Source organism: Caballeronia sp. dw_19 (genome assembly GCF_018449515.1).
In the GTDB taxonomy this organism is placed as follows: domain Bacteria; phylum Pseudomonadota; class Gammaproteobacteria; order Burkholderiales; family Burkholderiaceae; genus Caballeronia.
In genome coordinates, this window is sequence record NZ_JAAVUQ010000033.1 from 1 (window position 1) to 87,680 (window position 87,680).

Here is an 87,680-nt window from a genome sequence, read left to right on the forward strand (position 1 = left end):
CGAAAGCACCACCCCGGCATTGACCCCTGACCACTAACCCCAAAACCGACCACCCCCACCCCCCCCCCCCCACGCCCCCCCCCTCCCCAACGCGAACAACGTCCCCGCCACCAGAATAAACGCCCCAATAATCACCTTCTGCCAGGTACTCGGCACGCCAATCAAGATCAAGACGCTATTGATCAACGTAACCAGCACCACACCGAGCAACGTCCCCACCACCGTCCCCGTCCCACCAGTAATCCTGGCGCCGCCAAGAATCACCGCCGCAATCACGTCCAGCTCAGTCCCCACCAGATCAAACGGATTCGCCAGCCGATTCGTCGATACATGCAATATCCCCGCAATCCCCGCCAGCATCCCGGTGTAACCAAAAACAAACAAGTGAATAGCCCGCAGGTTATAACCAAGCCGCTCAGCAATCGGCAAACTGCCGCCCATGGCATACACACCGCGTCCCATCATCGTGCGATTAAGCAACCACCACGTCACGCCCGCAGCAATAAACAGCGCAATCACCGAGACCGGCAGCACGGCCCGAAGCCCGTCGTTCGTGTGATAGAAAAACAGCGGCAACTGCCCGAAGCTATCCATGCTATGCGGGATATTCATGAAAAACTGCGTACCCACGAACGTCAGCAGCAACCCACGATACAAATACTGCGTGCCAATAGTCACGATCAACGAAGGCGCTTTCAGCCGATGCACCAGCACGCCATTGATCAACCCAAGCAACACGCCGCCCACCGCGCCGCAAACCAGAATCACAAAAAACGGCGCGTCAGGCCACCAGGCAAACACGGCCTTGGTGATCGAATACATCGTAAAAGCAGCAATGGCTGTAAACGACACATCGATACCGCCTGATGCCAGCACGACCAGCGTCCCCAGCGCAAACAACGACACGGTCGTCCCCGAATGCAGCAAATCGAAGAGCGTCGCGAACTGGAAGAAACGCGGATTCAACGTGCCCACCACCAGGCACGTCACAAGAATCAGCGCGACCGTGAACCACTCCGGATTGCGCACCAGCCGCCCAATCAAACTGGGCCGCCGCACCTGCGGCGCAACCTCGGCCAATGCCGGACTCAGCGCGGAAGCGCCTTGCGATGTCTGAGCAACGCGATGAAGTGACTCGCTCATGCTGCCTCTGAAAGTAAAGCGTGATAAAGATCGGCTTCAGTCAATTGCCCCGCACGATATTCGTTCGAGACTCGCCCCTTCTTCATCATCAGGATTCGGTCGCAGTTCTGCAGCAACTCGGGCAGGTCATCGCTGATCAAAATGATGCCAATGCCCTGCTCCGCCAAGCGCTGCATGATGCGGTAAATGATGTCCTTCGATCCCACATCCACACCCACCGTCGGGCCGTGCAGGATCAGGACGCGTGGGTCAATGGCCAGCCATCGGCCGATCAACACGCGTTGCTGGTTTCCTCCGGAAAGCGATTGCACCGGTTTATCGACGTCAGGCGTCGCGATCTGCAACTCCTTCACGGTGCGCTCGGCAAGCTCGCGTGCGCGCTTGCGGTCAACCTGTCCAAAGCGGTCGCGCAAACTCGAAATCATCGCGGTGATGACGTTGTCGCGAATGGATTTATCGAGGAAAAGCCCTTCATTCAAGCGGTCTTCCGGCACATAGCCTATGCGTTGCCACTTTGCATCGGACGGCGTTTTAAGCCGCACGATAGAACCATCCAGCGTCACCGTTCCGCTATCCGCAGGCGCAACACCCGCCAATGCCCGCGCCAATTCGTTGCGCCCCGAGTCGAGCAAACCGGTCACGCCAAGAATCTCTCCGCGATGCAGCGAGAACGTGACATCGGCGAACTGACGCGACCGCGATAACGCCTTCACATCCAGCACAATGTCGTGGCCATCCATGACTTCAGCCTGCCGATATCGCTCGTTCGATAACTGCTTGCCTGTCATCAACTCGCCAATCTGCGCCTTCGTGTAATTCTCGATCGGCCCTTGCGCCATCTTCTGGCCATCGCGCAGCACGATCACTTCACCGCCTATCGCGTAACACTCATCCAGCTTGTGACTCACGAACAGCACGGCTACGCCGTCGGCACGCAGCTTCGCCAGCACCGCGATCAGGTTATCGACTTCCTTTTGCGTAAGCGACGTGGTCGGCTCATCCATGATGACGAACTTCGCCGCGCTCGCTATCGCCCGCGCGATAGCCACGAGTTGCCGCGTCGCCAGCGGCAACTGCTCGACCAGCGTCGCTTGAAAATCGGTATCGCCGGGCAAGCCCACTGCTTCCAACGCACGCGCCGCTGTCTTGGCCAGCGCACGGCGATCGAAGGTCCGCGTAAGCCGCCCCGCGTGCGCGGCGAGTTCGGACGTCAACGCCACGTTCTCTGCAACACTCATGTTGGGCAGCAAAGAAAGGTCCTGATACACGGTCTCGATACCCGCCGACAACGCCTCCAGCGGCGCAAGCCGCGAGTGCCTTACGCCTTCGATCACAAGCTCGCCCTGATCGGGTGGCTGCGCGCCGGAGATGATCTTGATCAGCGTGCTCTTGCCGCAGCCGTTCTCGCCGAGCAGGTGATAAATCTGCCCACGCTGGAACGAAAGGCTCACGCCACGCAACGCATACACGCCGGTAAAGCGCTTGTGGATATCGACGACTTCGAGAAGCGGCGCTGTACTCATCATTGAACCTTCTAGCCTTTCAACTTCCTGGAGACAGCGCGCACGGCAGCCGTGCGCGCTTTACTGCTTCCTCGAAGACAATCAGAACGGATACTGCTTGTAGTTGGTCTTGTCGACGTCCACCCAGCCGGTGCCGCGCACGATGATGCCCTTGCCCGGACCCTTGGTGACCGTGACCTTGTTATAACCAACCAGACCCAGGTCCGTACCGTTCTCCACCGTCTTGCCATCGATCAGCATTTTCGCAATCTTGTTCATCGCGATACCGGCGAGCTTCGGGTCCCAGAAAGCGATGCCATTGATTGCGCCGCTCTCCAGGAACTTGCCGGCTTCCGTCGGCAGACCCGTGCCGTACACGCAGATCTTGCCAATCTTGCCGGCCTCTTCCACTGCACGCCCAATGCCGATCACGTCCAGCGACGACGACCCTTGGAAGCCAGTCAGGTCCGGGTGCTTGCGCAGCACTTCCTTCGCAACCTGGTAAGCACGTTCGCCGTCGTTATTGGTTTCGAGTTTCGGTTCGACCAGATCCATCTTCGGATACTTCTGCTTCGCATTGCCGATACCGCCATCCGCCCACTGAACCTGCGAACGGCTGCCGAGCGAGCCGACCAGCACTGCCCATTTGCCCTGGTCGCCCATGCACTTCGCAAGCCTTTCGTTCAGGCCCGCACCATACGCGGTGTTGTCGAACGCTTCGATGTCGACCATCGTGTTCTTCTCGTTATCCGCTTCATGCGTGACGACCTTGATGCCACGATCCATCGCTTTCTTGAGCGCCGGCTCGAGGGTTGGCGGATCGTAGGGAACGACCGCAATCGCCGTGACTTTCTTCGCGATCAAGTCTTCGATGATCTTCAGTTGTTGCGCAGCATCCGCCTGCCCCGGCCCGGTCTGATACGCGTTCACGCCCGGGTTGTCCTTGGCGAATTCCTTCACGCCCTCGTCCATCCGGTTGAACCAGTTGATACCCGTGACCTTGACCACCGTGACGATGGTTTCGTCGGTCGCGGCCTGCGCGACAGCAATGGCTCCGGCCGCAAGGGTGACTGCGGTAAGCGCGATGGCGATTCGATTGAGTTTCATGCGTTGTCTCCGTTATGGTTTGTATGTGCTGCACATGAGATGAAGTTTTGAAACCGAGGGAAGCTTGTTTTATCCGGTCATGCCGCTGGCGGTTTCGGTACCTTCGAAACGGGCGCGGCACCGCCCAGGCCGAAGATCGCACGCACGCGTTCTCCACCCGCCAGCGCAAGCGACGCAAGCAGCAGAAAGCCCCACGCACAGTCGCCGAAAAACTGCGATATGCCCATCAGGTTGAACAGGCTCGACAAGAACTGGAGCACGGTCGCGGCCAGGAAAACACAGACGATCCGGCCATAACCGCCCGCCGGATTCACGCCGCCCATCACGGCGATCAGGATCGCGATCAGCAAGTACGAGTTGCCGTAATCCCACTTTGCGCTCGACGTATGCGATGCACTGATGAGCCCGGCAAGCGACGCGAGCACGCCGCACATGCCGTAGGTCAGGATCAACATGCGGTCACGCGGAATGCCGGCGTAAAACGCGGCTTTCGGATTCGTGCCCATCAGGTAGAGCCGCAAACCGAAGGGCGTGCGCTTCAACACCCAACCGAGCAGCAACACCGTTACGACGAAAATCCACAGCGAGATAGGCACTTGCAGGAAGGTGCCGTTGCCGATGTCGGAGAGGGCATCGACGTATTCCACCCGCACCGACGCACCGTTGCTCAATACCACGGCGATGCCAGTAAACAGCAGCGACGTACCGAGCGTGCAGAGGATCGGCGTGAGTTTCAATCGCGCGATGATCACGCCGTTCATCAAGCCGCCAATGGCGCCGAGCGCCACCGTAATCACGCAGAACACGGCGGTGTAGAGCGAGGGCGAGTTATCGGCGGAAACGAGCATCGGCAGCAACTGCGCGGCGACCATGCCCGAGAGGTTCGCGAGCGCAACGCCCGACAAGTCGATACCGCCGTTACCCGACACCATCGAGAGCATGATGCCGAGCGCGAGCAGGCCCAGTTCGGGTAACTGGCTGCCCATTGACTGGAGGTTGTCGATATCGACGAACTGGCCATGCGATAACGCGGTCGCGACCAACACGACCAGCAAGTTCACCGCGACCAGGAAGTTCAGTTGCCGGTCGGCGAGCCATTTCGATGTGTTCATCGAGCGCTCCTCCGTTCAGGAATGGTTAGCCGACACGCTGCCGGATTGCACAGGAACGCGCAGCACCGCTTCGATCTCGGCAAGCTTCGGCATCGACGGTGCGGTGCCGGGACGCGTAACCGACAAGCTCGCCAGCGCACAGCCAAAACGCACGGCGTTCAACGGGCTTTCGCCGCGTGCAAGCGCCGCGGCAAAGCCGCCGGTGAAGCCATCGCCCGCGCCGGCCGTCTCGACCACGCGACCGCAATTGAAGGCTGGCACCAGTACCGACTGCTTCGGCGTATGCAGCAACGCACCCGCTTCACCCAGCGTCACGATCACGGCGCGCACGCCCTTTGCGAGCAGGACATCGGCGGCACGGCGGGCATCGTCGACGGAAGCCACCGTGATACCCGTCAGCGCGGTCGCTTCGGTTTCGTTCGGGGTGATGTAGTCGCAGAGCGGGAAGATGTCGTCGTCGAGCGGCAACGCGGGCGCCGGATTGAACACGGTCGTCACGCCGTGGCGACGCGCGAGTTCAAGGCCGCGCCGCGCGGCAGGAATCGGTTGTTCAAGCTGCGTGACGAACACGGCGGCGGTCGCAATATCGGCTTCTATCGCTTCGACGTCTTCGGGGCACAAGCGTCCTGCCGCACCCGCTGCAACGATGATCGCGTTGCCGCCCGTGGCGTCGTCAACAAAGATATGCGCTGCACCTGTTGCCACGCCGTCAGTCGTTATTGCCCGCGCCGTGATGCCTTCAGCGGCCCACGTCGAGCGTGCAATGTCGCCGAATGCATCGGCGCCGAGGCGCGTGCAGAAGATCACGTCGGCACCGGCGCGCGCTGCGGCCACGGCCTGGTTCGACCCCTTGCCGCCGGGTCCCATCGCAAACGCCGATCCGGCGATGGTCTCGCCAAGCAGCGGCATGCGCTCGGCGCGGAACGTGAGATCCGTCACGTAGATGCCGAGGATGACGACGCTGCGGTTCATCGCGTGCTCTCCGAATCCGAAGCGGCAGCCGGTACATCGGGCGCAAGGTTCACGCCCTTCTTGAAGATGAAGCAACCATAGCCACGTGCTTCGCCGGTCGCGATCACGCAATACGCTTGTTTGGCGCGTTCATAAAACGCAAACCGTTCGATGGAAGCAAAGGGCGTCGCGCGCCCTTCGGCGGCATCCACTTCGGTTTGCGCTTCGCGCTGCACGGCAGGGAGCGCGTTCGCGTCGCCAACGACTTCCATGCGTTCGGCCGGATGATCGACGAAACTATCCAGCGGCAACACCGACAACACCGCACGGATCGCGCGCGGCGCATTCACGCCGTCGAGCCGAAGCACATGGCCAAGCACCGTTTGGCGCGCGACGGAATCGGCGGGAAAATTGGCGTCGCAGATCACGACTTCATCGCCGTGTCCCATTGCGCACAGCGCGTGCAGGACGTCGGCGTTCAGCAGCGGATCGAGGCTCTTCAGCATTGCGTCTCCTTCATGTTGAGCGTGCCTCGCTGTGTTGCGAGGTCATCGCTCATGATTCTATTTTGAACCCGTGCTTCTGATGTTCAATCTCCGTACGGGATCCAGATGTTCTTCACTTGCACGGCTTGCCGCAGGAACGGCAGGCCTTCGCTTGCGGCATCGAACCAGTCGAACACGCGGCCATAATCGACGAACGTGCGCTTCAGGTTGCCCACCGATTCGCGCTCAGTCACCGTCGATAAATCCGCACCGCCGAAGCACCACAACGCGTCGACATCGTCGTGTTTCGCCAGGGTCGACGCCAGCGCCCGACGCTCACCGGTGACGATGTTCAACGCACCCGCCGGCACATCCGACGTCTCGACGACCTGATAAAAATCGGTCGCCACCAGCGGGCACGTTTCGCTCGGCACGGCGACCACGCGATTACCCAACGCAAGCGCCGGTGCGATCAGCGAGACGAGGCCCAGCAACGGCGCTTCGTCCGGGCACACCACGCCGATCACGCCGAGCGGTTCGTGCATCGCCAGCGCAACGCCTCTTAGCGGAGGCGAGTGCACCGCGCCATCGAACTTGTCGGCCCACGCGCCGTAAGTGAACAGACGCGTGATCGATGCTTCGACTTCACGCTCGGCATCGACGGCAGAAACGCCGGTCCGCGCCACGAGTTGCCTCGCGAATTCGTCTGCGCGTGCCGACAGGTTTTCCGCAAGGTAATACAGCACCTGGGCACGGTTATGCGTGCTGGCTTGCGACCATTTTTCAGCGTTGCGCGCAGCGGCTACAGCGTTACGAATGTCCTTGCGATTACCCTCGCCCACTTCACCGACAATCGCCCCCGACGGCGCATGCACAAGGCGCGAGTAACCGCTGTCCGGCCGAACCTGCTTGCCGCCGATAAACAGCTTCGCGGTCCGATCGAGCGCGCTGACATTATTCGTGTCGCCTTCAAAAGCGGAAGGCTGCGCAACGTGCCCGGAAGGCTCGGAACGAACAGCCAGCTTAGTCCACGCGCGCGGCTTCAGATACTCGTAAATCCCCTCGCGTCCGCCTTCACGGCCAAAGCCTGATTCGCGATACCCGCCGAAGCCGACACCGGCATCGAACAGGTTGGTCGCGTTGATCCAGACCACGCCGCATTGCAGACGTGGCGCGATATCCAGCGCGCGGCCGATGGTCTCGCTCCACACGCTCGCAGCCAGTCCATAACGGGAATGATTCGCCAGCGCGACCGCTTCGTCAGGCGTGCGAAAGCTCATTGTCACCAGCACCGGCCCGAAGATTTCTTCTTGTGCGAGCGTGGACGCGGGCGCGACGTTCGTCACCAAAGTAGGCGGATAGAACGCGCCTTGCTCGGGCATCCGAAGCCCTTTTGGCTGATGAATCTCGCAGCCTTCCTGCACACCGCGCTCGACCAGCATGCGAATGCGTTCGAGCTGCACCGTATCAACAATCGCGCCCAGATCGATGCCTTTATCGAGCGACGGCCCGACGCGCAGCGTATCCATGCGACGTTTCAATTTATCGATGAAGCGCTTCTCCACGCCTTCCTGCACCAGCAGCCGCGAACCGGCGCAGCAGACCTGGCCCTGGTTGAACCAGATTGCATCGACGACACCTTCCACGGCGCTGTCGAGATCGGCGTCATCGAATACGATGAACGGCGACTTGCCGCCGAGTTCAAGCGTGAGCGACTTGCCCGAGCCTGCGGTCGCCACGCGAATCTGCCGACCCACTTCTGTCGATCCGGTGAACGCAATCTTCGCCACTCGCGGATGTTCGACTAGCGCAGCACCGGTGCGACCGTCGCCGGTGACCACGTTCAGCACGCCTGCGGGCAAGCCTGCACGCGCTGCCAGTTCAGCGAACAACAACGCCGTGAGAGGCGTGTATTCGGCCGGCTTCAGCACCACGCAATTACCCAGCGCGAGTGCCGGTGCGATCTTCCATGAGAGCATCAGCAGCGGAAAATTCCAGGGCACGATCTGGCCGATAACCCCAAGCGGCGCCCAGTCGGCGAACTCGCGGTCCTGCAATTGTGCCCAACCTGCGTGATGCAGAAAGTGCCTTGCCACAAGAGGGATATCGATGTCGCGCGACTCGCGGATCGGCTTGCCGTTATCCATCGATTCGAGCACAGAAAATAAGCGCGCATGCCGCTGCACCATGCGCGACAGCGCATACAGATGCCGTGCGCGGCCCGCGCCGCCCAGCGCTTGCCACGCGGGCAGCGCACGATGCGCGGCATCAACCGCTGCGTCAATATCCGCCTGATCGCCCTGAGCGATGCTCGCGATCACGCGCCCGGTCGCGGGTTCCAGCGAGTCGAATTGCTCACCGGCCAGAGGCGCGCGAAAGGCGCCGTCGATGAAATGACCAAAGCCGGCCGCGTGTTGATCCAGCCAGGCGCGCGCGGCGCTGTCGTCTTCCGGTGCAGGTCCGTAATCCATCGAGGTGAAGTAGTCGGCTACGCTCATGTGGAGCTCGTGTAAGGGATGATGCGGTGCTGGTTAATCAACTCAAGCAACCGGATGTCGATGGAAAGCCGAATAGCGGCCGGTGACGTGATGCTCGAGTTGCCGTTCGATATCGGCGAGCAGGCTCGATGCGCCAATGCGGAACAACGCCGGTTCAAGCCATTCGCGGCCGAGTTCTTCCTTCATCAGGATCTGGTATTCGAGCACCGACTTGGCGGCGGACACGCCGCCCGCTGGTTTGAAGCCGATCATCACGCCGGTCCGTTCAAGGTAGTCGCGAATCATGCGCACCATGACGAGCGAAACGTCGAGCGTGGCGTTGACACCTTCCTTACCGGTGGACGTCTTGATGAAATCGGCGCCGGCCATCATGCAGACCATGGACGCCTTGGCGATATTCGAGAGCGTGCGGATGTCGCCGGTGGCGAGAATCGCTTTGATATGCGCCGCGCCGCACGCTGCGCGAAAGTCGCGCATTTCGTCGTAGAGCGCCTGCCAGTTGCCGGTGAGCACATGTTCACGCGTGACGACAATATCGATTTCCGCCGCGCCGTCTTTCACCGACGCCTCAATCTCTTTCAACTTCAGCGGATGGGGAATCAGTCCTGCCGGAAAGCCCGTGGAGACCGCCGCGACCGGGATGCCGCTACCGGCAAGCGCGGCGACGGCGATGCCGACGAAGCGGTGATACACGCACACGGCGCCGGTCTTGATCGAGCCGGGCGGCATGCCCAGCGCTTCGAGCAGGTCGTCGCGAATCGGGCGGCGTGCTTTGGCGCACAGGCGTTCGACGCGGGCGGCGGTATCGTCGCCGTTGAGCGTGGTCAGGTCGATGCAGGTGATGGCTTTGAGCAGCCAGGCGGCTTGTGCATCTTTTTTAACCGCGCGGCGCGTGCCTAGCGTACTGACTCGCCTGACGACCGCCGATTGATTGACCCGCAGGCTATCTAGCCAGGAGAGGTCCAGCGGCACGCCGGGATTGCGCTGCTGTTGCTCAAGATGGAAGAGCGGTTTGCCGCGCAAGGGGACGACGGGTTGGGAAGCAACATCGAGCATGAGCATGGCCGGTTGTGCAGCGCACAACATTTTCCGGTTAATCGATGCATTATTCTAACACCTTGTTGTTACGATTATAACATTCGGGATTATACGGAGGGAGGTCATTCGCATTGTTGTGGCAGTTTGGGGGTAGCACCGGCACGAACGAACACCCGTCCAAATATGTGGCCTTTTAATCTCCACGGTTAGAATTGCCCCTTCAGCACCAATCGCCGGAAAAAAGCATAGGCGACACCGCGGTCAAGGAGAACCCGATGGATGCATTGCCACCCGAAGAAACCATCCGCAGTGCCGTCGACCGGTCGGTAAACCGTCTGCGCCTTCAGCACGAGATCGCCGTGCAATTCGCGACGTCCGTGCTGCGCGTGCACAGCGCCAACGTGCTCCTCGACGAAGCCTGCAAGGCGGTATCGGCTGGACTGCGCTCGCGCTTCGCCAAGGTGCTGCGCTATCAACCCGAAAGCGAAACCTTCGTGCTGGAAGCCGGCATCGGCTGGGACCCGGCGGACATCGGCACAACCGAACTCGGCGCCGACGACGCCAGCCCCGCCGGCCACGCATTCGTCAGCGGCCGCCCGGTGTTGTCGAATCATCTCGGCACCGAACACCGTTTCCGCACGCCTGAACTGCTCGCCCGGCACGGCATCAAGCGCGCCATCAACGTCCCCATTCGCGGCATTCCTGAAACCTTCGGTGTGCTCGAAGCCGATAGCTCCGACGACGAAGACTTCAGCGAAACGGACATCGTATTCCTGGAAGCGATCGCGAACGTCATCTCCATGAGCCGCGAACGGCTGGCCGCGGAATCGCAAACCGGCGCCGACGAACTGTTCTCCACCAGCGTGCTGAACGCGAGCACCGACTGCATCCAGGTGCTGTCGCTGGATGGCGGTATCGAATTCATGAACGACAACGGCCTGGCAGCGCTGAGCATCGACGACTTCGCGGAGGTCGGCGGCACCACTTGCACCGACCTATGGCCTGACGATCAACGCCAGAAAGTCCTGCAGGCACTGACGAAATCCGTGGGTGGCGAACCGGTCCGGTTCGAAGGTCCCTGCCCGACCCGTGCCGGCGATGCCCGCTGGTGGGATGTGTCCGTCGCGCCTATTCTCGATACCGATGAGCGCGTCAAGCGCATCGTGCTGACCATGCGCGATGTCACCGAGCGGCACGAGAACGAGGAGAAACTCGCCGCGCTTGTGTTGAGCCAGGAGACGCAGCTTGGCAATTCGGCGTTGATGATGAAAGAGGTTCATCACCGGGTTCGCAACAGTCTTCAACTTGTGCAGACGCTGCTCGCGCTCCAGGCGAATCTCGCCGGCGATAAGTCCGTCGCCACGCATTTGCAGGCGGCAGCCACGCGCGTGCGCACGGTCGGGTCGGTGCATCACCGGCTCTATCAGGACGACGGCGCGGAAGCCACGGATGCCACCACTTACCTGCGCGGCTTGACGGCCGATCTGGCTGAATTGGCGGCGGGGCGAGAGGTATCGCTGGAAGGCGAGTCGATCGTGCTGCCCGCCGCGCGGCTCGCGCCGCTCGGGCTAGTGACGGCGGAACTTGTGACCAACGCGCTCAAGTACGGGCGCGGGACGGTGCGCGTGAAGCTGGAACGATCCGAGGCAGTCGTGCTGCTGACCGTGGAGGACGAGGGAGACGGCTTTCCCGTCGACTTCCCGAAACCGCAGGGTACAGGGCTTGGCATGCGGCTCGTGACGACTTATGCGGGCAAGGGCACGGGGGCGGTTACGGTTGACAGGTCGGTGCCGTTCAGCCGGATTGTGGTGAGGTTTCCGGCGGGGTAAAGGCGAGCTGACGGATAGCGTTGGTTCGCTTTTACGACGCAAGCCAATTAGCGACCGGTCGAGACGAGCAATACCGGTGATACCAGCGATTTCGCCAAGCGCACGACAGGGACATCGGCCTCAGGTCCAGTCCGGTCTGCAAGAGCGTTCATCAACCGCCGGTTTTCTCGCGAGTTTGCCGGAATTGCGCAAGCGAAACAACACGATTCCCCGCCTCATGCTCGTCGTCCGCCAAGGGAGCAATTTCTGCGAGCAGGGCGCGGGTCATGTGCACGGACACGGCAATATCGTTCAACGATAAACCCAGTTTTTCTCTGAGAACGGTCATCGCGCTATGAAGAAGCTCCGGCTTTTCATGCGGAATGGACATGTCCTCGTGCTCGATGTGGCGCTCGCCTTTTTCAAACAGATGTCCCAGCAACGCGCGCTTATATTGGTCTTCACCAAGAATGTTCAATTGCCGGGCGCGATACAGCATCGCTGCCTTACTCACGCGCCACCGCATTTTCAGTTGCGACAACGCTATCCAGTTAACCTGCGTGCCACCTCTCAAGGCCGGAAATTCTTTGACGAAGCTGCTTCGAGGAAGCAAGAAAGCACTGGCAAAACGATTAGCTTCGGACTCCGATTCTTTGTCTCCCGTCTTGCGGCCGACATGTCCAACGAAGTGACCGCACTCGTGCGCGTATCCGAAGCGTACGCGGCACGCTGACGCGTCGGCGCGGTTGGTCACTACGATTGGCCGGGACGATGCGATAGACAACGCATCGATATCCTTCGCCGAGTTCTCAAACGCCGTCACAACCGCTCCTGCGTTTTCAAGCACGCGAACCATATTGCCGATCGGTCCCATTCCTAACCCCCAATGCACTCTGCATTTCTCAGCGGCACGCTCGGCCGCTTCAGGGCTGTCAATGGGATATTCGGGAAAGTCCAGCTTGGGAAGCCGCAATCTGGCATCAATCGAAGCGACGAACCGGCGGAAGAGTTCGCCTTTGGCGATGACGGTCTGCTTGTCGCTCAGCTTCGCAGTGGTCAACTTGCGAAAATGGAATGCCTCTTCCGGCAACGCTTGCGGCGCGCCCGGGAAAAAGAACTGCCGCTGCACGCGAAGCACCGAAGCCAACGCATCGACGAGTTCATCTGTAGGTTGAGCCATTCCTGACTCAACCCGCTGGATGAATTGTTTCGACTTGCCGACGGCGTCTCCGACGTCAGCAAGCGAAAGGCTTTGGGCGCAGCGGACCAGTCTCAGATTGGCCGCATCGAATTCAACTGTCATTTGCCAGTATCAGCGTTAGGTCGGGAGACGTCGTCGTCCGTGTGCAGCAGGTCGGCCCGGGGAGCGTCCTGATGAACCGCATCCGGTAATTGGTCATCCATGCTGCTGAGGACGCGAACATCGCCAAATCGCCATTCGCACAGCGCATCTTCCTCAGCGTTATAACCAACGAAATAGATTTCGAGTTCGTCGTTTTCAGTCAAAGGGCGTTGAACAATAAACCGGAAAATCACTGCCTCCGCGTCGCTCGGCGCGAACAATTGATCGGTCTGGTTTCGACGCCAAAAGCCCTTCTTCTTGGGCGACTCATGATCGTCGCGAAAAAAACGAAAGGGAACACCCTCGATTTCCAGCGTAACGTCCATCGCACTATTGGTGAGCTTGAGCCAATCATGTTCACCCGAGGTACCCAGCCGGATAAGGCGTCGTCGAGAACGGCCGAAAAAGAGCGTCCCGCGGCCATAGGAGCAGTCGTCCTCTGAATCGAGCAGCGACTCGACGCCGTAATAGATCTCGCGAAGATCGCGGGCGATGACGTTAAGACGTTCTTCCGTGAGCACGGGCTTCGACTTCCAAGGCAGCGGCAAATCCATATACCCATCTCTTTTTCGGTTTTTGACGAAATCGTCAACCGCATATTGTCGGAGATGCATAGATTCGTCAACCGGGATCGATGTCAACAGTCTGTCGGCGAAAGGCGATGGATAGCCCCCGCCTAAACCCCCTTCGTCTCTCGCAACCTCTCGATCAATTCGCCCGGTACGTTCCAGTCCCGCAGGATCGCGTCGTTATCCTGCCCCGGACTCGCGGGCGGCGAACTCACCTCCGGCACCGTGCGGCTAAAGCGCGGCGCCGGGCCCGGTTGCGTCACCCCATCCACGTCGATGAACGTTCCCCGCGTCCGGTTATGCACATGCTCCGGCGCCTCGTCCATATCGAGCACCGGCGCAAAGCACACATCCGTGCCTTCCATCAATTCACACCATGCCTGTCGAGTTTTCGTCGCGAAGATGGCCGCTATTTTCGTTTTCAGCGACGGCCATTGCTCGCGGTCCATCTGGCTATTGAAGGCCGCATCGTCGATACCGCAAAGCTTCAGCAGCAAAGCATAGAACTGCGGTTCGATCGCGCCGACCGACACGAATTTGCCATCCGCGCACGCGTAGGCATTGTAGAAATGCGCGCCGCCGGCAAGCATGCTCGAGCCTCGTTCGCCCGCCCACGCGCCAAACGCCTTATAACCGTAGATCATCGCGCCCAGTAGCGCGGAGCCTTCGACCATCGCGGCGTCGATCACCTGGCCCTTGCCCGACCCGCGCGTTTCCAGCAGCGCGCACAACACGCCAAACGCGAGCATCATCCCGCCACCGCCAAAGTCACCGACCAGATTCAGCGGCGGTACCGGCGGTGCATCGCTACGGCCAATCTCGTGCAGCATCCCGCTCATCGCGATGTAATTCAGATCGTGCCCGGCAGTCCTCGCTAGCGGACCGTCCTGGCCCCAGCCCGTGACACGGCCGTACACCAGCTTCGGATTGCGTTCCAGGCATACGTCCGGCCCGAGGCCAAGCCGCTCCATCACGCCAGGGCGAAAACCTTCGATCAGCGCATCGGCCTGAGCAACAAGATGCAGCGCCAGCTCACGTCCTTCCGGTTGCTTGAGATCCAGCGCGAGCGAGCGGCGCCCGCGCGCCATCACATCGAATTTCGTGCCTTGCATGGGATACGGCGTGGGGCCGCCGGTCTGCTTACGATCGATGCGGATCACTTCCGCACCCATGTCGGCGAGCATCATGGCGGCGAACGGACACGGCCCGAGCCCGACCATCTCGACTACCCGGATCCCCTTGAGCGGCCCGCTCATCGCAACGTCCCACGCGATAAACAATCCCGGCCCGGCGACGCATGAATTGCGGGAGACTTCATATTGGTTTTCCCTAGCGCAAAGGTTGTTCGAAACCAGCGTTTCTCTTAAGCGCCTGAATTCCCGATGCTCTTCGATTCGAGAAACTCTACACCTTATGTTTAATACGCTCTCGCGCCAATGTCCCCCATTTATCTTTTCTAGCCGGGTACCATTGAATAGAATTGAATGGCAACGAATTGACTCGAATGCTGCTCGTGCAGCACGAAGACCAGGCGGTCCGCGATCATGTCCATGGGAGTCTGCTAATGAGTCTTCAGAACATCAAGGTAGCGAGCGCAATCGCCGCCTGGGTTCTTCTTTGCGTGTGCGCGACTGCCCAGGCTCAAACGGCTAGCAGCGCGGTCGCTACGCCCGCGCACTCCCCTGACGTTACGCCGGTCGGCATTGTGGTGTCGCCCGGTTTTACCGGCGACGAGCCGGCTGCCGTCAGGGACGCGCTGGCCCGCAAAGTCACCGATGGCAAGACGCTCTCGTTCACGCATCGAGTAGAAGATCTGATCGGCGACGCCTTGCCGAAGACGCTGCACGACTCTGCGTTGATGGACGCCAAGCTAAGCCGCGATCTCGCGTTCGTTGTGCCCGCACCGTATGGAATCCGCTATCGGTCGAAGGTCCACGTGATGACGGTAGACGTGGATCTGTCGGACAGCGATCACCCCGACACCATCGTCCTCAAAAGGACCATCACCGGACCGCGCGGCCGAAAGCTGGTGGTAGCGGCCGAAGCGAAATCCAAGGGTTATATACAGAACATCGATATCGTCGAACTGGATCCCGTCAACAAGCACAACAAGACGACAGTGCATGGGCGCTTCGTGCTCTCGCCGCAGGCATTTTCCGCAGAAGACGGTGATCTCGCGCTCGTGTTGATCTGTCGCGTGGTGCCGCCTTATCTGACGCAGACCAAGGACCATACCGACCCAAGCAACGAGGAGCCCACCGACATCACCACACGCACGGCAACGCTGCACGCGAACGTCGGCGATATCTGGCTGATCAATCGAGAAAAGGGCATTGTGCTGGCGAAGGGACTGCGCTTGGTGAAATAAGCGCGGGCCTGGTCACGTCAATCGCTTGCACCGGCCACTGCGCTAATTTTCGCCTAGCTCGACAACAAGGCACCAAGCTGGTTGCGCAGCCGATCCGTCGCTTGCGTCATCGGCGCACGAAGCTCCTGGCGAATCATTCCCAAGACCTCGAGCGCACACTTCACGGGTGCCGGATTGGGCTCGGATACAAGTGCTTGAATCAACGGCACCAACCGATGGAACCGCGCACGCGCTTCATCAATACGCCCCGCCTTGATGTCGTTATAAACCGCAACGAAGTCGGCCGCGCGCACATGCGCACTCGCCGCGATCGCACCGTGACCGCCAAGACATAACGTACTGAACATATTCAGGTCTTCACCCGCCAGCACGGACAAACGTCCGTCGAGGATCAGCGCGAGGGTTGTTTCCAGCGAGCCCGCGCAATCCTTGATTGCGTGAATGTTCGGATGACCGGCGAGCGTCAACAGGGTTGCTATATCCAGGCGTACACCCGTTCTATAGGGAATATCGTAGACAATCAGTGGGGTCTTGCTGGTATCGGCGAGGGTGGTGAAGTGGTTCGTCAAGCCGATCTGCGACGGACGAACATAGTAAGGCGCAGGAACCAGCAAGCCGGCGATCGGAAGCTCGTTCAAGCGAAGCGCGCGCTCGCGGAGCTCCATCGCGTTATTGCCGGCCAGTCCCACCACGACCGGAAGGTTCTTCGCCTCATTCAGGATGGTCGCAAGCACCTGTTCTTGCTCAGCGTGATCGAGCGACGAAGGTTCGCCCGTTGTTCCCAGCGCAACGAACCCCGATACCTTTGCTTCAATGTAAGACTTGACCAGGTTTCGCAGCGCGTCGTGATCGATACGTCCGTTTGAAAACGGCGTGACCAGCGGAATCCAGATACCAGAAAAAATCGACATTCCATACTCTCCTGTTTGACCGATAAAAACGCAGGATGTGCTTGTTGATCGGGAAAAATGCTTGATGATCGGCTACTCGAAAGCCGTTCGTTTGCGCGGCGTGAATTTCCAACCTAACGTAGTTCCAGCCGCCGCCAGCAGAATCAGCGCCGCGCCAACAATCTGTAGCCATCCTAAACGTTGTCCGAACGCAACCCTATCCACAATGATCGCCACGACCGGATAGATGAAGGACAACGCCCCCGTCACTGCGGTCGGCAGTTTCTGGATGGCGCCATAAAGCAGCACGTACATGATGCCGGTGTTGACCACACCGAGCACGACAAGATCCGCCCAATGATTTGGGGTGGTCGGCAAATGGTGAAAATCGACGAATGGCGCAAGCATGATGATGCCGAGCGCCACATGCAACAACGCAATCAAATGGGGCGGCGTTCCCTTGAGCTGCTTGGTCACGATCGAGCAGATCGTATAGAGAAATGCGGCGCCGAGCGCATAGCCGATACCTTCCAGATATTCACCAGGCTTGGCCAGCACCGCAGGCTCCACTCGCACGACCAGCGCGAGGCCTACAAACGCGACACTGAGCCAGAGAATCGTACGCAGGGTAATTCGTTCCCGAAACACTACTGCGCCAAGCAGGACGAGCATGAACGGCTGGGTGTTATAGACCGTGGTCGCCATCGATATGGAAGCTCGCGAATAAGCCGCAAACAGCAGCACCCAGTTGCCGACAATCGTGACGCTACCGAGTGCAACCAGTCCAAGCATGCGCCATGAAAACAAGCTTTTGCGCAGCATCCCTTTTAACGCACAGATCACAAGCAGCGTCGCCGCGCCGAACACGCAACGAATGAACACGACGTTCAGCGGCGTCTGCTGCGACGACACGACGAGCCAGCCGACCGTGCCGGATATCACCATTGCTACAGTCATTTCTACGCAGCCAACGCGCGTTTCTCTCGAGCTCATCGCCTCGCCTTTCAAGTGGTGCCAACTCTATCTGTCTAGTAAGTTTAGTGGGCGGCCAAGCGTGATTCCATGTGTAAAATGAGCGGACATCGACGTTTTGACTTCAAATCGAAGGTTCATTTGAAGAATCGCCTTTCTTCCCCGCCAGGTCTTGTTTTGCTCGACCAGACCGACCGCGAATTGCTCACCGTTCTATCCGAGGACGGCCGGATCGCGATGAGCGAACTCGCGCGCCGGATTGGCTTGTCGGCGCCCAGCACAGCCGAGCGCGTGCGTCAGCTCGAAGCGCGTGGCGTGATCCAGGGGTTCGCGGTCAGGCTCGACCCGCGTGCGCTTGGGTACACGCTTCAGGCCATCGTTCGAGTCAAGCCACTGCCTGGTCAACTGCACCTGGTGGAAGAAGCCATCCGACGCATTCCCGAATTCGTCGAATGCGACAAGGTCACTGGCGACGACTGTTTTGTCTGCCGGCTATTTCTCAAGACGATCGAACAACTCGACGAGATTCTTTCGAAGGTCGCAGAGCGAGCCGAGACGAGCACGGCGATCATCAAGTCAACGCCGGTCGAACGCCGGTTACCGCCCCTGGATTGAACCACGCGTCCGGACGTTCAACCTTGGCGACGTCACCGCGTCCTGCGGACAATCGAGCAGCAACGAAGCGGCCGGCCTCAGCGGGCTATCGCGGCGAGTCACTACGTTGATTGCGATAGGCGGCGGCAGGTAGACTATAGGCAACACGGCGATGCCCTGGGCCCCCCGGTGAGCCAGACCGGTGACACCTTTTTGGCCATCTTGATGAGCCATCGTCATCATCCAGGCTATCAACGGCATTGTTATAGAGGACACCAGTCGATGAACTTGCCCCCCGTCGAAACCGAGCCGGTGATCGAAGGCTTAAGCGCCATCACGTTGTCCACTCGCGACATGCGGAGCGCCGTGCGTTTTTACAAGGCGCTCGGTTTCCCGCTCTTGCATGGCGGCGAAAACGAACCGTTTACTTCATTCGCAGCGGGCGTGTCGTTTCTCAATCTGACAGTGGAGATGCACGGTCCAATCAACTGGTGGGGTCGGGTGATCATCTATGTGTCAGACGTCGATGCAATGTACCGCAAGGCGCTGGCAGCCGGGTTCCCACCGGCGTTCACCCCGCGCGATGCGCCTTGGAACGAACGCTATTTCCATGTCATGGACCCCGACGGGCACGAAATCAGCTTCGCGCGGCCATTGAGCTGAGCGCGCGATGGGGCAACAACATTGACCGTTTGATGTGGTGCGCGCGGGGATCATGGCTCCCAATTCACCATCACCCCGTCAGCGCCCGGCTCATGCTGGACCGATCTGCGAGAGACGGTCGGTTTTCTCGTTAGGGAACCTTGTCGTGTTCTTCGACGGCAATACGTATCTGGGCGATTCGCGCCTGTTGACGATCGGGAGCAAGCGCCCCGGAAGGGACAGTCGGTCTCAGCAAGAACGGACGCTCAAAGGGTCACACAGGCTTAACGTTCCAGACATGCGTTCCTGCGGTCGAGTGTGAGGTAGGGCCGATGGGTGACGGGTGCATTTCAAGAGGTCTCACAACGGTCGAGTAAGCTCCGCCAAAAACGCGGCACCGATCTCAGCAGCCCTTCGTGAGCTTTCGGGGTCTACGTCCAGGCCATGCGCGGCCTCGTTCATGACCCGGAGGGATTCAAGAAACCGTTCTGTACCGGCCGGTGCAAGACCACGTTCGTGAAGAGCACGCAGCATATTGTCGATGCCGATTGGCTTCGCCGGCAGAAGGCCATGCTCGGACATGGTATCCCGCAAAGCTCGCTCGATCTCGATTCGCAACTTGACAACGGATATGAGCGGGAATTCGCGTGCGAGCTCCTCGACGGTCGGTAACGTCGTTTGATACTGCGCCGGCAGCGCTGGTGAGAGACGGTATTGAGCGACGCCCATCGGCTTGCTGGAGTCGCGCAAGGCATATTCGACGATTATCTCGTTACGGCCTTTGCAAAGAATAATACCAATGGTCGGCTGATCGTCCTTGTGCTTAAGCTGGTCATCGATAGCGGATAGATAGAAGTTCATTTTGCCGGCGAATTCAGGTTTGAATTCCTCAATCTTCAGTTCGATCACGACAAAGCAACGCAGTCGTAGATGGTAGAAGAGCAGATCCACGTAATAGTCCTGGCCGCCGACTTCAAGATGGTACTGGCTACCGACGAACGCGAAGCCTTTGCGAGTTCGAGGATAAGCGAGCGCAGATGGTCGATCAAACCGCGTTCGAGATCGCGCTCCAACATATCCGGGCCAAGCGCCAGGAAGTCGAAGGTATAGGGGTCCTTGAGGAGCTGCTGAGCAAGCTCGGACTGTCCAGCCGGCAACGTCCGCGAAAAGTTCGTCAGCGCGCTGCCTTGACGGGCGAACAAGTCGCCCTCGATTTGATGGACAAGAACGGCACGACTCCAGCCATGCTCAATGGCTTGCTCTGCGTACCATGCACGCTTCTCGGTTGCCTTGACGGTATCAAGAAGGCTTACGTTGTGCCCCCAAGGCAATTGTGCAACGACCCGTTGCACAAATTCGGCGTCCGTCCAGGCTGCAGCAAAGGCGCGCATATATTTCAGGTTTCGGGCCGAAAGTCCGGTCATTTCCGGAAAAATCCGGCGTAGATCATCCGCGAGCCGGTCGATGACTTTGGCGCCCCATCCTTCGCGCTGCTGCCGAGCCAAAATATCGCGCCCGATGCCCCAATAAAGCAGGATCAGCTCGTGATTAACCGCCAGGCTGGCACGGTGACGCGCCTCGCTGATTCTCCGCTTCAGCTCCACGACGAAGGCGGAATAGCTATTGGCATCGATCTCCGTGGCGGGATCGCTGACCTTGCCGCGGCGAGGGGTCGGTTTGGAAGAAGGGTCATGCATGCTACCTACTCCAGCTGAACAAGGGCCGCCTGGTTCCAAGCGGAGCAGCGCGCAGCTATTGCTATACGGCTGAAGGAATGATACCTGTGATTGTCGACGATCTTGCGTTCCGCGTCGGTTGTCTGCCGATGGCCGCGTTCTGCCTGTCGGCGATCGACGGCACGCAGCCCATAACAGCCCGCCGACTTTCCGAGTAGAGACGCTCGAAACCTCGCGCTGGACGCACTCACCCGTCCGCCAACATGATGTTCAGTTCAGTTCCTGGCTGAGGATCCTCTAAAGCATGAACGCGTTTAGCGCGGTAACCATGTGAATAAGCTTAGGCGGAAAGCTTCGTTTGACGAGCATTCCGTAGCGGGTAGGCTTTCGCGCCAACTATCAAACCATCTAAGCCGGCATCGACTTAGAGACTAACTGCGCAAAGTCGGTGAGCGCGTCAACCGTGTAGGTACGCAGGGATTCGCACCTGTGCCTGATTGGCACGATTTTGGGTGCGGAAACAGAGCAGGTACGCGGGGCCGCGCACCAGAATGAACTTGGACGAGGTAACAGATGAAGGTGTTCGACGATTTGACAGATAAAGAGTGGGAGCTGATCCAAAAATTGTTCGACGGGGAGCTTGCTTCGAGCAGTCGACGCGGTCGGCCGCGAGTGGAAGCGCGCACCGTCGTCAACGCCGTGCTTTGGGTTGTGGCGTCAGGGGGAACTTGGGCCAAGTTGCCTGGCCGGTATACGTCGCCGAAGACCTGTCGCCGCCGCTTCGAGAAGTGGCAGGCCGATGGCACGTTCGCTGAAATAGTCAGGCGACTCGGGACAAGTGGTCGTGAAATTTCGCTGCCAGGCAAGATTCGCGTCACGTCTGCAAAGCCTCTGACACAGTCGTTAAGCGATCGCTCGCGCGGCGCGTTCTGGACCGATCCAGCATCGCGGCGCACTGGCCTAACGGCGCAGTATCGCCACTCCGATTGTCCCCAACCACCCAGAGAGCTCGACGCCCTGACGCGCGAGCGAATGATACAAATCACGTAAGACGTCGAGCCTGGCGACGTCGGGTGCACTGCTGCTCCCGATTGTCTAAGATCTGGACGCCAGTGTTGACTGACCGGTTTTGACCGGCTACTCGGTACTTGTCAAGGATTGTAGGACGCCCGCCTTCTATTGCCGAACGCCTCTTTTGTGAGTTAAAACAGTCACCGACTGAAGCGATGGCCATGACAGGCGTCGTGGTTTTATCAGCAGAGTGAATGCCTCGTCCCACTTCAATGTCCGACGCAACTCGGATACGGTGGTTGTTCCCCGGGTACGATCGAGCAAAGCTTCAAAGGCATGAGACCTTTCATCCTTCCGGCCCACATGTTCACGTCGATATCCATCGGAGTCGGCATTGCATCGCCTCTCCGAGACCATTGCAAAGTATAGAAATCCTTTTCTCCTTTGACAACGGCAATCATTGCGGTCTCACTGTGTCCGGCACTCGCAATAGCGCGGACGGTCTGGTTCCTCGAACTTGTACAAACAGCTGGCTTAAAGTTGGTTGTACTGAGTTGATATGCATGACCAGACAGCGGAATTCCTAGATCGATGAGAAATGAAGGATACCTGAATTTATAAACCTGCATCGGATATCGATGGAGAGAAGCTCGCCTGACGCGAGCTTCGATCGAACGAAATCGGTCTGACCCGATTCGGTGTTAACGCGGCGCATAGGGATTCGGCGGCGTCACCGACAGGATGATCTCGGTTTGCTTGTCGGACTCGTTCCGATATCGATGGGCCAGACGCCCATCGAAGGAAACGCTCTCGCCACCGACCACGGTATAGTCGAAGCGTAGCGCGAATTCCAAACCAAACCACAACAACCGCCAAGGGCCAACTCACTCGAACCGATAATTCACTGCAGCGAGAAAATTCAATTCAGTTCGTTGCTCGGTGATTGGGCTATGCCCTGCGTTGTGCTCCAACCGCCCCGCCGTAAGCGAGACCGAACCCGTCCATTTCTTCGAAAAATCGTAGCTGACGTAGGTGTTGAGGTGAACGTCCCGGATGCCCGAACTCGTGTCATAGACCGGCAAACCAGAAGCAGTGCTTTGACTGGCGGAAACGCCGAACAGTGTCCGGTTATAGACGGCATTAGCCCACGTCACGCCGGGCCCGACCGACACCAGCAGCTTCGAAGTAAGCGGCATATTCGCCACCAGATCGCCACTGACGAGCAAACCCTGCCCTGTCCCCGCGATGTCCTGATAAGCCGCGACCGAGCCCATCAACAGCGACACCGAATAATCCGCGAACACTTTCAGCTTGGGTCCGTAATGCACATTACCCAGGCCGTGGAGATGCGGATCGTCGGACTCGTTACGCGATTGAAAATCGAAGCTGATTGCCGTGCCGAAGTGATAAGCCGGGCCTTTCAGGAGATTGATGCCGAGCACATCGAGGCCTTGCGAGAAGATCCGGTCGTCGTAGGAAATATCGAGCGACGGCAGCGGCAGCACCTGGAACGCACGGGAACCGGGGTATTTCGGCGACACCATCAACGCGGGGCCGATCGAAACCTTCCATAGACCGGCGGCAGCGACGCTTGCGTCGGGGGAAGCGCCGGCATCCGCCGCAGTGCCTGGCTCGTCCGCAACGGCGGCGTTCGTCAGCCAGACGCAAGTGAATGAGGCTACGGTGCAACGGCAAAAATCGGCAAACTTCACTGCGGGTTCCCTGGCATATCGAGTCCTTCGGACCCGTGTGGACTGAACGTCTTCAGCGGCTTGGGCGTCGCCTGCAATGCTCGCCGCTTCGTTCAGGCGCAAGAATACGCCAATCTCCGCGCACCAATCTCCCGCACGCTGATCTTCCGTTAGCCGCTAATCACAATGCGCGACTTCGCGCCGCTCGGCATTGTGCATGGGAAAGTCCGCGAACGCACAATTCATGAGACTGCGCAGCGCCGCCCCGCCGGCCGGGTCGCGATCCGCATGGGTCGCGCTCACCTGATAACTCAGCGCTCCGCTCGACCGCTGGACAAACTGGACAGTCAGCGCATGAACATAGTGTTTGCGTCCAAACCACTCCTTCTGCGGCACGACGTCATCGCATGCGCTTTCGGGCGCGCCAGTGCACTCGGCGCGCACGCGCACGGCTTGCGGACGCGTTGCATAAGCCAGCTTGACGAGGTAGTCCGCGCTGTTCGGCGGCGCCTGCCGCAAGCCCTTCGCGGCCAGTACGTCATCAAGCCAGCGCGCCGACGCGGCAGAGGCCGCACCGTCGCCCTGAGGCTCGACATTCGATGATTGCAGCGCATAGGTCTTGACGCCCGCCGTCGCGAAATCTCCCCCAGATGCACTGTAGGCACTGATCCTCACCGGCGGCTCGCTGGCGCAACCGCCCAGGAGCGCGAGAAGGAAAATGGCGCTTGCCATCGATCGTATGTTCACTTCGTTCCCCAAAAAACGTTTATTGCTTCTGCGCAGCGGATTGTTCGTCGCCCGCTTCGCGTGGTTCGATTGTCTGTGAGCTCAAGGTGATCGTCACCGTCGTCCCCCGATCCGGCGCGCTTTGAATCGCGATCTCTCCCGCGTGGCGGCTGACCACCGTTTTGACGAACGCCATCCCCAGCCCGGTTCCGTCGCTCGGCGGCTGGCCATCGAGATGAAAGCGCCGGAAGCGCTCGAACAAATGCGCCTGCTGCTCAAGCGCAATGCCGTAACCCGCGTCCCGCACCATACACACGATCGCGCCCGGCAGCTCCGTGACGATGCAGTCGACGCACGTGCCAGGCGGGCTGTATTTCACCGCGTTGCTGAGCAGATTGATGAGTGCGCGCGTCATCAACGACCGGTCCGCCAAAACCCAGAAGGCCTGCCCTTTGCTCTCGCAACGTACCTCGATGTCCTTCGCGTTCGCGAGCGGCCAGATTTCGTCGCTGGCGTCGATCGCGAGTTCATGCAGGTTCAGCAGTTCGAGGCTGTAGTGCTGCGACTCGGCGCGGGCAAGCTGCACGAAATCATCGGCCAGTGCGAGCGTGCGCCGCGCGTAGCGTTCGACGCGCTCCATTAACTCCATCGCCGGCTTCGAGTCGATGTGCGGCCGCTCGGTGTCGAGCAACGCAAGAATGGACGCCTGCGGCGAGCGCATGTCGTGCGACAGCAGATGCAGCATGTCGTCGCGCTGACGCTCGGAAGCGTGCAGCGCGGTGATATCGACCCAGCTCGCGATCCACCCGAGCGACTCACCCGTGCTGGTCGTGCAGGGCGCATACCGCAGCATGTGATCGCGGCCGTAGCGGTCGCGCACTTCAATGCCGTGCATCATCACGGCGGTGTGACGCTCGACGCGCGGGTCGAGCATCGCCGGCCATTGCATGCCAGTCGGCAGCGCGCCGCTGCTGTCTTCATCGACGAGACGCACGAAATGGAACTCGCCGAAGAGCTGCGTGATCGACAGGTCAGTGAACTGCAACGGACCAAAATGCAGCCGTGCGGGATCATTGACCATCAGGATGCGGCCGTCGCGATCGCAGACCATGATCGGCTCGGGCAAGCTGTTCAGGCTGTCCCAGATGAACTGCCGCATATTGCGCTGGCGCTGCACGGCCTGGCGCGTGAGGGCGATCAGGCGCTCGAGCACGTCGCCCGCCGTGCCCTGCGGTTTGGGTTGGAGATCGGCCAGCAGATTCGGCTCGGCGGCAAGCAGACGCAGTTCCTGTCCGAGATACGACATCGCGACTTCGAGACGCCGCCAGCTCCACAGCAAATAGATCAGCGCCAGGCCACCGAGCGCCGGCACCGGCGAGAGCCAGCGCGAGCGCAGATACACCATGCAGGCACTCGCAATCAGGCTCGCGCAGGCTAGTGCGATCGTCAGCATGAGCGACTGCAACGGCGACACCACCAGCAGGCCCGCAAGCAAGATGCCGACCGGCACGAGACTCGCCCAGCCGGCCGCCTTGTCGCCTATCGGTTCAATGGCGCGACCGTCGAACAACGCGTCGAGGATGGTCGCGTAGATATCAACACCCGGCAGTTCGCCCACTTCGCCCGAGATCGGCGTGGCAAAGCGGTCGCGCAGGCCGGCCGCCGTTGCGCCGACCAGCACGATCTTGCCCGCGAAGAATTCAGGCGGGACCTCGCCCTGCATCGCGGCCGCGAACGACACCCGCGGATAATCCAGCGACGTGCGCGAAAACGGAATCATCATCCGGTGCGCGCGCTTCAGGTCGCCCGCGCCCGCCGGTCCCGACGCAGCGAACTGGGCGTCCACAGCAGATCGTCCAGTCCCGGGCAACACGGCGTCCGGCCCCCGCAACGCCTGATACACCGGTACCGTGATGCTCGGCCACCAATCCTTGCCGCTGCCTTCGAACAGCGAGACGCTGCGCACGATACCGTCGTGATTCACTTCCAGATCGATATGGCCCATGCCCGCCGCCGCCTCGCGCAGCACCGGAACGGGTTCGACCGCGGCGGGCTCGTTCTGGTTGACGGGCAACTGGTCGACGAGCAGCGGCAGATAGGTCGGCACATGTTTCATTGCCTCGGCGAAGGCGGCGTCGCCGGGAGAGGGTTCGGTGAACAGCACGTCATACGCGACGCTCGCCGGTTTCGCCTTCGCGAGTTGCGTCAACAGCGCCGCGTGGGTCTCGCGCGGCCACGGCCAGCGCCCGAGTTCCGCAATGCTCTCGTCGTCGATCGCGACAATCACAATGCCGCCCGACGGATGGCTCGCCGCGTGCAACAACAGTTGGTCGTAGAACAGGAAACTGGCGCGTTCCGTCAGCGGGCTCGCCACGCCGAAGAGCACTGCGGCCACGCCCACCACGCCGATCAGCGTCCATTCCAGGAAGAAGCGCTTGCCGATCGACGGCCCCGCCCAGCGCCGGTTGTGGAAGGGGAAGCGCCGTGGCATGGGTCGCGCCTACCGCGTTTGAGTGAACGACCGGATTTCGCTCGGGATCGACAAGAGCCGGCCGTTCTCGAAGGTATCGACAACGATCGTCCAGTAGTACTTGCCTGGGCTCAGATGCGCCACCGACATCTCGCCGCCCGACACGTCGAGCAAGTCGATAAGCGGCGCGCTCAGGTCCGCATGACTCGACAGGATGAACCGATACCGCGCGCCGTTCGCCTCGCCATCGACATGCCAGCGGAATGCGTAGCCATTACCTTCGATGGGCGTAGCCGCCGCGTTGGTGGTATCGAGATGACGGCTGAACGTGAACACTTGCGGCAAGCCGTCGATGCCATGCGTATCCGTGGCCGAGACGCGCACGAAATAGTTGCCGTCCGGGATGTTGTCGAACGCCGCGTGCAGGCCTGTCGTGCGCTGATCGCGAAGCAGGTCGAGGAAGTCGGCATCGGTCGCGATCTCCGTACGGTACGCGCCGGCGCCGTCTACCGGCGTCAGGTCGAAGGCGACCTGAGGGGCATTCTGCAACTTGCCCGGATCGGCAATCTCCGGCGGATCAAGCAGCCGCACCGACGCGCCGGCGGCATCGCCCGTGCGCGTCAGGTTGCCGTAGCCGGCCAGCACGAGCGTCTGCGCACCGCCCTGGATCGGCTGCGGGGCGGACGTACGGTTGGCCGCTCCGTCAGGCCCCGCTCCATCCACGCCGATCTTGCCCGCCAGCACCTCGACGGTGGTCGCATCCTGCGTCGCCAGGTAATTCACCCGGAAACGTGTGCCGCGCACGCCTGCCACCACCGACGGCGTAATGACCCGGAACGAATCGCGTGGATTCTTGAACGGCGTGACGTCGGTCGCGACCTCGCCTTGCTTCAGGTCGAACTGCCGGTCGACCGCGCCGGTCAGCAGCGTGGTCCGCAATCGTCCGATCCGGATCTGACTGCTCGACGGCAGGACGACATGCGAGCCGTCGGGTAGCAGCATGGAAACAAACGCGTCGCGGCCGGTGCTGATTTCGTCGCCTTCCATCAGCAACGTCCCCGCGCTCACCGGCATGGGTGGCGCGCCCGCGGTGCCGAGCTTATCGACACTGCCGCGCACCGCCACCACTCGGGCCGTCAGCAGTGTCTGCCTAAGGCGCGAAGTGGGCATCGAGAGATGGGCGTTGACCTGCAGGCGCCGCGGGTTCGCCACGTGATTGATGGCGCGCAACAACCGCCAGTCGGCAGGACTCTGCATGTAGCGGTCCGCCAGCGTGTAAAGCGAATCGTCCGCGCGCACCACATAGGGCGTCATGTCCTGCTGCGGCACGCGTTTAGCGTAGGCCGGCTGGATCGAACAGACAGTGACCATGACACCGGCCACCGCCATTGCAGCGTCCAGCCTCGAGCGCAGACGCTGATGCGCCACCCGGCCCCGCCTGTTTTTATTGATCCCGTTCACGGCGCTTCATTCCCCACTTTTTCCAGCCGGTAGCCGTAGCTATAGATGGGTGTTATGCGGTAACCGTTTTGCGGCCGCAACACCAGCTTGGAGCGAATCTGCGACACATGTGTATCGATCGTGCGCGACGGGATATCCACGTCCTGCCGCCACACCGATTCGCGGATATGGGTGCGTGACAGCGGCCGCGACAGGTTGCGAAAGAGCAGCAGCGCAAGCTCGAATTCCTTCTGCGTCAGCGCGGCCGGTACTTCGCTGACCAGTGCGATCTGGTCGGTCAGATCGAATCGATAGATGCCGTAGGTTTCCTGGGTCACCTCGTTCTGAAGCATGTAGATCCGCCGCAGCAACGCTTCGACACGAGCGAGCAACACGGCTCGCGACACTGGCTTGAGGATGTAGTCGTCGGCGCCGGCGTTGAGCATCTGGACAATGTCGCTTTCAACACTGCGGCTCGTCAGGAAGAGAACCGGCAGGTTCGTGGTGAGGTTTTGCCTGACCCATTTCAGCACGACGTCGCCCGGCATTTCCGGCATGTTCCAGTCGAGCAGCAGCAGGTCGTACGGCTGACGCCTCAGCTCATGGATCAGGCTCTTGCCATCCGTAAAAACCTGGCAGAAGTGCCCGGCCGCAGTCAGTGTCTGAGCCACGAACGCCGTCTGGCTCAGGTCGTCGTCCAGCACGCAAATCCGCATTGCCTGATATCCCGTTAAATAGTCAAGACGGCCATGTCATTTATTTGCTTGGGCGCCGAATGCCGATGGCAGATTATTTTGTATTTTTATTATACTTTTTTATGCGGAATCACCGCATTTGAATCAGCATCCGGTCAAAGCTTTTCATGACGTGATCCCACGCCGCATCCGAGTAATCCTCACGCGTGCGTGCGCACATGCACGCGAATGCCATCAAACGCCGCGCCGTCTGTGCGCAATGAGTCAGCGGCATTGGGGCGGTCTCATCTTCCTGAAGTCCGGCTTGAAGTCCTGCTTGAAGTCCGGTAAACCGATCCTGAGCGCGGTCTTCCGAACTATTTAATCTCTCCAGTCGTGCTCGCAAAATATCCGCCAACCACGGCAGCTCGGCCGCGCATGAATCGGCATAAGCCTCGATTGCCGCACGAGCATGCGAATCAGACGCGAGATCCAGCGTCACATAACGCAAGCTGTCGGCCGGCTGCCCCGGCTGGATTTTCGACTTCCACGCAAGCGGGCCGCCGCTGGATTTATTCAACATTCAAAGCACCCTGGGCTGACATGAACGAGCTGGATTCAGTTGAGTCATTCCGACCTGTTTCCAGCGATCGGTCTAGCAGCACTCCACGAGATCGCCTAAAAGCGATTGCACCGCGACGTTCTGTATATGGCTCAGACCAGAATCCCGCAACGTCAATAAACGGTTGCGCCAATAGTTCGCGTGAAAAATCGCGCCATCGGCTCCCATCGCGAGACAACGCGACATGATCGCTTCAATATGCACTATTTCCGCGTCGATTATTATCGACGCACGATTTCCTTGGTATGGCGTTTTAGTATCCATTGATATCCCCGAAAACTGACGTCTTGTGCGCGGCGAACCAGCCTCTCAGCGCTACATAATACGGTTCGCCTTCATGGGATCTCATCCCTTTGGCGTGTGGCGCCGGGGCATGTTTTTTCCCACTGATATTATTGACCGAAGGACAAACCGAAAAATGTCTTTCGATGACGCACTCTACCGCCAATCACTGCTCTATTTGACGTACTTTTCAGTATTTAACAATTCGCCCACACATCCCCGGGATGCATCCCGAGGACGTTGAAGTAAAGCGTCTGCTTTCGCGGTAAGTTAATTGTCAGGCGAAATCCGTAATCGTTTGCGCATCTTTCTGCACTGAATAAGACGGGTGTTCACTAGCGACCATTACCGTTAATGCGTTTAAATTTTACCTGCGCAAACGTTATCGACTTATCCAGTCTTTTCCCGTGCATTCGATTACGCGATTTGCGGCCGGCATTCGGGTGGGGGCACGACATCCGGCAGGAGCGAAAGCGCTGCTCGACTATCTCGCCTCGCCGGAAGCAGCGCCGGTCGTCACGCAAACGGGACTCGATCCTGTCACGCCGCACTGACCGGCCTGCTAATGTATGGGCTGAACCCCGGTCATTGAAGGAGCGAAGTATGTTGACGAGCGTCGAGCAACTGGAAGATATCTACGGCAAGCCGAACGAGCGTTCGGTGCGCAAGGAAATTTCGTTCATCAGCGAAGACTACGCGGCGTTCATTCTTGCGTCGCCGTTCGTGATGCTGGCGTCGGCGGGAGAGGACGGCCTCGACTGCTCGCCCAAAGGCGATGCAATGGGCTTCGTTCGTATCGTCGATGCCCATACGCTGGCCATTCCCGACCGCCCGGGCAATAACCGTATCGATACATTGAGGAACCTCGTGCACGACCCGCGTGTGGCCTTGCTGTTTCTTGTGCCGGGCGTGGGAGAAATGATGCGCGTGAACGGCCGTGCATCGATTGCCGACAATAGCGAACTGCTCGCCTCATTCAGCGTCAACGGCAAACCGCCGCGCACGGTGATCCTCGTGCATGTCGAGTCCGTGTATTTCCATTGTTCGAAGGCGGTCGTGAGATCGGACTTGTGGAACGGTGAGAAATACGTCGACCGCTCGAGCTTGCCCTCAGCCGGCGCCATGCTGCAGAACGTAAGCGATGCCAGTTTCGACGGCAACGCCTACGATCGCGCATTGCCTGGACGCCTCAAGACCGACCTGTACTAAACGGCGCCGTCGCGCTCCCGTCCTACGCCCACGCTTGCGGCGAGTCACCGCATACCAACTACTGGCACTGGCCGGACCGGGCGTACGGATTTCGACGCTCCACGCCCGCTTTGCCGAGCGTTATCGGGAACGGCTCGATATCTTCGAACTGCCGTTCGAGGCGCGCGGTTTTACGCCGTTTGCGGCGTGGCCGCCTAGCAGTCAGGCCGATCCAGCGCACGTGTGGTTGAGTGACACGCTGGCTGGGCTCGCTGCAAATCAAGGGGCGGGGTTGGGAACGCCGGCCGCCGGGCTGAACATCGAAATGACTTATGATGTTGCCCCAACCGCGACATCCGACATGGCGAGCGATGGCAGAACTGAGCGAAATTTCACGGTTTGACACCGAGACGAATTTCAGACTTGACCGCCTGTGGTCCGAGTTCGAAGACCCGTCGGTGGAACAGGAGTTTCAGCGCCATCACCGGAGCGCAAACCATACGGCCCTCGTGCGGGCGCTCATCTTTTGCAGCTTGTTCTACGTCGCTTTCGCGATAACCGACGTGAGCGCCCTTGGTTACTCCCGCACGACCCTTGTGCTGTTCCTGGCCCGTTGCTCCGTCGCGTTGACGTGCGTGGTGAGCTTGCGCATCGCAACCTTGCGGCAGGTTTCGGTCACCTCCCTGCGCATGGCTGCGAGCGCGGTCGAAGTGGTCGGCTTTGCCGCCTTCATGGCAATCACATGGCTTCGTCCGACCGGAATGACGGTGCACTGCATGTCCATGGGCATCATGCTGATCGTGGTTTATAACTTCATCCCGAACAAGCTGATCTGGGCTTTGCTCATTGCACTGGCCGCAACGGGCGGATTTATCGCCATCTCCGCGGCGTCGAAGGTGCTGGACTCGTCGGCGTTGCTGACGTCGTCAATGCTCCTGGTCTTCACCAACGCCCTCGGTTATGTGATGGCTCGCCGCCACAATCGTCTTGTCCGCGACGAGTTCTGCCAGCACGCAATGTTGCGCAACCTCTCTGTGCGCGACTATCTCACCGGCTGCTTCAACCGGCGGTATCTGACCGATGTGTTATTCGACGCCGAGCTCCAGCGCACCCGCCGGTACAAACTCAAGCTCGCGGTCATCCTGTGCGACATCGACCACTTCAAGCAGATCAACGATACCTACGGGCACCCCGCGGGCGACGCTGTCTTGCGGACCTTCGCCGCCATGCTGCTTGCGCACACGCGGCATCAGGTCGACAGCGTGATTCGCTACGGAGGCGAGGAATTCCTGCTGCTGCTTCCACAAACGGATCTCGCCGGCGCGACGGTGCTTGCCGAGCGAATACGCCAGTCGTTCGAGCTGACGGCCACGCGCGCCTGGGATGGCCGCGAAGTGCGGGCTACCGCGAGTTTCGGTGTAGTGGCTGTGAGTTGCGCGGGCGAATCAGGTTCAGGTCTCGTGACCGAGGAAAGCCTGGTGGGCGCCGCCGATGCGCAGTTGTATCGCGCGAAAAACGCCGGGCGCAACCGGGTGTGCGCCAGTCCGGCACCGAGCGTGTCGGGCGCGCCTGGCCGGGATGCCGGGCAAGAGGGCATGGTTGCCGTGACATAGCCCTAGTTTTTATAGCGCGCTGTGCTATCGGCTCGCGGACACGGGCAACATCGTGGATTTGAAGCCGGGCCGTGATGCCGCGCTATACGCGAACAAAAACAGCATGGCCCGGTTATCAGCCTTCACGCGGCTGACGAATAAACAAGATCACCTTCTACTAGTCGCAGACTCTCTAATAGATAGGTTTCCTCACAATTTTCCTCCTTCCCGCCACGATCGATCACGATAAAGTCCGCAGCAACATCCAGCACGATCAGCGGATGATGCCAGACGCCCCGCGCATAATTGACGCCCTGCCAGCCACGGGTGAAAAATGCGCGCAGTCTTGATGCGTCGAATTCACCTGCCGGCGCGACCACTACCAGATACGACACCGCGCCAAGCGGCAGGAAGGCCTGGCTGCCCAGCGGGTGACGCTCCATCATCGATATCTCGACGGGTTGCGCACGCGGCTGACCCCGGAACACGTTGATGAGCGGCCGGCCTCCCTCGTGCGCGCCAACATCCACGCTCGCCAGGTCGTGAAAGCGCTCGGTCGTGCCGCCGTTGATCGGAAAATGCTGCGCGCCGTCGAGTTCGATTACATCGCCGAATGGTTTAAACGCCGCGCGCGTCAGGGGTTCGAGCGTAAGCGTGCGCATAGCTGCTTACTCGATCGCACCGAACAGGCGCAAGCGCGACACGCCACCGTCCGGGAACATGTTGAAGCGAACGTGCGTGACAGGTCCAAGAGCCGCCACTTCACTTTCGAATCGATGGATATTGTCCGCCGACAGCTTTTGTTGCGGCAGCAATACTGGCCAGAACATGGCCTGGGTGACGAGCGATTCATCCGTGCCGCCGGTCACACGCGCTGCCTGCAGCGAACAGCCATCGGGGAAATTGCCCTTGAAGTGGGCGGTATCGACTTCAATAGCGTGGATCACGCCGGGGTGCGCCAGCGCCACGATCGCCCAGTCGTTGCCGGGCTCACGGCGACGCCGCGTCTCCCAGCCGTCGCCCATGTCCACGCCGCGTCCTGGCATCAGCATTTGCGATGCCGGTCCGAAATGCTGGTTGTTCGCCGCCACCAGATAAGCGCCATTTTCGATGGCCGCAAGATCCACCCGCGACCCGCGTTCAACACGCGTCCAGTCCACCTTCGGCTGACCATAGACCCGCAGGCGCGCGATGCCGCCATCCGGGTAGATATTCACGCGCAGGTGCGTGTAGGCGCGGGTATCGACGATGGGAATATAGTGATGCTGGTTGCCTTGCAGCGTGGTCGCCGGCACGATCTCGCGCCAGTCGGCGTCGTCTTGCGGCGTGGCGCTGTCGCTCGTGCAGGCATCGATTGACGCTGCCGGCGGAAAGTTGCCGGTGAAGTGGCTCGTATCCAGGTCGATGCCGTGAATGGTGCCCGGCCGCGCCAGCTTGACGATGCAGAAGTCGTAACCGGTGGTGCGCTTGCGGCGCGTTTCCCAGCCGTCCATCCACTTGCCGTTGTGGTCGTATTTGCCCGGGATGAAAACCGCCGGCTGCGGGTCGAGCATGCGCTCCTTGGGCGCGAAGAATTCATCGCTGGCGAAGAGCGCGGTGGCGCCGAGACGCGGATCGGCAAGGTTCATGAAGCGGCGGGTAAATGCCGGAGCGTTGGGGTCGAGAACGGGGCTGGCCATGAAGTAAGTTCCTTTAAAACGATTCAGGGGATGGCGATGAAGAGCGCGCTCAGAGAGCGTGTGCGGGTTCGTGGCCGTGACTTGTGCCGGCGTGATCGGCCGGAACGAAAAGCAGTTCGGTATCCTGATTGAGAACACGTGTGGCGCGAACGCGGTCAATATCCTTTTCCCACACGGCCACGACCACCGTCGCGACGCAGTTGCCGATCAGGTTGGTGACAGCACGCGCAATACCCACGAACCAGTCCACCGGCAGGATCAACACGAGGCCGAGCACGGGAATGGCGGGAATCGCAGAAAGCGTGGCGGCAAGGATCACGATGGCTGAACCAGGAATGCCATGCGCGCCCTTCGACGTCACCAGCGACACCAGAACGACCACTATCAGGTCGTGGATCGACAGCGGCGTATTGGTGGCCTGCGCGATGAAAATCACGGCGAGCGTGAGATAGATCGAGAAACCGTCGAGGTTGAACGAGTAACCGGTCGGGATCACGAGGCCGACGGTGGAATCCTTCACGCCCATCCATTCGAGCTTGCGCATGATCTGCGGCAGCACGGCGTCCGACGAAGCGGTGCCGAGCACGATCAGCAGTTCCTCGCGCAGATACCGTACGAGCTTGAAGATGCTGAAGCCGGTGAGCCGCATCACCACGCCGAGCACGACGAAGACGAAGATCAGGCAGCTCGCATAGAACACAACCACCAGCATGCCGAGTTGCTTCAGGGACTCCACGCCATAGGTCCCGGTCGTAAATGCAATCGCGCCGAGCACGCCGAGCGGCGCGAGCTTGATGATGAAACCCATGATGCGAAAAAACACGTGCGAGAGTTCATCGATAAGACTCGTCACGCGTTGCGCCTTCTCGCCCAGCAGCGAGAGCGCCGCGCCGAACAGCACAGAGAACACGAGTACCTGCAAGATGTCACCCTTCGCGAAGGCGTCGGTGGCGGTATCGGGGATGATCTTGAGCAGGAAGCCGGCCGTGTCTTTCAGGCTTTTCGCGTGTTCGGTGTAGGTGGCGAGTGAACCGGCGTCCAGCGTATGGAGATCGATATTCATGCCAACGCCCGGTCGGGTTGCATACGCGAGCAAGGCGCCGATCACGAGCGCGAGCGTGGTCATCACCTCGAAATAGACCACCGACTTCAGCCCGACGCGCCCGACTTTCTTCAGGTTGCCCGCGCTTGCCATGCCCGAGACGACCACGCAGAACACGATCGGTCCGATCACCATCTTGATGAGCTTGAGGAAACCGTCGCCAAGCGGCCTCAGCGTTTGCGCGAAATGGGGAAACACCGCGCCGATCACGATCCCGGCGACCAGCGCGATCATGACTCGTCCAAACAGGGAATTAAGAAATCTCAACACAATGTTTCTCCTCGGTGTCGCACGGCACGGGATGGTGATCATGCTAACTGTTCAGACTGGTCGGACCAGTTGCTGATGAGGAATATTAGAAAGCCGATATAGTGGAGTCAAGATCCGTTTGATACCGGTTTACCCGGGTTTTCAGCGCGCTTTCAAGCGAAAAAGGCGTGACAGAGCAGACGCTTCGGTGGTGTCGGCCTACAATGGCGGTCAGACCGCGCCACTCTTAACTGTCCTATGAAAAATGTTCCGCATACCGTGACCGATGCCGCCATCGCGACTATTCGTGAGCGCATCGAGACGAGCGTTTATCCGGTGGGAAGTTTGCTGCCGGCGCAGCGGCAGTTGTCGGAGGAACTGGCGATCAGCCGGGCCTCGCTGCGTGAAGCGCTGTCCACGCTGGAAGCGCTCGGGATGCTGAATATTCGTCCCGGCAAGGGCGTGTATGTGAACAGCGCCGAGGCGGCCGGCACGCACGCCTGGCGTTTCGCCGATCAGGCGTCGCTTCCCGATACCTACCAGATGCGCTTCGCGCTCGAGGGTTTCGTCGCGCGGCTGGCGGCGCCGGCTATTGGGGACGCGGACATCGTCTGGCTGCAGGACAATCTCGACTCGCTGCAAAGCGCACTGACCTGCGCCGAACTCGACGAAGCCGCGCAACTCGACTTCGCGTTCCATATGCGCATCGTGAGCCTCGCGGGTAATACGGCCATTGAATCGATCCTGCGCGGCAGCGCCGACATCATGAAAGAGAGCCAGCGTTTGCCGTTTTATCGGCGGGAACTTGTGCTGTCGACGTATCACGAGCATCTGGCGATTGTCGAAGCGTTGAAGGCGCGCGACAGCGAACACGCCGGGCGAGCAATTGAAACGCATATCGTGAACGCGGCTCAGCGGGCGGGCGTTCATTTTCCGATTCCGGTTTAATGCGGCAGAACGTGTTTACCCCGTGCGACGATGACGTGAAACGGCCGCGCGGGTTATTCACCGTTTATGTTGAGAACCCTGTGGATAACGTGTCTGGCGACCATCTAAGCGCTTGATGTAGCTCGGATTTGAGCCGCTGCCTCGGTTTGGTCAGCGGCGCGTCGCGCCGGGAAAATCCGCTTGGTCCTGACCTCGACAACGGGAATCACCCGACCTGCGGTGCCAGCGCGAATGACCCGCATCGAGCACGCTGGGACACGTGCCGCGCGAGCATCGCCTTCTACAATGCGTCCATGCCGCCGCCTATTTCCAGACCGACATCCGATCGCCACGCTGACTTGATTGCCCGCGCGCTGGCCCATGCAGAGAGTCATCTCGACGAACCGCTAACCGCCGAAACCCTCGCCGATTGCGCTGCCATGTCGCGCCATCATTTTCATCGGATGTTTCGCGCTTATACGGGCTGCACGGTGGCGAACTATGTGACCTTGCTGCGGCTTCGACGCGCCTGTGCGCTGCTGGTCAGCGGCCATGAAGCGGTATCGGATATTGCGTTGAAGGTGGGCTACGAGTCCGCACAGGCACTCGCCAAAGCAATGCGCCGTGATCTCGACACCACGCCGACGGATGTGCGTCGAGGCAATGTCCCCGCATGGAACGACCTTTTTACACATTGTCGCGAACCCGATTTTCCCTCTGCTCTCAAAGGAGCCGCCGTCATGCAAGTCTCTCGAATGACCCACTTGCCCGAGGGCATCGTCGCCCTGACCGCCACGGGGCGCGGCATGGTCGACAACAACATGATGCGGGCAGCGCAACAGGCATTTGGCGAGCTGATGCAAGTAGTGAATGGCGCGGGCCTTCGCGATCAGGTGTCGAGTTACATGAGCGTGGTTCCCGACGACCCCAAAGGTCCTGACGATCCGCATTGCCGTTTTGTCGCGGGCCTGGTGTTCGGTTATTCGATGGCCACAGGCAGCGGGCAGTGCGAGCAACCGGACGGCCTGGCACTTTCCGGCACGCTGAACTGGCAACCGATCGCAAGCGGCCGCTATGCGGTTTTCACCCACGTCGGTCCTTATACGACGTTGCATCGCACATGGAAGGCGGCGTATCGGGACTGGCTACCGTCATCGGGCGAACAGCTTCGCGACGAACCGCCGCTGGAGGTCAACCTGAACCGGCCCGAGGTCACTCCTCCGGAAGCGCTTCGGACGGAAGTGTGGCTGCCTTTGGTGTAGCGAACAGGTTTCGCTTGCGCCGATGAACCGATCGAGGCTCCCAGGGCGCGAGTGGACCAAACGCTCAACATGCCTGCATCATCGATGCAAACCCGCTCACCAAAGCAAAGCAAAACATCCGGCTGGAAAAGCCAGCGCAAAAGCCCAGGGCAACACCTTGGCGCCATACGCTTCGCCCACGGCGATCGCAATGTTGATGCTCACGGGCGATTGAACGGCACGAGGCGCCGGTCAACCGGCCAGAGCACCGCGAGTCCGCGTCACTGGAACAGTCAGGAGCCGGTGTTAATATCTACCGCTCAGATTAAAGCCCCACCCCGCTCATATCCGATACCCGCTTAGGTCCAGTCTCGCCTCGGACGGCCGCCCGAATTTCCACCCAGCACCTTCATTCGAAGGAACCCGCAGTGATCCGATCGCAACCGCCGGCGCATTCCGATGCGTCCGGAGATGACCTGCATCGTCATATTGTCGATGCCGTTCATGAACATGGCTGGTCGGAGCAGGACATTTTCTTGCCGCCGGATCTGACCCTCGCGCTGGCGCTGGAATGCGCGGCACTCGCGGCGGCCGGGAAGCTGACCCAGGCGCGTGTCAGCCAGGGCGCGGCACGCTCGCTGCAACCTGGCGTGCGCGGCGACCGGATCCGGTGGCTGGAGACGGGTCAGTCGGACGCGTGCGACCGTTATCTCGCGATCATGGAAACACTTCGTATCGCATTGAATCGCGGCCTGTTCCTGGGTCTCGATGAATACGAAAGCCACTTTGCGTTCTACGCACCGGGCGCTTCATACATGCAGCACCGTGACCGGTTTCGCCACGACGACAGCCGGACCGTATCCGTGATCGTCTATCTGAATGCGGACTGGCTGCCCGAGCACGGCGGTGCTTTAAGGCTGCATCCGGAAGGTTCGAGCGCGCGAGATATCGCGCCGGTCGGCAACCGGATCGCGGTGTTTTTATCCGCCGACATGCTGCACGAAGTATTGCCCGCGACGCGCGACCGTTTATCGCTCACGGGATGGTTCAGACGCCGCGCTTAATGCTTAGTGCGCTTAAAGCGCGTGACGTCGCGGCTGGACCGTTTCCGGTTCCAGCCGCGATGCGCATTGACCGCTCGTGTCAAGCGCGAAGGTTAAAAAGCGCGTTCGTCAGCCCGGAGCATCCTCACCCAGGGTGCATTGTTCACGGATCCACTGCGCGAACGCTTCATCTTCAAAGCGATATTCACCATGCGCCAGTTTGGTCACGATGTTGTCGGCCTGAAGCCGGCGCAACGAATGCGCGGGCGTGTTCATCGGCGGCGCTTTGGGCAAGCCGAGCAAGGTCCCGAGTTGCTCCCGCGCCGCCTGACTATGAAAGTCCGAAACCATGCCGTCGGCCATCATGCCGAGCAGCGCGCGGTCGGCTGGCAACAATCCGGTCCACTGCCGCTTGAATTGCGCGTTGTTGAACACGTGCTCTTTGGTGAATTGCAACGCCGCTTCGGGACCATCGAACGGATACGTAAGATGCCGCTCCAGAAAACGCCGGAAGAATTCAGGCGTGCTGTTGAGCTGATCGAAAGCCGCGACCGCATGTTTCATCGAGAGCTGATGCTTGGCAATGGTATTGACCTTCTCCACCATGAACTCGAGGAAATCGCGACCGAGCAGCGGAAAAGGTTCAAGGGGCGCCCAGTTGAAAAATGGCTCGGACGAGCGTCCGAACATGGTTCGCAAGGTCGATTCCGAACTGCCGGCAAAGATCACTTTCAGCCGATCCTTGCGAACGTCCAGCCCGGCACGCAGCGCATGCGCAAAATTCGAGTGGGTCGCGGCAGCAAGAACCTGCGCTTCATCTATGATCAGAAGCAGCGGTTTCGGCTGGGAATCGAAGGCCTTGAGCGCGTCCGATAAAAGCGTGCCGACATACTTCTTGTCCTCCGCCGATAATTCCGCCTCGACCGACGCCTCGCCGAATGCAGGAATCTTGCCCGTGGCTTTGAGCTTCCTGACCGGATTTTTGGCTTGACGTGCAAGCCTGGTCCACCAGTTAGGCTCGATAGCGCCGTAGAGGGCACCGACCAGCGCGCCGGCGGGCTCCTCGTCGTCGTCCCACAGGTTCACGTACGCGCTCAGGTAACCGCCCGCCATGGCTGCCGGGATGAGGTCTTTCAGCAGAAATTCAGTTTTACCCATCCGCCGCCGTGCGAACAGCGTGCGCGCGGAAGAAAGACCCAGCCCGAACAGGTTCAGATAACCTGCAGCGAGCTCAGGACGAGAAAAATGCCATTGATCGGGTTTCATGTTTCAAACTATATCATCACATTTTAAATATATCAAAACTGATGATATAACTTGATAGTCAGCGTCCCCTATCCTTTCCAGGATTCCCTTCCTCCGTCAGCCGCCTTGCCGCTTCGCGCTTTAAAACCGCCCGGTCGATCTTGTTGGTCGACGCGAGCGGAAACGCATCGACGAACCAGACTTGCCGCGGATGCTGATAGGCCGGGGCGTGCTCCAGCGCGAACGCCTTCACCTCCTCCGCGCTCAATTGCGCCCCCGGTTTCAGCACGACAAAGGCCACGGGTTTCGTACCCTTGATCGCATCGTCGACGGGAATCACGCTCGCTTGCTGGATTGACGGATGCCACTCGAGCATCTTTTCTACATCACCCGGGAAGATGTTTTCTCCACCGGAAACGAACATGTCGTCGCGTCGTCCGATGAACGTGTAGAAGTCGTTTTCATCGCGGCGGAATACATCGCCGGTGCGATAAAAGCCGTCCGGCGTGATCGGCGTCGCCAGGTCCGGGCGGTTGTGATATCCGTTCATCAGCCCCGCGCTGCGCATCTCCAGTTCGCCTTCGCTCGCGAGCTCGCCGTTCGTATCGATGAGACGAAGTTCCACTTGGCGGTGCGCCGCGCCGATCGCGTGCGTTGGCATAGGCAAGCCCGCGGGATGCGGTCCAAACACGACCGGCCCACCCTCGGTCGTGCCATACGCGTTGATGACCGTCGCGTTCGGCAGCAGCGCGTGAGTCCGCTCGAGCAACGCACCACTGACCGGCGCCGAGCCCATCCGCACATAACGCACCGACGACAAATCCGTGCGCGCAAGCAGTTCATGCTCCTGCATCATCATGGCGATCATCGGCGGCACGGAAGTGAGCCACGTGCAGCGATAAGTATCGATAGCGCGAATGTAATTGCGCGCGTTGAAAGCGGGCATCAACACGGTCGTGGCGCGAGCGCTCAACGTAAGGAACACCAGCGCGAGCGCGTTCATGTGGTAAAGCGGCGCGGCGATCAGCACACGCTCACCGCTCAGTGGCTGCGCTTTCAAGCGCGTCTCGACCACCCAGAGATGACTCGCGTGCGAAAGCACGACGCCCTTGGGCCGCCCCGTGGAACCCGATGTATAGAGGAACAAAGCGGCTTCGTTTTCGTGTGGAACGACGGGCACGAAGGTCGGGCCGTGCGATTTTTCCGCTGCAATAAACGATTGAAATCCCTGCGCACCAGGGGCTTCCTCTTGACCACCGAACACCACGCGCGGCAGGGTCGCAGGCGCATCGCCTACCCGCTGGGAATCTGTGAAGACGAGACGCGCTCCGCTATCCGCGATCACGTCCGCAATCAGCGCGCGTGGGAATTTATAGTTGACCGGCACGGCGACCAGCCCCGCGCGCATGATGCCCAGCATCGTCGCGACATAGTCCGCTGAATTGGCCGCGAGCAATGCAACGCGCTCGCCTCGCGCGTACTGAGCGGCGAGCGTATAGGCCACTGCGTCGGCGAGCGCATCGAGTTCAGCGAAGGTGTATCGGCGCTCGTTGAAACCATCGTCAAGGCCGATGATGGCGAGTGTATCGGCGCCCTCGCCGCGTGCAATCAGCGCGCCGAGATTCGTCGGAAAAGTCATGGTATGAATTCCAGCAAGGTATCGAAGCGAGGCAGCGCGACGAGCGCCCTTTGCATCTCGACGGACGCAGGGAAACCCGCTGCGTCCGCGCGCTCACCCACCGAGCGCCAGGCCGGCGTACGCACCGTGATCGCGGCATAACGCGGTCCGCGCGCAGCAATGTATTGCGCAGTCGTGCCAAAACGCGCGTAGAAGTCAGCACGCGTCCAGTACACCAGTTCGAAGCCCGGCTCGATCTCACCGAGTTGCACATACGGTTCGGGCGCAACATCGATCAGATGCAGCGCGCTCAAACCCACCGCGCCATTCGGATGGCTCTGCCACTCGCTGCGGAAAACGAGCTCGGGCGTCAGGTGCTGGCAGAAATAGACGCGGCCTCCGTCAAGCTGGCCCGGCTTCAGCCGCACGGTGGTGAACCGCGCATCGGCGGGGGGCTCGCCGTCCAGTTCGACCGGCCGCGAGAAGGTCTGCGGCGGCGTCGCGTAGAAACCGGCACGCTGCAAGGTATTGAAGGTCGCAGCCGGATCGTCGATGCGGAACACGAGACCGTCGGGACCCAGCGGACTCGACACAATCTCCTCGCGCACGGTCTTGCCATCGGCAGGCAAGCCGATGAGTTCAAGATAGTGGTCATCGAACACGATCGCATGATTGATCGACCCGAGCGTGTGATACCCGCGCGGCGCAACCGTGAAGCCGAGTTGCTCGAAGGTGCGCTGAGCAGCGTCGGTATCGAAACGCGTGTTGATGACGAGATGGTCGAGCTTCAGCATCAGGGGGTTGGGGTTACCGTTGCCGTTGAATAGGCGCCGCGGCCGCTGGCGACGAGCTTGCCGTCCTTGTCGAAGACCTGCGCTTCGGACACGGAGACCTGCGAGCCGAACTTGATCACCTTGCCCTTCACGGTCAGGTCGCCCTGAAACGCGGCGCGATGATAGTCCACGCGAAGATCGATAGTGGGCACGCCCCGTCCGGTCTTCGATACCAGCGCCCAGTCCGCCGCCAGGTCCACGAGTGCGGCGAGAATGCCGCCGTGCGTGTAGCCCTTGTCGGAATTCACGACCCATTCTTCGCGCCACGTGGCACGCAGCTCGATCTCGCCTTCGCTCACCGATACCACCTTCAAACCCAGCCATTCGTGAAACGGGCCGCGCCGCAAACGCGCCTCGATATCCTGCGCGCTCGGCAATGTTGCTTCGCTCATGATGTTTTCCTCAGCGTATCTCATCAATAGATTCAGGGGTTGACCACGACCTTACCCAGCACCTCGCGGTCGCGAATCAGGCGCAGTCCCTCGGCGGCTTGCTCAAGCGGCAAGGTCCGGTCGATGGCCGGCACCAGTTCTCCCGCCGCAATCTGATCGAGCAGCGCGCGCAGGTTTTCATCGTAGAAACTGTTCGAGCCGATGATCTTGAGTTCGAAGCTCCAGATGTATCGAAGGTCTTCGGCGGGTGCATGGCCAGCCGTTGCGCCGCATACGAGCAACGTGCCGCCGCGTTTCAGGCACTTCAGCGACGGCACCCAGGTGTCGCCGCCGGTGAAATTCACCACCACGTCCACCCCGCCCTCGTAAGTCCGGCGCTGGGGTTTGCCGTACTCGCCGATTGCCCACTTCGAAAAGTCCGTAGTCTTGTAGTTCACCGTATGATCCGCGCCGAGCGCTTTCAGTTGCTCGCACTTCTCGTCGCTGCCTGCACACGCGATCACCTCGGCGCCCAGTTGCTTCGCGATAAGAATGCACGCCGTGCCTACCCCGCCGCTTGCGCCGAGAATCAATACGCGGTCGCCTGCTTTCACGGTCTTGTGGGTGACCAGCATGCGGTGCGCCGTGCCGTACGCCACCGGCAACGCGGACGCGGCGTCGTAACTCACGGCATCGGGTAACGGAATCAACTGCCCGACCGACACCAGGCAGTATTGCGCCATGCCGCCATCGAGCATTTCGCCCATCAGGCCTTTCTCGGGATAAAGCGGATTCACGAGCACACGGTCTCCCGCCTTCCAGCCCTCCACGCCTTCACCCAATTCCGCAATTTCACCCGCCATGTCGAGACCGATCACCACCGGAAACGGCACCTTGATCCCCGGCATGCCCTTCACGGTGAACACATCGTGGTAGTTGAACGACGACGCACGCACGCGGATCACCACATGCCCGGGTGTCGCCTTCGGCACGGGTTTGTCGGTCACCACGTGGAGTTGATCGAGGTCGCCGTGCTGGTTCAGCACGAGTGCCTTCATGGTCGATGGAATGCTGGTTGTCACAGTGTCTACTCCGTTTTATTGGATTGATTTCGATGCGGCATACGGGCCGGTATCGAAGAGATCGGGGGGCAGCGTGCCTTTGATCACACCGCCATCCACGAAGATCTGATGCTCACGCTTGAGCGTCTCGAGATCGATCGGCTCGAAGGTCACGCGATTGATGTCCGACCAGCGCGCGGCATACGCTTGCGCGTCCTCGGCGGGAAGATTCGCGCTCTTTTGCAGGATTGCCGCGACGTCGTTCTGATGCGTTGCGCCCCATTGCAACGCCGTGCGCATGCCTGCGATCAGCTTCGCCACGTCCTGCGGATGCTGGGCCAGGTAATCCGCACGGATCGCGCTCACGCCTATATAGGGCGTTGCGTCGGATTTCGTCAGCTTCTTCCACTCAGCGCCAAAACTGCCGAGCCGCTTCACCTTCAATTCCTTTAGTTGTGCAATGGTTACCGATCGCAACGCAGCGGCGTCGACCTGCTTTTGCACGAGGAACTGCGCGAGCCGCGCTTCATTTCCCGGGACGATGGAAAAATCGTTCGCCTTGATGCCGTCGTTGCCCTGCAGCACCGCGGTGGCAATCGCCGCGACCGAACTGCCCGGTGGCGACATACCGACTTTCTTGCCGCGCAGGTCTGCGAGCGACTTGATCGGCGAGTCCTCAGGCGCGACGAATTCGACATCGGCCGGTTGCGTGGCAAGCACGATCTTCAACGGAACGCCCTCGGCCGCTGTGCTGAAAACAGCGGCGGCAGGTGCCGCGAATGCGAAGTCGATCGCGTTGGCGGCCAACGCGCGATTGGGCGCGTTGACGTCGGAGAAACGAATGAAGGTAACGTCGAGGCCGCGTTGCTGCAGGAATTTTTGTGCCTCGAGTACCGCCCCGAAGCCCAGGCTCACGCCGCTCGTCCAATAGCCGATGCGCATGGGTTCGGCATGCGCCGTTTGCACAGTACCGAGCATCGCGGTCGTCGTAACGGCGGTTGCAACCGCCGCTCGCCTGAGTAGTAAAATGGCTTTCATGGTTCCTTGTTTCCCGTTAGATCAGTCGGTCTTTTTCCAGCGAAACAGGCGGCGCTCAAGCGGCTTCAGCACGCCCGCTTCGAGCAGCAGCATCAGGACAACGAGCGTGACGGTCCACGCGAAAACCTGATCGGTCTGCACGAGATCGGCAGCCTGCCGCAGGCGGTAGCCAATGCCGTTCGACGAGCCAATCGTCTCCGCCACCAGCGAGACACGCCAGCCAAAACCGAATGCGAGGCGCGCACCGGCGAAGAAATGCGGCAGGATGGTCGGCAGGAAAATCTTGCGCATGGTCTGCGTCTGCGACATGCGAAAGCTACGCGCGAGCTCGACATGGTTCCGGTCTACTGTCAGTGCGCCTTGCCATACGTTCGTCAGGATCAGCGGCATCGCGGTCATGAACACCACGAAGATGGTGGTTGCGTTCGAGATGCCGAACCAGATGATGGCGAACACCGCCCAGATCGCCGACGACACCGTGTTCACAATGGACAGCAACGGCTCGAAGAAATGCGCCACGCGCGGATTCGCACCGAGCGCAATGCCGAGAGGTGCACCAACGGCGGCCGCCAGAAGAAAACCAGCCACAACGCGATACAGCGTGATGCCGAGGTCATCGAAGAACGTGCCGCTCTGAACGAGCCCCACAAATGCATGCGCCACTCTCAGCGGCCCGGGCAATACAAATTGCGGCATGCGCAGCGACGCGGCCCACCATGCCGCCAGAAGCAGAATAACGAGCACAACGCGTTGCGCAACGGTTGAAGCAAATGAACTACGCGGAACAGTGGACATGGGTCAGATCAGAAGACGCAATTGGCGGATCGCCTCGGCCACGGTCGGATCCGTGGCGGTTCGCGGGCGCGGCAGGTCGACGTCAACAATCTCGCGCACGCGGCCGGGACGCGGCGCAAGCACCACGACTCGATCCGCAAGCACGATTGCTTCCTCCACGTCGTGGGTCACGAACAGCACGGTCATGCACTGCATCGCGTGAATGCGCAGTAGTTCGTCGTGCATTTGGGAGCGCATCTGCGGGTCGAGCTTTGAAAACGGTTCATCCATCAGCAGGATGCGAGGGCCGGTGACAAGGCTCCGTGCAAGGGCGACGCGACTGCGCATGCCGCCCGATAGCTGATGCGGGTGGGCATCGGCGAAACCTTGCAGGCCGACCAGATCGAGGACCGCGTTCGCGCGGGTATGGCGTTCGCGGGCGGGAATCGCGGGGCTCGCGGCTTCCAGGCCGAACTCGGCATTCGCGCGCGCAGTGCGCCAGGGCAACAGCCGGTCTTCCTGAAACATATATGAGAGCGCGTTGCGATCCTTCGTGCCTTCGGTCCGCTTGCCGTCGATCCACAGTTCGCCCTCCCCCGGTTCGAGCAATCCCGCCACCATGTTGAGCAGCGTGCTCTTGCCGCATCCCGACGTGCCGAGCAGCGCGACTATTTCACCTTGCGCGACATCGAAGGAAACGTGATCCAAGACCTTTAGTGATCCGAAGTTCTTTTCTATTCCGCGCAAGGAAATGGCAGCGCTCATCGGCGAAGCTCCGCCACCGTGTACAGTGGCAACGATGCCCCCGCGCTGGAAAGACTCGCGTAGACCTTCTCCATTGTCATGCTTTGGAACGTCTCTATATGACGGCGCGCAATAGTCTCTGCGCGACGTCCGTCGCCTGCGATAAACGCATCGATCATCGCATTGTGATCGTGCTTGATCTCGGGTTTGGTTCCCTGTACGCCAAAGCCAAGCGCAACGAGGCGCGACATTTCATCGAGCAGGCTCGCGAGCGTTCTATGCAATCGCTCGTTGCCGCTCGCAGCCGCTATCGCCAGATGAAATTCGCGGTTCGCGTCGAGAAAAACATCAATTTGCGCCGATAACGCCCGTTCCGGATGCGGCACGCGGCACGCCGCTTCGAGACGGCGCAGCAGCTCCACGTCAACACGGCCGCAGGCTAGCCGCGCTGCCAGTGGTTCAAGTTGTACTCGCAGCGCGAACACCTCTTCCACGTCTTTCAATGTGATCGCTGCAATGCGGTAACCCTGTCGCGGCAGAGAACGCACGAAGCCTTCGTGCACGAGCCGCACGAGTGCAATACGGCAACTCGTTTTACCAATGTCGTACTCCGACATCAACTGGCTTTCGGTAACGGTCGACCCGGGCATCAGCTTGCATGAAAGCAGATCGCGGCGGATGCGTTCGTAGGCGTCATCGCCGCGCAACACTGCGGGGGCAGACGGTGCAAGCAGATCAGTAGAGTGCGTGGCGGATTCGTCGTAGGTCATGGCCGTTGGGTTGTAAGCTGCTCACGACATCGGATTGATATGTTCAAGAAACTATCGTAGGCGTTTACGACATTTTTCAAAAACAAGTTATTTAAATAAGTAAGCCCCGAGAAGAGATATCGTGGGAGGCTCAGGGGTGAGTAACTTGACCACTACAAACGTCCAGGGCTTGCGTAGGGCGCGCATCCATTGCCTAAGCTGATTTGCAGGCTTCTCCTTTTCATTCCGGTGTAAATGCTGACTATTGTGGGCAATCCTTAGCATGATTTTTATTGCCCGGTTCGCAACTAAGCGGTAACCAAATCGGCGCGGGGAATCGAATTGTTGTTACCGGCAAGGGGAATTGACCAAAGAGTTAAGCGATCACTGATCTGGCCTGCGGTTTGCGTGTACCTGCTTAGCAAACTTCATTGGAGATGATCATGTTCAAGGCTCTTATTCCTGCTGTTGTTATCGCCTCAGCGCTCGCCGCGCCGACATTTGCGTTCGCTCAGGACAACACGCAAGTGACACGCTCTGCGGTAAAGAACGACCTTCAACAAATGGAGCAAGCGGGCTATAACCCGGCGGCCGACCGCACCAATTATCCCGACCAAGCCCAAGCTGCCGAACAGCGCGTGGAAGCGGAACGCGGCGTGGCCGCTACGTCCTATGGCCCCTCGGTGAGCGGTACTTCCGCTTCAGGCATGCGCTCCGAGGCGACCCAGCCTGCCGGAACCCACTCTGTCTATTTCGGTCATTGAGGCGCCAGCGAAAATTGAGTCTCGCCTTGATCGCTCACGGATAGAAAGCCGGCCGGTGATGATTAAGCGGCGTTGCTTTGCACTCTGCGCGGGGGCCGGCAAATGGCAACTGCAGTACTGAAAAGGCCGTTTCCAACTCGCGTTGGAAACGGCCTTTTTATGTTTCAGTTCGTATTGTTTTCGGGTTTCAGCGTCTGTTGCCGGAAGCTGGTGTGCTCCCTTTTACCTGCGCGTCTTATTGCTGCTCCGCCGCTGTTTCGTCAAGCATCTGCATTGCCGCTTTCTCCGCATTTGCCACATGCAGTCGTGCCGCCGCGCCGGCCCCTTCCTCATCGCGTGCCTTCAGCGCTTTGAACAACTTGTCGATCTCACGGAGGCTGGCCGGAAGGCGGTCTGGGTGCATCAACGAAGTCGCGCGCAGCAAAGTGACCCGCGAATACAGGCTCGTCAGGATCTCTTTCACCAGGGCATTGCCGCAGTTATCGAGCAGTACATCGTAGAGTTCGGTCTTCGCCTTGATCACGCCAGCCTGATCGTTGGCCAATGCTTGCGCGCGCAGCAGCTTTGCTTTTTCGCCGAACAGGGCAATGGCTTCATCGCCCGCAATTCGAGCAAACTCTCCGGCGGCGAAACCTTCGAGCAAACCTCGAATTGCATACAATTCAGTGGCCTCCTGCTTCGACATGATCGCGACCACCGGCCCCTTGTGCGGCACGCTGCGTACCAGCTTTTCCGCTTCCAGCCGGCGCAATGCCTCCCGAACCGACGTCCGGCTGACACCCAGCGTCTCACACAATTCACGTTCGATGAGCCGCGCGCCCGGCGCGAAACGACCGGACACGATGGCTTGTCGGAGCACATTCTCTACCTGATGACGCAGCGTTTCCGGCCGCACCAAACCCATTCCGGCTGTCATTATTGTATTCCCGTCTGACAAAGATCACCTCGGCATGATACTTGATACGGCATGCCAAAACGAATGATCGTGGGCCCAGCGTTATGCCCATGGGATGACGCGCGTTGTTATTTTGCAACGCCATTAGATTGAATGATTGTCATACAAAATAGCTTGCGATGTTAGATGTCGGTTGGTCCACCGGAAGCTTCGGTGACCGACTTCTTTTCGACGTTACCTTTCGATCGCTGAATTTGGACTCCAGACAGGGCATGCCGACTCGTTCACGCTTTCGCGCCGGGATATTTGTCGAACAACTATGCGGCGCATATCTCGCGATTGATTTGGGAATGGTCGGACCGCTGCCCGTTAAAAGCAGATTGGGTGATCGGGCTGAATATTGGGCTCTAGCCCGCGCGGAAGGCAGATGAATGATCGGCTGACCGTTAGTTGCGATTATGCGAATTAGATCGAACAGGATGTAAGGCCCGAAGCCTCGGCGATGCGCGCGGATGCTTATGTTGTTCGATCGGGTTTTCAGGGATGCTTGTAATGGTTGTATTACGCAGCCTCTTTCGGCGTAAGTCGGCTTGATGTTTGTCTGCGAAACGTGGTGGCACGCGTAAGCACAGATCCAGCGAGCAGAAAGATAGCGCATCGAGTTCATGCTGAGATCCCGATACCCATACCGCGTCGCGCTCAATAATGCACGACCGGTCATGCCAGATTGATCGGTACCGATCCGGGCAGCCATAGCGAAGAGCATCCGATTCTCAGAATTTCGCGAAAACGAACCGATACGTGCCGTCATTCATTGGCCTTCAAAACTTGCCCCGAACTCTCGGCAAGCCGCGTGTCACGCGTGTTCAAGGAAACGCCGGCGCATGTAGCCCGGAGCATCTTCTTCATGTCACTTAGGCGATCGTTGATCGTCGATGTCCTTGTTCGTGGCATGGCATGTCCGGCTGGCGCTGTGGCCGCCGGTTGGACAGCATGATTGTTGTCGCACTTCAATCGGAATGCAGCGAGCTGATCGGGCGTCGCTCGGACAACTTCCCTTGCACTCAGCGCAGCGACGAACGCGGCTGCCCACTGCCCAGTCGACACGCGTGGTTTTGCTTCTCGGTAGTCGTGGACGGTGATCGAATCGGCTGTGCTGGAGACCGTGATGAGGCGGGTATTGGCGATATCGATAAATACGTGTCCAGCGCACTGGAGCACAGCGGCGTCGATATTCGCGGCTCGAGCGTTCTTTTCGGCCAGTTGCTCTGCGGCGAGTCGCTTGGCTCGAATCTGATGCCCGAAATCAACCGGTGAACGGAGCAGGGCACGAAGGTAGCTGATCGGGCGCTTCGCGTTTCGCAGATGCTCCCAGGTCGCTTCGACGACGTCGGAAAGCAGCTTTGCCTGCGCCTTCGCTTCTCGCATGAGTTTAAAAATCAAAAATTGACGAAAACCCAAAGTCAGCAAGCGCTGGAGATCCGCTGGGAGCTCTCCTGGTTGTCTCTTTTGATTCTTAGGGGGTAGATCCTTATATATAGCGCCGTCTGCCACCGTGACACACGGCGGGCTAAATGAATGGGCCTGTGCGCTGAGTGTCTCAACACCGGGCGAAGCCAGGCCATCGGATTGAGCGGCAGAAAGCTGATGATCAGGAGATTGAGTTTTAGAAGACTGAGTTTCGGACAACTGTGACGTGTAGCCGAGGACAACCGCGGATTTTTCCGTGAGATGCAGATAGGCGCGACCAAACAAGCCAGCGGTCCCGAAGCGCTTCTGCGGCACGCGCTCAATCAAACCGGCCGCTTCGAGATCGTCAAGGCTCCGATAGAACGTGCGCATCGATTGCATGGCGCGCCCGGTCAGGAGCTCACGACGGGCGAATATGGCGGCGTACGGTCGGTTGGCGTCAACGGTGCGTGCAAGTGCAGCCAACACGGCGCGAGCGCGAGCAGGGAGTGCCGGGAAGCTCGCAGCACGATGCGCGGCCCGGAATACGACCCAAGGGAGGTTTGATTGACCGGCCAGAAATTCATCTAGCGCTGTTTGGTCGATATCGACGGAATCGTCGGAGGGTGGAAGAGGGTACAAGTCCCCCTCGCCAGCAACGGAAAGTTGCGCGATAAGCATGTCACACGTCCATTTCTTCAAAATGGAAGAGAAACGCTTGACTGCCGATCGCTATCCGCTACACTTCGAGGTGTTGGGCCTTTATCCGATTCCCGTCGGAGAAATGCAGCGGTGGGCAAGCGACAGCGAAGCCCGGTTACTCAAAAGCCTTCGGTTCCCGCCGAAGGCTTTTGTTTTTCCAGCATTGAAATCAGTTCATGATCGTTCTCGGCCGTTTGGTTAAGTCCATGATTTTTAACGATTCCCTACTAGGGAAGTCCTGAACCTTGATTCACGACTTCAGGGTGCTGATGTGCTGCGAGCTAAGTCATTGATTTAAAGCAGTTCCCTACTAGGGATCACTGCTTTTCGAGTTCCGACTCAATGAATGCGTGAATTCGTTCTGCCCATTGCTCTGCTTCGTCAGCGGCTTTGCCGGAGAATGAAACCCCGACAACGCCATTTCGGGCCGAGATCTGACAAACCTTCTTGGCGCCGCGTTTGACGATCAGTGGTTCGTGCTTCTCACGAGGCGCCCGGTCTGGCTTTGTTGCCGCGACCGCTTGCGCCTGGGTGTAAGTGTCATCAGCCAAAAGCCGCTCGATCGCTGCTTTGACCTTGTCCACCCGCCCCTCAGCTACCGCCTTGGCCATTTGCTCTGCCGCGTTACTTCCCAAGCGCTCGGGTCGAGCTGCCAGCAATTCCTTGCACTCGTCAGGAAGCAGATCGAATTTCATGATCCGCCCGACGTGCGAGTCACTAATGCCCGCAGCCTTCGCCAGATCCTCTTTCGTAATCCCCGTTGAGTCCTGGAGTGACTTGAAGCCCCAGAATTTCTCAAAGTCCGAAAGAGTAGGCGATAAGAGGTTGGAGAAGAAGGCGGCGTACTCGACCATCGACGCATCGATGTCCAGCACAATGCCGTCAATCTCGGTGCGACCGAGTTCGCGATACACCGACGCCCGGTTATGACCAGCGACGATGTCGTATTCGCCGTCGTGGCGTTCGCGCACCGTAATAGGCTGCGCGAGAGGGTATGCCATCAGGTTCGCTTTAAGTTCTGCGTACTCTGAAGGCGTAAGACGTCGGCGACGGCCGGGAATCTCGTGAAGCTTGTTCAGCGGAAGTTTGCCGGGTGCACGCTGTTCCAGTGCCCGCTTCAGCTTGTCAATTTCAGCCTGCTGGCTGTGAACCCGCCCTTGAAGACCGATCAACTGCCCAGGCGCGGTGCGAGGCGCCACCGGTTCAGAAGGCGTGTCAATGCCATCGTCGTCCAGTCGAATGCCTGCTGCCTTTGCCTTTTGTTTCGCTGCTGTAGACATGCTTACTCCTTGTCCCAGAGGTAACAGACCTTGCTGTCGATCAGATCCACGACCTGGTCGTATGGCACGCGGATTCGTCGAAGCGTTGCGGCATTGCCGTCGTAGTTCGGGAAGTCGTACACCGTCGAAAAATCGTTGGTGGTCGTCCGGGCAAGGTCGGTTTCCGGGATTTCAACCGGCAATACACGCTCGCCATAGGTCGTAATGACCCAGTCGCGAACGATGGACGCATTCGCCTTATTCGGCATGCGCGTCACCAGGATGTCGATGAAATCGAATATCTTGGCTTCGTCGGCTGATTCCCCGAATTGCTTCATGCCGGAGACCATGTCGGAGAAAAGCGACCAGAACTGGACCATCGATGCAAACGAGAGCGTGTCCGGCATCACCGGCACAATCACCCCATCTGCCGCGAAAAGCGCATTGATGGTCAGGTAACTCAACGTGGGCGCGGTATCGATGATGATGTAGTCGTACTCGTGCTTGAGTTCCTTGAGCCCGTCGTTCAGCACGTTCCAGAACTTTGCACTCGGCGAAGCGTGAACGCGCGCAGGGAGCATGAATTCGGCGTTGAACAAATCCGTGGATGATGGGATCAGGTCAAGGTTTTCCCAATACGTTTGCATCGGCAAATGCTTCATGTCGAAGGCTTCGCCGCTGACGTAAGCCTCGATCAAGGGCAAAATAGTCTGGTCGCCGTTGATTTCCGCGTGCGGGTTGATCCCGTACAACGTGGTCGCGCTGCCCTGCGGGTCCATATCTATATGGAGGACCCGGCGGCCGTGACGCAACGACAAGCCTTGCGCCAGCACCATGGACGTCGTGGTCTTGGTCACCCCGCCCTTGAAGTTACCGATAGCGATGACTTTCCCGTCTTTCCCCGCCGGACGCTGTCTTGGCTTGCGTTCAGCCTTGACCCACTCGATGGTTTCAGCGAGCGTAAATTGCCGCGCGGCTCCGGCCTTCTCCTGGGTGCCTTGAGGCAGTTCCCCTTTCTTGATCAGATAGGAGAATCGGGCTTTGTCGATGCCACACAGTTCCTGCAGTTTGCCGCTCGGGAACACCGGGGCAACCTTCCGTGGGAACGGCTGGAGCATTTGAGTGCGAATTCGCTCGAGCATTTTTGCGGAGCGAGCCGCCAAATTGACGAGGTCGTCCGGCGTCACCTCGATGGGTGGCGTCGAAAGGTTAATATCCATGCGTTCTTCCCGGTGGCACTGGTTCTACCAAAAACGTGGATTCTCCCTCAAAAGGTAGAACCGACGGTAACCGAAGACTAAGAGGTATACGGAGTAAACGCAAGTAAACTTTGCCGGGCCGGGGTAGCCGCAAAGGCACGTGGTTGTTGGGCTTGGAGGAAAAAGGTGAGAAAAGACTTGAGGCAAATCGAAGGTTTTGCGGCGCTTTAGGTCTGTAGATTCAAGCGCCGGCGAGGTATTCCTTGGCTATTGGCTCGTCGACAAGACGCCGTTTTTACCGTTAGCGGACGAACCATGACCACGGGCTTTCACATAAAGACGCGTGGTGGACAGGTTGGCGTGGCCGAGGCGGACCTGGACTTCGCGGCAATCCGCGCCGCTTTCGAGTGCGTGATGCGAGTGGGTGTGACGGACCCAGTGAGTGCTCGCACTGAAACAACGATGCGAATCGAGCAAATTCTGCTGTGTTGAGAGAACTGCGGCCCAAGAGAAAAGCCGCCGGAATACCTGCCCCATCCCATCGGGCGTCAATGAATTGCCGGTGCGAAAATGCGCCAGAAGCGGAGTGTCGGCTGGACAAGCGCTGGGGTCCCCGGGCAAACCGCGCGCCCGCAGGCTCTCAAAAAGCAATTCCATTACGGCCTGAGGGACCGGAATGGTTCGTGCCGCACGGCCTTTTCCGGGAATTGCCAGTTGCCAGGCGTTAGCCGATGCGCTTTCAATTCCACTTTCCAGCGCCGGCTGGATTAGCTGGCCGGTTGTTGCATGCGCCAGTTCCGCCCGCCGCAGCCCGGTCGAGTAGGCAAGATTCAGCGCCAGATAGTCACGCAATTCCCGTTGGGAATACTGGTCCCGAGAGGCCGCCTGGACCACGCTCTGCCACTGCCCGTGGTTGAGCGAGCGCCCTGAAACGTCAATTCGCGGGCCAATTGCCACCGCCGGAGCATTCGAAAACGGGTTGTGCGCCCAATAGTTCTGCTCGACCAGCCATTGACCCATTGCGTGAAGAATTGCTCGTGCGGTCTCGCGGCTGCGATTGGAGAGGGCGCCGACAAACGGCCGCCAATCCAGGTGAGTTCGCTCGATTTTCGCGCGTCCGACCCAGCGGGCGGCCGGTTGCGGATCGGCCAAAAACGTCCCGATATACCCCGCGCAGTCGGCGCCATCCAGCGACGATAGCGCCTTTTTCTTTTCGTTGATTGCCCACAGAAGCAGGCGTTCGGCCTCCCGGCGATAGGCGCGGGCGGTGTGCGGACTGTGTTGCCGAGCGGCAAGCCACGCTTCGATTGCCTGCAAATCCGTTTCCAGCGAACACGGCAAACCGTGATTTCGCGCCCGGTTAGTGCCCGTCGATCCATCTATTTCCGCGGGTACAGCGAGCGATTCGATCGGCACGATGCCGCTCTGGCGTGGCCGCATAAGCGAGGGATCGTTGCTGGACAAGCGCCGGCGGGGGGTGAGCGCGCGCGTGGACAGCATGTGACGGAGCGAATCGGCGTGAAGAGCGAGCCAGTCAACTATCCGGCGCGCTGCCTTTGGCCCGACCCGCGCGACGCTTGCATACCAGCGGTGGCCGCGCCGTTCGATGAATCCGAGGAGATCGGCGAGCGTATGGATACCCGCGTGCTGAAGACGGCCGGCAATCGCGGGTTCGAGCCAGCTTGCGACCGGGTGGTCCGGCTGCGGCGCCTGGACCAGACTGGCTTCCATGCGGGCGAGGGCGTCGATCTGACGTCGGCGCAGGCGGGCATTCCGGGTTGAACGCCGGTCAACACCCAGGCCGTTTTCCTGTGGAAATTCAGCCTGATAAAGCTCCAGCAGTTCGGCTTCACTATGGAAACCGTTTGGATCGACGGATTCCCGATAGGCCTCCAGCGATGGCATCTCGCCGGCTGCCGACCGCTGTGCGTCAGGAATGCTGCCTGGTCTCAGGCGCAGAAGATGCGTGGCTTCGACATCGCGGGTGCGGCGCGCAGCGCCCGACAGGGTGTCGCGCAACAGGCCGATCAGACGTCGGGTCGCCCGGATGTCGGTGGTGGCGTCGCCATAAGTTGCATGTAGTTGCTCGACCGAAACGCCATCCAGATATCCGCGATAGAGCGCGAAATGTTCACGAGTAAGCCGCTTGATTGAGGTGCGGTTCTCGGGATTGCGAACGGATGATGGTTGTAAAGCAGCTGGCATGAGTTATTTATGCTTTCGTTTCAATAGCTTGGAGTGAGGCTACCAGCGTGGAGGCGGTTTGACAACAAAAAACGCCACATCTGATAAGTATACGAACCTTCGCAGGTGTTGGCCGTTCGTCGTCGCGCTGGTTGAGGTGCAACGACGAGGCTCGATAGGGTAGTGAAATCTGAAGCGCCGACGCTCGCACGCCGGACGAAATGGAAGAAGTCTATGAACGAACCGACGTCGAGCGTCGATATCGGGAAGCGTTCTTTGAGTTCAGCGACTGGAAAACTATGAGGACAATGCAACGCCGTCGTCACATTGAACGAATCGTGCGTGCAGGCACCGTCACTAACCCACACGCACCAGAAAACGCGCGATTACACCGCGAGCGCTTCGGCCACCACGGTGGCCAGCGGCGTAGTCGGCCGGCCAAGAAGTTGACTCAACTGATGACCTTCATCAAAGAGTGCACCCTTTGATGCGCCCGTAGACGAGTCCGACAGCAGCGCAGCCAAGACCTCCGGCAATCCGACGCCGATCAGCGCGGCTTTGTAGTCCGACTCGGAAAGATTCTGGTACTCGACCTTCTTGCCCGACTGCCGCGTTACTTCGGCAGCGAGCTCGGCAAGGGTGTATGCGGTATCACCGGCCAGTTCATAAATGTGTCCCGCCTGAGCGTCGCGAGTCATCGCCAGCGCGGCCGCCTCCGCATAGTCGGCGCGTGTCGCCGAGGAAATTTTGCCGTCACCCGCGCTGCCGAGGATCGCACCGTGTTCGAGCGCGGGGGCAAGGCTGCCGGTGTAGTTTTCCGTGTACCAGCCGTTACGTAGCAAAACGAACGGTACGCCCGATGCGCGCAGTGCCTCTTCCGTCTCGCGATGTTCATCGGCTAATCCTAGCGGCGATGTATCGGCGTGCAACACGCTGGTGTAGCCGATCAATTGCACGCCGTTGCGCTTCGCGGCATCGATTGCGGCGCGATGCTGGACTGCGCGCTGGCCAAGTTCATTCGATGAAATCAGCAACACCTTGTCTGCGCCCTTGAAGGCGGTTTCGAGCGTGGCCGGTTCGTTATAGTCGGCGCGCCGGACGTGCACGCCCAGCGCGGCGAGATCGGCCGCCTTCTCCGGACTGCGTACGGCGGCAACAATTTCGCTTGCCGATTGGGTTTTCAACAACGCTTTGATAACAAGCCGGCCGAGTTGGCCGGCGGCTCCGGTAACGACGATCATGATCAAACTCCTGGGGTGAATGCGACAGAAACCGTACCGTATCGGATAAACTAACTTTTCGTAAGTACGTACGCCGAGGTAAGTATCCATGGACTCAAATAGTGGTTTTGCCCGCGACGGCGTGCCGTTATCGGATCAGTTGCGCCGTGGCGAATTGCTGTCGGCTGACTGCCCGTCGCGGGAAGTGCTCAAGCATGTCACCAGCCGATGGGGCGTTCTCGTGTTGATGGTTCTGCTGGAGCAGACTTGCCGTTTCAGCGATCTGCGCCGGAGGGTAGATGGCGTGAGCGAAAAGATGCTCGCGCAGACGCTGCAGTGGTTGGTGGCTGATGGTTTCGTGATACGCACTGCGTATGACGAAGTGCCGCCGCATGTGGACTATCGGCTGACGCCGTTGGGGGAGGAAGTCGCGCGCCAGGTCACGTCGTTGGCGGATTGGATTGAAGTGAATCTGTCGCGCATCATGAGTGCGCGGACGGTGGAGGCGTAGAAGATCGGCGACCGCGAGCGGCGTTGCACCCGTTGCTCGATGGAAACATCGATGCCGCGGCCGACGTGCTGCACGAAAATTTACGTGTGGCCCAGAGGCGTACGTTGTAGCGGCCGCGCGCGCTGCCCGTTATATGCGGCGGATCGTGTGAGCGCACCGGTAGTACGGCCGGCGGAATTACCGATGGCTGACGTCCGCAAGGTTAACGCTTTTGTTTGCCGCAAGATTGGCGCGCATCCAGTCTTCAAGCCCACACGCCGCAATGCCGCGTTGGGCATTGAACGTCTGCGACTTGTCCCACGCCACGCCTTTTCCTTCGGCAAATACCGCGCGATATTTCTTGATCGCATTGTCGGGATCGTCGGCCAGTTCGCGTTTCAATTCCGGCACGCTCCACTCAGTGCGATGGACGTTCAGGTCCAGTAGCTCGTCGACTGCATCGGCCAATTGACGATAGGTGACAGTGTCGCCGGCTATGTACACGATTTGATCAACGACGCGAGGTTCGGCGAACACGATCTCGGTCGTCAGGGCGCCAATGTCGTCAGCCGTTGTGACGGTCACGCTGTTGTCCCAGCCTCCCAACGCATTCACGGTGTTTCGCCCGAGGTCCACCACGCCAAACGATGGCTCGAAGAGAAAGCTGGTAAACATGCCTGTCGATACGATCACCCACTCTGTCTGATCTTGCGAGCGCAGCAGGTCGCGCACGTCGAGCTGCTCGTCAAACAGATCCTGCGGGCTACCCCGGCCGATGACATCGTAGTTAACACCGAATTGCCAGGGAAAATATCGCTTTACTTGCGCCTTCAGTACGGCGCGGGCGAGCTTGAGCTGAACGCCGCTGCCGCCCACGAATCCCGTGCACGAGATGACCGTGTGGAAGCGGCCAAAAACAGCAGCAAGCGATTCTTCCGACTGCTCGGCCAGATCGACCGGAAGCAGTTCGACGCCAAGCGAGCGCAGCTCGGCAATGTCCTTTTGCTTGGCGAGCGCTTGCGAATCGATCGTCGACGGACGCAGGAGCGCTGCGATAGAAACGCCCGACCCCGGCGTAGCGCGACGCGCGAGACTACGCAACATGGCCATGCCGAGTTCGCCGGCACCCAGGACGAGAATAGAATTAGCTTGCGACATGCGAGTACCCTTTTTAGCTTGAGAAAAGTTATCGGAAGCGCGTGCTGACGCGACCTGTCTTCATCGGCTCACAACTCCGCAGCGTTAAAGGAGAGGTCAGCCGGACAATCGGAAGTGTAGTGGCGGGGGTGCGCGGCATTGTTCGCCGTCACGGAAATGAGAACGCGTGTGCATCGAACGATCCGGCGGAAGAGGCTGAAGATCAGTGCAGGATGAACGGCGCTTTTGAGCCACCCGCCGCCGCCAAAATACAAACCGGACACGTACCCGTTCATGGACAAACTTCAAGCGATGACAACCTTTGCGCGGGTCGTCGAAACGCAGAGCTTCAGCAAGGCGGCGCAGACCCTGTCGATGCCCCGGTCGTCAGTAACGACGTTGATCAAGAATCTTGAGCGGCATCTGGGTACGCCTTTGCTTCGGCGAAGTACACGAACGCTCAGCCTTACCGATGCGGGCGAGCGCTACTACGCGTCATGCCGGACGATCCTGTCGGACATAGTCCAGGCAGAGAGCGGCCTGCTGGCGGACGCGACGGCGCCGCGTGGGCGAATACGAGCGGGTATGCCGGGTGTCATAGGACGCGCGGTCGTGCTGCCGCGACTGCGGGAATTCGAACAGCTTTTTCCCGGTATTGAACTGGCGCTGGTTCTTAGCGACCGTCCCGTCGACCTGATTTACGATGGTATTGATTGCGTCATCCGCACCGGCGATCTGACGGATTCCACATTGACCGCACGCCGGCTGGGTCAACTGAGCTGGTTGACCTGCGCGTCCCCGCGATATCTGAAGGAGTACGGAGAACCTGATGGCGTCGAAGCGCTGGGCGCTCATCGCGCGGTCAACTATATATCGAACGCCACGGGCCGGCCCCTTGACTGGCGCTTTAGTGTAGACGGCGAAAACGTCACCGTGACAATGCCAAGCCGTTTTTCCGTCAACGAAACAGAAGCGTATTTGCAATGCGGTCTGGAAGGATTGGGACTGATCCAGTTGTCGGAGTTTGTTGCATCGCCGTACCTCGAAACCGGGCGGCTGAAAGAGGTTCTGGCAAGCGCAAGAAGTGCACCCGTGCCCATTTCAATCGTTTATCCGAACGGTAGAAATGCGGGCGCGGCCATCAAGGCTTTCGTCGATTGGGTCATCCGGATTTTTCCGCAAAGCGGCGTCAACCCGGACGCACGATCAAGATAAGAAAACCGTTTTAAGACATGCTCGTTTTTAACTTGTTCGACGCCCGGCGGACTATCCGGAGCAACGCGGATGCGCGTTAAGCCGTCATCGCGTACGCTAGCCGGAAAGGCCGAATGGGTTGAGCACAGTTGACCGTTTGATCGCAGACAATGCCGTTAGCCACGCTTTGGAGGGTAGTGCCATGAAATCCCTGGTTGACCAGCTTGGACAGTACGCGGTGTATCACCGCGACTCGCGCAACATCGTTTCGCATCTCATTGGCATTCCACTGATTGTGGTTGCGGTCGCCACTTTGTTAGCGCGGCCATCGGTTGGCGTGACGGGCACATTGAGCGTATCGCCGGCAATGCTGCTCGCCGCAGCGGTCGCCGTGTTCTATCTTCGGCTCGACATACGATTCGGTATCCTGATGACTATCTTGCTCGGGCTGAGCGTGTGGGCGGGGAAGCTGCTCTCGATGCAAACGACCGGGCAGTGGCTCGCCTGGGGCCTGGGCCTGTTCTTTATCGGCTGGGTGATCCAGTTTATCGGCCACTACTTCGAAGGCAGCAAGCCTGCTTTCGTGGACGATGTAATCGGGCTGGCCGTCGGGCCGTTGTTCATCGTGGCGGAGCTAGCGTTCTTCCTGGGTCTGCGCGACCCCGTTCGACGCGCGATTGAAGAGCGTGCCGGCCCCATTCGCGGCGGTGAAGGTAAAGGAGCCGTTCGATAACCGTCAGCCATTTATACGACGACGCTATCAACTTCCTTTCGGGATGCTAGGGTTAACACCTAAATCGACAATAATCCCTTGCGCGGTCTGCTCTTAATCTTAAGCGTGCATTTACCTACACTTGAAACACTGAAACGCGAACAGGGTTGTTCGCGAAGAAAATCAAGATTCGGAGGTAGGTCATGAAACTCGTTCAATCGCTTATTGTTGCCGCAGTCCTTGCTGTGCCGGCCGTGTCGTCGTTCGCTCAATCGAATGCGCCCGTTACCCGTGCCGAGGTGAAAGCTCAACTGGTCCAGCTTGAAAAGGCGGGCTATCAACCCGGTCGCGATGACCCGCATTACCCGGCTGATATTCAAGCTGCAGAAGCACGTGTCGCTGCGCAAAACGGCGCTGCTAACAGCTTCGGCGGTGTGACGGATGGCACGTCGGCATCGGGTGCCCGCGCAGTCGTGAGCCCCGCGCTGAACGACAATGGAAGGTCGATCTACTCCGGCCACTAAACAACGCTGGTTGTGTTGCCATGCCGTGCAGTGACCCTGCCGGTATTGAAGACGATGCGAAGGGGGTTGGTGAGCGCGCAGCGATCCTGTGCGCCCATCCCTTTCGCTCAGTCAATTCGAATCAACGAACAGCACCTCCTCCAGCGGGGTTGCTCCGATCCCGATGGATTTTGCCCAGCTATAGGTTGGGCTTTTTTTGCGTCACCGCGCAAGCAAAGACCAAGGCTAAGCACCTGAGGGTCGCGTTGATCTGCGAAGCAACATCTACCCTAAGACCCTAAGCGCATAGCAGTTCCGCCGTGCCGCGTTATCCGTGTCCGTCTGGAAAAAACCACTCATGTCTTGCGGGATTCTTCTCGCCGAGCACGATCTCATCGATGAACGCTCGCAGATCCTGAAAGTGGAAATGTGCTTGTCAAGCGCTCGCAACCTCCAAGTCTAGGCAGCGTATGCCGGGAAGTCGATATACGCGCTTTCGTTTCCGCCCCAGAACGCGTCACGCACGTAGTGTGTCAACGGATAGCCATGACGATAGCGCGCCGGCAGGTCCGGATTCGAAGAGAACAGGCGCCCGAATGCCACCAGATCGGCGTCGCCTTGCTGCAGAATTTGCTCGGCACCTTCGCGATCGAATCCGCCTGCCGCAATGATCGGCCCTTTGAAGATCTTGCGCAGGAACGATGACGCGACCGGCGCCTGCCCTTCCTCGAGTGTCTCGGTGCCCATCACCCGCGGTTCGATGACATGCAGGTAGGCAAGACCATACGCGTTGAGCCGCTCTGCGAAGTAGCCGAAGGTCGCTTCTGGATTGCTGTCCGAAATCGCGCCCCAGCGTCCGCTCGGCGACACCCGCACGCCAACGCGTTCGCTGCCCCAGACGGAAGCGAAAGCCTCGACCAGTTCCAGAGAGAAACGGGCACGCTTTTCGAGCGTGCCGCCGTAGGCATCCGTGCGCTTGTTGGTGCCGTCCTGCAAGAACGTATCGGCCAGGTAGCCGTTTGCGTTGTGCAATTCGACGCCGTCGAAGCCCGCTTCTTTGGCACGTGCCGCTGCTTTGCGAAACGATTCGACCAGCGCGGGAATTTCCTCCGTTTCGAGTGCGCGGTGCGGCGAATTCGGCACCCAGCCGTTTTGCGTAAACACCGTTGTTTCATAGGGTACGACGGACGGTGCGATCGGCGCATTGCCCCCACTCAGGTCCACGTGCGACTGACGGCCGTCGTGCGCAATTTGCATGACAATACGCGCGCCTTTGGCATGAACCGCCTCGGTGATCTTCTTCCAGGCCTCGACGTGCTCATCCGTGTAGATTCCGGGCGCACCGATATAGCCGCGGCTGTCATAGGACGGATGTGCACTTTCGGTGATCAGCAAGCCGCCTTCCGAAGCCCGCTGGCGGTAATACTCGACCATCATCGCGCTAGGGCTGTGGTCCTCGTCTGAACGCAGACGGGTCATGGGAGCGTGTACGACGCGGTGCGACAGTTCAAGCGCTCCGACCTTGACGGGCGAAAACAGCTTCACAGTGTTCGATTCCATTTTATCTTTTCCTGACTCACAAAAACCGAGCTTGCCGAGCATGAATCTCTCTCCGAAAATACCGGCCGAGAGCTTGGCGAACTCATCTGCTCAACGAGCATTTGCATAGTCCGCAAAACGTCAGCGGACATTGAATGCGCTGAAGCTGATCGTGCGGCCGTAACCGGAATCGATTGCAAGCCGCACCGCGAACATGCCCATGGCCTCGGCGTACACTGCGTTTGCCAGCGAGCCGCCATCGATTGCACGGAATCCCAATTCCTTCGCAAGCCCAGAGACTGCCGCTTTTGCATCTTCATGATCGGACGCAACAAACGCACTGACCTGTCCGTCTGTGCCGGGCGTCCGAATGACGTCCGACCAGATCGAAGTGAACGCGCTCACGACCTTGGCGCCCGGGAGCGACGCGGCGAGTGTCTCGGCCGAGCTGGGCTGGCCATCGCGACCGACGGTGCCAGAAACCGAGACCGCTACCACGATACCTGTGTAGCCACCGAGCGTAGCGGCAGCCTGAATGAGCTCGGTCGCCGGTACGACGATAAACACGATGTCGCTCGTGGACAAATCCTGCGGTGTTGCCGCAGTCACGCCGAGCTCGCCAACCAGCTTCTTTGAGGAAATGCTGGCGTCATTCGAGCCGCGCACGTGAATCGTGTGATTGGTTCGTTTTTTGAGCGCTGTAGCAATCGCGCCGCCCATATCGCCGGTGCCGAGCACCGAAATTTTCAACGTTTCCATCAGTTCAACTCCATCACTGCAGGTTGTGGGAATCACGCATAGCCAGGCCGAATCGACCGACTTCCGGCATCGGAGCGTGCGTCGTTCATTAGCCGTTGAGCACCGACCTCATCTGCGCGTTAAAGGCATTGACGAACTCGTGTTCCTTCGGCCCTACATTGCTGCGCAACATCTTTCCGGCGTCGACGACGATTTCGTCAGCACTGCTATCCAGAATCTTCATCGTTTCGTCGATGAACTGGTCCAACGGCATGGCCTGTTCCGCCTCGCGACTGTTCATCAGATCCGTGCGCACCCATGGCGGTGCGATTTCGAGCACACGAACCGGTGAGTCTTTCAGCAAGAAGCGTTGCGAAAGAATGTACGAGTGCAACGCGGCTTTGGTGGCCGAATACACTGCGGTGACCGCCAGTGGAACGAACGCGAGCACAGATGTCGTGTACGCAACGACCGCGTCCGGTTTCGTCTTCAGATGATCGATCAGAGCAGAGGTGAGACGCATTGGTCCAACCAGGTTGGTCTCAACTGTTGCCATCATCAACGCATCGTCGAGTCGTTCGTCCGCATGGTCGATCTGCATGATGCCCGCGTTGTTGATGAGCACATTCAGATCGGGATAGTCCGCGATCATCGTCGCCGCCACATGTTCGACGCTCGCCGGGTCGGCGACGTCGATCTCGATTGCGTCGATGCCCGGATTGGCCGCGACGACTTCATCGAGTTGCGCGCGCCGCCGGCCACCGACGATGACCTTGTTGCCGCGCCGATGCAGCGCTTCGGCAAGCGCCCGTCCGATTCCGGAGCCACCGCCCGTTATGAAAATTGTGTTACCTGTGGGTTTCATGATCGTATCCTCACGTTTGAAAAAGTTCAGGAGGGGAAGCGTTCGCCGAACATCGGCAAGCCGCTGACCGACTCCGTTTCCGTGGCTTCTTCCTGCAGCACGTCCCAGTGCTCAGCAAGCTTGCCGTTCTCGATACGCACGACATCGGCGGCAATCCACGCCTTCGTCCGTCCATTGCCGGAGAAGCGGCCATGTGCGATCACGTAGTCACCTTCGGCCACGATCAACTGGTTCTCGTAGCGAAGCGTTGCGGGCAGCGTACGGATCAGGGCGAAGAGACCTTCGCGTCCCGGCGCGATGTGCGCGCTGTGCTGGATGTAGCGCTCCGACCAGAAGCGTTCGGCGGCCGCGTAGTCGCGCTGGTTGAAAAGCGTGTCGAAAGCCTCGAGGACGAGGGCCTTGTTCTGTTCGGGCGTCGTGGTGCTCATGTCGGTCTCGCTTTGCTGAAAGGTTGAAGGGGTCAAACGGTGCACAAACGCAGGGACGGATAGTCTGTGTAACCCTGCGGCCCTGCTCCATACACGGTGGTCCAATCGATTTCCGCAAGCGCTGCACCATTTGCAATTCGCTCGACAAGATCGGGATTGGCGATATACGGCCGCCCGAACGCAACCATGTCCGCGAGGCCGGCGTCGATCAATGCAGTGCCGCGCGCCGCGTCCATCTTTACATTCGCGATCAGCGTGCCCCGATAGATTGGCCGGAAATGACGGAACATGCCGTCGTCCATCAGGTGTTCCAGCGGCGTCCCCGTGAAATCAGTGGTGTTGCCCATCAGCAGCAGATGGGACAGACCGTACCCGCCCAATTCGCGGATCGCGTACTCGGCCATCGGCAACGTTTCGTCGTTCGCCGCGAACGGGCCGCGCTCATGCATCGGACTGATCTTCACGCCGACGCGCGCGGGCTCGACCTCCCCGAGCACCGCCTCGACTACTTCAAACAGGATGCGGGCACGGTTTTCGATACTGCCGCCATAGCGGTCCACGCGCCGGTTGGTCGTGCGGTTCAGGAACTGCGCGAGCAGGTACAGGTAGTTGGCGAGAATCTGCACGCCGTCGAAACCGGCGTCCATCGCATTGCGGGCGGCGCGCGCATAGTCGTCCACGGTCTGCCGTATCTCGGCTTCGGTCATCGGCCGCGGCGCCACCGTGGGGACACGGCCTTGTCGTGTGACGGATTCGTGCTGCACGTTCACATCGGAAGCGGACAGCGGCAGCGCGCCGCCTCGCAGGTCAGGATGCGCGATCGCGCCGGTGTGCCACAACTGCGCGACGATCCGGCCCCCCGCCGCGTGGACGGCGTCGGTCACCTTGCGCCAGCCGCGCACCTGCGCCGCGTTCCAGAGGCCCGGCGTGTCGGCCCAACCGTAACCGTCCGGACTGATCGCGGTCGCCTCGGCGATGATCAGCCCGGCCGATGCGCGTTGTGCGTAGTACTCGGCCTGCAGTTCGGTCGGGACCGCATCGGTCGAACTCGCACGCATGCGTGTAAGCGGGGCCATCACGATGCGGTTGGGCAAATCGAGGCTGCCCATGCGGGTCGGCTTGAACAAGGATTCGAAAGTCATAGTGAGTATCTGTCCGGAGGTTTAGAGCGTGACGACAACCTTGCCGATCTGCTCGCCCGCTTCGATGAAGCGGTGAGCGTCGGCGATTTCGTCGAATCTGAAAGTCCTCGCAATGACGGGACGCAGCGATCCATCCGCGATACCGTCGCCGACAAAGCGCTTCATCGCTGCGAGCTGCACGTCGTCGCGCATTCGAACAGTCAGTGCGACGCCACGCACCGTCACGTCGCGGGCGAAGATGTCGAACGGCGCAATGACGGTCGCATCGGTCGCGAGCGCGCCGTACAACACCATCGTGCCGCCGTTCGCGGTCGCTTTCGCGAGTTGCGCGAAGCCTGGGCCGCCGACCGGATCGAACACGAGTTCGGCGCCGCGGCCATTGGTGAGACGTCCGACTTCCGTCGCCACATCCTGCGACTCCGACACCACGACGGCGGAGGCGCCGAACCGGCGCAACGCGTCCGCCTTGGCCGCGCTGCGTGTGAGCGCGATCGGCCGTGCACCCAGACGGTTGGCGATCTGGATTGCCGCGAGCCCGACACTGCTGGACGCGGCGGAAATCAACACTACTTGCCCTTCCTGCAGGCGGCCGACCGCGACCAGACCGCTCCACGCCGTGCCGAACGCGGACCAGACGGCGGCTGCGTCGACGAAATCGAGTTGATCGGGAATCCTGATCAGTGAACGCGCTGGGGCGATCGACATCTCGCCATAGAGCGGATACTGCGCGGCGCCGTAGGCGGGCACGAGCGCTACCCGATCGCCGAGCGCAAAGCCGGTCACGTCCGGCCCGAACGCGTCGATTACACCGGCAGCTTCAAAGCCGATGCCACTGGGAAGTGCCGGTTTGACCGGGGAACGGCCGGACCGAAGGGTCAGCTCGGTCCGGTTCAGACCGATCGCATGAATGCGCAGGCGCACTTCACCTGCGGCCGGATCGGCAATCGTGACGTCTTCAATGCGAAGCACGTCAGGTCCACCGAATTCGTGAATGCGTACCGAGCGGGTCATCGTCTTTCCTCATCGCTGCGTGGTTGTGCCGTGAGGGAAAGATAGAGCGCGCGTCGCCATCCCGGTAGCCACCGGATCAGGCTATCTCTTATGCATAATATGCATTAATGAGGACGAGGGACGACCGTGCGGGCCTGCTAGGAAAGCGTCGGGGAAAGCCCCATTTCGTCGCGCTGGAAGCCGGCGACGAGATGCTCGACGACCGCACGGCCTGCTGCGCGGGTCGCCCGTCCCATTGGGAAGTAGGCGTGAACCGGTATGCCCGCGAGTTGCCAGTCGGGCAGGAGGCGCACGAGCGTGCCATCGGTGAGTTCACGACGGCATGCCCACTCGCTCGTTGACGTGATACCGAGGCCGGCCGTCGCGGCCGCCACGGCGCCGTCGTTTTCGGTGGTCGAGAAGTGCGCTTCGAGGTCAACCGCGATTTCGTGCTGGCCGCGCGTGAAGCGCCACGCAGTCGGCACCGCTGAGGCCGGCCCGCCGACTATGCGATGCCGGTTCAGGGCCTCCGGCGTATCGGGCGCGCCGTGCAGATCAAGGTATGAGGGAGAAGCGACTATGACGCGAGCGATGGTCGCGATCAGCCGGGCCGTCGCCGTGGAATCGACCAGCCGTCCCAGGCGGATCGCCACGTCCACTGCGTCGCGCACCAGGTCCTGAGGCCGGTCGCCGAGCATCACCTCGACACGCAGTTCGGGATGCAGCGCCATGAACGGTGCGAGTTGCGGAATCACCGCGCGCGTGGCGACGCTACTGGGCATGCTCATGCGCAGCACACCGCGCAGGTCGCCGCCTTCGCGCACGCTCTGCTCCGCCTCGTCGAGCGCGACAAGGATCGGATCGATGCGCGACAGGAACTGCGCACCCGCGTCGGTCAGGACGACGGCGCGTGTCGTGCGTGTCAGGAGCCTGACGCCGAGTTCGCTTTCCAGGTCGGCGATAGTACGCGAAGCCTGCGATTGCGACAGGCTGAATTCTCGCGCAGCCGCGGAGAAACTGCCCAGCCGGGCGACCCGGGTGTAGAGGCGCAGCGAGAAGATGTCCTTCACGGAATTAGCCTTGGCGGTTGGGCGGATCCTCAAAATGCTAGTGGATTAATGCATTTTCCGCAATTTTTCCGCGAGCGTCATGATCGCGTATCGGCGCACGGGCGACGATGTCGCAAGGGACGCTGGCATGTGGATGTCGGTGGGAAAGCGGCGGACCAAGAGCGAACGGAGCCGCGTCCAAGCTCTCCGAAATCAATGTCCCGCAAACGGAAAGTGGTTAACGTAATCGAGGAAGCGAGAAAGCGAGTGAAGGCCCGGACGAGGTAGTCAGTCGAACTGAAACCGCACCGGAACCCGTCATGACGAAAGCGGCGGCATCGTTTTCAAGGTGCGGGTCATGAGGTCCTTCACACTCTCCACAAGAAGCGAATCGACTGTACCCGAGCACGAAACGACGGCAATGCCAACATGCGGAAGCGGGGGCAGCATCTCTCCATCGGGCATGATCCGCAAATCTGCAGGAACGGCGCCTCTCGTCAGCACGGCGACAGCAATGCCCGCCCGCACGATTGCCAGCAGACCATCCTTGCTGACGCTTTCATAAGCCACGCGGTAGCTGACATTGGCACATTCGAGCGCACGCCGCGCCGCCTGATGGTCGAGCGTTTCGGGCACCGACAAGGCTATTTGAAGAGGCCCATCGCCTGGGTGGTAAAAGTCCTGCGATGCGATCCACACCAGATCCTCCCAGCGAATCACCCGCTCCAGGTTCCCCTCCGGCGCGAGCGATACCAATGCCACATCAAGACGACGCGCATCGAGCATTTTCTCGAGCAACGGCGTAGGCGCACATACGACTTCCAGTGCGACCCGCGGATGCTGCGCCGCTATTGCGCGTAGCACGGCCGGAAGGAACTCTGTGCAATAGTCCTCGGGGCATCCGAGCCGGATCGAACCGGTGAGCCCGCGACCGGTCACGTCGACCAGCGCCTCGTCGTGTGCTCGCACCAGCCTTCGGGCGTGCGACAACAGCCGATCGCCGCGCGACGTCAGTTCCACGCCGCGTGCGGTACGCACCAGCACCGCGCCATCGACGATCTCTTCGATCCTCTTGAGCTGCATGCTGATCGCGGATTGCGTGCGGCCAACTTCCGCCGCCGCGCGCGTGAGGGACCCGGCATCGGCTATGGCGACGAACGTCCTGAGCAAATCGAAATCCAGCTGCAACATGATGGCATCAGCTCCTCGAATGGCAGGCATCACAACTTTTCATTTCCACCTGCCGATTTAGTTCGCATACATTGACCTTCGGCGCACCCGCCCTCCACACATGGACACCGTCATGTCAGCACAAACCGATCGGGACTTTTGGTCAAACGCTCAGCGGCACCTGATCCGCTACGGCGGTACATTCTCGCCCGTCATAATCGAGCGTGCCAGCGGCAGCCATGTCTATGATTCCACGGGCCGGGCGATACTCGACTTCACCTCTGGACAGATGAGCGCCATACTTGGCCACTCTCATCCGGAAATCGCCGAAGTTATCGCAGAGAGCGCACGGAATCTCACCCATCTTTTCAGCGGGATGCTTTCGCGGCCGGTCGTGGACCTGGCAACCCGCCTCGCCGGCATCGCGCCTGAAGGACTTGATCGTTCCTTGCTGCTCAGCACCGGTGGAGAAGCCAACGAAGCAGCGATCAAGATGGCAAAGCTCGTAACCGGCCGGCACGAGATCGTGAGCTTCGCTCAATCGTGGCACGGCATGACCGGCGGTGCAGCTTCGGCCACTTATAGCGCCGGCCGCAAGGGTTACGGTCCGGCCGCCGTGGGGTCCTTTGCCATTCCGGCGCCCTATCCGTACCGGCCACGATTCGAACGCAACGGTGTTTATGATTGGGCGGCTGAACTCGACTACGCATTCGACCTGATCGACAGGCAATCTTGCGGCAGCCTCGCGGCGTTCATCGCTGAGCCAATCCTGAGCTCGGGTGGCCTGATTGAACTGCCGCCAGGATATATGCGCGCGCTAAAAGCGAAGTGCATCGAGCGCGGGATGCTATTGATTGTGGACGAAGCGCAAACCGGCATGGGCAGAACCGGAACCATGTTCGCTTGTGAGCACGACGGCGTGGTGCCCGACATCCTGACCTTGTCCAAAACGCTTGGCGCGGGCCTTCCCCTGGCTGCCGTGCTGACGACTCAGGACATCGAGAATCAAGCACATGAACGCGGATTCCTCTTTTATACGACACATGTATCCGATCCAATGCCGGCAGCTGTCGGGCTAAAAGTCGTCGAGATCATAGAGCGGGATGGCCTGGTTGAACGCGCTGGTGTAATCGGTACGCGTTTGCGCGACGGTCTGGAGACGCTTCAAGGCCGCTTCGAATGCATCGGCGATGTACGCGGACGTGGGTTGATGCTCGGGATCGAAATCGTTGGCAACAGATCAACGAAAACTGCGGCCCCCGCTCTTTCCGCTGCAATCACGCGTCGCTGCCTCGAACTCGGCTTGCACATGAATATTGTTCAGTTGCCGGGACTTGGAGATGTCTTCCGCTTGGCTCCTCCGCTTACCATTGCTGAGGCTGAGATCGATAAGGGGTTATCGATCATCGAGCAAGCTATCGAGGAAAGTGTGGGCATGTGACACGCAATGCCAAGTCGCGAGCGCCATAAGGCCAGCGCTGTCATTGGTCGAGCCGGGCGGAGCGGCAACAGGTTCTGCTGAGAGGCCGAGCGGCTCCCATCGTTCAGTGGTCGTTCACTTTTGAGCGTCGAAGGATGTCCAACAGGGAGTCCATGGCGATGGCCATTGCCCATGAAGATGCGGACAGTCAACGCGAGACGATGCGCTCATGAAGCGGTTTCACAAGCCCAACGACGAGAAGCGCCCCGTTGTCATTGGGCCGCCAATTCAATATGAGGAATGGCTATCCTGAGCGTCGACCGGTTACTTGCTGCGCGGGGTTTCCGCTGCGCCTGCGCCCGGCTTCACGCTACCGTCGGGCTGCGGAACTTCCACAGGCTTGACTTCGACCGGGGCGGTGCCATTTTCTTTCAAACCGAGCTTATCGGCGGTCTTGGGCGACACGTCGACGATTCGATTCTTGACATAGGGGCCGCGATCCCTGATTTCGACAACCGCGCTGGCGCCGTTTTCCAGATTCGTTACCTGGGCCTTGGTGCCAAGCGGCAGAGTCTTGCTCGCGGCGACATTGGATTGCGGATTCATGCGCGTACCGTCGGCCATCTTTTTTGAGTAAAACTTCTGGCCGTAGTATGAGGCCTTGCCCTTGCGTGTTTTACCGGAGCGGTCAAGGCCGGCGCGGGGAGTTGCCTTCGCGCTCGCCTGCGTGGCATCGGTGGATGCCGGCTTTTGCGCCCGAAGCGCCGTGCTCAGGCAGCACGACAGGACCAGAACCAGAAGCGCTCGAAGCTTGCTTCTTCGACCGTGCCGCGAACGGGTGTGGTCGACGTGGTCGCCAGCCTCGTACACCACCCATCCCGGCGCCGGGTCAACCGACACCGGTTGTGTTTTCAGACGCACCCATTCCGCTTCGGGGAGGGGGCACAGTAGCCGATTCTCCGTGGTATGAAAATCATTTTTCATTTACCACTCCTCTTCAGCCTGTCAAAAGCAGTGGGCACTTGACTCAGTGAGAGTAACACCTGAATTACGCGTGTATGCGGGGTATTACAAAGCCTCTCACGCGAGGCTGGGGATGTCTGTACGGTATCGGTAAGACGTCCGTCAGTTCAATGCACGCGCCGCTGCGCCAGCGAAATTCTGGCGCGGCGCCACGGCGTGATCCGCGCCACGCCGTCGCAGTCGATTTTCAACGATCCATACAGCATTGTTGAGTGGCTGACAGTGGCCGAAATTCGTCTTTCCCTGGTCAAGTTGCATGGAGCAAAGCTCGAGCCAGCTCCCGAATAAAGTACACCTCGTCAGGAGGACCAGGGCGCATTTTGCAAAACGATTCGGTAGCCATCGAGATCTTCGAATGTTCGACCCGATACGTCCCAATAGGGATTGGACGACGTCACGCGAACGAATCCGTTCTCGATAAGGCGCTCGCACGTTGACTGCCAGGCTTCTCGATCCGGGACGTAAAACACCAGCAAATCCTCGGGCGTCGGAGTTGGCGATAACGGATATTTGCGACACTGGGTGAACTCGAAGTGATAGTCCATTCCGGAACGTCCGAGCATTACCCCGTCAAAGCCCTGGTGATCTTGAAATCGTGCCAGCACGACCAGGTTTAGGGCTGCGCAATACATGCTCTCTAACCGGGGAAGATCGCTGACGGGTCGGGCGATTCTGAGTTGTGCTTGCATCGGATGGTGTTATTGCGATCGGTGGTTAAGGGTGTCCGAACATCTGACCTGCGAGAATACGTCAACCGAAAATGGCCGACAAATCTCGTCGCCTTGACATAAGCGTGGAGCGTCCCAAGCTCACCGCGATCCCGCTGCATTAGTTCAGCTTTTCGACATCGCTCGGTTTCCAGGTTTTCTCAAAGAAGGCTTTAGTCGGTCCATAGAGCCTCAAAATGACAAAGTAGCCTTTTCCCGGCAACGTTCCAAGCCAGTTCTTGCCGGTGCCTGGTGACTCGGGCCCGAAATAGATGTCCGTTGAACCGTCTGCGTTCTGGACGGGCTTGTCCATCGTGTTGATCGAAGGGAAGGGCTGACCATTGTCCAGTCCAGACGCAGTCGTCGAGTCGTAAACCGTAACGGACCAAAACAGCGCGGCAGGGACGTCTTTGGGTAACCGCAGACGATAGCTGTTCTGGCCGCGTAGGAAGTCGCCGTTTGCGTCGACGAATGTGGCCGGATATTTTGCGCCGACATTCTCCATGTTCACAGCCATGCCCGGGCTGGCCGAGTAAGCGTTCGTAAAAAATCCAGTACGCGGGTCGATATAGTTGAACGTGTCCCCCGTGAACGTCGCATTGCCGGGGAAAACATTGAGCCAGCGTCGGTCTTCGTACCACGTGCCGTTAGACACGATTGTCTGCGGCTCATAAGAGCCCGCGAGGCCGATTTTGCTGGCCGTTTTCGCTGCGTCGTCGAGTAGCTCACGGTTGTGCGTGTCAGTCTTGAACGGTTGCCCTTTGACAATGCCGATCGCCGCGAGCATTCCACGCATCTCCATGTCCTGCGGGTCAACATATTCGTGATCGAGAAAGCGAGAAAGCATGTCGAAGGCCGTCACATCCTTTGGATAAAGCATGTTTACCGGCACGCCCGATGCATCCGGAAATTGCATCGGCTTGGCCGATGACTCCTTTCCAAGCGGATAGATGCGCGTCTGTTGCATGACTTGCACGGGCGCTTCCAATTGCTTGGGGTCTTTGAAGAAGCCGCGCCAAAACACGAAAACATTGTAGGTACGTGAGCGGTACGCCAGATAGCCGGGCGGGACCTTTCCCTGGTAGTCGGGTGGCACGATGAGATATTTAGCCCCCTTGCCCTTATCGGGCCCAGGCAGCCCGACGTCGCCACACCACTGCCGGCCATCGATCTTGCCGATAGAGCAGATCGGACGCTGAAAGAAGTCGTCGAGAATACCTTGCAGTCCCGGGGGCACTTCAATGACCATCGGGCCATCCTGCTGCAGGTCCAGGTAGCCCATGGCATAGATCACGTCCGAATTTGGCGTGGTTACCAGCGTCTTGGCATTGAGGCGTTGCTTCCAGATTGGCAGCACGTTGTAGCCCGCGCCGAATTTCGCCTCGGACCCTTCCTTCATGGCATACACGTTCAACGCCGGCAGCGCCCAAATATAACTCTGCACCCCGCGCTGGAATAGCAGTTCGTCCCGCAACGTCTTGATGCCGTCCCGGGTTGGATAGCCGCCATCGAATGGTAAGTCGGCGAGGGCCTCATAGTGCGACGTTGACGTTGACATTGATGCCGGCTGGGCCGCCTCCGCACTGCCTGACTGCGGGGGCGAGCTGGAGCACGAGCCTAGCAGACAAGCAACGCAAACTGAAAACGTGAGCTTAAGCACGGGTTGCATTGGAACCGCCTCATTGTCAGGCATGGCCGGCTAAGGGCCACGCAGCGTGTATGGGTTGAGTCCCGTCGATTACCGAGAGGTCGCACCGTGTATCTGCATTCGCTTATCCCCTTGATTGAGTACGAGATGAGACGACGCCGACCTAAACCAATAGTTGATATCCGAACCTTTGTGTGTGTCGAAAGAAAATATTTCTTGAAACGCGGGACTAAATGCGGGACTCACAGGCACCAGTCCTGAAATCCAAAAAAATGGAGGAAGTTAGCTGAGCCGCGTGCATTGCGATACAAAATCTGATATCGGTCGAATTTGCCTCGGGATTACATCCTCATTCTGCGATGGAAGTCGCTTCTGGCAAAGCGGGTGCATGTCGGCGCCCTGCTCAGGCCCCGGCCGGTGAATCCCGGGAAAGGAACGATGCATAACCAAGGACTCCTATGGTCAAGTCAGAGGTTCAGCTACTCCGCCCGCGTTCACTGCTCTTAGGGGGCGCCATGATCCTGGCCGCCCTCTCATGCGCGCCGAACTCGTTCGCCGATACACAGCGTGTGACAGTGCCTGGCCTTAGCCGGGCGATCCCCTCTGGCCCTGTCGCTGGAACGCAGATGCCGGAATCGTATGTTCGTAACCTCGCGAAGATCGCCTACGTTTGGGGATGGCCGCTTGTGAACATGCACAATCGTCACCTTATTTTTTCGAAGGTGCCGGAATCCGGCCTGGGTGACGGCGTGCTGCCGTTAGCGCCGCTGAACAGGCTCACGATGTTGACCGACTACATCAAGCCCGAGGAACGCGCCGTTGCAACCCCTAATCAGGACGTCGTCTACGGGTTCGGACTTTTCTCTCTGGAAAAGGAACCGGCGGTATTTCAGGTGCCCGATTTCGCTGATCGTTTTTGGGTGTATCAACTCGGCGATCAGCGTACTGACACGCTTGGAGGCGTCGGCAAAATGTATGGCACCAAGCCGGGTTTCTACATGGTGGTTGGGCCAAACTGGAAAGGCACTGTGCCAAGGGGAATCAAGGGCGTATTCCGATCGCCCACCAACCTTGCGTACGTGATTCCGCGCGCCTTCCTCGATGATACGGCGCAAGACCGTAAGGCAATCCAACCGCTGGTGAGTCAGATCATGGCGTACCCTCTCAGCGAGTACGACGGCAAGATGAAAACCAAAGACTGGGCAGCCATTCCGACGTTGTCCGATCCAGCCGGCGGCACACAGGGTAGCGGCGCTGAAACCCAGTGGGTCAAACCGGAAGCCTTTTTCGCTGAACTACCTGCGGTGATGAAGGAAGTGCCACCGCAGCCTGGAGAGGAGGCAGTTTATGGCTGGATCTCTTCCCTGCTCGATGCCGCAGCCAAGAATCCGCAAGTGGCCGAGACGCTCAAGCAGGCTGCGGTGGACGCAGACAAGGAAATGATGCCTGAGATGCATCAATACTCTTTCGCGGGCGTCCCGATTGGAAACGGTTGGGTCGCGCCAATCAATGGCGCGGAGTTCGGAACGGATTACTACACTCGTGCGGCCGCTGCCAAGGCCAATATCTTCGTCAATCCCCGCCGTGAAGCCGCCTATTACGGCCTGGAGTATGACGTCAGCAAGAAGCGGCTGAATGGCGCCAACGCCTACCAGATTACTTTCCCGAAGGGCGCGACGCCGCCGGTAAATGGATTTTGGTCGCTAACGCTGTACGACAATGCCCACTTCTTCGCTCCGAATGAGCTCAACCGTTTCTCCGTTGGCACCAAGAACAAGAACCTCGTCTATGGCGATGACGGCTCGTTGACCTTCTATGTGCAGCATGAGCGTCCAAGCGCTGACAAAGTCGCCAACTGGCTGCCGGCGCCAGCGGGCGACTTTGAGCTGTTCATTCGTGCCTATTGGCCTAAGGCAGAGATCATGGCGGGAAAATGGATTCCTCCGTCCGTAAGCCAGATCGGTCAGTAACCGGTGCGCGGTTGCGTCGATGCGCGTCGAACCATGGAGCCGCCATGAAGAGAAGTGCCCTTGCCCGATGTGGTTTTTTCTCTGTCTGTTTCATGCAGGCTTTACTCAAGGAATCGGCGAGGCACCTTCGCCTTGCGTTCGAAAACGCTTCCTGTAATCCCCCGGAGACAGTCCGGTTAGCTTGATGAAGACTTTCCGGAATGACCCTACATCCTCGTAACCGACTTTCCAAGCGACCTGATCGAACGGCTGTTGACTCGTTTCGAGCATCTCACGCGCTTTGCCCACCCGAAGATGCTGGCAATACTCTGTCGGGCGAAGACCGGTCGCCTTCTGAAATCGGCGAAGAAATGTCCTTTCCTCCAAGCCGGCGCGCTGAGCCATCAAAGCAACTGTGGGATGGCGGGCACTGTCCTGCTGTAACCAGTGCTGGACGTCAAGAATCGTTTTATCGCCGTGATTGAGCTTCGGGGAGAACGCACTGTAGTAACGTTGTTCCCGTCCCGGAGGATCGACTAAAAGAAAACGGGCAGTCTCCAACATGGCTGCAGAACCGAGCAGACGGTCGACTATCCTGAGTCCCAGATCGGCCCAGGCCATTACCCCTCCCGCCGTAAGAATGTCACCATCGTCAATCAGGAGTTTGTCGCCATCCACGTGAATTTCGGGGAAGCTCTCGGCAAGGAGTTGCGCCTGTGACCAATGCGTTGTCGCCGAGCGCCTCGCGAGCAGTCCGGTCTGAGCGAGAAGAAACGTCCCGACACAAACGGACGCCAGCACGGCGCCTCTCGCATGACAGTCGTTCAACCATTTCACGATCGGAGCGAAAGTATCGCCGACGGGAAGTCCCCCGAGCGAGGGCGGAATAATCACGAAATCAGGTGCGCTATCTGCCCAGGGTGGAGAAGAGCTGCCCGCGTCAAACTGAATGTGACTTACCTTCAGCATCGGGTGTTCGACACTTTTTGACCGCTGAAATAAGCGCTCGGCAATGTGGAATAAGTCTGTTAGCCCATGAACGGCAGCGAGCTGGCACCCCGGATATATCAGCAGTGCTATTTCCACGGGGGCTATTTTCTTTGCCATTGTCAGTTTTACCTCGTTTTTTGTCAGTCCTGCCAATTCGCAAAACAGTCGCGCAAGCTTACTCTTGAGTCTCAGAGAACGATCGCGTTTCTCGTCAATACCAGGAGAATAGACATGACCCAGCGTGCACTCATCATCGTAGACCTGCAAAACGATTACTTCCCAGGCGGGAAATGGACATTGATGGGCATCGAGGCCGCTGCCGCCAACGCGGCGCGCCTGCTTCAATCAGCGCGTACGGCCGGGCATCTCGTCGTGCACGTTCGCCATGAGTCCCCGAAGAGCGACGCGGCGTTTTTCGTCGCAGGTTCTGAAGGTGCCGCGATCGCTCCGCAGGTAATCAATAAGGAAGGAGAACACGTCGTCTTGAAACATCAAATCAATGCCTTTCGTGACACCGATCTCAAGAACATTCTCGATGCCAACGGCATTGAAGAAGTGGTTATCGCCGGGGCAATGAGCCACATGTGTGTCGACGCCATCACCCGGGCATCTGTCGACTTTGGCTACAAGGCCACGGTCATACATGATGCCGTTGCTACACTTGACATGGAATTCGGCGGCGTCAAAGTTCCTGCTGCACACGTGCATGCGGCCTTCATGGCAGCGCTTGCCTTCGGCTATGCAACGATGCTGTCCACGGACGAATACATCGGCGCTTAGTTCACGTCGAAAATCGGTCTCGTGTCTTGGGCGATGTTCGTTGAATGACTCTGTTCACCAGGCACTTACTCGCCGCGCAGATGCGCGATGAGCAGGTCCGCCACTTCGTCCGGCGCTTCGCGGGGCGGAAAGTGCCCCACGCCGTCCAGCACCACCCGCCGATACCCGCCCGTGAAGTGCCCCTCCATCCCTTCCGATGAAGCCGGTTCGTCGCAGAAATCGGCGCCGCCCTGGATCATCAGCGTGGGTGTCGAAAGCTGGTCGATGGCCGCCAGTTTTTCCCGCAGCACGGCATACGCCGGATCGGATGCTTCGCCCTCACGCCAGCGCCGCCGATACCCGTTGAGCGTGATGGGCACCCAGTCGGGGTTATCGAAAGCGGCGGCGGTCCGAGCGAATTCTGCGTCGTCGAACCAGCCGGGCGGCGACCACGTATCCCATTGCAAGCGGGCGAAACCTGTGGGATCGGCGGCGACCGCTGCGGGAGCGGCATCGAGCGCCATGAACCATTGATACCAAAACTTCCGCGCCTGCGAGAAGTGGGGCAATTCGAACGCGCCATTCGGCTGGAACTGCAGTGCGAGCCCGGCGATACGTCCAATGCGCCCGGGAAACAGCGCCGCCAGCGTATAGGCCGCGCGTGCGCCCCAGTCGTGGCCGATGACATCGAAACGATTTATTCCCAGGACATCGGCCAGATCGATCGCGTCTTGCGCGAGGGCCACGCCGGAACCGTCGCGCACCGTTTCCGCCGACAGAAAGCGCGTGTTGCCGGCGCCGCGCAAGTCCGGAACGATCGTGTGAAAACCCGCTGCGGCGAGACGTGCCGCTACGGGCGTCCAGGCTCGCGCGGCATCAGGCCAGCCATGCACCAGCATGACCGGCGGCCCGTCAGCCGGTCCGGACGCGGTGTACGCAATTTCAAGTTTAGCCGTGCGTGCCAGCAGCTTCCGATCGTCCATGCGTGGTCTCCATGAGATTGGCCCGTTACGTTCGACACGTAAATGCTGCCACGTATTCCTGAGCTTCGCACGCTGGTGCGTGACGCGCGTCGGCGTGTTTGCGCAGCGCACCGTTTCGTGAAAAAGCAACTAACAATCTGCCCCGCCACGCCCACGCGAATTTGCCATCTGCCGTCGCCCGATCGAGGCGCCTTTGAAATTCATCAAAACAGGTTCCGCAGAGAAGGGGGTTTTCAGCCTCCGATATGAACCGTATGAGACGCGCCCTGCATCGCGTAAAATTTCCCCTTCGATACAAACACAAGACGAGATGCGTCGCGTATGTCGCTCACGTCACTTAACCATGCAAACGCCCGAGATCAAACCTGGCCCGAAAGAGAGCGAAGGCGTTGCCGTCATCGACCGTGCTTGCGCGATCCTGTTCGCATTCAGGCCGGACGATGAGTCGCTGACACTCGCTGAGTTGGCGGCGCGTACCGGGCTCTACAAAAGCACATTGCTTCGTCTCGCGGGCGCGCTGATCCAGCACCGCTTGCTACTGCGTCTCGACGACGGCCGCTATCAGCTCGGCGCTGCCACCTTCATGCTCGGCGCGTTGTATCAACGCAGTTTGAATCTCGGCGATATCCTCGTTCCGTTGATGCGCGAACTTGCTGAAATCAGCGGTGAAAGCGTGTCGTTCTATGTGCGTGACGAAGCGGTGCGCGTGTGTTTGCATCGCGTGGATTCGACGCATGCCGTGCGTTACCACGTTCGCGAGGGCGATGTCCTGCCGCTGGAAAGCGGTTCGGGCGGGTTGGCGTTGCTTGCGTTCGGCGGCGCGGAAGGCGAAGTGTTCCAGCGCATTCGCGACGACTTCTACTGTGTTTCCATGGGCGAGCGCGACCGCGAGACAGCCGGTGTTTCGATGCCCGTCTTTGGCGTGCGCCAGACCGTGCGTGGCGTGTTGACGCTCGCGGGTCCGAGCTCACGAATCGATCAGGCGTTCGTGGCGCGCAACATTGGCGCGTTGTTCGATTGCGCCGCCCGTGCGACCGATGCGCTCGGCGGCGACGCGCGCGCGTTGCGCAATGCGCAACGGCACGCAGCCAACGTTCAAGTCAAATGACGCTCGGGCTTGCCGGTGTATGTGTAGGCCATCTGACGCGGCATCGGACCTTTATTGCGCTCGTTGCGCCCGCGCTGTTCCCACGCATGCGACAGGATCCCGACCGCACGCGATAGGCAGAACACCCCGCGCGCCAACTCCGGCGCGAAGCCGAGTTCCGCGTAGATGACGGCCGTCGCGCCGTCGATGTTCATCGGCACGGGCTTGTTTTTCCGCTGCTTCAACAACGCTTCAATACCGCGTGCAACCGCCGCATATCGTCCGCTGATTGCGCCTTGCTCGACGCTGGCATCGACTAAAGCCAGCAGCTTGACCGCACGTGGATCGACGGGATGAAAGCGATGCCCGAAGCCCGGCAAATACTTGCCCTTCGTTTCGATGAACGCATCCACGCCTTGCGCGATGGCATCGCCTGAAGCCACGCCCGCGTCTCCGAGCGCGACGATCGAATCGTATAGCTCGACCGCTTGCTGGCCCGCGCCGCCGTGGACATCGTCGAGCGCATTGATGGCCGACGCCATCGCGCCATTCAACGGCAAACCGCAACTCGTCGCCATGCGTGAGATCGCGATGGACGGCGCGTGCGGGCCATGATCCACCGACGCCACGAGCGCCGCTTCAAACAAGCTCGCCTGCGCTTTATCCGGTAACTCGCCGCGCAGCATCAGCCAGATCATCTGCGGGAAACTGACTGCGCCGATCAGCTCCTGAATCGGAAAGCCGCGCACGTTGATCGATCCCGGATGGATATCGATGATCGACGTGCTCCAGTAATCCGCGGCGAGCGTGGCGGCGTCAAAAGCTTGCGTCATGGTCAGATCACTCCTTCGGCGCGCAGTTCGTCGATCTGTGTGTCGTCGAAACCGAGCGTGGCAAGATGCTCGCGCGTGTTGGCGGACAGCGCGGGCGCGGGGGTGGAGGGTGCGGTGTCCGCATCGGAAAAACGGAAACCCGCTCGGGTGACGCGCTGCCGGGTCGTGGCGTCGTCGCTGTTGAATTCGCGCACGAATTCACGCGATACCAGATGCGGATGCGCGAGGATTTCCGGCACCGACATCACGCGTCCAGCCGGCACGCCGGCCTCGGTAAACTTCGCATCCCAATTCATCGCGCTGTCTGTCGCCAACGCTGCTTCAATTTCCACCTTCAGCGCCGCGCGATTCACCTTGCGCGTGTTGCGCTCGGAAAAGCGCGGGTCATCGGGGAGATCCGGGCGGCCGATCAGCGTGCACAAACTCACGAACTGCTTCGTTTCGTTTGCCGCGATGTTCAGCAAACCATCGCCCGTTTTGAACGTGCCCGAGGGAGCCGCCGTGAAGTTTTCGTTGCCCATCGGCGCGGGGGTGACGCCGGCGTTCAGGTAATTCGACACGACCCAGCCCATGGTCGAGAGCGTGGCTTCGAGCATCGATACATCGAGCATCCGGCCGCGTCCATTCGCGCGGGCATCGACCAACGCCGCGCAAATGCCGAATGCCGCAGTCAGGCCGCCGACCGTATCCGAGACCGGATAACCCACGCGTAGAGGCGCGCTGTCGGCATCGCCCGTTACGCTCATTACGCCGGAAATTCCCTGGATGATCTGATCGTAAGCCGGCCGCTTGGAAAATTCGCCATCCTTACCAAAACCGGAGATCGCGCAATAAACGAGCTTTGGATTGATCTCGCTCAAGGCCTCGTAGCCCAGGTCCAGCCGCGTCATCACGCCGGGCCGGAAGTTCTCCACGAGGACATCCGCCGTCTTGACGAGCGAGCGCAGGATCTCCTTGCCGCGCGCATCTTTCAGGTTCAGCGTGATCGACTGCTTGCCCGCATTGACAGCCACGAACGACGCACCCATGTCGCGCGCGGACGCGTCTTTATCGGCGCCGAGACGCCTTGCCAGATCGCCGCCTTCCGGGTGCTCGACCTTGATTACTTCGGCACCGAGCAACGCGAGTTGATACGCGCAGAACGGCCCGGCCAGCACATTCGATAGATCCAGCACCCGCACGCCGGTTAACGGAAGCGTCATGTCAAAACCTCATGTTCAAAGCTAAAAAGCCGATGCAAGACGTCATTGCGAAATTTCATCGAGATTGCGATTGTTGGTACGCGGCCCGAAGATGCCGATTGCGCCCATCACCATCACCATCGACACGCTGATCAAGGCGAACACGCCGGTCACTTCGAAGTGGCGCAGCGCGAACGCGATCATGAAGCCGGAAAACATGGCTGAAAGACGCGAGATGGAATACACCAAACCCACGGCGCGGGCACGCAGGCGCGTGGGGAAAAGCTCGGTTTGATACGCGTGATACCCGACGGAAAGCAAGGTGCCGCAGAGCGTGATCAGCACGCCGAGGATCATCAGCATGACCGGCGATGTCTGGGTGGCGAACAAGCTACCGAACACCACGATCCCGAACGCGGACAACACGATCAGCGTTTTCCGTTCAATCCGGTCCGCAATCGCCATCCCGATCAGCGGTCCAAACGGATTCGAGATCGCGATGACAAACGAATACAGCAGGCTGTGCGTGATCGTGACGCCTTTGGAGACGAGCAGCGTCGGCACCCAGGACGCAAAGCCGTAGAACCCGATTGCCTGGAAGAAATTGAAGACAAGCATGGTGATCGCGCGTTTGCGATACGGCGGCTGCCAGATTTCGCTGAACGCGGCCTTCGTCGTGGCTGGTTCGACCGTTGCAACGGGCGTCGGCAACGCGCGTCCGTATTGCGCCGCGACCTTTGCCTCGATTGCCTGCAAAACCTTCTCCGCTTCCGCCGTGCGGCCTTGTTGCGCGAGCCAACGGGGACTTTCAGGTACGCGCCGGCGGATCGCCCAGACCACGATCGCACCCAGTGCGCCGATGATCACGACCCACCGCCATCCGTCCAGGCCGAACGGCTTTTGCGGCACCAGCCACCACGCCAGAAACGCGACCGAGGGCACCGCTGAATATTGAACGAGGTGCACGAACGCGAATGCGCGGCCGCGCAGATGTTTGGGGACGAGCTCGCTGACGTAGGTATCGATGGTGACAAGCTCCACGCCTACGCCAATGCCTGCAATCAGCCGCCACAGGTTGATTTCGGGCGCGGTGGTCTGCAGCGCCATGATCAGCGTTGCTGCCGAATACCAGAGCAGCGAGACGGTGAAGACCGTGCGGCGGCCGTATTTATCGGCGAGGCCTGCGAGGAAGAACGTGCCGATGAACAAGCCCGCAAATGACGCCGCCACGAACGCGGCGAGTCCCGAGACGCCGAAGAAGGACGCTGTCGTCGTGGAATAGAGGCCGCTTTTGACGAGGCCCGGGCCCACGTAGGCGGTGAAAAACAGGTCGTAGAATTCGAACCAGCCGCCGATGGACAGCAGGAACACCAGCATCCAGATGGACCGCGTTGCCGGTAGCCGGTCGATGCGGGCGTTGACGCCGAATGTTGTGGCGCCCGCGCTGGCGCTTGAATTAGGCGACCTGTGTGCCGCGTCGATTGGCAGGCTTGCCATGGAACCCTCCTATGGGCGTCGTGCTTTGTGTTGTTCTGTCTGGTAGAACGTCGTTCTGTTTGTTGATGGCGCGAGGATAGTGCGTGAGGAGGTCGTGGGAAATCAGGGGTTTTACCTAGACAGGGGAGGAATGCCGCGGGCGGGGGCGGGGTGCTGGGTTTTGGGGGTAGTGGTTGGGGTCAGTGGTTGGGTGGTCGGTTCTGGGGTTAGCGGTCGGGGTCTATGCCGGGTTGGTGCTTTCGGCCGTGGTGGTCTGCGAGAGTCGGATTTTCTCTTTATCACTATTAGCCACTGTGCGTGGCGGCACGTCATTTCTTTGTCCAAAGCGACAAAGAAACGAAGCAAAGAAAACGCTTTTAAACCACGCTACCCTAAGTGTCCACAGCGTGCAGTTTTCATTCATGGGTGCCCCAAAAGCACGGTGCTCGCCAGAGCGAAGGATGTGTGAAACCCTCCTTCTCGCGAATCCTGACACGAACACGCTTCGCCCCGTACGCTCTCGGGCAAGCACCATTGCCAAGGAACCCGCACGGCCCTACGGGTATTTACGGCTGCGGTTTTTTGATGGGTTAGCCACCTGGTCTGTGCGACCGTATTCATAGGCCACAGCTTCATGCGTGTTTGTGTTTACTGCTTTCAGTTTTTGTGAATTGGCTGCGCGTTCTGTATAGCTATTTTCGTCGGTTACGGCCTTACGCATTCTGCAGCATCGTTTCTTGGCGGGTTGGCGACGTGGTTCGAGGTGTGTACAAATTCGGTGGTTGGTCGTCCGCGGATAGCGCGGAGTGCTCCTTGGGCAGATTCAGTCACTGGTGGCGAAGCGTGTGGGTATCCGTGTTCGGAGAAAGAGGGGTTCACACATCCGTGGTTCTGGCGAGCACCGTGCTTTTGGGGCACCTATGAATACAAACTGCACGCTGTGGACACTTAGGGTAGCGTGGTTGAAAGCGTTTTCTTTGCTTCGTTTCTTTGTCGCTTTGGACAAAGAAATGACGTGCCGCCACGCACAGTGGCTAACAGTGATAAAGAGAAAATCCGACTCTCGCAGACCGCTAAGGCCGAAAGCACCAACCCGGCATTAACCCCGACCACTAACCCAGAACCGACCACCCCGGCATAAACCCCAACCGCTAACCCCAGAACCCACCACCCCAGCACCGCCCGCCCACGACCATCCCCAAAAACCGACCAATCCCGTCCACCGGCGCGAGCGAAAAACCACTTCTCAATGATCGGGCGCGCCAGCAAGAATCCACGCGATAACGGTACGCAAGTCGGCGTCGCTAATACCAGGGTTCGCCGGCATAGGGACTTCTCCCCAAACGAAAGCCCCACCATTGCGGACCTTAGCGAACAGCTTGTCGGGCGCCGTAGCGTCCCCGTGATACTTCTTCGCGATCTCTCGATACGCCGGCCCGACGACCTGCGAATCCACGGCATGACAGGAGAGACAGTTGTTCTTCTGCACGATCGATAAGGCAGCCGCCGCGTCCGGGGCGGCATGCGCCATCTGTACCGGCAGCACAAACGCCGCGAACAACACGCCCCAAAACCATTTCACCCCTGCACGTCCGGTCATCGGTTTTATCATCGGTCAGCTCGCCACCTTGTCAGTCGCCGTCGCTGCCACGTGGCTGCGAAAATCCATCGATGCATTCGCCCTCAGCCCTTGATATCGAAGACAGGTGACGCGCAGGAACGACGCAAAATTCGTCGTTTCGCCCAGATGCTGCGTGATCTCCTCATGCAACTTCGCGATCAGCTGGTTGGTCGTCATGTCGTTGTCGGCGGCGAGTTCGGACAAGGTCTGCCAGAACAGGTTTTCCAGCCGGATGGTTGTCGTCACGCCGCTGATGCGCACCGAGCGCGCGCGGCATTCATAGAGAATCGGGTCGGTTTGAGCGTAGATCCTGCACATGGACAACTCCTCACAATGAAGAAGGAACCGCCGGGCGGCGGTTCCTGCGGCTCCCGCGTTTACTTTGGCAAGCCTCTAGATGTTACGGCGTTTCATCTGGTCCGCGATGTAATCCGATTGCCGGATCGCCAGTGTCACAATAGTCAGCGTCGGATTTTCGGCCGCGCTCGTGGTGAACTGACTGCCATCCGAGATAAACAGGTTCGGCACATCGAAGGTCTGGCCGTGCTTGTTGCAGACGCCATCACTCGCTTTCGCACTCATCCGGCAGGTGCCCAGATTGTGCGTGGACGGGTAGGGCGGCGTGCGCAGCGTTTTCACTGCCCCGGCTGCCGCGTAGATTGCTTCGCCTTGCTTGAACGCATGATCGCGCATGGCGATGTCATTCGGATGATCGTCGTAATGGACGTTCGCCACCGGCAACCCGACCTGATCCTTCACGTCATGATTCAGCGTGACGCGGTTGGTTTCACGCGGCATGTCCTCGCCGACAATCCACATGCCCGCGGTATTTGCGTAGTTATCCATATAGTACGTAAAGTCCGACCCCCACGCGCCCGGATCGAAGAACGCGGCGGCGAACGGCAGGCCGAGCGAGATGGTTTCCATTTCATAGCCGCCCGCAAAACCGCGCTTCGGATTGAATTCAGCTTCGTCCGTGATAATGCCTGCCATCACCGTGCCACGATAAAAATGCACGGGCTCCTTGAACACGCCGAATACCGAGCCCGTCGTGTGCCGCATGTAATTGCGGCCCACCTGGCCCGAGCTGTTCGCGAGCCCGTTCGGATGCTTCGATGATTCCGAGAGCAACAACAGGCGCGGTGTTTCTATCGAGTTTCCCGCGACGCATACCACCCGTGCGCGCTGACGCTGTTGCTTGCCGTCGGCATCCATGTAGACCACGCTGCTCGCTTTCCCGGCGGCGTTCGTCTCGATACGCATCACATGCGACTCCGGCCGCAATTCGAGCCTGCCCGTGGCTTCGCCTGCGGGAATCTCGGTATAGAGCGTCGACCATTTCGCGCCTGACTTGCAGCCCTGGAAACAGAAGCCGAGTTGCATGCAACGGCCACGCCCAGCGCGCGGCCGGCTGTTGATCGCCATGTGGCCGGTACTGCAGTTCTTGTAGCCGACCTTCGTTGCGCCGTCGTACATGATCTTGAAGTTGTTGTTGCCCGGCAGACCCGGAATGTTGTTCGTGCGCGTGACGCCCATCTTGTCTTCGGCGCGTGCATAGTAGGGTTGGAGATCGGCGAGCGTGATAGGCCAGTCGAGCAGGTTCGCCTGATCGATGGAACCGTAAGTTGTACGCGCCTTGAACTCATGCTCGTGAATCCGCAGCGACGCGCCCGCCCAGTGCGTGGTGGTACCGCCGACCGTCTTGCAGATCCATGCGGGCAGCTCCGGGAAGTCCTTGGCAACGCGCCAGTTACCGGACGTGGTGCGTTTGTCGGTCCAGGCGAGTTGCCCGAAGGACTTCCATTCATCGTTGATGAACGTGGCTGACGACTGGCGCTTGCCGGCCTCCAGCACGACCACTTTCACCCCTTTCTGACATAACTCGTTCGCGAGCGTCCCGCCGCCCGCGCCCGAACCGACGATCACGACAACGGAGTCGTCGTTGTAGTCGAACTTAGCCATGCTTGCCTCCTCGGCAGTATCAGATGTGCGCCGCTATCCCGACTATCAGGCAACCGGCGGACTTGCGTCGGCGGGCGGATTGGGCAGCCAGGTCAGGTCGTTGAAGCCGCGATACACGTAGCCACCCTTGCTGAACGCTTCACCTTCGTAACCGAAATGGGCAAACGCCATCTCGTTGTTGTAGAGCGAGGTGACGCACTGGCCCCGCACGAGCAGGACGAACGGATCGGTCTGATTGGCTTCGACAATGGCGGTTCGCTGCGCGTCCGAGAGGCTTGCGGTGTCGTTCCATTTACCGGACGCGGCATCGTTCAGTTTCGCCACGCCGGTCTTGATGACATCGACAGTCTTCGGGTCGGTGGCTTTTGCGTCCACGTCCTTGACCGCAAGCGCGTAGACCGCGTCCGGCAGCGTCTTGTGCGGATAGAGCGTGCGTGCGAGCACCATGATGGCGTCGGCCTGGTTCTGATCGATATGGCTCAGTTCCACCGCCCAGGCGCGGCTTGGCGCCAGCAGGGCGATCGGGGTGCCGGCCGCGAGCAAACCAGTCAGGACGACGGAACCTTGGAGGAAGTGCCTGCGGCTCACGCGCGCAGACGATACAGCGGGGATCGTGTCGCCAGTCGATCCGGTGAAGGTCTCGGCGACGACTACGGCAATGGGGATTGCCTTGGGCATGATTTGTCTCCTTTTATATTGTGTACCGCGCCAACGTCAGTTCATACGTAGTGCCCCTCCCTGGATAACACTTCGATCTTGTAGCCATCGGGATCGGTGATGAAGAAAAAGCGTGCGGCGATGGCGCCGTTGTGGGTCAGCGACTTCAGGTCGCCTGGTTGTAGGCCTTGGGTTAGCAGGCGGTCGCGGAATGTTTCGATATCGTCGACGGCGAATGCCACGTGTCCGTAGCCTGTGCCATGCGTGTAGGGCTCGGTTGTGCCTTTGTTCAGCGTGAGTTCGATCTCAGCGCCGGTGTCGGGATCGCGGAGGTAAACGAGCGTGAAGGTATCGAAGTCAAGGCGGTGCGACTCGCGCATGCCGAACGCGTTTTGATAGAACGCAATGGAGCGATCCAGCGATTCAACGCGAATCATGAGGTGAAGGAATTTGGTCATGCCGGAACTCGTGTCATAACGTCGCTTCAGTATGCAACGTTGACACAAAAGCGGGTAATAGCGGGTTATTACTGGGGCTTGGTTTCGTCGGGTTAAACACCTAGAGGGGAGGGTTTTCGCTCGCGCCGGTGGACGGGGTTTGAGGGGTTTTGCTGTGGTGGGTGGGGTCGATGCTGGGGTGGTCGGTTCTGGGGTTAGTGGGCGGGGTCAATGCCGGGTTGGTCGGTTCC

Annotated in this window: 84 protein-coding genes and 1 pseudogene; 21 read left to right on the top strand and 64 right to left on the bottom strand. The window is 59.8% G+C overall.

Annotated elements, in window-relative coordinates:
* Positions 1-33: 33 nt before the first annotated feature.
* From HB376_RS31030 to deoC, 8 genes are all read right to left on the bottom strand, one after another.
* Positions 34-1,143, bottom strand: coding sequence for an ABC transporter permease (locus HB376_RS31030; RefSeq protein WP_213767495.1), 1,110 nt, complete (start codon positions 1,141-1,143; stop codon positions 34-36).
* A complete protein-coding gene (locus HB376_RS31035) occupies positions 1,140-2,669 on the bottom strand; it encodes a sugar ABC transporter ATP-binding protein (RefSeq protein WP_213767496.1) in 1,530 nt (509 codons plus the stop codon). Before HB376_RS31035 ends, HB376_RS31030 begins: the two co-directional genes overlap by 4 nt.
* 78 nt (positions 2,670-2,747) lie before the next feature.
* Positions 2,748-3,752 (bottom strand): autoinducer 2 ABC transporter substrate-binding protein, encoded by a 1,005-nt coding sequence (locus tag HB376_RS31040; RefSeq protein ID WP_213767497.1) that lies wholly within the window; start codon positions 3,750-3,752, stop codon positions 2,748-2,750.
* Between the two features lie 77 nt (positions 3,753-3,829).
* Positions 3,830-4,864: an ABC transporter permease gene (locus HB376_RS31045; protein ID WP_213767498.1), complete on the bottom strand. Its 1,035-nt coding sequence runs from the start codon at positions 4,862-4,864 to the stop codon at positions 3,830-3,832.
* Between the two features lie 15 nt (positions 4,865-4,879).
* Positions 4,880-5,836, bottom strand: coding sequence for a ribokinase (rbsK, locus tag HB376_RS31050; RefSeq protein WP_213767499.1), 957 nt, complete (start codon positions 5,834-5,836; stop codon positions 4,880-4,882).
* Positions 5,833-6,321 carry an RbsD/FucU family protein gene (locus HB376_RS31055; protein WP_213767500.1) on the bottom strand — a complete coding sequence of 163 codons (489 nt, stop codon included), beginning with the start codon at positions 6,319-6,321 and terminating at the stop codon, positions 5,833-5,835. The genes rbsK and HB376_RS31055 overlap by 4 nt, the downstream gene beginning before the upstream one ends.
* An 83-nt stretch (positions 6,322-6,404) precedes the next feature.
* A complete protein-coding gene (locus tag HB376_RS31060) occupies positions 6,405-8,798 on the bottom strand; it encodes an aldehyde dehydrogenase family protein (RefSeq protein WP_213767501.1) in 2,394 nt (797 codons plus the stop codon).
* A gap of 42 nt (positions 8,799-8,840) precedes the next feature.
* Entirely contained in the window at positions 8,841-9,854 is a 1,014-nt protein-coding gene (gene deoC, locus HB376_RS31065) for a deoxyribose-phosphate aldolase (RefSeq protein WP_213767502.1), read from the bottom strand.
* A 257-nt stretch (positions 9,855-10,111) separates the two neighbouring features.
* On the opposite strand from deoC, the gene HB376_RS31070 reads away from it, so the two are divergent.
* Complete coding sequence (locus tag HB376_RS31070; RefSeq protein WP_213767503.1) at positions 10,112-11,665, top strand: histidine kinase dimerization/phosphoacceptor domain -containing protein; 1,554 nt, start codon at positions 10,112-10,114, stop codon at positions 11,663-11,665.
* A gap of 151 nt (positions 11,666-11,816) precedes the next feature.
* Here the strand turns inward: HB376_RS31070 and HB376_RS31075 are convergent, their stop codons facing one another.
* The 3 genes from HB376_RS31075 to HB376_RS31085 form a co-directional block, all read right to left on the bottom strand.
* Positions 11,817-12,947: an XRE family transcriptional regulator gene (locus tag HB376_RS31075; protein ID WP_213767504.1), complete on the bottom strand. Its 1,131-nt coding sequence runs from the start codon at positions 12,945-12,947 to the stop codon at positions 11,817-11,819.
* Positions 12,944-13,540, bottom strand: a complete 597-nt coding sequence (locus HB376_RS31080; protein WP_213767505.1) for a hypothetical protein — start codon at positions 13,538-13,540, stop codon at positions 12,944-12,946. The genes HB376_RS31075 and HB376_RS31080 overlap by 4 nt, the downstream gene beginning before the upstream one ends.
* A 122-nt stretch (positions 13,541-13,662) precedes the next feature.
* Positions 13,663-14,811: a CaiB/BaiF CoA-transferase family protein gene (locus HB376_RS31085; RefSeq protein WP_213767506.1), complete on the bottom strand. Its 1,149-nt coding sequence runs from the start codon at positions 14,809-14,811 to the stop codon at positions 13,663-13,665.
* A 308-nt stretch (positions 14,812-15,119) separates the two neighbouring features.
* Between HB376_RS31085 and HB376_RS31090 the strand changes: the two genes are divergently transcribed.
* A complete protein-coding gene (locus tag HB376_RS31090) occupies positions 15,120-15,923 on the top strand; it encodes a hypothetical protein (protein WP_213767507.1) in 804 nt (267 codons plus the stop codon).
* 53 nt (positions 15,924-15,976) lie between these two features.
* Here the strand turns inward: HB376_RS31090 and dapA are convergent, their stop codons facing one another.
* On the bottom strand, positions 15,977-16,834 hold the full coding sequence (gene dapA / locus HB376_RS31095) for a 4-hydroxy-tetrahydrodipicolinate synthase (protein ID WP_213767508.1): 858 nt from the start codon (positions 16,832-16,834) through the stop codon (positions 15,977-15,979).
* A 72-nt stretch (positions 16,835-16,906) separates the two neighbouring features.
* Positions 16,907-17,806: a DMT family transporter gene (locus HB376_RS31100; RefSeq protein WP_213767509.1), complete on the bottom strand. Its 900-nt coding sequence runs from the start codon at positions 17,804-17,806 to the stop codon at positions 16,907-16,909.
* A 120-nt stretch (positions 17,807-17,926) separates the two neighbouring features.
* Here HB376_RS31100 and HB376_RS31105 point away from each other — a divergent pair, with 120 nt between their 5' ends.
* Positions 17,927-18,400, top strand: coding sequence for an Lrp/AsnC family transcriptional regulator (locus tag HB376_RS31105; RefSeq protein WP_213767510.1), 474 nt, complete (start codon positions 17,927-17,929; stop codon positions 18,398-18,400).
* Here the strand turns inward: HB376_RS31105 and HB376_RS31110 are convergent.
* A complete protein-coding gene (locus HB376_RS31110; protein ID WP_213767511.1) occupies positions 18,383-18,613 on the bottom strand; it encodes a hypothetical protein in 231 nt (76 codons plus the stop codon). The two genes, HB376_RS31105 and HB376_RS31110, sit on opposite strands and share 18 nt — an antisense overlap.
* 48 nt (positions 18,614-18,661) lie before the next feature.
* Between HB376_RS31110 and HB376_RS31115 the strand changes: the two genes are divergently transcribed.
* On the top strand, positions 18,662-19,042 hold the full coding sequence (locus HB376_RS31115; protein WP_213767512.1) for a VOC family protein: 381 nt from the start codon (positions 18,662-18,664) through the stop codon (positions 19,040-19,042).
* A gap of 339 nt (positions 19,043-19,381) precedes the next feature.
* Here HB376_RS31115 and HB376_RS41815 read toward each other — a convergent pair whose 3' ends face one another.
* Positions 19,382-19,972 carry a PDDEXK nuclease domain-containing protein gene (locus tag HB376_RS41815; protein ID WP_346730612.1) on the bottom strand — a complete coding sequence of 197 codons (591 nt, stop codon included), beginning with the start codon at positions 19,970-19,972 and terminating at the stop codon, positions 19,382-19,384.
* Entirely contained in the window at positions 19,927-20,718 is a 792-nt protein-coding gene (locus tag HB376_RS31120; RefSeq protein WP_346730613.1) for a PDDEXK nuclease domain-containing protein, read from the bottom strand. The genes HB376_RS41815 and HB376_RS31120 overlap by 46 nt, the downstream gene beginning before the upstream one ends.
* Positions 20,719-21,270: 552 nt before the next feature.
* On the opposite strand from HB376_RS31120, the gene HB376_RS31125 reads away from it, so the two are divergent.
* Entirely contained in the window at positions 21,271-21,747 is a 477-nt protein-coding gene (locus HB376_RS31125) for a transposase (protein ID WP_213767513.1), read from the top strand.
* 662 nt (positions 21,748-22,409) lie between these two features.
* On the opposite strand, the gene HB376_RS31130 is transcribed toward HB376_RS31125, so the two are convergent.
* The 8 genes from HB376_RS31130 to HB376_RS31165 all read right to left on the bottom strand — a co-directional run bounded on the left by HB376_RS31130 (position 22,410) and on the right by HB376_RS31165 (position 29,595).
* The gene (locus tag HB376_RS31130) at positions 22,410-22,562 is read right to left on the bottom strand and encodes a hypothetical protein (RefSeq protein ID WP_213767514.1); all 153 of its coding nucleotides are present in this window, start codon (positions 22,560-22,562) and stop codon (positions 22,410-22,412) included.
* A 30-nt stretch (positions 22,563-22,592) separates the two neighbouring features.
* Positions 22,593-23,420, bottom strand: a complete 828-nt coding sequence (locus tag HB376_RS31135) for a MipA/OmpV family protein (protein WP_213767515.1) — start codon at positions 23,418-23,420, stop codon at positions 22,593-22,595.
* A gap of 156 nt (positions 23,421-23,576) precedes the next feature.
* The gene (locus HB376_RS31140) at positions 23,577-24,146 is read right to left on the bottom strand and encodes a DUF4136 domain-containing protein (RefSeq protein WP_213767516.1); all 570 of its coding nucleotides are present in this window, start codon (positions 24,144-24,146) and stop codon (positions 23,577-23,579) included.
* A 19-nt stretch (positions 24,147-24,165) separates the two neighbouring features.
* On the bottom strand, positions 24,166-26,616 hold the full coding sequence (locus tag HB376_RS31145) for a CHASE2 domain-containing protein (protein ID WP_213767517.1): 2,451 nt from the start codon (positions 26,614-26,616) through the stop codon (positions 24,166-24,168).
* 9 nt (positions 26,617-26,625) lie between these two features.
* A complete protein-coding gene (locus tag HB376_RS31150; RefSeq protein ID WP_213767518.1) occupies positions 26,626-28,056 on the bottom strand; it encodes a FecR domain-containing protein in 1,431 nt (476 codons plus the stop codon).
* Positions 28,053-28,751: a response regulator transcription factor gene (locus HB376_RS31155; protein ID WP_213767519.1), complete on the bottom strand. Its 699-nt coding sequence runs from the start codon at positions 28,749-28,751 to the stop codon at positions 28,053-28,055. Before HB376_RS31155 ends, HB376_RS31150 begins: the two co-directional genes overlap by 4 nt.
* 109 nt (positions 28,752-28,860) lie before the next feature.
* Positions 28,861-29,292 (bottom strand): hypothetical protein, encoded by a 432-nt coding sequence (locus HB376_RS31160; RefSeq protein ID WP_213767577.1) that lies wholly within the window; start codon positions 29,290-29,292, stop codon positions 28,861-28,863.
* 72 nt (positions 29,293-29,364) lie between these two features.
* On the bottom strand, positions 29,365-29,595 hold the full coding sequence (locus tag HB376_RS31165) for a hypothetical protein (RefSeq protein ID WP_213767520.1): 231 nt from the start codon (positions 29,593-29,595) through the stop codon (positions 29,365-29,367).
* A gap of 425 nt (positions 29,596-30,020) precedes the next feature.
* Here HB376_RS31165 and HB376_RS31170 point away from each other — a divergent pair.
* From HB376_RS31170 to HB376_RS31185, 4 genes and pseudogenes are all read left to right on the top strand, one after another.
* Positions 30,021-30,167, top strand: a pseudogene (locus HB376_RS31170) (substrate-binding domain-containing protein); the annotation flags it as partial.
* A 49-nt stretch (positions 30,168-30,216) separates the two neighbouring features.
* Positions 30,217-30,822: a pyridoxamine 5'-phosphate oxidase family protein gene (locus HB376_RS31175; protein WP_213767522.1), complete on the top strand. Its 606-nt coding sequence runs from the start codon at positions 30,217-30,219 to the stop codon at positions 30,820-30,822.
* Positions 30,823-30,856: 34 nt separating this feature from the next.
* Positions 30,857-31,204: a hypothetical protein gene (locus HB376_RS31180; RefSeq protein ID WP_213767523.1), complete on the top strand. Its 348-nt coding sequence runs from the start codon at positions 30,857-30,859 to the stop codon at positions 31,202-31,204.
* Entirely contained in the window at positions 31,173-32,414 is a 1,242-nt protein-coding gene (locus HB376_RS31185) for a GGDEF domain-containing protein (protein WP_213767524.1), read from the top strand. Before HB376_RS31180 ends, HB376_RS31185 begins: the two co-directional genes overlap by 32 nt.
* A gap of 122 nt (positions 32,415-32,536) precedes the next feature.
* Here the strand turns inward: HB376_RS31185 and HB376_RS31190 are convergent, their stop codons facing one another.
* The 3 genes from HB376_RS31190 to HB376_RS31200 are packed head-to-tail and all read right to left on the bottom strand — an operon-like array spanning position 32,537 to position 35,444.
* Positions 32,537-33,055, bottom strand: coding sequence for an ureidoglycolate lyase (locus HB376_RS31190; protein WP_213767525.1), 519 nt, complete (start codon positions 33,053-33,055; stop codon positions 32,537-32,539).
* Between the two features lie 6 nt (positions 33,056-33,061).
* The gene (gene alc / locus HB376_RS31195; RefSeq protein ID WP_213767526.1) at positions 33,062-34,072 is read right to left on the bottom strand and encodes an allantoicase; all 1,011 of its coding nucleotides are present in this window, start codon (positions 34,070-34,072) and stop codon (positions 33,062-33,064) included.
* Between the two features lie 49 nt (positions 34,073-34,121).
* Entirely contained in the window at positions 34,122-35,444 is a 1,323-nt protein-coding gene (locus HB376_RS31200; RefSeq protein WP_213767527.1) for a C4-dicarboxylate transporter DctA, read from the bottom strand.
* A gap of 237 nt (positions 35,445-35,681) precedes the next feature.
* Here HB376_RS31200 and HB376_RS31205 point away from each other — a divergent pair, with 237 nt between their 5' ends.
* From HB376_RS31205 to HB376_RS31215, 3 genes are all read left to right on the top strand, one after another.
* Positions 35,682-36,371 (top strand): FadR/GntR family transcriptional regulator, encoded by a 690-nt coding sequence (locus HB376_RS31205; protein ID WP_213767528.1) that lies wholly within the window; start codon positions 35,682-35,684, stop codon positions 36,369-36,371.
* A 128-nt stretch (positions 36,372-36,499) separates the two neighbouring features.
* Positions 36,500-37,612 (top strand): AraC family transcriptional regulator, encoded by a 1,113-nt coding sequence (locus HB376_RS31210; RefSeq protein ID WP_213767529.1) that lies wholly within the window; start codon positions 36,500-36,502, stop codon positions 37,610-37,612.
* A 407-nt stretch (positions 37,613-38,019) separates the two neighbouring features.
* Positions 38,020-38,655, top strand: a complete 636-nt coding sequence (locus HB376_RS31215) for a 2OG-Fe(II) oxygenase (RefSeq protein ID WP_213767530.1) — start codon at positions 38,020-38,022, stop codon at positions 38,653-38,655.
* Positions 38,656-38,763: 108 nt separating this feature from the next.
* Here the strand turns inward: HB376_RS31215 and HB376_RS31220 are convergent, their stop codons facing one another.
* From HB376_RS31220 to HB376_RS31260, 9 genes are read right to left on the bottom strand one after another with little or no spacing between them, the layout of a single operon-like run.
* A complete protein-coding gene (locus HB376_RS31220) occupies positions 38,764-39,900 on the bottom strand; it encodes a hypothetical protein (protein ID WP_213767531.1) in 1,137 nt (378 codons plus the stop codon).
* A 58-nt stretch (positions 39,901-39,958) separates the two neighbouring features.
* Positions 39,959-41,518: a class I adenylate-forming enzyme family protein gene (locus tag HB376_RS31225; protein WP_213767532.1), complete on the bottom strand. Its 1,560-nt coding sequence runs from the start codon at positions 41,516-41,518 to the stop codon at positions 39,959-39,961.
* Positions 41,515-42,291, bottom strand: a complete 777-nt coding sequence (locus tag HB376_RS31230) for a VOC family protein (protein ID WP_213767533.1) — start codon at positions 42,289-42,291, stop codon at positions 41,515-41,517. Before HB376_RS31230 ends, HB376_RS31225 begins: the two co-directional genes overlap by 4 nt.
* Positions 42,291-42,722 (bottom strand): PaaI family thioesterase, encoded by a 432-nt coding sequence (locus HB376_RS31235; RefSeq protein WP_213767534.1) that lies wholly within the window; start codon positions 42,720-42,722, stop codon positions 42,291-42,293. Before HB376_RS31235 ends, HB376_RS31230 begins: the two co-directional genes overlap by 1 nt.
* A 32-nt stretch (positions 42,723-42,754) precedes the next feature.
* A complete protein-coding gene (locus tag HB376_RS31240) occupies positions 42,755-43,759 on the bottom strand; it encodes a zinc-binding dehydrogenase (protein WP_213767572.1) in 1,005 nt (334 codons plus the stop codon).
* 39 nt (positions 43,760-43,798) lie between these two features.
* Positions 43,799-44,800 carry an ABC transporter substrate-binding protein gene (locus tag HB376_RS31245; RefSeq protein ID WP_213767535.1) on the bottom strand — a complete coding sequence of 334 codons (1,002 nt, stop codon included), beginning with the start codon at positions 44,798-44,800 and terminating at the stop codon, positions 43,799-43,801.
* A 21-nt stretch (positions 44,801-44,821) separates the two neighbouring features.
* Positions 44,822-45,595 carry an ABC transporter permease gene (locus HB376_RS31250; protein WP_213767536.1) on the bottom strand — a complete coding sequence of 258 codons (774 nt, stop codon included), beginning with the start codon at positions 45,593-45,595 and terminating at the stop codon, positions 44,822-44,824.
* Positions 45,596-45,598: 3 nt separating this feature from the next.
* Complete coding sequence (locus tag HB376_RS31255; protein ID WP_213767537.1) at positions 45,599-46,339, bottom strand: ABC transporter ATP-binding protein; 741 nt, start codon at positions 46,337-46,339, stop codon at positions 45,599-45,601.
* Complete coding sequence (locus HB376_RS31260; protein ID WP_213767538.1) at positions 46,336-47,088, bottom strand: GntR family transcriptional regulator; 753 nt, start codon at positions 47,086-47,088, stop codon at positions 46,336-46,338. The genes HB376_RS31255 and HB376_RS31260 overlap by 4 nt, the downstream gene beginning before the upstream one ends.
* Before the next feature lie 422 nt (positions 47,089-47,510).
* On the opposite strand from HB376_RS31260, the gene HB376_RS31265 reads away from it, so the two are divergent.
* Positions 47,511-47,831, top strand: coding sequence for a DUF4148 domain-containing protein (locus HB376_RS31265; RefSeq protein WP_213767539.1), 321 nt, complete (start codon positions 47,511-47,513; stop codon positions 47,829-47,831).
* A 235-nt stretch (positions 47,832-48,066) separates the two neighbouring features.
* On the opposite strand, the gene HB376_RS31270 is transcribed toward HB376_RS31265, so the two are convergent.
* The 6 genes from HB376_RS31270 to HB376_RS31295 all read right to left on the bottom strand — a co-directional run bounded on the left by HB376_RS31270 (position 48,067) and on the right by HB376_RS31295 (position 56,760).
* A complete protein-coding gene (locus HB376_RS31270) occupies positions 48,067-48,747 on the bottom strand; it encodes a GntR family transcriptional regulator (RefSeq protein ID WP_213767540.1) in 681 nt (226 codons plus the stop codon).
* A 786-nt stretch (positions 48,748-49,533) separates the two neighbouring features.
* On the bottom strand, positions 49,534-50,856 hold the full coding sequence (locus tag HB376_RS31275; RefSeq protein WP_213767541.1) for a replication protein O: 1,323 nt from the start codon (positions 50,854-50,856) through the stop codon (positions 49,534-49,536).
* A 338-nt stretch (positions 50,857-51,194) separates the two neighbouring features.
* Positions 51,195-52,157 (bottom strand): ParB N-terminal domain-containing protein, encoded by a 963-nt coding sequence (locus HB376_RS31280; RefSeq protein ID WP_213767542.1) that lies wholly within the window; start codon positions 52,155-52,157, stop codon positions 51,195-51,197.
* A 2-nt stretch (positions 52,158-52,159) separates the two neighbouring features.
* Entirely contained in the window at positions 52,160-53,356 is a 1,197-nt protein-coding gene (locus HB376_RS31285; RefSeq protein ID WP_213767543.1) for an AAA family ATPase, read from the bottom strand.
* A gap of 246 nt (positions 53,357-53,602) precedes the next feature.
* The gene (locus tag HB376_RS31290; protein WP_213767544.1) at positions 53,603-55,540 is read right to left on the bottom strand and encodes a site-specific integrase; all 1,938 of its coding nucleotides are present in this window, start codon (positions 55,538-55,540) and stop codon (positions 53,603-53,605) included.
* A gap of 365 nt (positions 55,541-55,905) precedes the next feature.
* Positions 55,906-56,760, bottom strand: coding sequence for an SDR family oxidoreductase (locus HB376_RS31295; protein ID WP_213767545.1), 855 nt, complete (start codon positions 56,758-56,760; stop codon positions 55,906-55,908).
* 88 nt (positions 56,761-56,848) lie between these two features.
* Between HB376_RS31295 and HB376_RS31300 the strand changes: the two genes are divergently transcribed.
* Positions 56,849-57,250 (top strand): helix-turn-helix domain-containing protein, encoded by a 402-nt coding sequence (locus HB376_RS31300; RefSeq protein ID WP_213767546.1) that lies wholly within the window; start codon positions 56,849-56,851, stop codon positions 57,248-57,250.
* Between the two features lie 177 nt (positions 57,251-57,427).
* On the opposite strand, the gene HB376_RS31305 is transcribed toward HB376_RS31300, so the two are convergent.
* Entirely contained in the window at positions 57,428-58,387 is a 960-nt protein-coding gene (locus HB376_RS31305; RefSeq protein WP_213767547.1) for an aromatic alcohol reductase, read from the bottom strand.
* A 273-nt stretch (positions 58,388-58,660) separates the two neighbouring features.
* Between HB376_RS31305 and HB376_RS31310 the strand changes: the two genes are divergently transcribed.
* The 3 genes from HB376_RS31310 to HB376_RS31320 all read left to right on the top strand — a co-directional run bounded on the left by HB376_RS31310 (position 58,661) and on the right by HB376_RS31320 (position 60,796).
* Positions 58,661-59,581: a LysR family transcriptional regulator gene (locus HB376_RS31310; protein WP_213767548.1), complete on the top strand. Its 921-nt coding sequence runs from the start codon at positions 58,661-58,663 to the stop codon at positions 59,579-59,581.
* A 181-nt stretch (positions 59,582-59,762) separates the two neighbouring features.
* The gene (locus HB376_RS31315; protein WP_213767549.1) at positions 59,763-60,293 is read left to right on the top strand and encodes an Mpo1-like protein; all 531 of its coding nucleotides are present in this window, start codon (positions 59,763-59,765) and stop codon (positions 60,291-60,293) included.
* 182 nt (positions 60,294-60,475) lie between these two features.
* Positions 60,476-60,796 carry a DUF4148 domain-containing protein gene (locus HB376_RS31320; RefSeq protein WP_213767550.1) on the top strand — a complete coding sequence of 107 codons (321 nt, stop codon included), beginning with the start codon at positions 60,476-60,478 and terminating at the stop codon, positions 60,794-60,796.
* 438 nt (positions 60,797-61,234) lie between these two features.
* Here HB376_RS31320 and HB376_RS31325 read toward each other — a convergent pair whose 3' ends face one another.
* The 8 genes from HB376_RS31325 to HB376_RS31360 form a co-directional block, all read right to left on the bottom strand.
* Positions 61,235-62,335, bottom strand: a complete 1,101-nt coding sequence (locus HB376_RS31325; protein ID WP_213767551.1) for an alkene reductase — start codon at positions 62,333-62,335, stop codon at positions 61,235-61,237.
* Between the two features lie 120 nt (positions 62,336-62,455).
* Positions 62,456-63,073, bottom strand: coding sequence for an NAD(P)-binding domain-containing protein (locus tag HB376_RS31330; protein ID WP_213767552.1), 618 nt, complete (start codon positions 63,071-63,073; stop codon positions 62,456-62,458).
* An 88-nt stretch (positions 63,074-63,161) separates the two neighbouring features.
* Positions 63,162-63,917: an SDR family NAD(P)-dependent oxidoreductase gene (locus HB376_RS31335; protein ID WP_213767553.1), complete on the bottom strand. Its 756-nt coding sequence runs from the start codon at positions 63,915-63,917 to the stop codon at positions 63,162-63,164.
* A 26-nt stretch (positions 63,918-63,943) separates the two neighbouring features.
* Complete coding sequence (locus tag HB376_RS31340) at positions 63,944-64,345, bottom strand: nuclear transport factor 2 family protein (protein ID WP_213767554.1); 402 nt, start codon at positions 64,343-64,345, stop codon at positions 63,944-63,946.
* 32 nt (positions 64,346-64,377) lie between these two features.
* The gene (locus tag HB376_RS31345; RefSeq protein WP_213767555.1) at positions 64,378-65,487 is read right to left on the bottom strand and encodes an alkene reductase; all 1,110 of its coding nucleotides are present in this window, start codon (positions 65,485-65,487) and stop codon (positions 64,378-64,380) included.
* 21 nt (positions 65,488-65,508) lie between these two features.
* Positions 65,509-66,498, bottom strand: coding sequence for a zinc-dependent alcohol dehydrogenase family protein (locus tag HB376_RS31350; RefSeq protein ID WP_213767556.1), 990 nt, complete (start codon positions 66,496-66,498; stop codon positions 65,509-65,511).
* A 137-nt stretch (positions 66,499-66,635) separates the two neighbouring features.
* The gene (locus HB376_RS31355; protein WP_213767557.1) at positions 66,636-67,547 is read right to left on the bottom strand and encodes a LysR substrate-binding domain-containing protein; all 912 of its coding nucleotides are present in this window, start codon (positions 67,545-67,547) and stop codon (positions 66,636-66,638) included.
* A gap of 297 nt (positions 67,548-67,844) precedes the next feature.
* Positions 67,845-68,717 (bottom strand): LysR family transcriptional regulator, encoded by an 873-nt coding sequence (locus HB376_RS31360; protein ID WP_255631655.1) that lies wholly within the window; start codon positions 68,715-68,717, stop codon positions 67,845-67,847.
* A 112-nt stretch (positions 68,718-68,829) separates the two neighbouring features.
* Between HB376_RS31360 and HB376_RS31365 the strand changes: the two genes are divergently transcribed.
* Positions 68,830-70,137: an aspartate aminotransferase family protein gene (locus HB376_RS31365; protein WP_213767558.1), complete on the top strand. Its 1,308-nt coding sequence runs from the start codon at positions 68,830-68,832 to the stop codon at positions 70,135-70,137.
* 303 nt (positions 70,138-70,440) lie between these two features.
* Here HB376_RS31365 and HB376_RS31370 read toward each other — a convergent pair whose 3' ends face one another.
* The 3 genes from HB376_RS31370 to HB376_RS31380 all read right to left on the bottom strand — a co-directional run bounded on the left by HB376_RS31370 (position 70,441) and on the right by HB376_RS31380 (position 73,515).
* Positions 70,441-71,100: a septal ring lytic transglycosylase RlpA family protein gene (locus tag HB376_RS31370; RefSeq protein ID WP_255631656.1), complete on the bottom strand. Its 660-nt coding sequence runs from the start codon at positions 71,098-71,100 to the stop codon at positions 70,441-70,443.
* Positions 71,101-71,438: 338 nt separating this feature from the next.
* A complete protein-coding gene (locus tag HB376_RS31375; protein ID WP_213767559.1) occupies positions 71,439-71,828 on the bottom strand; it encodes a VOC family protein in 390 nt (129 codons plus the stop codon).
* A gap of 139 nt (positions 71,829-71,967) precedes the next feature.
* The gene (locus tag HB376_RS31380) at positions 71,968-73,515 is read right to left on the bottom strand and encodes a DUF1254 domain-containing protein (protein ID WP_255631657.1); all 1,548 of its coding nucleotides are present in this window, start codon (positions 73,513-73,515) and stop codon (positions 71,968-71,970) included.
* Positions 73,516-74,120: 605 nt separating this feature from the next.
* On the opposite strand from HB376_RS31380, the gene HB376_RS31385 reads away from it, so the two are divergent.
* Complete coding sequence (locus HB376_RS31385) at positions 74,121-75,464, top strand: DUF1254 domain-containing protein (protein ID WP_255631658.1); 1,344 nt, start codon at positions 74,121-74,123, stop codon at positions 75,462-75,464.
* Positions 75,465-75,569: 105 nt separating this feature from the next.
* Here the strand turns inward: HB376_RS31385 and HB376_RS31390 are convergent, their stop codons facing one another.
* Positions 75,570-76,550, bottom strand: coding sequence for a GlxA family transcriptional regulator (locus tag HB376_RS31390; protein WP_213767561.1), 981 nt, complete (start codon positions 76,548-76,550; stop codon positions 75,570-75,572).
* Between the two features lie 114 nt (positions 76,551-76,664).
* Here HB376_RS31390 and HB376_RS31395 point away from each other — a divergent pair, with 114 nt between their 5' ends.
* Positions 76,665-77,213, top strand: coding sequence for a cysteine hydrolase family protein (locus HB376_RS31395; protein WP_213767562.1), 549 nt, complete (start codon positions 76,665-76,667; stop codon positions 77,211-77,213).
* Positions 77,214-77,278: 65 nt separating this feature from the next.
* Here HB376_RS31395 and HB376_RS31400 read toward each other — a convergent pair whose 3' ends face one another.
* Complete coding sequence (locus HB376_RS31400; RefSeq protein ID WP_213767563.1) at positions 77,279-78,175, bottom strand: alpha/beta hydrolase; 897 nt, start codon at positions 78,173-78,175, stop codon at positions 77,279-77,281.
* Between the two features lie 343 nt (positions 78,176-78,518).
* Here HB376_RS31400 and HB376_RS31405 point away from each other — a divergent pair, with 343 nt between their 5' ends.
* Entirely contained in the window at positions 78,519-79,283 is a 765-nt protein-coding gene (locus HB376_RS31405) for an IclR family transcriptional regulator (protein WP_255631659.1), read from the top strand.
* Here HB376_RS31405 and HB376_RS31410 read toward each other — a convergent pair.
* The 8 genes from HB376_RS31410 to HB376_RS31445 all read right to left on the bottom strand — a co-directional run bounded on the left by HB376_RS31410 (position 79,271) and on the right by HB376_RS31445 (position 87,450).
* The gene (locus HB376_RS31410) at positions 79,271-80,095 is read right to left on the bottom strand and encodes a citryl-CoA lyase (RefSeq protein ID WP_213767565.1); all 825 of its coding nucleotides are present in this window, start codon (positions 80,093-80,095) and stop codon (positions 79,271-79,273) included. The two genes, HB376_RS31405 and HB376_RS31410, sit on opposite strands and share 13 nt — an antisense overlap.
* Positions 80,096-80,097: 2 nt before the next feature.
* On the bottom strand, positions 80,098-81,297 hold the full coding sequence (locus HB376_RS31415; protein WP_213767566.1) for a CoA transferase: 1,200 nt from the start codon (positions 81,295-81,297) through the stop codon (positions 80,098-80,100).
* Between the two features lie 42 nt (positions 81,298-81,339).
* Positions 81,340-82,773 carry an MFS transporter gene (locus tag HB376_RS31420; protein WP_213767567.1) on the bottom strand — a complete coding sequence of 478 codons (1,434 nt, stop codon included), beginning with the start codon at positions 82,771-82,773 and terminating at the stop codon, positions 81,340-81,342.
* A gap of 1,225 nt (positions 82,774-83,998) precedes the next feature.
* Positions 83,999-84,283, bottom strand: coding sequence for a c-type cytochrome (locus tag HB376_RS31425; RefSeq protein ID WP_213767576.1), 285 nt, complete (start codon positions 84,281-84,283; stop codon positions 83,999-84,001).
* Between the two features lie 84 nt (positions 84,284-84,367).
* On the bottom strand, positions 84,368-84,691 hold the full coding sequence (locus tag HB376_RS31430; RefSeq protein ID WP_213767568.1) for a ribbon-helix-helix domain-containing protein: 324 nt from the start codon (positions 84,689-84,691) through the stop codon (positions 84,368-84,370).
* 75 nt (positions 84,692-84,766) lie between these two features.
* A complete protein-coding gene (locus HB376_RS31435) occupies positions 84,767-86,335 on the bottom strand; it encodes a GMC family oxidoreductase (protein WP_213767569.1) in 1,569 nt (522 codons plus the stop codon).
* A 45-nt stretch (positions 86,336-86,380) separates the two neighbouring features.
* The gene (locus HB376_RS31440) at positions 86,381-87,013 is read right to left on the bottom strand and encodes a twin-arginine translocation signal domain-containing protein (protein ID WP_213767570.1); all 633 of its coding nucleotides are present in this window, start codon (positions 87,011-87,013) and stop codon (positions 86,381-86,383) included.
* 41 nt (positions 87,014-87,054) lie between these two features.
* Positions 87,055-87,450 carry a VOC family protein gene (locus HB376_RS31445; protein WP_213767571.1) on the bottom strand — a complete coding sequence of 132 codons (396 nt, stop codon included), beginning with the start codon at positions 87,448-87,450 and terminating at the stop codon, positions 87,055-87,057.
* Positions 87,451-87,680: the final 230 nt, after the last annotated feature.

What these genes read in the sequence shown, in the direction of transcription:
- HB376_RS31030 (WP_213767495.1), bottom strand. Translation starts at nt 1,143, where the DNA reads ATGAGCGAGTCACTTCATCGCGTTGCTCAGACATCGCAAGGCGCTTCC.
- HB376_RS31035 (WP_213767496.1), bottom strand. Translation starts at nt 2,669, where the DNA reads ATGATGAGTACAGCGCCGCTTCTCGAAGTCGTCGATATCCACAAGCGC.
- HB376_RS31040 (WP_213767497.1), bottom strand. Translation starts at nt 3,752, where the DNA reads ATGAAACTCAATCGAATCGCCATCGCGCTTACCGCAGTCACCCTTGCG.
- HB376_RS31045 (WP_213767498.1), bottom strand. Translation starts at nt 4,864, where the DNA reads ATGAACACATCGAAATGGCTCGCCGACCGGCAACTGAACTTCCTGGTC.
- rbsK (WP_213767499.1), bottom strand. Translation starts at nt 5,836, where the DNA reads ATGAACCGCAGCGTCGTCATCCTCGGCATCTACGTGACGGATCTCACG.
- HB376_RS31055 (WP_213767500.1), bottom strand. Translation starts at nt 6,321, where the DNA reads ATGCTGAAGAGCCTCGATCCGCTGCTGAACGCCGACGTCCTGCACGCG.
- HB376_RS31060 (WP_213767501.1), bottom strand. Translation starts at nt 8,798, where the DNA reads ATGAGCGTAGCCGACTACTTCACCTCGATGGATTACGGACCTGCACCG.
- deoC (WP_213767502.1), bottom strand. Translation starts at nt 9,854, where the DNA reads ATGCTCGATGTTGCTTCCCAACCCGTCGTCCCCTTGCGCGGCAAACCG.
- HB376_RS31070 (WP_213767503.1), top strand. Translation starts at nt 10,112, where the DNA reads ATGGATGCATTGCCACCCGAAGAAACCATCCGCAGTGCCGTCGACCGG.
- HB376_RS31075 (WP_213767504.1), bottom strand. Translation starts at nt 12,947, where the DNA reads ATGACAGTTGAATTCGATGCGGCCAATCTGAGACTGGTCCGCTGCGCC.
- HB376_RS31080 (WP_213767505.1), bottom strand. Translation starts at nt 13,540, where the DNA reads ATGGATTTGCCGCTGCCTTGGAAGTCGAAGCCCGTGCTCACGGAAGAA.
- HB376_RS31085 (WP_213767506.1), bottom strand. Translation starts at nt 14,811, where the DNA reads ATGAGCGGGCCGCTCAAGGGGATCCGGGTAGTCGAGATGGTCGGGCTC.
- HB376_RS31090 (WP_213767507.1), top strand. Translation starts at nt 15,120, where the DNA reads ATGAGTCTTCAGAACATCAAGGTAGCGAGCGCAATCGCCGCCTGGGTT.
- dapA (WP_213767508.1), bottom strand. Translation starts at nt 16,834, where the DNA reads ATGTCGATTTTTTCTGGTATCTGGATTCCGCTGGTCACGCCGTTTTCA.
- HB376_RS31100 (WP_213767509.1), bottom strand. Translation starts at nt 17,806, where the DNA reads ATGAGCTCGAGAGAAACGCGCGTTGGCTGCGTAGAAATGACTGTAGCA.
- HB376_RS31110 (WP_213767511.1), bottom strand. Translation starts at nt 18,613, where the DNA reads ATGGCTCATCAAGATGGCCAAAAAGGTGTCACCGGTCTGGCTCACCGG.
- HB376_RS31115 (WP_213767512.1), top strand. Translation starts at nt 18,662, where the DNA reads ATGAACTTGCCCCCCGTCGAAACCGAGCCGGTGATCGAAGGCTTAAGC.
- HB376_RS31120 (WP_346730613.1), bottom strand. Translation starts at nt 20,718, where the DNA reads ATGCATGACCCTTCTTCCAAACCGACCCCTCGCCGCGGCAAGGTCAGC.
- HB376_RS31125 (WP_213767513.1), top strand. Translation starts at nt 21,271, where the DNA reads ATGAAGGTGTTCGACGATTTGACAGATAAAGAGTGGGAGCTGATCCAA.
- HB376_RS31145 (WP_213767517.1), bottom strand. Translation starts at nt 26,616, where the DNA reads ATGCCACGGCGCTTCCCCTTCCACAACCGGCGCTGGGCGGGGCCGTCG.
- HB376_RS31155 (WP_213767519.1), bottom strand. Translation starts at nt 28,751, where the DNA reads ATGCGGATTTGCGTGCTGGACGACGACCTGAGCCAGACGGCGTTCGTG.
- HB376_RS31160 (WP_213767577.1), bottom strand. Translation starts at nt 29,292, where the DNA reads ATGTTGAATAAATCCAGCGGCGGCCCGCTTGCGTGGAAGTCGAAAATC.
- HB376_RS31165 (WP_213767520.1), bottom strand. Translation starts at nt 29,595, where the DNA reads ATGGATACTAAAACGCCATACCAAGGAAATCGTGCGTCGATAATAATC.
- HB376_RS31175 (WP_213767522.1), top strand. Translation starts at nt 30,217, where the DNA reads ATGTTGACGAGCGTCGAGCAACTGGAAGATATCTACGGCAAGCCGAAC.
- HB376_RS31185 (WP_213767524.1), top strand. Translation starts at nt 31,173, where the DNA reads ATGGCAGAACTGAGCGAAATTTCACGGTTTGACACCGAGACGAATTTC.
- HB376_RS31190 (WP_213767525.1), bottom strand. Translation starts at nt 33,055, where the DNA reads ATGCGCACGCTTACGCTCGAACCCCTGACGCGCGCGGCGTTTAAACCA.
- alc (WP_213767526.1), bottom strand. Translation starts at nt 34,072, where the DNA reads ATGGCCAGCCCCGTTCTCGACCCCAACGCTCCGGCATTTACCCGCCGC.
- HB376_RS31205 (WP_213767528.1), top strand. Translation starts at nt 35,682, where the DNA reads ATGAAAAATGTTCCGCATACCGTGACCGATGCCGCCATCGCGACTATT.
- HB376_RS31220 (WP_213767531.1), bottom strand. Translation starts at nt 39,900, where the DNA reads ATGAAACCCGATCAATGGCATTTTTCTCGTCCTGAGCTCGCTGCAGGT.
- HB376_RS31225 (WP_213767532.1), bottom strand. Translation starts at nt 41,518, where the DNA reads ATGACTTTTCCGACGAATCTCGGCGCGCTGATTGCACGCGGCGAGGGC.
- HB376_RS31230 (WP_213767533.1), bottom strand. Translation starts at nt 42,291, where the DNA reads ATGCTGAAGCTCGACCATCTCGTCATCAACACGCGTTTCGATACCGAC.
- HB376_RS31235 (WP_213767534.1), bottom strand. Translation starts at nt 42,722, where the DNA reads ATGAGCGAAGCAACATTGCCGAGCGCGCAGGATATCGAGGCGCGTTTG.
- HB376_RS31240 (WP_213767572.1), bottom strand. Translation starts at nt 43,759, where the DNA reads ATGAAGGCACTCGTGCTGAACCAGCACGGCGACCTCGATCAACTCCAC.
- HB376_RS31245 (WP_213767535.1), bottom strand. Translation starts at nt 44,800, where the DNA reads ATGAAAGCCATTTTACTACTCAGGCGAGCGGCGGTTGCAACCGCCGTT.
- HB376_RS31250 (WP_213767536.1), bottom strand. Translation starts at nt 45,595, where the DNA reads ATGTCCACTGTTCCGCGTAGTTCATTTGCTTCAACCGTTGCGCAACGC.
- HB376_RS31255 (WP_213767537.1), bottom strand. Translation starts at nt 46,339, where the DNA reads ATGAGCGCTGCCATTTCCTTGCGCGGAATAGAAAAGAACTTCGGATCA.
- HB376_RS31260 (WP_213767538.1), bottom strand. Translation starts at nt 47,088, where the DNA reads ATGACCTACGACGAATCCGCCACGCACTCTACTGATCTGCTTGCACCG.
- HB376_RS31265 (WP_213767539.1), top strand. Translation starts at nt 47,511, where the DNA reads ATGTTCAAGGCTCTTATTCCTGCTGTTGTTATCGCCTCAGCGCTCGCC.
- HB376_RS31270 (WP_213767540.1), bottom strand. Translation starts at nt 48,747, where the DNA reads ATGACAGCCGGAATGGGTTTGGTGCGGCCGGAAACGCTGCGTCATCAG.
- HB376_RS31275 (WP_213767541.1), bottom strand. Translation starts at nt 50,856, where the DNA reads ATGCTTATCGCGCAACTTTCCGTTGCTGGCGAGGGGGACTTGTACCCT.
- HB376_RS31280 (WP_213767542.1), bottom strand. Translation starts at nt 52,157, where the DNA reads ATGTCTACAGCAGCGAAACAAAAGGCAAAGGCAGCAGGCATTCGACTG.
- HB376_RS31285 (WP_213767543.1), bottom strand. Translation starts at nt 53,356, where the DNA reads ATGGATATTAACCTTTCGACGCCACCCATCGAGGTGACGCCGGACGAC.
- HB376_RS31290 (WP_213767544.1), bottom strand. Translation starts at nt 55,540, where the DNA reads ATGCCAGCTGCTTTACAACCATCATCCGTTCGCAATCCCGAGAACCGC.
- HB376_RS31295 (WP_213767545.1), bottom strand. Translation starts at nt 56,760, where the DNA reads ATGATCGTCGTTACCGGAGCCGCCGGCCAACTCGGCCGGCTTGTTATC.
- HB376_RS31300 (WP_213767546.1), top strand. Translation starts at nt 56,849, where the DNA reads ATGGACTCAAATAGTGGTTTTGCCCGCGACGGCGTGCCGTTATCGGAT.
- HB376_RS31305 (WP_213767547.1), bottom strand. Translation starts at nt 58,387, where the DNA reads ATGTCGCAAGCTAATTCTATTCTCGTCCTGGGTGCCGGCGAACTCGGC.
- HB376_RS31310 (WP_213767548.1), top strand. Translation starts at nt 58,661, where the DNA reads ATGGACAAACTTCAAGCGATGACAACCTTTGCGCGGGTCGTCGAAACG.
- HB376_RS31315 (WP_213767549.1), top strand. Translation starts at nt 59,763, where the DNA reads ATGAAATCCCTGGTTGACCAGCTTGGACAGTACGCGGTGTATCACCGC.
- HB376_RS31320 (WP_213767550.1), top strand. Translation starts at nt 60,476, where the DNA reads ATGAAACTCGTTCAATCGCTTATTGTTGCCGCAGTCCTTGCTGTGCCG.
- HB376_RS31325 (WP_213767551.1), bottom strand. Translation starts at nt 62,335, where the DNA reads ATGGAATCGAACACTGTGAAGCTGTTTTCGCCCGTCAAGGTCGGAGCG.
- HB376_RS31330 (WP_213767552.1), bottom strand. Translation starts at nt 63,073, where the DNA reads ATGGAAACGTTGAAAATTTCGGTGCTCGGCACCGGCGATATGGGCGGC.
- HB376_RS31335 (WP_213767553.1), bottom strand. Translation starts at nt 63,917, where the DNA reads ATGAAACCCACAGGTAACACAATTTTCATAACGGGCGGTGGCTCCGGA.
- HB376_RS31340 (WP_213767554.1), bottom strand. Translation starts at nt 64,345, where the DNA reads ATGAGCACCACGACGCCCGAACAGAACAAGGCCCTCGTCCTCGAGGCT.
- HB376_RS31345 (WP_213767555.1), bottom strand. Translation starts at nt 65,487, where the DNA reads ATGACTTTCGAATCCTTGTTCAAGCCGACCCGCATGGGCAGCCTCGAT.
- HB376_RS31350 (WP_213767556.1), bottom strand. Translation starts at nt 66,498, where the DNA reads ATGACCCGCTCGGTACGCATTCACGAATTCGGTGGACCTGACGTGCTT.
- HB376_RS31360 (WP_255631655.1), bottom strand. Translation starts at nt 68,717, where the DNA reads ATGTTGCAGCTGGATTTCGATTTGCTCAGGACGTTCGTCGCCATAGCC.
- HB376_RS31365 (WP_213767558.1), top strand. Translation starts at nt 68,830, where the DNA reads ATGTCAGCACAAACCGATCGGGACTTTTGGTCAAACGCTCAGCGGCAC.
- HB376_RS31370 (WP_255631656.1), bottom strand. Translation starts at nt 71,100, where the DNA reads ATGAAAAATGATTTTCATACCACGGAGAATCGGCTACTGTGCCCCCTC.
- HB376_RS31375 (WP_213767559.1), bottom strand. Translation starts at nt 71,828, where the DNA reads ATGCAAGCACAACTCAGAATCGCCCGACCCGTCAGCGATCTTCCCCGG.
- HB376_RS31380 (WP_255631657.1), bottom strand. Translation starts at nt 73,515, where the DNA reads ATGCAACCCGTGCTTAAGCTCACGTTTTCAGTTTGCGTTGCTTGTCTG.
- HB376_RS31385 (WP_255631658.1), top strand. Translation starts at nt 74,121, where the DNA reads ATGCCGGAATCGTATGTTCGTAACCTCGCGAAGATCGCCTACGTTTGG.
- HB376_RS31390 (WP_213767561.1), bottom strand. Translation starts at nt 76,550, where the DNA reads ATGGCAAAGAAAATAGCCCCCGTGGAAATAGCACTGCTGATATATCCG.
- HB376_RS31395 (WP_213767562.1), top strand. Translation starts at nt 76,665, where the DNA reads ATGACCCAGCGTGCACTCATCATCGTAGACCTGCAAAACGATTACTTC.
- HB376_RS31400 (WP_213767563.1), bottom strand. Translation starts at nt 78,175, where the DNA reads ATGGACGATCGGAAGCTGCTGGCACGCACGGCTAAACTTGAAATTGCG.
- HB376_RS31405 (WP_255631659.1), top strand. Translation starts at nt 78,519, where the DNA reads ATGCAAACGCCCGAGATCAAACCTGGCCCGAAAGAGAGCGAAGGCGTT.
- HB376_RS31410 (WP_213767565.1), bottom strand. Translation starts at nt 80,095, where the DNA reads ATGACGCAAGCTTTTGACGCCGCCACGCTCGCCGCGGATTACTGGAGC.
- HB376_RS31415 (WP_213767566.1), bottom strand. Translation starts at nt 81,297, where the DNA reads ATGACGCTTCCGTTAACCGGCGTGCGGGTGCTGGATCTATCGAATGTG.
- HB376_RS31420 (WP_213767567.1), bottom strand. Translation starts at nt 82,773, where the DNA reads ATGGCAAGCCTGCCAATCGACGCGGCACACAGGTCGCCTAATTCAAGC.
- HB376_RS31425 (WP_213767576.1), bottom strand. Translation starts at nt 84,283, where the DNA reads ATGGCGCATGCCGCCCCGGACGCGGCGGCTGCCTTATCGATCGTGCAG.
- HB376_RS31430 (WP_213767568.1), bottom strand. Translation starts at nt 84,691, where the DNA reads ATGTGCAGGATCTACGCTCAAACCGACCCGATTCTCTATGAATGCCGC.
- HB376_RS31435 (WP_213767569.1), bottom strand. Translation starts at nt 86,335, where the DNA reads ATGGCTAAGTTCGACTACAACGACGACTCCGTTGTCGTGATCGTCGGT.
- HB376_RS31440 (WP_213767570.1), bottom strand. Translation starts at nt 87,013, where the DNA reads ATGCCCAAGGCAATCCCCATTGCCGTAGTCGTCGCCGAGACCTTCACC.
- HB376_RS31445 (WP_213767571.1), bottom strand. Translation starts at nt 87,450, where the DNA reads ATGACCAAATTCCTTCACCTCATGATTCGCGTTGAATCGCTGGATCGC.